At 58.9% G+C, this 115,343-nt stretch carries 96 protein-coding genes and 4 pseudogenes (2 of these 100 cut by a window edge); 53 read left to right on the top strand and 47 right to left on the bottom strand.

Annotated elements, in window-relative coordinates:
* The 3 genes and pseudogenes from LU682_RS29035 to coaBC form a co-directional block, all read right to left on the bottom strand.
* Positions 1–1,256: pseudogene (locus tag LU682_RS29035) on the bottom strand (phosphomannomutase/phosphoglucomutase); its annotated part reaches 112 nt to the left of the window's first position; the annotation flags it as partial.
* A 144-nt stretch (positions 1,257–1,400) separates the two neighbouring features.
* Positions 1,401–1,856, bottom strand: coding sequence for a dUTP diphosphatase (gene dut, locus LU682_RS29030; protein WP_010955791.1), 456 nt, complete (start codon positions 1,854–1,856; stop codon positions 1,401–1,403).
* Positions 1,857–1,861: 5 nt separating this feature from the next.
* Complete coding sequence (coaBC, locus tag LU682_RS29025; protein ID WP_010955790.1) at positions 1,862–3,073, bottom strand: bifunctional phosphopantothenoylcysteine decarboxylase/phosphopantothenate--cysteine ligase CoaBC; 1,212 nt, start codon at positions 3,071–3,073, stop codon at positions 1,862–1,864.
* 125 nt (positions 3,074–3,198) lie between these two features.
* Between coaBC and LU682_RS29020 the strand changes: the two are divergent.
* The 3 genes and pseudogenes from LU682_RS29020 to LU682_RS29010 form a co-directional block, all read left to right on the top strand.
* Positions 3,199–3,711 (top strand): annotated as a pseudogene (locus LU682_RS29020) (JAB domain-containing protein); the annotation flags it as partial.
* 1,055 nt (positions 3,712–4,766) lie between these two features.
* On the top strand, positions 4,767–5,594 hold the full coding sequence (locus LU682_RS29015; protein ID WP_232857639.1) for a hypothetical protein: 828 nt from the start codon (positions 4,767–4,769) through the stop codon (positions 5,592–5,594).
* Between the two features lie 336 nt (positions 5,595–5,930).
* Complete coding sequence (locus LU682_RS29010) at positions 5,931–6,827, top strand: alpha/beta fold hydrolase (protein WP_232914936.1); 897 nt, start codon at positions 5,931–5,933, stop codon at positions 6,825–6,827.
* On the opposite strand, the gene LU682_RS29005 is transcribed toward LU682_RS29010, so the two are convergent.
* The gene (locus tag LU682_RS29005; protein WP_003253416.1) at positions 6,820–7,353 is read right to left on the bottom strand and encodes a hypothetical protein; all 534 of its coding nucleotides are present in this window, start codon (positions 7,351–7,353) and stop codon (positions 6,820–6,822) included. The two genes, LU682_RS29010 and LU682_RS29005, sit on opposite strands and share 8 nt — an antisense overlap.
* Positions 7,354–7,452: 99 nt before the next feature.
* On the opposite strand from LU682_RS29005, the gene LU682_RS29000 reads away from it, so the two are divergent.
* Positions 7,453–7,992, top strand: coding sequence for a hypothetical protein (locus LU682_RS29000; RefSeq protein ID WP_003253418.1), 540 nt, complete (start codon positions 7,453–7,455; stop codon positions 7,990–7,992).
* Positions 7,993–8,267: 275 nt separating this feature from the next.
* Entirely contained in the window at positions 8,268–8,504 is a 237-nt protein-coding gene (locus LU682_RS28995; protein ID WP_074059229.1) for a hypothetical protein, read from the top strand.
* A 535-nt stretch (positions 8,505–9,039) separates the two neighbouring features.
* Here the strand turns inward: LU682_RS28995 and LU682_RS28990 are convergent.
* Positions 9,040–9,714 carry a heavy metal response regulator transcription factor gene (locus LU682_RS28990; protein ID WP_003253420.1) on the bottom strand — a complete coding sequence of 225 codons (675 nt, stop codon included), beginning with the start codon at positions 9,712–9,714 and terminating at the stop codon, positions 9,040–9,042.
* 489 nt (positions 9,715–10,203) lie between these two features.
* The gene (locus LU682_RS28985; RefSeq protein ID WP_003253422.1) at positions 10,204–11,547 is read right to left on the bottom strand and encodes an OprD family porin; all 1,344 of its coding nucleotides are present in this window, start codon (positions 11,545–11,547) and stop codon (positions 10,204–10,206) included.
* A gap of 404 nt (positions 11,548–11,951) precedes the next feature.
* Between LU682_RS28985 and LU682_RS28980 the strand changes: the two genes are divergently transcribed.
* The 6 genes from LU682_RS28980 (at position 11,952) to LU682_RS28955 (ending at position 22,333) form a co-directional block, all read left to right on the top strand.
* On the top strand, positions 11,952–13,223 hold the full coding sequence (locus LU682_RS28980) for a TolC family protein (RefSeq protein WP_016712696.1): 1,272 nt from the start codon (positions 11,952–11,954) through the stop codon (positions 13,221–13,223).
* Positions 13,224–13,291: 68 nt separating this feature from the next.
* On the top strand, positions 13,292–14,542 hold the full coding sequence (locus tag LU682_RS28975; protein WP_003253426.1) for an efflux RND transporter periplasmic adaptor subunit: 1,251 nt from the start codon (positions 13,292–13,294) through the stop codon (positions 14,540–14,542).
* A gap of 24 nt (positions 14,543–14,566) precedes the next feature.
* On the top strand, positions 14,567–17,728 hold the full coding sequence (locus tag LU682_RS28970) for a CusA/CzcA family heavy metal efflux RND transporter (protein ID WP_003253428.1): 3,162 nt from the start codon (positions 14,567–14,569) through the stop codon (positions 17,726–17,728).
* 476 nt (positions 17,729–18,204) lie between these two features.
* Positions 18,205–19,626, top strand: coding sequence for a group II intron reverse transcriptase/maturase (gene ltrA, locus LU682_RS28965; protein WP_010952877.1), 1,422 nt, complete (start codon positions 18,205–18,207; stop codon positions 19,624–19,626).
* 184 nt (positions 19,627–19,810) lie between these two features.
* Entirely contained in the window at positions 19,811–20,134 is a 324-nt protein-coding gene (locus LU682_RS28960) for a DUF2790 domain-containing protein (protein WP_003253432.1), read from the top strand.
* A 201-nt stretch (positions 20,135–20,335) separates the two neighbouring features.
* Positions 20,336–22,333 (top strand): heavy metal translocating P-type ATPase, encoded by a 1,998-nt coding sequence (locus LU682_RS28955; RefSeq protein WP_009682002.1) that lies wholly within the window; start codon positions 20,336–20,338, stop codon positions 22,331–22,333.
* A gap of 90 nt (positions 22,334–22,423) precedes the next feature.
* On the opposite strand, the gene LU682_RS28950 is transcribed toward LU682_RS28955, so the two are convergent.
* The 4 genes from LU682_RS28950 to LU682_RS28935 form a co-directional block, all read right to left on the bottom strand.
* Positions 22,424–22,648: a hypothetical protein gene (locus tag LU682_RS28950; protein ID WP_003253436.1), complete on the bottom strand. Its 225-nt coding sequence runs from the start codon at positions 22,646–22,648 to the stop codon at positions 22,424–22,426.
* A gap of 127 nt (positions 22,649–22,775) precedes the next feature.
* Positions 22,776–23,801, bottom strand: a complete 1,026-nt coding sequence (locus LU682_RS28945; protein ID WP_003253439.1) for a hypothetical protein — start codon at positions 23,799–23,801, stop codon at positions 22,776–22,778.
* 298 nt (positions 23,802–24,099) lie between these two features.
* A complete protein-coding gene (locus LU682_RS28940) occupies positions 24,100–25,407 on the bottom strand; it encodes an OprO/OprP family phosphate-selective porin (RefSeq protein ID WP_003253440.1) in 1,308 nt (435 codons plus the stop codon).
* A 210-nt stretch (positions 25,408–25,617) separates the two neighbouring features.
* Positions 25,618–26,586, bottom strand: coding sequence for a LysR family transcriptional regulator (locus LU682_RS28935; RefSeq protein ID WP_003253442.1), 969 nt, complete (start codon positions 26,584–26,586; stop codon positions 25,618–25,620).
* Positions 26,587–26,843: 257 nt separating this feature from the next.
* On the opposite strand from LU682_RS28935, the gene LU682_RS28930 reads away from it, so the two are divergent.
* From LU682_RS28930 to LU682_RS28920, 3 genes are read left to right on the top strand one after another with little or no spacing between them, the layout of a single operon-like run.
* Positions 26,844–27,263, top strand: coding sequence for a GtrA family protein (locus tag LU682_RS28930; RefSeq protein ID WP_003253444.1), 420 nt, complete (start codon positions 26,844–26,846; stop codon positions 27,261–27,263).
* Complete coding sequence (locus LU682_RS28925) at positions 27,229–28,212, top strand: glycosyltransferase family 2 protein (protein ID WP_003253446.1); 984 nt, start codon at positions 27,229–27,231, stop codon at positions 28,210–28,212. Before LU682_RS28930 ends, LU682_RS28925 begins: the two co-directional genes overlap by 35 nt.
* On the top strand, positions 28,206–29,660 hold the full coding sequence (locus tag LU682_RS28920) for an ArnT family glycosyltransferase (protein ID WP_003253448.1): 1,455 nt from the start codon (positions 28,206–28,208) through the stop codon (positions 29,658–29,660). The genes LU682_RS28925 and LU682_RS28920 overlap by 7 nt, the downstream gene beginning before the upstream one ends.
* An 82-nt stretch (positions 29,661–29,742) precedes the next feature.
* Here the strand turns inward: LU682_RS28920 and LU682_RS28915 are convergent, their stop codons facing one another.
* Positions 29,743–29,964: a hypothetical protein gene (locus LU682_RS28915; protein WP_003253450.1), complete on the bottom strand. Its 222-nt coding sequence runs from the start codon at positions 29,962–29,964 to the stop codon at positions 29,743–29,745.
* A gap of 266 nt (positions 29,965–30,230) precedes the next feature.
* Here LU682_RS28915 and LU682_RS28910 point away from each other — a divergent pair, with 266 nt between their 5' ends.
* Positions 30,231–30,818: a hypothetical protein gene (locus LU682_RS28910; RefSeq protein ID WP_003253452.1), complete on the top strand. Its 588-nt coding sequence runs from the start codon at positions 30,231–30,233 to the stop codon at positions 30,816–30,818.
* Positions 30,819–30,875: 57 nt separating this feature from the next.
* Here LU682_RS28910 and LU682_RS28905 read toward each other — a convergent pair whose 3' ends face one another.
* Together LU682_RS28905 and LU682_RS28900 are read right to left on the bottom strand one after the other, a co-directional pair.
* Positions 30,876–32,294 carry a heavy metal sensor histidine kinase gene (locus LU682_RS28905; RefSeq protein WP_060489872.1) on the bottom strand — a complete coding sequence of 473 codons (1,419 nt, stop codon included), beginning with the start codon at positions 32,292–32,294 and terminating at the stop codon, positions 30,876–30,878.
* Positions 32,291–32,965 carry a heavy metal response regulator transcription factor gene (locus LU682_RS28900; RefSeq protein ID WP_003253457.1) on the bottom strand — a complete coding sequence of 225 codons (675 nt, stop codon included), beginning with the start codon at positions 32,963–32,965 and terminating at the stop codon, positions 32,291–32,293. Before LU682_RS28900 ends, LU682_RS28905 begins: the two co-directional genes overlap by 4 nt.
* Positions 32,966–33,654: 689 nt before the next feature.
* Between LU682_RS28900 and LU682_RS28895 the strand changes: the two genes are divergently transcribed.
* Positions 33,655–33,981 carry a DUF2790 domain-containing protein gene (locus LU682_RS28895; protein WP_003253458.1) on the top strand — a complete coding sequence of 109 codons (327 nt, stop codon included), beginning with the start codon at positions 33,655–33,657 and terminating at the stop codon, positions 33,979–33,981.
* Positions 33,982–34,013: 32 nt separating this feature from the next.
* Here the strand turns inward: LU682_RS28895 and LU682_RS28890 are convergent, their stop codons facing one another.
* The 3 genes from LU682_RS28890 to LU682_RS28880 all read right to left on the bottom strand — a co-directional run bounded on the left by LU682_RS28890 (position 34,014) and on the right by LU682_RS28880 (position 35,682).
* The gene (locus LU682_RS28890; protein ID WP_003253461.1) at positions 34,014–34,364 is read right to left on the bottom strand and encodes a DUF3147 family protein; all 351 of its coding nucleotides are present in this window, start codon (positions 34,362–34,364) and stop codon (positions 34,014–34,016) included.
* Positions 34,365–34,521: 157 nt separating this feature from the next.
* A complete protein-coding gene (locus LU682_RS28885) occupies positions 34,522–35,427 on the bottom strand; it encodes a cation diffusion facilitator family transporter (RefSeq protein WP_003253462.1) in 906 nt (301 codons plus the stop codon).
* 54 nt (positions 35,428–35,481) lie between these two features.
* Positions 35,482–35,682 carry a zinc ribbon domain-containing protein gene (locus tag LU682_RS28880; protein WP_223255137.1) on the bottom strand — a complete coding sequence of 67 codons (201 nt, stop codon included), beginning with the start codon at positions 35,680–35,682 and terminating at the stop codon, positions 35,482–35,484.
* Here LU682_RS28880 and LU682_RS28875 point away from each other — a divergent pair.
* Positions 35,662–35,868, top strand: a complete 207-nt coding sequence (locus LU682_RS28875; RefSeq protein ID WP_003253464.1) for a hypothetical protein — start codon at positions 35,662–35,664, stop codon at positions 35,866–35,868. The two genes, LU682_RS28880 and LU682_RS28875, sit on opposite strands and share 21 nt — an antisense overlap.
* A gap of 440 nt (positions 35,869–36,308) precedes the next feature.
* Positions 36,309–38,006, top strand: coding sequence for a phosphoethanolamine transferase (locus LU682_RS28870; protein WP_003253466.1), 1,698 nt, complete (start codon positions 36,309–36,311; stop codon positions 38,004–38,006).
* Positions 38,007–38,329: 323 nt separating this feature from the next.
* Here the strand turns inward: LU682_RS28870 and LU682_RS28865 are convergent, their stop codons facing one another.
* Complete coding sequence (locus LU682_RS28865) at positions 38,330–39,556, bottom strand: OprD family porin (RefSeq protein WP_009682006.1); 1,227 nt, start codon at positions 39,554–39,556, stop codon at positions 38,330–38,332.
* Positions 39,557–39,758: 202 nt separating this feature from the next.
* On the opposite strand from LU682_RS28865, the gene LU682_RS28860 reads away from it, so the two are divergent.
* The 3 genes from LU682_RS28860 (at position 39,759) to LU682_RS28850 (ending at position 44,096) form a co-directional block, all read left to right on the top strand.
* On the top strand, positions 39,759–40,670 hold the full coding sequence (locus LU682_RS28860; protein ID WP_003253472.1) for a LysR family transcriptional regulator: 912 nt from the start codon (positions 39,759–39,761) through the stop codon (positions 40,668–40,670).
* A gap of 112 nt (positions 40,671–40,782) precedes the next feature.
* The gene (locus tag LU682_RS28855) at positions 40,783–42,222 is read left to right on the top strand and encodes a YfcC family protein (RefSeq protein WP_003253475.1); all 1,440 of its coding nucleotides are present in this window, start codon (positions 40,783–40,785) and stop codon (positions 42,220–42,222) included.
* 44 nt (positions 42,223–42,266) lie between these two features.
* Positions 42,267–44,096, top strand: coding sequence for a CocE/NonD family hydrolase (locus LU682_RS28850; RefSeq protein ID WP_003253477.1), 1,830 nt, complete (start codon positions 42,267–42,269; stop codon positions 44,094–44,096).
* A gap of 130 nt (positions 44,097–44,226) precedes the next feature.
* On the opposite strand, the gene LU682_RS28845 is transcribed toward LU682_RS28850, so the two are convergent.
* The gene (locus tag LU682_RS28845) at positions 44,227–45,147 is read right to left on the bottom strand and encodes a hypothetical protein (protein WP_003253479.1); all 921 of its coding nucleotides are present in this window, start codon (positions 45,145–45,147) and stop codon (positions 44,227–44,229) included.
* Between the two features lie 577 nt (positions 45,148–45,724).
* Between LU682_RS28845 and tnpA the strand changes: the two genes are divergently transcribed.
* The 3 genes from tnpA (at position 45,725) to tnpC (ending at position 47,976) form a co-directional block, all read left to right on the top strand.
* Positions 45,725–46,045 carry an IS66-like element accessory protein TnpA gene (gene tnpA, locus LU682_RS28840; protein ID WP_078464875.1) on the top strand — a complete coding sequence of 107 codons (321 nt, stop codon included), beginning with the start codon at positions 45,725–45,727 and terminating at the stop codon, positions 46,043–46,045.
* Positions 46,042–46,377, top strand: coding sequence for an IS66 family insertion sequence element accessory protein TnpB (gene tnpB / locus LU682_RS28835; RefSeq protein ID WP_010792762.1), 336 nt, complete (start codon positions 46,042–46,044; stop codon positions 46,375–46,377). Before tnpA ends, tnpB (LU682_RS28835) begins: the two co-directional genes overlap by 4 nt.
* 63 nt (positions 46,378–46,440) lie before the next feature.
* Positions 46,441–47,976, top strand: a complete 1,536-nt coding sequence (tnpC, locus tag LU682_RS28830) for an IS66 family transposase (RefSeq protein WP_261242700.1) — start codon at positions 46,441–46,443, stop codon at positions 47,974–47,976.
* A 518-nt stretch (positions 47,977–48,494) separates the two neighbouring features.
* On the opposite strand, the gene LU682_RS28825 is transcribed toward tnpC, so the two are convergent.
* The 4 genes from LU682_RS28825 to tnpB (LU682_RS28810) all read right to left on the bottom strand — a co-directional run bounded on the left by LU682_RS28825 (position 48,495) and on the right by tnpB (LU682_RS28810) (position 51,400).
* Positions 48,495–48,854: a histone-like nucleoid-structuring protein, MvaT/MvaU family gene (locus LU682_RS28825; RefSeq protein ID WP_003253484.1), complete on the bottom strand. Its 360-nt coding sequence runs from the start codon at positions 48,852–48,854 to the stop codon at positions 48,495–48,497.
* 149 nt (positions 48,855–49,003) lie between these two features.
* Entirely contained in the window at positions 49,004–49,324 is a 321-nt protein-coding gene (locus LU682_RS28820) for a helix-turn-helix domain-containing protein (RefSeq protein ID WP_003253486.1), read from the bottom strand.
* Between the two features lie 165 nt (positions 49,325–49,489).
* Complete coding sequence (locus LU682_RS28815) at positions 49,490–51,022, bottom strand: IS66-like element ISPpu15 family transposase (RefSeq protein ID WP_010951895.1); 1,533 nt, start codon at positions 51,020–51,022, stop codon at positions 49,490–49,492.
* Positions 51,023–51,040: 18 nt separating this feature from the next.
* The gene (gene tnpB / locus LU682_RS28810; RefSeq protein ID WP_009687920.1) at positions 51,041–51,400 is read right to left on the bottom strand and encodes an IS66 family insertion sequence element accessory protein TnpB; all 360 of its coding nucleotides are present in this window, start codon (positions 51,398–51,400) and stop codon (positions 51,041–51,043) included.
* An 86-nt stretch (positions 51,401–51,486) separates the two neighbouring features.
* Between tnpB (LU682_RS28810) and LU682_RS28805 the strand changes: the two genes are divergently transcribed.
* Positions 51,487–51,879, top strand: a complete 393-nt coding sequence (locus tag LU682_RS28805) for a hypothetical protein (RefSeq protein ID WP_289175875.1) — start codon at positions 51,487–51,489, stop codon at positions 51,877–51,879.
* Positions 51,880–51,887: 8 nt separating this feature from the next.
* Here LU682_RS28805 and LU682_RS28800 read toward each other — a convergent pair whose 3' ends face one another.
* Genes LU682_RS28800 through LU682_RS28785 form a run of 4 tightly spaced genes read right to left on the bottom strand, consistent with a single transcriptional unit; the run spans position 51,888 to position 57,409 of the window.
* A complete protein-coding gene (locus LU682_RS28800; RefSeq protein ID WP_003253491.1) occupies positions 51,888–52,247 on the bottom strand; it encodes a hypothetical protein in 360 nt (119 codons plus the stop codon).
* Entirely contained in the window at positions 52,244–54,646 is a 2,403-nt protein-coding gene (locus tag LU682_RS28795) for a site-specific integrase (protein ID WP_003253492.1), read from the bottom strand. The genes LU682_RS28800 and LU682_RS28795 overlap by 4 nt, the downstream gene beginning before the upstream one ends.
* A complete protein-coding gene (locus tag LU682_RS28790) occupies positions 54,643–56,250 on the bottom strand; it encodes a site-specific integrase (RefSeq protein WP_003253494.1) in 1,608 nt (535 codons plus the stop codon). Before LU682_RS28790 ends, LU682_RS28795 begins: the two co-directional genes overlap by 4 nt.
* A complete protein-coding gene (locus tag LU682_RS28785) occupies positions 56,243–57,409 on the bottom strand; it encodes a tyrosine-type recombinase/integrase (protein ID WP_223817826.1) in 1,167 nt (388 codons plus the stop codon). The genes LU682_RS28790 and LU682_RS28785 overlap by 8 nt, the downstream gene beginning before the upstream one ends.
* A gap of 76 nt (positions 57,410–57,485) precedes the next feature.
* Between LU682_RS28785 and LU682_RS28780 the strand changes: the two are divergent.
* Positions 57,486–57,650, top strand: a pseudogene (locus tag LU682_RS28780) (JAB domain-containing protein); the annotation flags it as partial.
* Between the two features lie 135 nt (positions 57,651–57,785).
* On the opposite strand, the gene LU682_RS28775 reads toward LU682_RS28780, so the two are convergent.
* Positions 57,786–59,375 (bottom strand): ABC transporter substrate-binding protein, encoded by a 1,590-nt coding sequence (locus LU682_RS28775; RefSeq protein WP_010955788.1) that lies wholly within the window; start codon positions 59,373–59,375, stop codon positions 57,786–57,788.
* A gap of 361 nt (positions 59,376–59,736) precedes the next feature.
* Here LU682_RS28775 and rpmB point away from each other — a divergent pair, with 361 nt between their 5' ends.
* Positions 59,737–59,973: a 50S ribosomal protein L28 gene (gene rpmB / locus LU682_RS28770; RefSeq protein ID WP_003253504.1), complete on the top strand. Its 237-nt coding sequence runs from the start codon at positions 59,737–59,739 to the stop codon at positions 59,971–59,973.
* An 11-nt stretch (positions 59,974–59,984) separates the two neighbouring features.
* Positions 59,985–60,140, top strand: coding sequence for a 50S ribosomal protein L33 (gene rpmG, locus LU682_RS28765; RefSeq protein WP_003253507.1), 156 nt, complete (start codon positions 59,985–59,987; stop codon positions 60,138–60,140).
* Between the two features lie 66 nt (positions 60,141–60,206).
* Here rpmG and LU682_RS28760 read toward each other — a convergent pair whose 3' ends face one another.
* Positions 60,207–60,410 (bottom strand): hypothetical protein, encoded by a 204-nt coding sequence (locus LU682_RS28760; protein ID WP_020190325.1) that lies wholly within the window; start codon positions 60,408–60,410, stop codon positions 60,207–60,209.
* A 95-nt stretch (positions 60,411–60,505) separates the two neighbouring features.
* On the bottom strand, positions 60,506–60,865 hold the full coding sequence (locus LU682_RS28755) for a cupin domain-containing protein (protein ID WP_010955786.1): 360 nt from the start codon (positions 60,863–60,865) through the stop codon (positions 60,506–60,508).
* Positions 60,866–61,061: 196 nt separating this feature from the next.
* Here LU682_RS28755 and LU682_RS28750 point away from each other — a divergent pair, with 196 nt between their 5' ends.
* Positions 61,062–62,555, top strand: a complete 1,494-nt coding sequence (locus LU682_RS28750; protein WP_010955785.1) for an aldehyde dehydrogenase — start codon at positions 61,062–61,064, stop codon at positions 62,553–62,555.
* A gap of 110 nt (positions 62,556–62,665) precedes the next feature.
* On the top strand, positions 62,666–63,805 hold the full coding sequence (locus LU682_RS28745; protein ID WP_003253511.1) for an MFS transporter: 1,140 nt from the start codon (positions 62,666–62,668) through the stop codon (positions 63,803–63,805).
* 34 nt (positions 63,806–63,839) lie between these two features.
* Here LU682_RS28745 and LU682_RS28740 read toward each other — a convergent pair whose 3' ends face one another.
* Complete coding sequence (locus LU682_RS28740; protein WP_010955784.1) at positions 63,840–65,393, bottom strand: phospholipase D family protein; 1,554 nt, start codon at positions 65,391–65,393, stop codon at positions 63,840–63,842.
* A gap of 60 nt (positions 65,394–65,453) precedes the next feature.
* Complete coding sequence (locus LU682_RS28735) at positions 65,454–66,884, bottom strand: aminotransferase-like domain-containing protein (protein ID WP_162490574.1); 1,431 nt, start codon at positions 66,882–66,884, stop codon at positions 65,454–65,456.
* Between the two features lie 178 nt (positions 66,885–67,062).
* On the opposite strand from LU682_RS28735, the gene LU682_RS28730 reads away from it, so the two are divergent.
* On the top strand, positions 67,063–67,293 hold the full coding sequence (locus LU682_RS28730) for a DUF1127 domain-containing protein (protein WP_003253515.1): 231 nt from the start codon (positions 67,063–67,065) through the stop codon (positions 67,291–67,293).
* 143 nt (positions 67,294–67,436) lie between these two features.
* Here LU682_RS28730 and LU682_RS28725 read toward each other — a convergent pair whose 3' ends face one another.
* Complete coding sequence (locus LU682_RS28725; protein ID WP_010955781.1) at positions 67,437–68,729, bottom strand: NAD(P)/FAD-dependent oxidoreductase; 1,293 nt, start codon at positions 68,727–68,729, stop codon at positions 67,437–67,439.
* A 143-nt stretch (positions 68,730–68,872) separates the two neighbouring features.
* Here LU682_RS28725 and LU682_RS28720 point away from each other — a divergent pair, with 143 nt between their 5' ends.
* Entirely contained in the window at positions 68,873–69,226 is a 354-nt protein-coding gene (locus tag LU682_RS28720) for a YkgJ family cysteine cluster protein (RefSeq protein ID WP_003253518.1), read from the top strand.
* 2 nt (positions 69,227–69,228) lie between these two features.
* On the opposite strand, the gene LU682_RS28715 is transcribed toward LU682_RS28720, so the two are convergent.
* Complete coding sequence (locus LU682_RS28715) at positions 69,229–69,717, bottom strand: Lrp/AsnC ligand binding domain-containing protein (RefSeq protein ID WP_003253520.1); 489 nt, start codon at positions 69,715–69,717, stop codon at positions 69,229–69,231.
* 156 nt (positions 69,718–69,873) lie between these two features.
* On the opposite strand from LU682_RS28715, the gene dadA reads away from it, so the two are divergent.
* The 6 genes from dadA to LU682_RS28685 all read left to right on the top strand — a co-directional run bounded on the left by dadA (position 69,874) and on the right by LU682_RS28685 (position 76,617).
* Positions 69,874–71,178, top strand: a complete 1,305-nt coding sequence (dadA, locus tag LU682_RS28710; RefSeq protein WP_010955780.1) for a D-amino acid dehydrogenase — start codon at positions 69,874–69,876, stop codon at positions 71,176–71,178.
* Positions 71,179–71,322: 144 nt separating this feature from the next.
* Positions 71,323–72,396, top strand: a complete 1,074-nt coding sequence (gene alr / locus LU682_RS28705; protein WP_010955779.1) for an alanine racemase — start codon at positions 71,323–71,325, stop codon at positions 72,394–72,396.
* A 107-nt stretch (positions 72,397–72,503) separates the two neighbouring features.
* Complete coding sequence (locus LU682_RS28700) at positions 72,504–73,052, top strand: cupin domain-containing protein (protein WP_003253526.1); 549 nt, start codon at positions 72,504–72,506, stop codon at positions 73,050–73,052.
* Positions 73,053–73,206: 154 nt separating this feature from the next.
* Positions 73,207–73,611 (top strand): c-type cytochrome, encoded by a 405-nt coding sequence (locus LU682_RS28695; protein ID WP_033723760.1) that lies wholly within the window; start codon positions 73,207–73,209, stop codon positions 73,609–73,611.
* Between the two features lie 226 nt (positions 73,612–73,837).
* A complete protein-coding gene (locus LU682_RS28690) occupies positions 73,838–74,680 on the top strand; it encodes an RHS repeat-associated core domain-containing protein (RefSeq protein ID WP_232857505.1) in 843 nt (280 codons plus the stop codon).
* 77 nt (positions 74,681–74,757) lie between these two features.
* Positions 74,758–76,617, top strand: a complete 1,860-nt coding sequence (locus LU682_RS28685; RefSeq protein WP_049588356.1) for an acetyl-CoA hydrolase/transferase C-terminal domain-containing protein — start codon at positions 74,758–74,760, stop codon at positions 76,615–76,617.
* A gap of 109 nt (positions 76,618–76,726) precedes the next feature.
* On the opposite strand, the gene LU682_RS28680 is transcribed toward LU682_RS28685, so the two are convergent.
* Both LU682_RS28680 and rep read right to left on the bottom strand, forming a co-directional pair.
* Entirely contained in the window at positions 76,727–77,299 is a 573-nt protein-coding gene (locus LU682_RS28680) for a xanthine phosphoribosyltransferase (protein ID WP_003253535.1), read from the bottom strand.
* Positions 77,300–77,363: 64 nt separating this feature from the next.
* A complete protein-coding gene (gene rep / locus LU682_RS28675) occupies positions 77,364–79,373 on the bottom strand; it encodes a DNA helicase Rep (protein ID WP_003253537.1) in 2,010 nt (669 codons plus the stop codon).
* A 296-nt stretch (positions 79,374–79,669) separates the two neighbouring features.
* Here rep and LU682_RS28670 point away from each other — a divergent pair, with 296 nt between their 5' ends.
* Positions 79,670–81,337 (top strand): putative bifunctional diguanylate cyclase/phosphodiesterase, encoded by a 1,668-nt coding sequence (locus LU682_RS28670; protein ID WP_010955776.1) that lies wholly within the window; start codon positions 79,670–79,672, stop codon positions 81,335–81,337.
* Positions 81,338–81,418: 81 nt separating this feature from the next.
* Here the strand turns inward: LU682_RS28670 and LU682_RS28665 are convergent, their stop codons facing one another.
* The gene (locus LU682_RS28665; RefSeq protein ID WP_010955775.1) at positions 81,419–82,807 is read right to left on the bottom strand and encodes a NorM family multidrug efflux MATE transporter; all 1,389 of its coding nucleotides are present in this window, start codon (positions 82,805–82,807) and stop codon (positions 81,419–81,421) included.
* Between the two features lie 157 nt (positions 82,808–82,964).
* Here LU682_RS28665 and LU682_RS28660 point away from each other — a divergent pair, with 157 nt between their 5' ends.
* The gene (locus LU682_RS28660) at positions 82,965–83,891 is read left to right on the top strand and encodes a LysR substrate-binding domain-containing protein (RefSeq protein WP_010955774.1); all 927 of its coding nucleotides are present in this window, start codon (positions 82,965–82,967) and stop codon (positions 83,889–83,891) included.
* 98 nt (positions 83,892–83,989) lie between these two features.
* Here LU682_RS28660 and hglS read toward each other — a convergent pair whose 3' ends face one another.
* Positions 83,990–85,384 (bottom strand): 2-oxoadipate dioxygenase/decarboxylase HglS, encoded by a 1,395-nt coding sequence (gene hglS / locus LU682_RS28655; RefSeq protein WP_010955773.1) that lies wholly within the window; start codon positions 85,382–85,384, stop codon positions 83,990–83,992.
* A 175-nt stretch (positions 85,385–85,559) separates the two neighbouring features.
* Positions 85,560–86,450 carry a LysR family transcriptional regulator gene (locus tag LU682_RS28650; RefSeq protein WP_010955772.1) on the bottom strand — a complete coding sequence of 297 codons (891 nt, stop codon included), beginning with the start codon at positions 86,448–86,450 and terminating at the stop codon, positions 85,560–85,562.
* A 135-nt stretch (positions 86,451–86,585) separates the two neighbouring features.
* Between LU682_RS28650 and amaB the strand changes: the two genes are divergently transcribed.
* A complete protein-coding gene (amaB, locus tag LU682_RS28645) occupies positions 86,586–88,076 on the top strand; it encodes an L-piperidine-6-carboxylate dehydrogenase (protein WP_003253547.1) in 1,491 nt (496 codons plus the stop codon).
* 157 nt (positions 88,077–88,233) lie between these two features.
* Positions 88,234–89,520, top strand: coding sequence for an L-pipecolate oxidase (gene amaA / locus LU682_RS28640; RefSeq protein WP_010955771.1), 1,287 nt, complete (start codon positions 88,234–88,236; stop codon positions 89,518–89,520).
* 108 nt (positions 89,521–89,628) lie between these two features.
* Here amaA and LU682_RS28635 read toward each other — a convergent pair whose 3' ends face one another.
* Positions 89,629–91,056 (bottom strand): mechanosensitive ion channel family protein, encoded by a 1,428-nt coding sequence (locus LU682_RS28635; RefSeq protein WP_010955770.1) that lies wholly within the window; start codon positions 91,054–91,056, stop codon positions 89,629–89,631.
* Positions 91,057–91,376: 320 nt separating this feature from the next.
* Here LU682_RS28635 and ycaC (LU682_RS28630) point away from each other — a divergent pair, with 320 nt between their 5' ends.
* The 4 genes from ycaC (LU682_RS28630) to LU682_RS28615 all read left to right on the top strand — a co-directional run bounded on the left by ycaC (LU682_RS28630) (position 91,377) and on the right by LU682_RS28615 (position 95,473).
* Complete coding sequence (gene ycaC / locus LU682_RS28630; RefSeq protein ID WP_003253552.1) at positions 91,377–92,006, top strand: isochorismate family cysteine hydrolase YcaC; 630 nt, start codon at positions 91,377–91,379, stop codon at positions 92,004–92,006.
* A 117-nt stretch (positions 92,007–92,123) separates the two neighbouring features.
* Entirely contained in the window at positions 92,124–92,432 is a 309-nt protein-coding gene (locus LU682_RS28625) for a putative antibiotic biosynthesis monooxygenase (RefSeq protein ID WP_020193757.1), read from the top strand.
* Between the two features lie 40 nt (positions 92,433–92,472).
* Complete coding sequence (locus LU682_RS28620) at positions 92,473–93,291, top strand: alpha/beta fold hydrolase (RefSeq protein ID WP_010955768.1); 819 nt, start codon at positions 92,473–92,475, stop codon at positions 93,289–93,291.
* Between the two features lie 199 nt (positions 93,292–93,490).
* Positions 93,491–95,473, top strand: coding sequence for an amidohydrolase (locus tag LU682_RS28615; protein WP_010955767.1), 1,983 nt, complete (start codon positions 93,491–93,493; stop codon positions 95,471–95,473).
* A gap of 176 nt (positions 95,474–95,649) precedes the next feature.
* On the opposite strand, the gene LU682_RS28610 is transcribed toward LU682_RS28615, so the two are convergent.
* The 3 genes from LU682_RS28610 to LU682_RS28600 form a co-directional block, all read right to left on the bottom strand.
* Positions 95,650–97,248 carry an MFS transporter gene (locus tag LU682_RS28610; RefSeq protein WP_010955766.1) on the bottom strand — a complete coding sequence of 533 codons (1,599 nt, stop codon included), beginning with the start codon at positions 97,246–97,248 and terminating at the stop codon, positions 95,650–95,652.
* Position 97,249: 1 nt separating this feature from the next.
* Positions 97,250–98,512 (bottom strand): OprD family porin, encoded by a 1,263-nt coding sequence (locus LU682_RS28605; protein WP_232857501.1) that lies wholly within the window; start codon positions 98,510–98,512, stop codon positions 97,250–97,252.
* A 203-nt stretch (positions 98,513–98,715) separates the two neighbouring features.
* Positions 98,716–99,627 (bottom strand): LysR substrate-binding domain-containing protein, encoded by a 912-nt coding sequence (locus LU682_RS28600; protein ID WP_010955764.1) that lies wholly within the window; start codon positions 99,625–99,627, stop codon positions 98,716–98,718.
* Positions 99,628–99,855: 228 nt separating this feature from the next.
* Here LU682_RS28600 and ycaC (LU682_RS28595) point away from each other — a divergent pair, with 228 nt between their 5' ends.
* Positions 99,856–100,485, top strand: coding sequence for an isochorismate family cysteine hydrolase YcaC (gene ycaC, locus LU682_RS28595; RefSeq protein WP_010955763.1), 630 nt, complete (start codon positions 99,856–99,858; stop codon positions 100,483–100,485).
* A gap of 348 nt (positions 100,486–100,833) precedes the next feature.
* Here ycaC (LU682_RS28595) and LU682_RS28590 read toward each other — a convergent pair whose 3' ends face one another.
* From LU682_RS28590 to LU682_RS28580, 3 genes are all read right to left on the bottom strand, one after another.
* Entirely contained in the window at positions 100,834–101,127 is a 294-nt protein-coding gene (locus LU682_RS28590) for a hypothetical protein (RefSeq protein WP_049588352.1), read from the bottom strand.
* A gap of 688 nt (positions 101,128–101,815) precedes the next feature.
* The gene (locus LU682_RS28585; RefSeq protein WP_010955761.1) at positions 101,816–103,603 is read right to left on the bottom strand and encodes a monovalent cation:proton antiporter-2 (CPA2) family protein; all 1,788 of its coding nucleotides are present in this window, start codon (positions 103,601–103,603) and stop codon (positions 101,816–101,818) included.
* A gap of 198 nt (positions 103,604–103,801) precedes the next feature.
* Positions 103,802–104,788, bottom strand: coding sequence for a GlxA family transcriptional regulator (locus LU682_RS28580; RefSeq protein WP_010955760.1), 987 nt, complete (start codon positions 104,786–104,788; stop codon positions 103,802–103,804).
* 180 nt (positions 104,789–104,968) lie between these two features.
* Here LU682_RS28580 and LU682_RS28575 point away from each other — a divergent pair, with 180 nt between their 5' ends.
* The gene (locus LU682_RS28575; protein ID WP_020192890.1) at positions 104,969–105,331 is read left to right on the top strand and encodes a helix-turn-helix domain-containing protein; all 363 of its coding nucleotides are present in this window, start codon (positions 104,969–104,971) and stop codon (positions 105,329–105,331) included.
* Between the two features lie 71 nt (positions 105,332–105,402).
* Complete coding sequence (gene ycaC / locus LU682_RS28570; RefSeq protein ID WP_003253573.1) at positions 105,403–106,029, top strand: isochorismate family cysteine hydrolase YcaC; 627 nt, start codon at positions 105,403–105,405, stop codon at positions 106,027–106,029.
* Between the two features lie 88 nt (positions 106,030–106,117).
* Here ycaC (LU682_RS28570) and LU682_RS28565 read toward each other — a convergent pair whose 3' ends face one another.
* Positions 106,118–111,166, bottom strand: a complete 5,049-nt coding sequence (locus LU682_RS28565) for a trifunctional serine/threonine-protein kinase/ATP-binding protein/sensor histidine kinase (protein WP_232914921.1) — start codon at positions 111,164–111,166, stop codon at positions 106,118–106,120.
* A gap of 239 nt (positions 111,167–111,405) precedes the next feature.
* Here LU682_RS28565 and LU682_RS28560 point away from each other — a divergent pair, with 239 nt between their 5' ends.
* Together LU682_RS28560 and LU682_RS28555 are read left to right on the top strand one after the other, a co-directional pair.
* On the top strand, positions 111,406–112,398 hold the full coding sequence (locus LU682_RS28560; protein ID WP_049588349.1) for a response regulator: 993 nt from the start codon (positions 111,406–111,408) through the stop codon (positions 112,396–112,398).
* On the top strand, positions 112,395–112,763 hold the full coding sequence (locus LU682_RS28555) for a response regulator transcription factor (RefSeq protein WP_010955756.1): 369 nt from the start codon (positions 112,395–112,397) through the stop codon (positions 112,761–112,763). The genes LU682_RS28560 and LU682_RS28555 overlap by 4 nt, the downstream gene beginning before the upstream one ends.
* Before the next feature lie 68 nt (positions 112,764–112,831).
* Here LU682_RS28555 and LU682_RS28550 read toward each other — a convergent pair.
* Positions 112,832–113,476: pseudogene (locus LU682_RS28550) on the bottom strand (ATP-binding protein); the annotation flags it as partial.
* 258 nt (positions 113,477–113,734) lie between these two features.
* Between LU682_RS28550 and LU682_RS28545 the strand changes: the two are divergent.
* Both LU682_RS28545 and LU682_RS28540 read left to right on the top strand, forming a co-directional pair.
* A complete protein-coding gene (locus LU682_RS28545; RefSeq protein ID WP_028699239.1) occupies positions 113,735–114,283 on the top strand; it encodes a heteromeric transposase endonuclease subunit TnsA in 549 nt (182 codons plus the stop codon).
* On the top strand, positions 114,280–115,343 hold the 5' portion of the coding sequence (locus LU682_RS28540; protein ID WP_015272297.1) for a TnsB C-terminal domain-containing protein. 859 nt of this gene lie beyond the right edge of the window; 1,064 of the gene's 1,923 nt are visible here — the first part of the coding sequence; the start codon lies at positions 114,280–114,282; the stop codon falls past the right edge of the window. The genes LU682_RS28545 and LU682_RS28540 overlap by 4 nt, the downstream gene beginning before the upstream one ends.

Genomic DNA, 115,343 nt, shown 5'->3' with positions numbered 1-115,343 from the left:
GGGGTGGTGTTGGAGGCGCGAACCAGGCCCCAGCCGTTGGCGTAGTCGACCCGCACACCGTCGATGGTGGTCAGGTTGGCTTCGCCCCAGTCGGCGTCGCGTTGCAGTGCATCAATGATGCTGAATTTACCCTCGTCGGTCACATCAATATTGATTTCCGGCGTGGAAATGTCGTTCGGGAAGGCGGCAAACAGGTTTTCGGCGCTCTGCTCGGTCTTGCTGAGGATCTCCAGCAGGCGCGCGGCGCTATAGATGCCGTCGTCAAAACCGTACCAGCGTTCCTTGATGAAGATGTGACCGCTCATCTCGCCTGCCAGCAGCGAACCGGTCTGCTTCATCTTCTTCTTGATCAGCGAATGGCCGGTTTTCCACATCAAGGCGCGGCCACCGTGCTGTTCGATCAACGGGGTCAGGCGGCGGGTGCATTTGACGTCGAAGATGATCTCGGCGCCCGGGTTGCGCGACAGCACGTCCTGGGCAAACAGCATCAGCAGGCGGTCGGGGTAGACGATGCTGCCGGTGTTGGTCACCACGCCGACGCGGTCGCCGTCACCGTCGAAGGCCAGACCGATATCGGCACCGGTTTCCTTGACCTTGGCGATCAGGTCCTCGAGGTTTTCCGGCTTGCCCGGGTCCGGGTGGTGGTTGGGGAAGTTGCCGTCGACCTCGCAGAACAGCGGGATCACTTCGCAGCCCAGGGCTTCGATCAGTTGCGGTGCAACCACGCCAGCGGCGCCGTTGCCGCAGTCCACCACCACTTTGAGCTTTTTCGCCAGCTTCACGTCGCCGACGATCTGCTTGAAGTAGCGGTCGAGGATCTCGACCTTTTCCACGCGGCCTTGGGCCAGGGTCAGGTCGTTGGTTTTCAGGCGGGTCAGCAGGGCCTGGATCTGTTCGTTGGCCAGGGTGTCACCGGCGATGACGATCTTGAAACCGTTGTAGTCCGACGGGTTGTGGCTGCCGGTCAGCATCACACCGGACTTGCCGGCCAGCACGTTGGCTGCGTAGTACAGCGCCGGGGTAGGCACCAGGCCGACGTCGCTGACGTTGCAGCCCGCATCGACCAGGCCTTTGATCAGCTGTTCCACCAGCATCGGGCCCGACAGGCGGCCATCGCGCCCTACCGAAACCTGCGGTTCGCCCTGGGCCAGGCTTTGCGCGCCGATGGCGCGGCCGATCCAGTAGGCGGTTTCGGCGTGAAGGGTCTTGCCGACCACGCCGCGGATGTCATATGCGCGGAAAATGCTGTCGGGCAATGCGGCGGGGACCAGGTGGGCCATGTCGTTCATCTCTGGAAGCTCCATTAGTCAAAGGCTTTCTGGGCAGGCGCAAACTGAACGCTTGGACGGTGGTTTCGCCAGAGAGTTCGCCATCCTTGGCCTGAACGGTCATTTGCCGGCTCAATGGCTGCCGGAGTGACCGAAGCCGCCAGCGCCACGCTGGCTTTCGTCGAACGCTTCGACGATTTCGAAGTGAGCCTGCACCACCGGCACCAGCACCAGCTGGGCGATGCGCTCGCCAACCGCGATGGTGAACGGCGTGTTGCCGCGGTTCCAGCACGACACCATCAGCTCGCCCTGGTAGTCCGAATCGATCAGGCCGACCAGGTTGCCCAGCACGATGCCGTGTTTATGGCCCAGGCCCGAGCGCGGCAGGATGACTGCCGCCAGGCCCGGGTCGCCGATGTAGATCGACAGGCCGGTAGGAATCAGAACGGTCTGGCCCGGTTCGAGGATGGTGTCTTCCTTGAGCAGGGCGCGCAGGTCGAGGCCGGCGGAGCCGGGGGTGGCGTATGCGGGTAGCGGAAATTCGCTGCCCAGGCGTGGGTCGAGGATCTTGGCTTGAAGAGCGTGCATGTAACTTATTGAACCTGGTTGAGCCGTTCGGCGATGAAGGCGACCAGTTGCCGGGCGATCTTGCCCTTGCTGGTCTGCGCGAAGAGGGTCTGGTGCTGCTGGCGGTCGATCACGGTCAAGGCGTTTTCTTCGCTGTTGAAGCCGATGCTGGGGTTGGCCACATCATTGGCGACGATCAGGTCGAGGTTCTTGTCCTTGAGCTTGCGCGTGGCGTAATCGAGCAGGTGCTCGGTTTCGGCGGCAAAGCCGACGCTGAACGGGCGGTCGGCGCGGCCAGCAATGGTGGCAAGGATATCGGGATTACGCACCATCTGCAGCAGCATGCCGTCGCCGGTCGTAGGATCTTTCTTCAGTTTTTGTGTGGCAACCACTTCGGGACGGTAGTCCGCAACCGCTGCCGAGGCGATGAACAGGTCGCACGGCTTGGCCGCTTCACAGGCCGCGAGCATGTCCCGCGCGCTGACGACGTCGATGCGGCTGACCCGGTCAGGGGTTGGCAAGTGCACAGGGCCAGTGACGAGGGTCACCCGAGCCCCTGCTTCGGCGGCCGCTTCGGCCAGGGCGAAGCCCATCTTGCCGGAGCTATGATTGGTGATGTAGCGCACCGGGTCGATGTTTTCCTGGGTCGGCCCGGCGGTGATCAGCACGTGCTTGCCGGTCAGTGCCTGGCGCTTGAAGCTTTCCGCGGCGCACCAGGCCAGGTCGGTGGCTTCGAGCATGCGCCCCAGGCCGACGTCGCCACAGGCCTGGCTGCCGGATGCCGGGCCGAACACCTGAATGCCACGGCTCTTGAGCAGCTCGAGGTTGGCTTGGGTGGCCGGGTCACGCCACATGGCCTGGTTCATCGCCGGCGCCACGGCGACGGTGGCGTCAGTGGCCAGCACCAGCGTGGTCAGCAGGTCGTCTGCCATGCCCTGGGCCATGCGTGCCATGAGGTCGGCGGTGGCTGGGGCGATCAGCACCAGGTCCGCCCACTTGGCCAGCTCGATATGGCCCATGGCAGCTTCGGCGGCCGGGTCGAGCAGGTCCATGTGTACGGGGTGGCCCGACAGCGCCTGCAGGGTCAGCGGGGTGATGAATTCTGCACCACCCCGGGTCATGACGACGCGCACCTGCGCGCCGTGCTCCAGGAGACGGCGAATCAGCTCGGCGCTTTTGTAGGCGGCAATGCCGCCACCCACGCCGAGAACGATGCGCTTGCGATACAGCCGCTGCATAGGCTTGCCTTTTTCCAGTGAGAGCGGGCGACGACGTTTGAAATGCCTGCGGCGGAACGTCGCATGTACGAGGCGAAATAGATTAACACAGGGCCGAAATGGGCCGCAGCAAAGGCAGGGGTGGAATGAACATCAGGGAGTGGCCGGCGGAAGAACGGCCTAGGGAGAAGTTGTTGCAGCGAGGGGCAGGGAGCCTGACAGATACGGAGCTGCTGGCCGTTTTTCTCGGCTCAGGCGTACGTGGGTGTAATGTCGTGGAGCTTTCTCGAGGCTTGTTGGTGAAGTTCGGCAGCTTGCGCCGGTTGCTGGAGGCCGACCGCGAGGCCTTCGTCGGCGAGCTTGGGTTGGGCCCGGTGAGGTACAGCCAGCTGCAGGCACTGCTTGAGATAGGCCGCAGGCACCTTGCAACGTCGATTGAGCGGGAGTCTGCCATGGACAGCCCGGCAGCGGTGCGACGCTACTTGAAAGCCATGCTCAGGCATGAGGCCAGCGAGGTGTTCGGGTGTCTGTTTCTCGATACCAAGCACCGGCCACTGGCATTCGAGATCCTGTTCAGGGGCACGATAGATCGGGCGAGTGTCTATCCGCGAGAGGTGGTGCGGCGGGCGCTGGTGCACAACGCTGCGGCATTGATCCTTCGCGGTTATGGTGTCAACTCTAGTGTTTCACTCGGCTGAAGTGCCCGAGATAGAAGCATTCCTTGATGCTTATTCAGATTTTGATGTTCCATATTCAGTGTTGCAGAGCAAATTTGATTTTAGGCCCAGGCGGGCCACCACAGCAGTCAGCTTCACCAACAATTGTGATGCTAGGTCCCGGATGACTGGGGCTCAGGCTGTTGCTTGCGGTTCACAGAAAAGCTGGGAATTCCTACCCATCTTCCCGAAAAAGCTGAACATTACGGCAAAATCTGATGGAACCTACTCCACGTGGCCAAGGGATCCTACATCGCTGATGGCATTTTGACCTTCTCCACTCATTGTGTACCGCTGGATAAAAAGGCGAGAATGCGCGCGCAATGGAAGGCATGATGCGCGCAGGTCGGCGCTCTCGTGGCAGGATGTCACCGGCTTCATGCCTCCACAGCCAAGGCTCGCACGAGCCTTTAAGCTTAATGCCAATTTGTGGAGAGTGATGTGCTGAGTGACGACGACCAAAAGCTAGCCAAGATCCTTTTTGGCCTTCTGAAAAATGCGACTAGCCAAGCCGTCGTCAAGGAATTCCTCCGGACGAAGGGCATCCCCGTTTCTGCGCAAAACTGGGACGATCTCTATGAGAGATCACCCAGCCCTTCCGGGCTGCGCTGTCGCACAGCAAACAGGATGCGCATGACGTCAGATCTGCACTGACATCGAGATCTAGAAAAGCATTCGCCGACTGATCCGGGTAGGTCAGCCGCCGAATACTTTGCTATGGTTCCCAATGCGCGGGAAAGAGGCCGTAGACCGCACTGGTGTGCTGCTTTGCTCCCGAATGAGAGAGTGGCCCAAATGGCATCGGCGTTAATCCCTGTCGGCACAGCTTGCTGTGACCACGTATAGAAGAGTGAACACTTCGCCGCCATTGACCCCGCGCGCCTGTTTTTTTCGCTAGAAAGAACAGTGGGTTATCTTTTGTTTGATAGAAGCGGATCGAGCCTGCCCTCAAGGATAAAAAACTTGCCCTGAAAGACCTCCGTGATCTACTGCAGCAGGTGGAGGAGTTTGGCAAGCAGCACTCGTTCCTTTTCCAGTGCACTGAAGAGCGGGCAATCGGCCTGCTGTCTCCTACGCGCATCGCTTCAATCGCAGCAGCTGAGGGCCTTTCGGGGCTGTTTACTCACCCGCTGGATCTTGAGATGCCCGACGAGGCCACAATCGTCGACATCCGCCTGTACCGTCCGGACCCGCAGAAGACACCGGTTTCGCTTACGATCAAAGTCGTCGAAAGCCGTGACATCAATCGTCTCAGCGCTGTGGAGACGGATCCAGCAACTGGCGAACTGATTCGACGCTATGCGACCACAAAAAAACGTGCGGTGAATATTGTTCACCTGGACCACACTGGTTTATTGGAGTTTCGTATTGCCTCTCAAGATAATCAGGCAAAGAAATATTCCGAGCTCTTGTGGGTGTTGAAAAACAAAGTAAGGAAATTTCTACCGGACGATGGGTTCGCTGAAGTTTCGCTTAGCCCCGCTAAGAATAAGATTCTGCGCGAGCGCGATAACCTCTCCCAAGAAATCAGATATAGCAATTCAACGGCTCGAAATGAATTCGGGGCCCAAATGCAGATTACCTCCGCATCGGTTGATGAAAACCTTTCATCGGATGAGGGTTCGATGTCTGCGTTGGATCGCTTCTTGGAGCGTGATGGCGAAGTGACGGGAGCCAATATTTACGTTAAACTACCAGACAGTGATCCTCCCCGTGAACTGAGGCTTTTGATTTCGGGTGAGAGAAACGAGTTTGCGGTGACCGTAGCGTGCTCCGCCGGAGAATACGAATATGTTCGCGGAAAAGTTATCGCCTTTAATACTTAACCATCCAGACGAGGCTGAAGGCCTCCGAAGATTGGCTAGTTTTATCCAGGGCTATGAATCCCAGGGTGGCGAAGCTTTGCCTAGAATTCGGCTAAACCCGAATCGCATGTTCGATATTATGCAAGCCGGTACTTCCGCGCACCTTGCAATCTTGATTAATATCTTGGTAACGGGCCGGATTATCAAGAGATTCCTTATTGTTAGGTGCCCCAGCGGCGAAGGTCTCTCATTCCAATCTTACGGCGATATCCCAGAGATTGTTCGTGATCCTGGGATGGATACCGAATTTGAAGTACTTGCCGCCAACGTGGAACCAACCTATAGATTGGTGCTCGATTGAAGCCTGTTGATATTGTTACCCTTGTTCGATCGACTTGGGAAAATACGATTGAGACCAAACGACTGGCCCAGCTGCAGGCAATTAGGGCAACTCTGGATGCCGAGCATCTGGAGCTGTTTGACTCGTTAGTCGATATGCAGATTTCTAATGTCAAAGATGATGCTCAGGCCATCACGCTCATGCTTGTCCATGGTATTCAAACTGATGGTTCCTGGCACGAGCTGGTAAAAGCAGCCTTCCGAGATGTTGCTCATGTCAGAGTCAAAGGTCTTGGCTACCATTGTGTGACCGCGCTGCAGCTTGCGTGTCCGTTTCGATCTACGCCAATCAATAAGATCGCAAATGACTTCCGAGACGCACGGCTTATGGAACCGACTGCTCGCATTATGGTCATTGCCCACAGCTTCGGCACCTATATCATTAGTCGGATCCTCGCCAAATACACTGACATCAACATTGAGAGAATTGTTCTCTGCGGCTCCATAATAAAAGGCAATTATGCCTGGGAGAAGCATGCTCGGCACATGGCTGCAGGCAACATCGTCAACGATGTCGGGACGCGAGATTTTTACCCCGTCCTAGCTACCTTTTCGACTATAGGCTACGGCGGGACTGGTCGAAACGGATTTAAAAATACACGTGTAGCTGACCGTTACTTTGATTACGGCTATAGCGATTTTTTTGAGCCCGACAAGGACCATATCGTCAAATATTGGAAGCCTTATATTCTAGATGGGACCATCGTCGAGTCTGAGTGGGATAGCATAAAGCCGAAGACCCATCTGGGAATCATGCTGGCTTGTCACCCTTGGATCGGCAGACCTGCCTTCTATGCAACCGTTGGGTTAATTACAGCTGCCGTAGCGGGTTTGGCTTGGTGGCTACTCACCTGATCTTCCACTGCTCTGTTTCAGGGTCCCTTACCAAATGCTGCTCTGAGACGACATCCAAGCCTACGGACCTAAAAATACTGAGCATTAGCGTCATAGAATAGTAATAGAGTCGCTGGTGTCGTCCCTTGTCTGAGGCCACAAACACCCCGTCAATCCGTCCATCCTCACTAGTCGCGAATTCGAATACGTACGAGTGGATTACCTGGTTCGCGACAAAAGTCATATCCCGCAGTTCTTTGTAAACTTTAGTAGTTTCGTAGTTTTCCATTATGTTGTGCCGATTGAAGTAGTCTACTGTCTTGCCACTGGTGATCGGGTAGTACGGTAGATGGAGCTTAATTTTCTTCGTTGATTCAGAGATTTTGTAGGTCTCGATTAGCTTGCGTACCGTATAAAAACTGACAAAAATTTCACGTTCTGCTTTCGCATAAATGCGCCCTTCAGAACGCTCTTTTACACGAGCCTTCTCAAGCCAACGAGCTGAACGAAGAAGTGACTTCCTCCAATCATCAGACTCGTAAATCATCAGGATTCTCCTTGACTGAGAAATAAATAAAGCGTCAGTCTATTACTGCTGCATCAATACAATATTATCACCTCGGCTAGCATAGGACGCAATAGGTCAATGACCCAGGCTCTAAAGCAATATATCGCGAAAAGCATTAACTCAGTTATAATGATGGCCCCGCTTAAACGGGAGGTGATACGCCTCATCATATGCTGCTCTATAGCAATTATCCTGAATGCCATCCTATTCTTTGGTGTAGAAAACGACGGTACCATCAAGCCATGGGCAGAGATACCACTGAAACTGTTCGCCTCAACAACTTTATTTGCCTTTATGGTGAAGATTTTCCTTCCGCTTTTCGGTTGGACCATATTGAAGGCAGTGTTATTGAGCGCCAATAATGCCTTTAGTGGGGTGCTAAGCTTTCTAGGGAATCAATTTACAGGTGCTTTGTATTGTTCGGCCTTTATCCTGGCTTCTCTTACACTTAAGCAGTATGTAATTTCAGGGTTTATGGATCCTCAATTGGCTCTGATGGCGCCTACTGTTCTCTTTGCGGGCTTCTTGTACTTCTATATTTTTCAGTGCGCTATTCAAAAAACAATGACGCCTGCTCTGTGTGCTCCGCCTCTCCCGCGCTCTAGCAGGGTGCCGTGACTACCTGTTCTTGTAGGGGCAGGTTCGAATAGCAAGAGTCACTTGATGGCGTGATTTGATCTCTATCCTGGTGCCATAGCATGGCGCCAAAATTCCGCCGGCATAAAAATCTCCTGCCTGACACAATCAGAATAATAAATGCTACGAAAGTAGGCTGCGTACTGAGCGATTATGGAAAACTTCGCTGGAATCTATTCGTCATTACGTGATAAAAATTATTCTGTGCCCCGGTAAAGTGGCACAAAAATATAGAGCAACAGTTCAAGGGAATAGATATGGCTCAGTATAAGCACGGCAATTTTCTGCACAAAAGTGATCATTCGGAGTACGATAAAAAGTATTCGCCTGGTACCGAAGCGCCAAATCCAGGCATTTACCGATGCGTCTCCTGCGGGGATGAGATCGGTATTGCCAAAGGGCATGTTCTTCCTCCACAGAACCATCACCAGCATGCACCTGGCGCGGGCAAGATTGAGTGGCAGTTAGTGGTTTTTGCACAGCAGCGGAAATAAGGTTTTTGGGCTCAGTAGAGCTCTGCAACGTGGGTTCTACTGAGCACTCAATAAAAGGACGGAATCCGTATTGACTATTCAAACCACTATGAGGAGGGTGATCGTGAGCGTGCCTGGTTACGCATATATTCGGATATTAGATTGCCGAAATTGATGTCGGCCTCTTCAACAAAAATATTGACGTGGCAGTAAAACTCTTCAGGACCCCTGAGATAATTGAAAATTCTTGATCTGACGACGCCACAAACCCCCGCTTTGACGGCCGTAGAGGGTAGGTTGACTACATCGCCAACACATGGGATAAGAGCTAAGCCATGCTCACTGTTAAAGACAATATCAGCTGAGCGGTCATCAGGCCTGACAAACTCTTGATCCTCCGAGACCTGCTGATAATCAATGCTATACCTCATGCACAGCCTACCTCATTTGCGGGGTAAGGAATCAGCGCCGCGGGTCGTAAATAGTAAAATCCAGTTCAGTAGGCACGTTTGCGACGGAATTAGTTAGCCGATCTCGATACTATATAGTTTGGCAATTAACGCTTTTCAAGTACATACCCTACGCCTCTAAGTGTGTGTATCAGCTTGGTTTCGAAGGGGTCATCTATCTTGGCTCTGAGTCTTCGAATCGACACCTCTACAACGTTCGTGTCGCAATCAAAATTCATATCCCAAACCTGAGAGATAATCTGCGTACGGCTCAGTACCACCCCGGTGTTACGCATCAAGTAGTGCAGCAACGCGAATTCTTTGGTGGTCAAATCAATACGCTGACCGTCCCTGAATGCCCTGTGCCGGCTTTGATCAAGTTCCAGATCGGCCACGCGAATGACCTCCACAGATGCGGGGTGATCTGACCTGCGCATCAAGGCGCGAACCCGGGCTAGCAGCTCTGGGAACTCAAATGGTTTGATCAGATAGTCATCTGCGCCGTTCTCCAGCCCCCGGACCTTATCCGCCAATCGGCTTCTCGCCGTCAGCATCATGATGCGGGACGGGCAGTTTTTACGGCGCAACAACTCAAGGACCTGCCAACCGTCCATCTCTGGTAGGTTTATATCGAGGATAATCAGCTCGTACTCATGCTGCTTGGCCAAGAATAATCCATCTGATCCGGTGTGGACGCAATCTACGACATAGCCACACTCTGTAAGGCCTTGACGCACATACTCCGCAGTTTTTACTTCATCCTCAATTACCAGAATTCGCATGGGATTATGTCTCGATATCACTGAGCAATTAACCGCGCACGCGCGCCGGCATTATTGAAATGGATGGTAAATCAAAATGAGCGTGTTGGGGTTCAAATGACGGATTTGTAATTTCTAGGTAATACAGTTGATAGTCTGGAGGTATATCTTGTCGCGGCTTGGGTTTGACAGTTGCGGGCCCTCTCTCCAGCGGATGATTTGACCATATGAAATACTGGGTTATTTTCTTCTTTGTGCTAGCTTCGTTCCGTTCGGATGACGGCGAGGTCGCTCATGTTGAGGAGACTGGTCATTGGTGTAGTCATGAACTTCACCGGCATGCAATGCGTACAATCGAACGCTTACTTGAATTTTAGGCAAAAAAAAGGCGCCCAATGGGCGCCAAATATCCACCTTTTACCAAAGGAGCAATTAAGCCACTCAAGGTGAATTCGTAATGCTCGTTTTACTAATCGGACCAGCCGTCGAAAGACTGGCCCGCTCAGCGAATTACAGAATCGAAAGCGGGTACTCGATGATTACACGAGTTTCATCCAGATCCGATTCGAAAGCAGTGGCACGCGTGGTTGCCTGGCGCAACCGGAAGGACAAGTCTTTTGCCGGACCGGTTTGCACAACGTATTTGACTTCGACGTCACGCTCCCAACGCTTCTGATTGTCGAGCGGGTTGCCGTTGTCGTCGGTGCGCATGTAGAACTGGTTAGCGTTCGAGTAATCCGCGCCCGAGCCTCTGGCGTAGCGGGTCATGAACGTCAGGCCTGGGATGCCGTAGCTGGTGAAGTTCAGGTCATAGCGCAGCATCCAGGAACGCTCTTTCGGCGAGTTGAAGTCGCTGTACTGGATGGAGTTGTCGACGAAAATCGAGTCCGACTGACGCAGATAGTCGAAATCGTCGTCGCCGTTGTTGCGCTGGTGCGACAGGGCCAGGGTGTGGGCGCCGTAACGCACGCCGACCTTGGCACTCCAGATGTTGTTGTCGAATTCACCCAGGCGCTTCTTACCTTCATCTACGGCTTTGTAGTAGTTGAAGCCACCGATCAGCGCCAGATCGTCGCTCAGCGGGTAAACAACGCTGGTGCCGGCGTAGTACTGATTCCAGACGTCTTTCAGCTGGCTGGCGTAGACGCTCACAGTCCAGTTGTCGTTGATCGAGTAGTCACCACCACCGTAACCGATCCATGGCGAGTTGACCGGGCCGCCGTAGAAGGTCACGAAGTTGTCGTTCAGGTTGCTGGAGACTGGCTGGCTCATGGCGTGCAGTCGACCACCCTGAAGGGTGAGGCCTTGGATGCTGGTGTTCTCAACGGTCACGCCGCGGAAGCTTTCTGGCAGCAGGCGAGAGTCACCGGATGCAACGACCGGAGTCGATGGGAAAACATCACCTACTTTCACGATGGTATCGAACAAGCGGACTTTGGCTGCACCGCCGACCTTGGTGTATTCGTCGCGAGCTTCGCCCTTGTTATCAACGGGTAGCACGTCGAAGGAGCTACGGCCGCCGTTGCGCCCATCACCGGTGTCGAGCTTGAGGCCGATCATGGCGAAGGCATCAACGCCGAAGCCAACGGTACCCTGGGTAAACCCAGAGTTGAATTTACTGATGATCGCGTGCGCCCAGGCTTCGGAGTAGCCGTTGGTATTGCCCTTGCCACTGTTGTAAGTGGGGGCGGTGCTGTCGCGATTATCACGGTTGAAGTAGAAGTTACGGTTCAACACTGTAAGGCTGCTGCCTTCAATGAAGCCTTCTGGCTTGTCTTCAGCTTGTGCCGAAATAGCGTAGCTTCCAGACAGCGCAGAAACTGCCGCCAAATACAGTGGTACTTTGATTTTCATCCGATGCTCCTTTGATTCACGGCAGTTTTTATTATGTTTACCGGCGCGGGTGTCGTTAATTGTTCTGACCCGGCGGCGCGCCTAGCGTAGCGCGAGCTCATATTTGCAGGCCGAAGATAACGGGAGGGTGATAGGACAATTACAATTTCGTCATCTGCCTGTTATTCGGCGCCTTCGCACCGCGTGTTTGCCATCTCCGTTGCTTGTAACGAAATCCTAGTGCCGGGTTTGGTTTCCCAGTATTTTCGGGCATTACAGGACTTTCTTACGAAATTGTAATTTTCTAGCCACCCCTCTGATAGCTACCGCTCATTAGAGTGCCATCACCTAATCAAGTGGGGCTTGGCAGCTGTTTCGGCGTTCTCGCCAAGCTTTATCGAAGTTTGTGCACGAGGACCATCAAAGTGCCCCGGTATAACCGCAATGTCTTATCCAAGACCTCCGTCTCGCCCTGGAAGATCGCTGCACTCTGTGCAGTCATCTCTGGATTGATGGCACCTGCAGCTCTTGCTCAAAGCATCAGCTTGCCCCAGGCGCTTTCGACGGCCATGGATGCCAACCCTGACCTGGCCGCGGCCCGGCAAGAGATTGGCATCGCTGATGGTGCTCGCAAGCAGGCCGGGCTTATCCCCAACCCCACTATTTCGTACGACGTGGAAGACACCCGTCGTAACACCAGCACGACGACCGTGTCGCTTAGCCAAACCCTGGAGCTGGGTGGTAAGCGGGGAGCTCGTGTTGACGTCGCCACTTACGGGCAGACCGCCGCACAGCTGGAGTTGGACCGTCGCGTGAACGGTCTGCGGGCAGACGTCGTACAGGCCTTCTACGCCGCATTGCGGGCCCAGACAGGCCTTGACCTGGCCAAGCAATCTCTCGAACTGACTGAGCGCGGTCTCCGCATCGTCGATGGTCGTGTTCGCGCAGGTAAATCGTCTCCAGTAGAGGCCACCCGCGCCCAAGTACAACTGGCCGAAGCAAAGCTGCAAGTTCGACGTGCCGAAACCGAAAAGACGACCGCTTACCAGCAACTCGCTCAAATTACCGGGAGCTCGGTCACCGTCTTTGATCGACTCGAATCGCCAACCCTCTCCCCGGGACTGCCACCGCGGACTGAAGAGCTGCTGGCGAAGCTCGATCAGACCGCAGAAATGCGCCAGGCCGTGGTACAGATCGACAAGAGCGATGCCTCGCTCGGTTCAGAGAAAGCTCAGCGTATCCCGAACCTTACCGTCAGCGTAGGTAGCCAGTACGACCGCTCTGTGCGCGAGCGTGTCAACACTGTGGGCGTCTCTATGCCTTTGCCGCTGTTTGATCGCAACCAGGGCAACATTCTTTCCGCTTCTCGTCGTGCAGATCAGGCCCGAGACCAGCGCAATGCTGTGGAGCTGCGGCTGCGCACCGAAACCCAAACCGCGTTGAACCAGTGGTCCACCGCCATGCAGGAGGTCGAGTCCTACGACAAGACCATTCTGCCGTCAGCCCAACAAGCCGTAGATACCGCAACCCGCGGCTTCGAGATGGGCAAATTCGGCTTCATCGAAGTGCTGGATGCCCAGCGCACCTTGATCGTCGCTCGTGGCCAATATCTCGAATCGTTGGCAGCGGCGACCAATGCGCGTGCGCAGGTGGAAAGGGTTTATGGCGAAGTCGGCTCAACTGCCGGCGCTCGCTGAACGGGCCAAACATTTTCTTCGGCACACAGCCTTGAACAAGCCGGTGCCTACGATCAGCAGGAGTAGCAATGGATAACAAACGCAAGATCGCCCTCGCGGTAGCCGCTGTGGCAGCCCTCGGATTTGGCAGCCTTGCCTGGAACAACAGTTCTGGACAGCAGGCCGCTAGTACCGCCGAGCATGGCGCTAACGATGGCCATGGCGACGAAAAGAAAGCCGCATCTGCCGCCAAAGAGGAGGGTGATGAGGGCCATGGTGAAGAAGGCCACAGCGAAGAGGGCGGTGAAGAAGAGGGCAAGCTGACGCTTAGCGCTGAGCAGATCAAGGCTGCCGGCGTTGCCCTGGAAGCTGCAGCGCCGCGTGACTTGGGTACAGTCGTGAGCTTCCCGGGCGAAATTCGCTTCGATGAAGACCGGACCGCCCACGTGGTTCCTCGTGTTCCTGGCGTTGTAGAGACTGTCCAAGCCGACCTGGGTGAGACGGTCAAAAAGGGTCAGGTCCTCGCTGTAATCGCGAGCCAGCAGATCTCTGACCTGCGCAGCGAACAACAGGCCGCACAGCGTCGCGTCGAACTGGCGCGAGTGACCTTCGAGCGTGAGAAGCAGCTGTGGCAGGACAAGATTTCCGCGGAGCAAGACTACCTCCAAGCACGCCAAGCGCTGCAAGAAGCGGAGATCTCCTTGGCCAACGCCAAGCAGAAGGTCGGTGCGATCGGTGCTTCGGTTAACTCCGTTGGCGGTAATCGTTACGAACTCCGAGCTCCTTTCGACGCCGTGGTGGTGGAGAAACACCTGACCGTTGGCGAAGTCGTCAGCGAGGCGACCAACGCCTTCATCCTTTCTGACCTGAATCAGGTCTGGGCAACCTTCGCCGTCCCGCCTACAGATCTGGGCAAGGTCACGACTGGTCGTGCGGTGAAAGTCTCTTCGCCTGACATGAATGTCGAGGTCGAAGGGAAGGTGGGTTATGTCGGGAGCCTGCTGGGCGAGCAAAACCGCGCAGCCACTGTCCGCGTCACCTTGACCAACCCCAACGGTGCCTGGCGTCCAGGCCTGTTCGTGAACATTGCGGTCACTTCCCAGACTGATCGAGTTGCCGTAGCGGTCCCTGAGCACGCAGTCCAGACCGTTGAAGACAAACCCTCGGTATTCGTACGCACCCCAGATGGGTTTGACACCCGCCCGGTAAAACTGGGTCGTCGCGACAATGGGTACGTGGAAGTCATCGACGGTATTGAAGCCGGCGCCCAGGTAGCAACCAGTGGCAGCTTCACACTCAAGTCCGAGCTCGGCAAAGCTTCTGCCGAACACGGTCACTGATGCGAACTGACAGGATGATTTCTCATGTTTGAACGTATCATCAGATTCGCCATCGAGCAGCGCATCGTAGTAATGATCGCTGTTCTGATCATGGCGGGTATCGGTATCTACAGCTATCAAAAGCTGCCCATCGATGCGGTACCCGATATCACCAACGTCCAGGTGCAGATCAACACTGCAGCGCCTGGTTATTCGCCTTTGGAAACCGAACAACGGATCACGTTTCCAGTTGAAACGGCCATGGCCGGTCTCCCGGGCCTTCAGCAGACCCGTTCCCTGTCTCGCTCTGGCTTGTCTCAGGTCACCGTGATCTTCAAGGATGGCACTGACATCTTCTTTGCCCGCCAGTTGATCAACGAGCGGCTGCAGGTTGCGAAGGAACAGCTGCCAGAAGGCGTAGAGGCCGTTATGGGCCCGGTATCTACCGGCCTCGGCGAGATCTTCCTGTGGACCGTTGAAGCCGAAGATGGCGCGGTCAAAGAGGACGGTACGCCTTACACCCCGACCGACCTGCGCGTGATCCAAGACTGGATCATCAAGCCTCAGCTGCGCAACGTCCCGGGTGTAGCCGAGATCAATACCATCGGCGGCTATGCCAAGCAGTTCCTGGTTGCGCCAGATCCTAAGCGCCTGGCTACCTACAAGCTTACCCTCAATGACCTGGTCGCAGCGTTGGAAAGTAACAATGCCAACGTCGGCGCCGGCTACATCGAACGTAATGGTGAGCAGTTGCTCATCCGTGCGCCCGGCCAGGTAGGCAACATCGAAGACATCGCCAACATCGTGATCACCAGCGTGGATGGTGCACCGATTCGCATCAGCAGCGTTGCTGACGTCAGCATCGGTAAAGAACTCCGCACAGGTGCTGCTACTGAGAACGGCCGCGAAGTCGTGCTCGGTACCGTGTTCATGCTGATTGGTGAAAACAGCCGTACTGTGTCTCAAGCTGTCGCCGCCAAACTGGCGGACATCAACCGCACCCTGCCAAAGGGCGTGGTGGCTGTGACCGTTTACGACCGTACCAACCTGGTTGAAAAAGCCATCGCGACGGTGAAGAAGAACCTGGTAGAAGGCGCGATCTTGGTAATCGCGATTCTGTTCCTGTTCCTCGGCAACATCCGTGCAGCCCTGATCACCGCGATGGTGATTCCGCTGTCCATGCTTTTCACCTTCACAGGCATGTTCAACAACAAGGTCAGTGCCAACTTAATGAGTTTGGGGGCACTCGACTTCGGCATCATCGTCGACGGTGCCGTGGTTATTGTAGAAAACGCGATCCGTCGACTGGCTCATGCGCAGCATAAGCATGGCCGCATGCTCACCAAAACCGAACGCTTCCACGAGGTCTTTGCCGCGGCGCGAGAAGCTCGCCGGCCGCTGATCTTCGGTCAGCTGATCATCATGGTGGTGTACCTGCCGATCTTCGCCCTCACCGGCGTCGAAGGCAAAATGTTCCACCCTATGGCGTTCACCGTTGTGATGGCTCTGCTGGGCGCAATGATCCTGTCCGTTACCTTTGTTCCTGCAGCTATTGCCATGTTCGTCACTGGCAAGGTGAAGGAAGAGGAAGGCGTGGTCATGCGCACAGCTCGACTGCGCTATGAGCCGGTTCTGCAATGGGTGCTGGGACATCGGAACATCGCTTTCTCGGCCGCAGTAGCCTTGGTCGTGCTCAGTGGTGTGCTGGCAAGTCGTATGGGTAGCGAGTTCATCCCAAGCCTCAGTGAGGGTGACTTTGCGATGCAGGCCATGCGTGTGCCTGGAACGAGCCTCACTCAGTCCGTCGAGATGCAGCAGCGTCTGGAGAAAGCGGTAATAGCGCAGGTGCCTGAAGTCGAGCGGATGTTCGCACGCTCGGGTACCGCGGAAATTGCATCTGACCCGATGCCACCGAACGCCTCCGACGCCTACATCATGCTCAAGCCTCAGGATCAGTGGCCTAACCCCAAGAAGCCTCGCGATGAGCTGATTGCTGAGGTGCAGAAGGCCGCAGCGGGTGTTCCAGGAAGCAACTACGAGTTGTCGCAGCCAATCCAACTGCGTTTCAACGAGCTGATTTCGGGCGTGCGTAGTGATGTCGCTGTGAAGGTCTTCGGCGATGACATGGACGTGCTCAACAACACCGCCAACAAGATCGCGGCAGCGCTCAAAGCGGTACCGGGCTCGTCGGAAGTGAAAGTTGAGCAGACATCCGGCCTGCCGGTGCTGACAATCAACATCGACCGCGAGAAAGCAGCACGCTACGGCCTGAACATCGCGGATGTTCAGAACTCGATCGCTATCGCCGTGGGTGGTCGCCAGGCCGGCACGCTGTATGAGGGCGACCGTCGGTTCGACATGGTAGTGCGCCTGCCTGAGACCGTTCGCACCGACGTAGCGGGGATGTCCAGTTTGCTGATTCCGGTGCCTGCCAATGCGGCTCAGGGTGCCAACCAGATCGGTTTCATCCCGCTGTCGCAGGTCGCTAATCTGGACCTGCAACTGGGCCCGAACCAAATCAGCCGCGAGAACGGCAAGCGTCTGGTAATCGTCAGTGCCAACGTTCGAGGCCGTGACCTGGGATCCTTCGTTGAGGAGGCGACCGCTTCGCTGGATCAGAAGGTGCAAATCCCTGCGGGCTACTGGACGACTTGGGGTGGCCAGTTCGAGCAGCTGCAGTCGGCTGCCAAACGGCTGCAGATCGTTGTTCCAGTCGCCTTGCTGCTGGTCATGACCTTGTTGTTCCTGATGTTCAACAACCTGAAGGACGGCATGCTGGTCTTCACCGGTATTCCATTCGCACTCACCGGTGGTGTTGTGGCGTTGTGGTTGCGGGACATCCCACTGTCGATCTCGGCAGGTGTCGGCTTCATTGCACTGTCCGGCGTTGCAGTACTGAACGGCCTGGTGATGATTGCCTTCATCCGCGGGCTAAGGGAGGAAGGGCGAACGCTCAGGCAGGCAGTCGATGAAGGTGCATTAACCCGTCTGCGACCTGTTCTGATGACTGCCTTGGTAGCTTCCCTGGGCTTCATCCCGATGGCTTTGGCCACCGGTACCGGTGCAGAAGTTCAGCGGCCACTGGCGACTGTGGTGATTGGCGGGATCCTGTCCTCCACCGCATTGACCTTGTTGGTACTGCCTGCCCTGTATTACTGGGCACACCGCAAGGATGAAGACGGCGACGAGGCCGAAGTGGTTAGCTAACAGGCTCCGCTAAAGAGAAGCCCACAACACGTGTTGTGGGCTTTTTTGTGTGCGCCAGGCATGGCGCGTTGCGCGTAAGCGCAACCCGCTTGGTTGTGGTGGCCAAGTGGGTGACTTGGAGGTGAAAGTCCTCTACACACCCGGCAAGGGGAAGTGTTAGCCGGAGGCAAGGGTGTCGCGGGTGACCGCGAATCTGAAGGAAGCCCGAGGCAAAATGCTGGCCTGACGAACAGGAAGCGGATAGAGGCGGCACAGCGGGGTGAGGTGGCACAAATCGCCAAAGCCCAATACTTGCACGGAACGCTGTGACGTAGATCCGACAGGCATAAGCAGGAAGGTCGCGCGAATTACCCTGGGAGATCTGTACGCTTGCCACTGTGCTACCGCGCGTCGAAAGGCGACGGGACGAGCGTGCAGAAGTCAGCCGAAGCCGTAGTAAGTGGCGGTTAACCGCGCCACCAAGGGCCGAACAGGTTATGCCGCCAGTAGGCGTCGCCGTCTCGTTGGTAACCGTAATGCAGAAATTTCCCACAGCGGAAACTGTCATCCCGAATCCCGGCCAGAAGCCGAGGGTGATGCCTGACAGTGCAAAGGTGCCGGCGGCGTCAGCGACGTGGACGAACGCGGAGCCGGACACGCTGATGGAGCGGGTGCTTGCACCGGCCAACCTCAGGCGTGCGTATCAACGCGTGGTTAGCAACAAGGGGGCTCCGGGTGCCGATGGCATGACGGTCGCTGACTTGGCGGGCTACGTGAAACAGTATTGGCCAACCCTCAAGGCCAGGTTGCTGGCCGGTGAATACCATCCCCAAGCAGTGCGAGCGGTTGAAATTCCCAAGCCGCAGGGCGGCACACGGCAACTGGGTATCCCCAGCGTCGTGGATCGCCTGATCCAGCAAGCACTGCAGCAGCAGCTCACACCTATCTTCGACCCACTGTTCTCGGACTACAGCTATGGTTTTCGTCCGGGCAGAAGTACGCATCAAGCCATCGAGATGGCCCGTGCTCATGTGACAGCGGGACACCGCTGGTGCGTGGAACTCGATCTGGAGAAGTTTTTCGATCGGGTCAATCACGACATCCTCATGGCCTGCATCGAACGTCGGATCAAAGACAAGTGCGTACTCAGGCTTATTCGCCGCTACCTTGAAGCCGGGATCATGTCGGGCGGTGTCGTCAGCCCACGGCAGGAGGGGACGCCGCAAGGCGGCCCGCTTTCGCCGTTGCTGTCGAATATCCTGCTCGACGAACTCGACCGCGAGCTGGAGCGGCGGGGCCATCGCTTCGTACGTTATGCCGATGATGCGAACATCTATGTACGCAGTCCCCGGGCCGGCGAACGGGTGTTGGTCAGCGTCGAGCGCTTCCTGAGAGAACGTCTGAAGCTGACGGTGAACAGGAAGAAAAGCCAAGTGGCAAGGGCGTGGAAGTGCGACTACCTAGGCTATGGGATGAGCTGGCACCAGCAGCCAAGGCTGCGCGTGGCAAGGATGAGCCTAGACCGCTTACGCGACCGGCTCAGAATGCTGCTGCGCAGCGTACGGGCTCGCAAAATGGCGACTGTCATCGAGCGGATCAACCCCGTCCTGAGAGGCTGGGCTAGCTACTTCAAGCTCAGCCAGAGCAAGCGGCCGCTTGAGGAACTGGATGGTTGGGTCAGGCACAAACTCCGCTGCGTCATCTGGCGTCAATGGAAGCAGCCTCCCACGAGGCTGAGAAACTTGATGCGCCTGGGGTTGAGCGAGGAGCGTGCCAACAAGTCAGCCTTCAATGGCCGAGGTCCATGGTGGAATTCGGGAGCGCAACATATGAACTACGCGCTGCCAAAGAAACTGTGGGACCGGCTCGGGCTGGTCTCGATACTGGATACGATTAACCGGCTTAGCCGCGTAACCTGAACCGCCGTGTACGGAACCGTACGCACGGTGGTGTGAGAGGACGGCGGGTGTGAATCCGCCTCCTACTCGATTTAAAGTGAAGTAGATGCACTTACCTTTCAAAATTGTAAGTTTCTCGTCATGCCGGTGATGCCTATGCATTGCTAAGGTTACGCCCGAGAAGTTTTGAAATTGAGAGGGTTTTATGAAAAAGCTAATTATCGCTGCTGCACTTGTTGTTTTCTCGGTGGCTTCGCAGGCCAACACTTTTTCCGAGAGCAAGCAGCTGCAATACACCAAGGAGCACCAGACCGCAGTGGCCAAGTACGCGGAGAAAAATGGCAAGCCAATGCCAGAGATTCAGGATTACAAATATGGCATGAAGATAGACGTTGCTAAGTTCGTACGTCAGTCGCAGGACCCACGTACCTGCCAGGTCTACCCACGGTTGATGACCTTCGAGGACTCCCAGGGCACGCTCAAGACTGTTCGTTACTCGATGTATTCGCAATGCATCAACAACAAGTAGTAAACGATTTGAACAGAACAATTAGAGAATTCATAAATGCCAGGCAGTGCCTGGCATTTTTTATTACGCCCGATGCCCCATGGTTTTGACATGTTAACGCCTGGGCCGGGGCAAACCGTGCAATAGGTCTTAGCTAACCAACCGCGACGGCTCCCAACTGCAGAGGGCAATTGGAAGCCTTGACCCCAGAAGGGACGAGTTATGAAGAGTTTGCTTGAACGCCCTGATGACCAAGCTGGGCATGAAGGTCATAGCCATGAGCATGGCGGCATTTTTGGCATGAACACGGAGCTGATTTTCGCGCTGATCTGTGGTGCCCTCCTGGGTGCCGGAGCTCTCGCAGGACAACTTGACCTGATTGATCGACTGCCCCTGATTCTGTACGTGTCGGCCTATGTGTTCGGTGGATGGTTCACCACCAAGGAAGCGATCAGCAACATCCGCCAGAAACGCTTCGAGATCGATTCGCTGATGCTTCTCGCCGCAGCCGGTGCCGCGAGCATTGGCGCCTGGGCGGAGGGGGCTCTGCTGCTGTTCCTGTTCAGTCTGGGGCATTCCCTTGAAAGCTACGCGATGGGGCGGGCCAAGAAAGCGATTGAGGCACTGTCCAAGCTCGCACCAGCCACCGCGATCGTACGCAGAGCAAATGGCACGTTGGAAATGCCTGTGGAGCTGCTGGTTCCCGGTGACGTTGTCATCGTGCGCCCCAATGACCGCCTACCGGCCGATGGTTTTGTTGTAGTGGGCTCCTCAAGTATCAACCAGGCGCCAGTAACCGGTGAGAGCGTCCCCGTGGACAAGCAACCTGTCCCTGATGCCGAACTCGCACGCAGCAAGCCAGATGCAGTGGATGCAGCCTCGAAAGTCTTCGCCGGTACCATCAATGGCGAAACGCTCATCGAGGTTGAGGTAACACGGCGCTCTACGGAAAGTACCCTGGCGCGGGTCATCAAGATGGTCAGTGAAGCCGAAGTCAGGAAGTCACCGACCCAGCGATTCACGGACCGCTTCCAACGCATATTCGTCCCGTTGGTTTTGCTGCTGGTAGTCGGGCTGCTATTTGCCGGCATTTTCCTTGATGAGCCGTTCCGTGACTCGTTCTACCGGGCGATGGCCGTACTGGTTGCAGCCAGCCCCTGCGCGCTGGCGATCGCAACACCAAGCGCCATTCTATCTGGCATCGCCAGGGCAGCCCGAGGTGGCGTGCTGATCAAGGGCGGTGCACCGCTTGAAGAGCTCGGCTCCTTGAATGCCATGGCATTCGACAAGACCGGTACCCTGACCGAAGGGCGCCCACGCATCACCGATGTAATACCGGTAGGCGGCACGCAGATCGAGGATCTACTAAACGTCGCCATCGCTGTGGAGTCGATGAGCGACCATCCGCTGGCTGCGGCAATTGTGCGTGACGGTGAAGAGATGATTGGCACACGGCGCCGATTGCAAGCCAAGAACATGAGCAACATGATTGGCCGCGGCGTACGTGCCGAGCTTGATGGGCAGTTCGTCTGGATTGGCAAGGTCGAGATGTTCGGTACCAATGGTATTCCCGCACTGAGCAAGGCAGCCTTGGAGGCTGCGGAGCGTCTGCGTCAGTCGGGCCGCACAACCATGGTGGTACGTCGCGCTGACAAGGATCTGGGCGCTATCGGGCTATTGGACACACCCCGAGAGGGTGCCAAAGAGGCACTCCAGAAACTCAGAGAGATGGGCATCGACCGCATGGTCATGATTTCTGGGGACCACAACCGCGTTGCAGAGGCGGTAGCCAAACAAGTTGGCTTAGATGAGGCGTGGGGAGACCTAATGCCGGAAGACAAGGTCAAGGCCATCAAGAACCTGCGCCTCAGCGCCAGGGTGGCCATGGTGGGTGACGGCGTGAATGATGCCCCTGCCATGGCCAATTCGAGCGTTGGCATCGCAATGGGGGCTGCCGGATCTGATGTCGCCCTGGAAACGGCTGATATCGCGCTTATGGCTGACGACATCAGGCAACTCCCATTTGCGGTGGGGCTGAGCCGTCACACGCGATCGATCATCCGCCAGAACCTGTTCGTCAGCTTGGGGATTGTGGCCATCTTGGTTCCGTCTACCATCATGGGCTTGAGCATTGGTGCCGCCGTTGCGATCCATGAGGGCTCCACACTGCTGGTCGTCTTCAACGCCTTGCGGTTGTTGGCCTACCGCAGAAGCTCCTGATCCCTGAGCTTCAATCATGAAGCTAAGCAGGGAAATGACTTGAAGTAGAAGTACGGGTCGTGCGCGATCAGCGCACGACCCGTACTTTTCTCACTCGTCGATCCCGATGCGCTTGAGGCTTTCAAGGGCCTTCCCACACTCAGGTGAGCCGTGCCTTAAGCCGCAGGCCAACGCAGCTTTGAGACTCATGACACCGGCTACGAAACCGACTTGATTGCCGACCCCTTGTCCGTTCGCAAATCCCTGATCATACGCAATCTCCACAAGTGCATTGATCGCCGCCAGGGTGTCTTGTTTGTTGGTACTGTTCTGCATATCTACTCCGCGAGCATTCAGCTCATATCGCTCGGTTAGATGGCGGCGCCTTCAGGTTTGGGGTGAGCGAATCCCGCTCCCATAGCCAATCCCTAACGGGGGGCATAGCCCGCCACCGTAAGGAAAATCAGCTATTGAGAGCAGGTGACTCGTTTTGGTCACGCGTGCTGCTCGCCTCACCGCATTGGCACTGAGTGGGTACATCCGGATAGCCGCTGTGTTTCTCGACGAACAGCGTTTGGCAGGTGGTGCACCCATAAATCCGCGGCAGAGACTTCAGACCACCTGGCAGCACATCGCTCAAGGGCTCGTTATGCCAAGGAGCCCCGTCAAGGATCTTGGAGCGCAGGATGTTTCCCAGCCGCCAGGTGTTACTTTGTGCGCGCCAGAACCACATCGGCGCCGAAAGTGAATACTGGATGAAGGTCTCTTCCGGCTGTTTGGAGAGCATCGGAAATTTAGGGCGGGTCGATCCGGAATCGATGATAGTGAACCCCATGCCCATCTCAGCGCTCGGATGGGTCTGTTCACCGAAATAGCGGTCGTGACTCGCCGAAGCCGTAGCTTGATGATCAGTCGGCGGAAATACCCACAGATAGCACTCGCTTCGAGTCACCATTTCGACGAGCTGGCTCTGTCCCCGTATAGGGAAATCTGCAGCCAGTGCGAAGCGATCTTTCCACGTGATTTTCGGAGGCGGTGCCATACCCGCCGCAATGGCCAGCGTCGCCGTTTTCGGGACGAATCGATCGCCGAGCTCGTTCAGATCCAGATTCTTGCAAAGGGCTTTGAATGCCTTTTTACGAGTCTTCGAGGTGAAGGAGGGGTCGAGGAGCAGGCGAACCTGGTTCACGCCTATCCCTGCAGCTCGTAGTACTTCGATGACTTCTTCAGCCACGCCGACTGCTTGAAGATCGGTCAATCCCAAGCACTTTTTCGCCCGCTCAATCGTCTCGTAGAGGTTGTACTGCCTGTCGCTGTCACGGCATACCTGGATTGGCAGATTGTCTTGGGAGTCAACTTCTGGGGAGACGGAGCCAATGGCAGCGTGGAGCAACTGGTGAATGTGCTGGTGAGCGTACGGGCGACCGGAAGCCGAGAATGAGGCGTGCAGCTGAGCAGCGAGAGGTTGAAGCAGCTTTTTGGCAGACATGACTATCCCCTAATGAGCGACGTTGGGGTAGCTGCGCTTGTAGGGCCGTTAGACGCGAAGCTGGACGTCGAATCAGGTTCAATCATGAGTAGGAGTCAGGTTTGGTTTGCTTGCACGGCCACCATGCAAAACCCGACGCGGCAATCACACCAGATTCGCCGAGTTTTGGCAAGAGAGGTCATCAGGTGAGCGAGAGCAGGTAGGAGGAGGACGCTCCAAGCTCGATCACGTCAGAAACAGGGAAGCCGGAAGCACATTGAGCGCTTCCGGCTTTCTCACGTCAGACTGATGAGAGGGATCAGAAGACGTATTGCAGGCGGGTCACGATTGCATTGCCGCTGTCGTCGCCCACGGTGTTCTCGTTATTGTCAGTACGCACGTTGATGTAGTTGGCACTGAGTTTCACTGCCTCGTTGACATACCAGTTCACACCCACAGTGTGGCTCTTGGCCTTGCGCTCGTTCGATTGATCCGCTGCGGTGACCAGGTTGCCGTCTTCGACCTTGATATCGTCAAAGCGGTAGAAAACTTCCCAGGCCCCCAGTTCCTTGTTCTCTGGTTTGATAGTGTCGAACTTGGCACCGTCGAGCTTGTAGATACGCGGCTCGCCGGTCAGGGTGTAAGCCATCTGGGCGTAGTAACCAGAGGCCTTCATGTCGCTGTTGGCCTGGTCAGCTTTCAGCTTGCGGCGAAGGTATTCCGCTTGCACCGAGAACGGGCCGGTGGCCCAGGCACCTTCGAGACCCCAGACCGAATCGTCCTTCCACAGGCCATCTTGTGCGGCGGCACCGCCAAACAGCATGCGGTTGCCGTTGGTGCCGGCATCGCCGCCGCCATTGGTATCTACACCGCGAACGCCAAGACGCGAACGAATCCGGGTATCGACCGCACTGTTTTTGAGGTCGCGGTAAGCGTACTGAGCACCGACGTGCAGGACGTTGCCATCACTGTGCAGCGGTGCGAACACGGCACGTGCGTTGTAGCGCTTGGTGCTGTCGCCATCCGAGTTGTTGTTGGTTTCGCTGAAAACGCTACCGGAGACATAAGCCATGTCAGCGATGGTGCTGGTGGCTTGAACACCCATGCCGGCGTTGTCGTTGATCCAGTCCGCCAGGTCGTACGAGAGGTTCCGCTCCATGGCAGTGGTCCACTTCGAACTGGTGGCTTTCTCAAGACCGAAGTCGGTGTAGAAACGACCGAATCGCAGTTGGACGGGCTTGAAACCGGTGTAGGTCAGGCTGGCCTCGTCGAAGTAACCGTCGGAGTCGTTGCCCGTGTTGCGGGAAAGGTCGTAGTTGAGCTGATACTTCCAGTCGCGGTACAGAACGCCGCCGAGCTCAAGGTAGGCGCGACGGAAGTAGCCGGCGTCAGCGGTATCGCCATTCTTGGTGAAGACACCATCGAAACGGCCGTAGTCGGCCTGAACGCGACCGCCCAGTTTGAAACTGAATTCCTTGTCAGAAGTCGATACTTCAAGACCGCCCTTGGTCTTCAGAACGATGTCAGCTCCGTCAGTGGTTACTGTTCCGGAGAATGCTTGCGAGGAAAATGTGCCTATTATTGCGGCAGCCAACAGCTTTTCCCGCATGTTCGAAGAACGGATCATTGCTTGCCTCTCGTATGTTAAGTGCTTAGCTACCGACGTTGTATTTCGCCCTTCGTCGGCCTAAATTTATCTTGCAGATGGGAGCAGGCCACGGTTGTCACCTGCTGTAACAAGATGCCTTTGTTCTAAGCACTCTGACTAGATTGCAAGCGAATATGACAGTTGTGTTTCTGTAGTGTTAACAGGAGAGTTTGAAACCTAACAAAACTGTTACCGAACAAGCCAGTCCTTCTTATCAAAGAAGCTCTTCTTGATCAATCTACGGATTTCCAGAACGTGCGGGTTGCGGGCAAGCTTGGTTTTGATAACAAGATAGACATCTTTCTCCTCCAGATCGTCCAAAAAACCCGGCATCGGCAGAATATTCCTCTCCATCTTTCGACTATAGTCGGGCAGCACACCGATACACGCGCCTCCTACGACAAGGCCACGGGATAAGTTATAGTTCTTTACCCGAGTGGTACCGCCCTGATGCTCAGCCATTATCGATGCCCACTTTCGTGAGCCCGCCAAAATCTCTTCATCCCAAGGGATAACGAGCATGAAGTTGTGCAAATCCAGGCTCTGCACTGGAAGGGTGACGCTTCTTGAGTAGCGGCTGGAAATGAACAGCGAGTGCCCAATCCGGCCAAGCCGTTCAAACCTATACGTAGGATGGCGATCAAACGCGCCCTCATCATCTGGGCTCACGAAAGCGATACCCACATCGACTTCACACTCAGAGAGCATCTGCGTTGTGCACTCTGAATGGATTTCAAGCTGCATTTCGGCATGATCGCGCACGTAGGCGACTAGATCGCGGTTTACGATGTCGCTCAACACTGGCTCCGTGATCGCGATGGTAAGCCTGGGGACTTCCTTTTCACCGGACTTGCCAAGGCCGTCTGGGCCGAAGAGCTGGCACAGGTAATGGCTGACCCTCTCGCCAGTGCGGGTCAGGGCAAGCTTGTTGTGTTTGTATACAAACACGGGAGCACCAATGTGCTCTTCCAGTTTCTCCAAGCGTTTCCGAAGGCCTACCACTGGCACATTGAGCCCCCGGGCAGCCTGTTTGAAACTGGCACAACGTGCTGTTGCGAAAAACTCTACGGCCAGCTGATCATCAATTGGCAGATCATCCAATATGTCAGGACTGTAAGGAACAACGCTGCTTGTAAATGTTTCATTTTGTGTAACCATTGGGTCCCCCTTAATTCGGGGAATCTATCTCAATGCCACCCAGCATTTCCTTATCTTGTCAGCATTGTAATCCGCAGGTCATGCATGCGTTATCGGAAGGTTTTATTTCGAAAGCGTAATTTTCGAGCAATCTTGCTGATATTGTAGCGTGCTAGCCTAGCGCGCCAATTTCATTACTTGGCAGATCTAAATTTAGCCAATTACGCATTTACATTTGGTTCACTTTTTTTTCACCTTTGCCTCCATAGGCTTTGGGCATGGAAAATCAAACCCTACCTCTTACTACCTTACTGATTCGTTATCTGGGGATCGGCTTCATAGCAACGGGAATCCATTATGCGGTGTTCCTAGTGCTGGTTACGACAGAATTATCTACTCCATTGCTAGCCAGTATCTGTGGAGGCATGGTTGGCGCTATCGCAAGCTTTATTGGAAATAGGGCGCTCTGCTTTGTGTCAGATGGCTCTCGTAAGTTTCAGCCTGTCAGGTTTGCACTGGTCGCGTTAGCCACAAACTTCGGCAATGGCGTGGGTATGTGGTTCCTCATCAAGTCGAATCTGTCACCGCTCATCTCCCAACTTGTAGTGACCTTAAGCCTCACTGCACTTGGATTCATTGCACATCGTTTTTGGACATTCAATCATGCAGACATTACATCGCTTTCCCGAGCGCCCTGATCCCTTGTTAACCATCGTCGTCCCTTGCTTCCAGGAAGAGGAAACCATCCCCGAGTTCCACCAGCGGATCACCCGCGTCGTGAAGCGCTTACCCGTCTCCTGCGAAATCCTCTATATCGACGATGGCAGTAACGACCGAACGGCCGACATTCTTCGCCACTATCAGGATGGGTCATCTGTACGTTGTCTGTCCCTGAGTCGCAACTTCGGCAAAGAGGCTGCACTCAGCGCCGGGATAGACCATGCCCGTGGCAGTGCGCTGATCTTCATCGATGTCGACCTGCAGGACCCACCAGAGCTCATCTCGGCCATGGTGGACCACTGGCAACGCGGTTACGACGTGGTGAACATGCAACGCAACCTGAGAGTCGGTGATTCGTGGTTTAAGCGCATGAGTGCCCGGGCTTACTACTGGGTCATGCAGCGCCTGGTGGAGAAGGTGGACATGCCGGCCGATGTCAGCGATTTCCGATTGATTGGGCCTGCGCCGCTGGCAGCACTGCGGGCGCTGGACGAACGCTCCAGGATTCTCAAAGGCATGATCGGCTGGGTAGGCTTCCGTACCATCGAGCTGCCCTACAATCGCACCGTTCGCCATGCCGGCAGCACCAAGTGGAATGCAGCTGGCCTGTTCAATCTGGCCATCGAAAGCATCGTCAGCTTCTCTCGCAAACCGCTGCGCATTTTCAGCCTCATCAGTTTCGGTCTTTTCGTCTCCAGCATCTGCTACATGCTTGCGTCGCTTGTGGCAGGAAGTTTCGACATCCATCACCTGATCGTCGGAATGGCTTCATTCATGTGCGTCGGTGTCGCCATGGTGGGGGAGTACCTGGGCGTGACACTCGCGGAAGTGAAGCGCCGGCCTCTCTATTTCCTGAAGCACAGCAGCAAGGCGGATCCCGTGTCACTCCACCCTTCGATGGCCTCGATCGAGGGTAAGAAATGCTGAGCCTGAAAAACGAGCGGACGCTGTGGTGGATCCTGGGTTCGATTTTGCTCTTGCGTTTGGTGGGGCTGGGCATCTATCCACTGATGGACACATCGGAGGCTCGCTACGCTGAAATGGCTCGCAAGATGGTCGAGTTGAATGACTGGATCACGCCCATGTTCGACTACGGGGTACCGTTCTGGGGCAAGCCACCGTTGTCCTTCTGGACCCAGGCCGCAAGCATGACGGTCTTCGGCGTTAACGAGTTCGCTGCGCGTTTCCCGGCGTGGCTGCTGCACCTGGCAAGCTGTTTCATCATCATCAAACTCGGCACGCAGCAGATTTCCCGTAACGCCGGCATCTGGGCCGCCATTATCTTTTCCAGCACCACCCTTGGCCTAGTCTCCAGCGGTGTCGTGCTGACCGACCCTGTTTTGTCGTTCTCGATTCTGCTGGCCAGCTACGGTTTCTGGCGTTGGATGAAGTGCGCCAGCAAGGCGGATGCCTACCTGATGTTCGCAGGTCTCGGGCTGGGCTTGCTTGCCAAAGGCCCTCTGACCCTAGTGCTTATGGGGGCGCCGGCATTCGCCTGGTTCGTTATCTACAAGGAATGGGGACGGGTACTGAGGCTTCCCTGGATCAGCGGCCTTGTACTCATGTTCGGTATATCCGTGCCTTGGTATGTCGCGGCCGAGATGAAAACGCCCGGCTTCATGGAGTACTTCTTCGTTGGTGAGCACTGGAGCCGCTACGTCGTCAGTAACTGGGCGGGCGACCTATACGGCAGTGCTCATGCCAAGCCATATGGCACCATCTGGATCCAGCTCGGACTGTCGCTACTGCCGTGGGCCTTTTTCTTACCATTACTGATCCGCAAGCGTGAATCAATGCAGCGCTTCGAGGCTTACCTCTGGCTGTGGGCCTTGGCGACACCGGTCTTCTTCACATTTGCAGGCAACATTCTGTGGACCTACCTGCTACCTGCGCTGCCAGCCTGGGCATTGCTGCTATCCGGACGGATCAGCGATGTTGGCCCGAAGACTACATGGGCTGCCGCGGCGAGTGCATTGGTGTTACCAATCATCGGTGCGGGCATCATCTACGCCGGGGTACTTGAGGAGCGACCTCAGAATCAGCGAGATGTGGTTCAAGCCTGGCTCAATGTGCAGTCTGCTCATTCCGCTCCCCTGATCTATCCTGGCCGCCGCTCATACTCGTCGGAGTTTTACAGCAGCGGAAAGTCCGAGAACATCAAGGATCCTGCCAAGTGGCCGCAGGATGGCTCGTTCTATCTGTCCAGGCGCTTGCGAGACAGCAAGGATGGTCTGCCCGCTGATCTAGCATGTACAGCGATCACCGAAGCGAACGCCAGCCAGCTCATGCTGTGCCATTGGAAACGTACCGTACAAGGTGCCGAGGGTCTGGCTGGAGAAAGCAATGCGGAAACGCCTCGCAAGAACGAAGGCTAAATTCCAAGCACAAAAAAGCCAGGTTTTATCCTGGCTTTTTTGTCGATTTCTTTCGTCATTTGAAGTCCTATTTAACCGCCGATTAATTGTCGGCTTGTTCCTTACCATCCTTGCTTTCTTTCTTTTGCTCTTGAGCGACTTGTTGTTTGTTCTGGTCCGAAGAGTCATCGCTCCATAGGCGAGCCTGTTCGGTTCGGAAGTTTTCATTGAACTGTTTCGCTCGCTCGAAGCCACCTTCAGCGTAAGCGGTACCCATGAGACCCAGCAGCAGGCTGCCAATAGCGATAGATTTGACAAATTTCATTGTGAACCTCGGTTCATACTAGGCCTGCCTGATTAGCGGCCTTTGTTGGTTTGTAGTTTAGGAACGCGAAGCTAACGACAAGGTGAGTCAATAATTACAATTCCGTAATTTTGGCGGCAGGCAGGATGCGTTAAATCCTCAAATCTGGAAGGATCATGTCTATCTCGGCACTGTCGAGGGCGACTAAGAATTTTCTCTTAAATTACAATTTTGATATCTAGCGCGTTAATTCAGCGCGGCGTTGTTGGCCGCCCTAGGAGATAGCCATGAATGACATAGAGCCCTGGGCAGTTGCTATCGGTGACTTTCGCCGCTGCACTGAAAAACTCACTGTCCAGCTCGATGAGCTGACCTCGCAGACGCGGACCTCCAGCGCTGTTCTGGAGAGGTCGAACGAACTGGTGGAGCAGGTGGACGCTGTCGGCCGGCAGATTCAGGAGGAGGTGCGAAAGGCGGAGAAGGCTTGGTCGAACGCGGAGGAGGTTGCCTTGCGCGCCGCTGCATCAGCGTATTCAGCTGCATGCCGCGGAGTCGACACCGCCATCCAGCCACTGATCTCGGAGCTTACAGCAGCGACAAAGGCGGCGGACGCCTCTATCCAGGAGCTCAAGCGGGCACCGGTGCTGGCCAAGCGTTATGTGATGGTGGTCGCCACGTCGTTCTTCATTCTGGCGCTGATCTGTGTCTACTCGACCATGCGCCTGATCGATGCCGCCGGCAGCGTAAGTGCTCAAGAGAAAGTGAATGCTCAGTACTTCTCACACCTGTGGAAGAACGCCAATCCTGACGAGCAGAAGATCATCAAGTCGGTGATTCTGCGGTCGCCTATGGACCCTGTGGTCCTCCGGCACTGATGCATTGAGCAAACAAAAAGGCCCGTCGATGGACGGGCCTAATCATGTCTGCGCGGTTTAAGCGGCGGTCATTGCTGGCTGCAGTTGCTGGGCTGCGGGAAAGTGAAGGTGGAACCAGGTGAAGTTTTCTTCGGTCACCTCCACGCTCGCCGACCCTTGGTGCAGGCTCATGATCGACTGCACAATGGCCAAGCCAAGACCGGTACCGCCTTCGCTCCGTGCTCGGCTCTTGTCCACACGGTAGAACCGCTCAAATAAGTGCGCATGGTGTTCCTTGGCAATACCGCGGCCGGGGTTGCCGACACTCAAGGTCGTACCGCTCGCACTATGCTGCACCTTCACGTAGACCGTGCGGCCGCGAGGGCAGTAGCGGATCGCGTTCGACACGAGGTTTGAGACGGCCCGTTGAACCATCAGGCGGTTCCCGCGTACCACATCATCACTCCCAGAAATCTGCAGCTGGATCTCGCCTTCCTCTGCCGAAATGCTGAAGAGGTCGCATACGCGCTGAACCTCGTCGACCAGGGACACCGGTTCGAACTCCACCATGGACGCAGGGTGACTGACCTGGGCCAAGAACAGCATGTCGGAAACCATGCGGCTCATGCGGTCCAACTCTTCTGTGCACGACTCTAGAACCTCCCGGTACTCGGAAAGCGATCTTTCTCTGGTCAAGGCAACCTGGGCCTTGCCCATCAGGTTGGAAAGCGGTGCTCGAAGTTCGTGGGCAAGGTCGTCAGAGAACTGCGAGAGCTGCTGAACGCCATCATCCAGGCGAGCCAGCATGATGTTGATGCCGTCGGCGAGCTTCTTGAGTTCTGCCGGCATCCCATCAGTCGGAAGACGATGGTCGAGGCTCTCCGTTGAGATCTTTGACGCCACCTTGAGGAATTTGGTCAGCGGCAGCAGGCCTCTGCGCACGGTCCACCAGCCAATGGCCAAGATCAGTGCGAGGATGACGGGGGACATCATCAAGGCCCAAGTCAGCAACGCATCAAGCAGTGCCTCACTGGATGACTGGTCCATGGTCATATAGACGCTGACCTCTGTTCCATCGCCCAAGCGCATGATCCGAGAAGCACTCAGCAGAGGACGGTCCTGCGTATCACGCCATTCATGCTCTTTAGGCTGGGCCGCCGGCTGAAACTTGTGCACCTCCAGATTGACCTGTTTCGAGCCAATCGAGAGCAGAGGAGTCTGATTCTGTGAGGTATCGAATATGCTCACATACAGGTTGTTGTGGCCCATGACCAAATCGACAAGCTGATGTGCATCTGCGTTGACGCCGGAGGTATCCGGGATGGTGGACAGGTTGTGAGCCATCCCCGCCATCTTTACTTCCAGGTCCGCTCGGGCATTTCTTTCCAGAGCCTTACCTACCATCAGATAGCCAAAGGTGGCGAACAGAAGCAGCAACGCTGCGCTCATCAACCCAACTTTTAACCCCAGCTTTGCAGCCAGGCTGAATGGCCTCATGCGCGTTCCTCAAAAACGTACCCAACGCCACGAAGCGTGTGAATGAGCTTGGTTTCAAACGGGTCATCGATCTTCGAGCGCAAGCGCCGGATGGCTACATCGATGACATTGGTGTCGCAATCGAAATTCATATCCCAGACCAACGAGATGATCTGGGAACGAGTCAGCGCTTCGCCCGTTCGGCTCATGAGCAGGTGCAGAAGCGCAAATTCCTTGGTGGTGAGATCGATGCGTGTGCCACCGCGGAAGACGCGATGGCGGACGGAGTCGAGTTCCAGATCCGCAATTTTCAGCGAGCTCTTCTCGACCAACTCATCACCACGGCGTTGCAGCGAACGGATGCGAGCAAGCAGTTCAGGGAATTCGAATGGCTTCACAAGGTAGTCATCCGCGCCGCCGTCCAAGCCCTTGAGCTTGTCATTGATGCGTCCGCGGGCGGTCAGCATGATGATGCGGACCCGGCTGGTCTTACGGATGGTTTCCAGCAGGTCCCAGCCGTCGATACCGGGGAGGTTCACGTCCAGAAGGACCAACGAATAGACATTAGTGTTGAACAAGTGCAGGGCATCTACACCGTTGTGCACGATATCTACGACATACCCGCTTTCGGATAGGCCCTGCTGAAGATATTCGGCAGTTTTAATTTCGTCTTCCACAACTAGAACGCGCATAACTTATCTCAAGGTGTGAGGAAGGAGTTGGCCTAATCCGCCAAGATTATGGTTGCAGGCTGTTCGAAAGATAGGCTGAGGGTATGGCATGTGGTAGTCGCTACCTCTGTCCATACGCCGGGTCACCTGAGGACGCTTGAATCTTAACGCGAAGAAGCTGGCCGCGGCGAAATCCTACAAATTTGTAATGTAGCCGCAAGATTTCTGACAGTCATGCAGGCTCCAGCTCTGAGCTTAGCGGATTCTGGGGTCTGCGACGGTGTATGACAGCTTCGCCTGACAGGCGGAATCGGCCATGACAGGCAGTATTTCGGTCGCCAGCTTGCAGAGACTGGCGCTGGCCTTGCATCGAGTGCGCCACGCAGGCAGTCCCCATGCACGGCCGCGAACTGCTACGCCTTTCTGCGAATTAGTTCACTTGGTGGCTCAGTAGTCTCCCGAATAATTACCTTACAATCTATTACATGTCCAAATTGTAATTGCGCGATCATCTTGGTGTTAGCCTCCTTTGCTAGTTTAAGGGCAGCGGAAGAGGCATCGCTGCTTTGGAAATTGTCTCATTTCAAAGCAGCTTGGCAAGAGCAGCGGGCAGTTGTTCTCGTCAATGCATTCACCTGTAAACCATACGCTCCTTTGGTAGGTGAATTTTAGCGCCCCCCTACGGGCGCTTTTTTATTAAGGGACTTCTTATGAACACTACTGTATCAGCGATCGCCGTGTTTATGCTCTTCACATCACTAACAGCCAATGCACAAAGCGGTATGGAAATAAACCAACGCATTGAGCGTTCTGCTAGAGAGGCTACTGCGGATTATGCTCAGCGCGTAAAAAAGCCCATGCCTCAACTTGAAGACTATGCCTACGGTATGGACCTTGACGTTGGTAAGTTGGTGTATGTATCACCCAGCGTGCGGTACTGCGGTAATGTAAGAAGTATGATGACCTACGAAGACTCGAAAGGCGAGCTGCACATGGTTCGCTACCTGGTGAAGGGCGAGTGTATTAACAGCCGTTAAGGCTCATCAAGATGATGTCTGCGGTCGCCGGATCATAGAAGCTCAATGCCGAACCGGCGCAGCAGTACGGCGAAACATCCGAAACTGGCCATTGTGATGAGGATGCTGCTGATAAGGGTCGGCCAGAAGCCGAGCTTAGGTAGCAGCAACGGGAACGCGATAAACATCGGCAGTGTAGGAAGCACGTACCAGAACGTGTACCAAGCATGATTGGAGATCTTCTCCATGCTCTGGTTCTCCAAATAGAGCCAGACCAGCGTCAAGACAGTGACCAGGGGTAGGGCGGCGACCAGGCCGCCCAGCTTGTCACTGCGTTTCGCCAGCTCTGATACGAGAATCACTATTCCGGCAGTGAGTAGGTACTTCGTGATGATCCAAGCCATCGCTGAACCTTCTGGGGATTGTGGACGGGGGAGGTGAAGCCATTCTCCAACCCCTCTCGAAGTGCTCCTGCCGTTTACGCCATCCCTCATCGCATTTCTTCTACAACATCCCCCTCAGCCAGGAAGGGGATGTGTCTGCATGGTGTTTACCGATCGATCAGTGCGAGGGCGAGGGAACGCTCTCGTGGAAAGCTGCCCGCTCGATCTGGATGGTGCAGTGATGGATTTCAAATCCATCGCTGACAGCATCCACGACGGCCGCCAACACAGCATCCCCATCTGCAGAATCCCGTACCACTACGTGCGACGTCATCACGTTGCTGCCACTGCTGACGGCCCAGACGTGCAAGTCATGAACGTCCGTGACCCCATCTACGCCGCGGATGGTGGCCTCGATTGCCGTAACGTCGAGCCCCCTCGGCACACCCTCCATGAGAATCCCCAGGCTTTCGCGAAGCAACTGCCACGTCCGCGGCAGTACCCAAAGTCCGATTGCCACAGCGACAATCGTGTCGACCCAGGTCCAGCCCGTGAAGCGGATGATGAGTGCTGCAATGATTACGCCTAGCGAGCCGAGCATGTCGCTCCAAACTTCGAGGTAGGCGCCTTTGACGTTAAGGCTCTCGTTGCTCGCAGATGCCAGAAGGCGCATCGAGATTAGGTTGATGATCAGGCCGGCGATTGCGATCCACATCATCGCCCCGGTAGCGATCTCCGCCGGCATGAAAAAGCGCTGGTAGGCCTCGTACAAGATGTACATCGCCACCAGGAAGAGCAGCACGGCGTTGAACGTCGAAGCCAGAATCTCCAGGCGCGCATAGCCGAAGGTTCTTTTCTGATCCGCCGGGCGCTTGGCTATCTGAAGTGCAATCAGTGAGATCGCCAAGGCGGCAGTATCTGTGAACATGTGGGATGCGTCAGACAGCAGCGCCAGGCTGCCGGTAATCCACGCACCGATCACTTCTGCAATCATGAAGCTGCCAGTCAAGGCGAGCGCCATGATTAGCTTCTTCTGATGCCCCTCGCGTACTGCAGCGCTGCCATGGTCATGATTTGAACCCACGTATTTCTCCTTGCGCAGGGTTGTGGTCTCGTTGGCCTTCCTGTCTGCCTATCGTTAGAGCGTCGCTTGGCCACACTGACTGCAGAATTTTGCTCCTGCGCTCAGCAACGAGCCACAGGCGGTGCAACCACTCGATAGTGGTGTTCCGCAGTTTAGACAAAAGCGTGCTGACGGATCGTTGGCCGTCCGGCACTGCCTGCAGCCCTGCAGATCTTTAATGGGGGCTGGAGTGGCATGGCGCCCGCCGTCATACACCTGGTTGCCGCCGTCGCAGCCCTGCTGCCGGCCATGGCGATCGTATTGCTCGGCCCCATGTCCCCCGCTGTGGTGCTTGCCTCCACCGTGGTTTCCACGGCCATGGTGCCCGCCCAGGATATTTTTGAAAAAGCTCATGGTATTCGCCCCTCATTGATGGGTGACATATTAACGAGCAAAAGTTGAAAAGAATGTTCTGCTCGCGAGAAAGACTTGTAAGTTAAAGTGAAAGTTCAAAATTAGCCTACGTCAAAACGAAGCCGTTTTGTTTGTGAAATTAAATTTATCTAGCTGAGCGGTGCTCTGCGTTTAATAGATGGTGTCGCCCTAATTTTTATCATAGCCTGGTCGATGGCAATTAAAACAGCAGTTATTGCATTTCTGTCAGCATTGTAATCACGAGGTCATCGTGTCGTTATCAGGCGCCGGAAATAATGCGCTCAGCGAGATTTATTTCTCTTTTGTCCCTATGCCTCACACATTCTAAGCGTCTCCAACGCCTAGGCCCTAAGGCCTCTGGCGCTCCGCACATTGCGCAATCGCTCAGCATCTGTCGATGGTTTGCCAAGCAGCTCCCGCTAACTCCACAGCTAACGCATGGATAAGCAGCCTCTCAGAGTTTGATAATGACACCTTCAAAATCCATTGTTCACACCCTGTTAAGTAAATGGATCTTTGCTATTCGCACTGCCCGACAGGAAGGCATCAGCACTAATCTGCTCATTGGGCTGGTAACTCTTTGGTTGCTGCTATTCGCGAATGCTGAGCTCTGGAGCGTGCTCTGGAAGCTGGTATTCAAAACCGATGAAGTGAACTGGCTGCTAGCAGCTAGCCTCCCAGTCATAGTATTCGCATGGGTGTTTACGGTTCTGAGCTTGCTGTCATGGGCGCGGCTGACCAAACCTTTTCTATGTCTCGTACTGATCAGCGCGGCTTTTGCGAGTTACTTCATGAATGCCTATGGCATCGTGATCGATTACACAATGTTCACCAACGTTGTGGAGACAGACGTCGCTGAGGCAACCGAGCTGCTGAATTGGAAGCTCGGTCTGTGGGTCGCAATGGTTGGGGTGTTGCCCGTCTACCTGATCTCCCGGGTTCCCCTCCGGCGCAAGCCTTGGGCCAGAGCTTTGGTCAGCAGGGTCATTGCTCTGTCGCTCGCTCTGTTGACCTTGTCTGGCATCGTGCTGAGTCAATACCAGTCATATGCCTCCTTGCTGCGCAACAATCGGGAGATCCGACTGATCCTGGTACCCACCAACTTGTTTGCGGCTGGCCATGGTTACCTGAAGCGCCAGCTGGCCACACCTAAAACGCTGACGGCCATTGGAACTGATGCGGTAGTTAATCGACAGGGGGCGGCCCGTAAACCTAGGCTGCTGGTACTGGCTGTAGGAGAGACCGCCCGCTCCGCCAACTTCTCCCTCAATGGCTACACCCGTGAAACGAACCCGGAGCTGGAAAAACGCAACGTCATCAGCTTCTCCAACGTCAGCTCCTGCGGCACCGCCACCGCAGTTTCGTTGCCATGCATGTTCCTGGATGTGGGTAAGGCCGAGTACAAAGATGGCTTGGCCAAGAGCCGAGAAGGGCTGCTCGACGTGCTTCAACGCGCAGGCATTAGTGTCATGTGGACTGACAACAACTCGGGGTGCAAAGGGGCCTGCGACAGGGTTCCCAACCACAAGGCTGCCTCTCACGCGGATCCCCAACTTTGCACCAGCGAGGAGTGTAAGGACGGGGTGCTGCTCTCGGAGATGCAAGACTTCATCAAGCGTCAAGAAGGCGATGCTGTCCTGGTGCTCCACTACAAAGGTAGCCATGGCCCGGCCTACTACAAGCGCTACCCCGCGCAATTCAAGAAATTCGCGCCGGTGTGCGAGACCAACGAGCTCGACAAATGTAAGCAGCAGGAAGTGCTCAATGCCTACGATAACTCGATCCTTTACACCGACTACGTTACAGCCGGGCTGATCGACATCCTGGCAGCGAACACCAAATTCGACACTGGGCTCCTGTACGTTTCTGACCACGGAGAATCACTGGGTGAGGGTGGGCTCTACCTGCATGGGCTGCCTTATGCGATGGCTCCTGAAGAGCAAACCAAGGTGCCATTGGTGCTTTGGATGTCCGATTCTCTTGCGAAGAGTGAAAGGCTCAACGTCGGCTGTTTGAAAGCTCAAGCAAGCTCACCTCTTAGCCACGACAACCTGTTTCACACAGTGCTCGGGATGATGAATGTCCAGACGTCCTCGTACCGCTCAGCCTTGGATTTCACTGCCCCGTGCAAGCCCTTGCCAGGAGGCTCTTACTCAGGCCTCTAAGACACGAAGTAGGATGGCCCCTCTGGGATGCCAAGTGCTTCTGCTCCCGTCCGCTTTGACAGCTATAAGAAGCTGGACTAACTACATAGCAGCACCCACCAACCCAAGCGATAAAGGAAATCTCGCATGAGCATCAAGCCAGGCCCTAAACGAACTAACGAAGATGGCACTCCGGATAAAAGGCAGCGAGTCACGCCTGAGAAGCAGAAGGACCATCCGGACCTGAAACCCCACAAGCACAAAAAGGGGGAGTAGGTTAACAAGGCAGCTCCCGACTGCGGGAGCTGCCTTTAGATGACGGCTTCAAGGGGAACTTGAAGCTATCACCACAATGCAATGTCGTACGTCAGATACAAGCGGTAGTTATCCCGGTCGCTGCTGTACGTGCTCCTGGCCACTGCATATCGAAACTCAGCCCCCACACCTTTGAAGAGCCCGTCCTGGATCACATATTTCAGGTTCGTATTGGACTCGTGCTCCCGGGCTTCCTGACCACGATAGACCCCATCCTCGCCCTTGTAGTAGCGGGTCATGAAGCTCAGTCCAGGAATTCCCATGCTAGTAAAATCGTAGTCGTACCTCGCCATCCAGGTCCGCTCTCCGGGCTGAATGAATTTGCCAACGCTAGCATTGCTGAACGAGTAGACCGTGCTTACGCTCACGTACGGAAGTGCGGTGCTGCCATCAACCTTTTGATATCCAGCACTGAACGTGTGGCCACCCAGACGATAACTGAGTAAACCGCTAAACATATCGCTATCAACTACACCATTACGGGCTGCGCCAGCATCATCACTGATAAAGTAACGTAGATCGCTAGTTAGCTTGCCTGGGCCAAGCGGCAGTGTGTAAACCAACCCGAAAAATTGTTGGCGGTAGAAATCCCGAAGTTCCCCGTAGTAGCTGCTAAAACTGAGCTGTTTGGTGAGGTCGTAGCGCATCCCCGCAAAATCAAAGTCCGTACCGCCACCTCCGGAATATCCCTGAGGAAATATATCGACGCTATCGGTAGAGTTTCGGGCTTTGAATTTGTCTAGATGCCCAGCTTGAAGGTACAACCGATCAACACCGGTGTACTCCGCTTGGGTACCTCGGAACGTTTGAGGTAGTAGTCGACCATCGTTGTAAACCAGGACGGGGATTTTGGGGAGGAGAGTGCCACCACTGACCAAAAGGTCATTCCATTTGGCCTTAGCGGTAATGCCAAGACTCGAATATTCGCTAGCTGCCCGACCATCGTCGTGGACCGGCAGAAGGCCTGTCCCCGCATGCTTAGCGCTTGAGTCGAGCCGGATTCCTGAAAGTCCCAGTGCCTCCAAACCAAAGCCTACAGGTCCTTCGGTGTAACCTGACTGTAGCTTGAGCAGAAAACCCTGCGCCCACTCTTTGCGATCTTCGCCCCCATCACGAAATCCATCATTGAAATAGTAATTTCGCAGAGCCAGCCGGCCCTCGGAGTCTTTGAAGAAGTCTGCTTCAGCAAAATTGGGGAACAAGCTAGCAATGACGCTTGCACACGCGAGTGTGCGCGATGTTGTGAGGGTGTTCATCGGAAATCTCTGCTGTGTATTGTGATTTTTGGCAGCATCAAAATGGAGCGACCCAGTACTATCCATCGCAGATTACGCAGCGTCATGCTGGACGGGATTCACTCATGCGGCGGACACTAACCCGTCGTGGAATCGGCAACAACGTTATGAGTAATACGCATGAGGCTATGCGTTTAGTTGGTAAGAAACCTCGGAGTATCTTGTGAACCTCAAACAACTCGAAGCTTTTCAAGCCATCATGACAACGGGCTCTACCATCGGAGCTGCTACCCGTATGGGCTTGTCCCAATCGGCCGTCAGCCGCTTGTTAACTCAGCTCGAAGATCACTTAGGCCTCGCGCTCTTCCTTCGACGTAAGGGCAGATTGATGGCGACTCCTGAGGCGGAAGAACTCCTTGGACAGGTGGCGGAGCTCGTAGACAACCTCCAGCGCGTACAACGCATGGCAGATGAGCTGAGACTGGGTCATTCGCGCCGGAGTCTGCTCAAGGTTGCAGTACCGACCAGCATGTCTCAACACTTGCTACCGAGGATCGTTGCCGAATTCATGCAGGGCCGTGAGGACGTCGTCGTAGAGGTCATCACCGGCGGATACGATGCGCTGGAAAGGGCCGTACTCGACAAAAGCGCTGACTTCGCTTTCGTGCGTTTGCCTACGGAACTTCAGCATTTTGAAGTGCTACCGGTACTGGAGACCGAAGGGATGTGCGTCATGCACCAAAGCCATCCACTGGCGGAGCTATCGGAGGTCAGTCTCGAAGCATTGCGGTATGAACCCCTCGTGCTTCTGGGGCGGCAAAGGAGCCTTCGATCTGAACTCGACCTGCGTTTCCGAGAGGCTGAAATTACCCCTCAAGTTCGCGTAGAGGTCCACTCGGTCAGTGCTGCTTGCGCATTCGTTGCAGAGGGTATGGGGGTCTCAATTATCAATGGTCTTTTGGCCAAAGAGTTTGGTGGCCTTCCTTTGATCGCCAAGCCGCTGAGACCTGCGCTTTGCTATCGTTTTGGCCTGATTTTCCGCAAAGACCAGCCACGCTCTTTGCTGGTTGAGAGTTTCGCGGAGCACATGCGTAACAGGCTCACAGAGGTGAATGGTTCTACGCCAACGCAATAAATTGCATAGCCCAACCCGATTTACTCATAACGTTGAGTGACTGCATCCGATTGAACTAGTGTGCGCCCTGTAGCCCTGGGCCCCTACAAAACAATAATCGAGATCGCGCACCATGAACCTACCTCATGCACCGGCGGCGCAAGCCGCGCCTGCTGGAAAAGCAGACATCCCTCGCCCGGCCAAGCAGCTCAATCCTGCGTTGATCCTGTTGAGCATTGTTTTCATGGCTCTGGCCTTCACCTACTTCGTCGATTCAGGCCAGTTCCAGCGCAAAGACATCGCTGTTGTCCCCGGTTCGTACCAGACCTTGGAAAAGGACGCCTCTCTAAGCCAGCTATTTTCCACAGAGCCGCGTGCCACAACCGATTCTGCTGCACGTCCGGTCTCCTTGGTTGAGGCTTTCATGGCCATTCCACAGGGCATCGAGAAGCGAGCCGGCCTGATCTTCATGGTTTTGTTCATCGGCGGAATGTTTGGCGTGCTGAACAAGGCCGGGGCAATCGATGCTGGTCTTGAGCGGATACTTGGCCTTACCCGGGGCAACATCTACGTGCTGGTACCCTGCTTGATGCTGGTGTTCTCGGCCGGTAGCACGTTCATGGGACTGGCCAAAGAGTTCATCCTGATCGTCCCGCTAATGGTAGCGATGGCCAATCGCCTGGGGCTGCCCAACATTGTTGGTCTGGCGATCGTGGTGATCTCGGTGAAAATCGGCTATCTGGGTTCGATTACCAACCCCGTGGCATTGGCGGTTGCCCAGCCGCTAGTGGGCGTTCCAATGTTCAGCGGGCTGAATATGCGTGTGGCAGCCTACTTGGTGTTTCTGCTGGTCGGCATTGGCTTCGTGTTAATGACTGTACGCCGACTGGGTTACGACGCCAGTGCTGAGTTTACTTTTAAGCGCACACCGCTAGCGCCACGCCACAGTCTCAACCTTCTACTGCTGGGAGCGGGCGTCGCCTTCCTGGTTTATGCCTCCAATCGCTGGCACTGGAAGTACCCAGAGTTGTCTGCGTACTACTTGGCGATGAGCATGGTGTTCAGTGTGGTGGCTGGCATCGGTGCCAGCGAGGCTGCCGGCGCATTCGTCGACGGAATGAAGAAGGTGCTAATGGCCGGCGTGCTGATCGGTCTCGCCACTGCGGTGGAGATCATCCTCAGCACTGGCCAGGTGCTCGACACTATCGTCAACAACCTTTCCAACCTGGTCAGCGATCACGGCCCTCTAGTTTCGGCGTACGGCATGTTCTTCGCACAACTCGGGCTGGATGTCCTGATCCCGTCCACGTCGGGGCAAGCAGCAGTGACCATGCCAATCTTCGGACCGTTGGGGCAATTGTCAGGTGTGAGCGCTCAGACCACTGTGTATGCCTTTTTGCTGGGCAATGGTCTAACAAACCTGATCACTCCTACCTCAAGTGGCCTACTAGTGCTGCTTGCGACCGCTCAAGTCGGATGGGGTCAATGGGCGCGATTCATCTGGCCGTTGTGCCTGGTATTCGCGGCCATCGCCATGTGCCTCCTCTCCATTGCCGTTCTGACCGGCTACTGAAATCTCGGGCCGCGTATGCGGCCCTACTGCTTTGAGTGTCAAACATGCAAATCCTCAGAAACCTGATGGTCCCGATGCGCGATGGCGTTCGGTTGGCCACCGATGTCTACCTGCCTGATGAAAGTACCGGCGTGTGGCCAGTGGTGATCGAACGCACTCCATACGACAAGAGCAAGCCCTCACGCTCGGAGAAATGCCTGAATGGTCATCACTTAGGGCGTGAAGAGATGGCCCAAGCCTTTGCCGAACATGGCTTCGTCACTGTGTTTCAGGACTGCCGCGGTCGCTACGCCTCCGAAGGCGAATTCATCAAGTACGTCAACGAAGCAGAAGACGGCTACGACACTTTGGCCTGGTTGGTCGAGCAGCCTTGGTGCAATGGGAAGGTCGGAAGCATGGGTCTTTCTTATGCAGCCCATACTCAGCTCGCTATGGCCTGCTTAAATCCTCCAGGGCTGAAGACGATGGTGCTGGACTCTGGAGGCTTCGCCAACGCTTATCAATGTGGCATCCGCCAAGGAGGCGCATTCGAGCTCAAACAGGCCACATGGGCATACAAGCAGGCCAAGGAAAGTCCGGCAGCCAAAGCCGATCCACTATTGCGCGAAGCATTGGAGCAGGAAGACATCCGGCATTGGTTCGCCCATATGCCGTGGCGTCCAGGATTTTCACCGCTGCGTCATGCGCCAGCGTATGAGGACTACCTGTTCGACCAATGGGGCCGCGGCTGTTTCGATGCCTATTGGCAACAGTTGGGCATTTGCGCCGATCACTATCGCAGCAACATTCCCGATATTCCGGTGCTGCACATGTCGAGCTGGTATGACGCCTATGTCAGCTCAACCCTGGATAACTTTGCTGCCTTCGTCGCGAACGGTAAGGCACCACAACGACTCGTGATGGGCCCTTGGCTGCATGGCGACCGCAACATTAGCCACAGCGGCGATGCCGAGTTTGGCCCAGCCGCCGCTTTCGATGGGCAAGTGGCGCAGGATTGGCTGTCCTGTCGTATTGAGTGGTTTGTAAACCATCTGCAGCTACAGATCACTGCACCAGCCCAACAGGTGCAGGTATTCATGATGGGCGGTGGTAGTGGTCGCAAGCTTCAGGACACGCGAATAGATCATGGTGGTCAGTGGCTTGATGCACAGCAGTGGCCATTACCTGGCAGCCAGCGGTTGGATCTTTATCTTCATCCTGACGGTCAGTTGAGCAAAGGGGGGCCAGCGGCAACCGATGCTGCTTGCCACTTCCTCGCCGATCCATCTAATCCAGTACCGACCATCGGCGGCGCGCTGACTTCCGGCGCTCCTGTCTTCGAAGGCGGAGCGTTTGATCAGCGAGAAACACCACGCTTCTTCGGCGCGCGCGGAGATGGCAGTGCCATCTGCCAGCGCAGCGATGTGCTGTGTTTCGAAACTGAGCCGCTTGAAGCTGACCTTGCTGTCGCCGGTCCGGTAACGATCCAGCTGTGGGTCGAGACCGACGGCTTAGACACTGACTTTACCGCTAAGGTGGTCGACGTCTATCCGCCAAGCGATGACTTCCCAGAGGGGTATGCCATGAACATTACAGACGGCATCATTCGTTGCCGATACCGGGACAGCTGGAACGATCCGAAGCCGACGGTACCTGGGGAATGTTTCAAGGTGCAGATCGAACCGTTTGCAACCTGCAACCTGTTCAAGCGCGGTCACAGCTTGCGCCTTGAGATTGCCGGCAGCAATTTCCCACGGTTCGACGTAAACCCCAACAGCGGTGAGCCGGAAGGCTGCGCGAACAAAAAAAGGACTGCTCGAAATACCGTACATATGGGGGCTAAGCGGCCCTCCAGGATTCAGCTAACGGTCGTCCAAGCACCAGCTGGTAGCTGATAGCGGTATAGAGCTATCGCTTGGCAGCAGTTCTGGACAGCTGCCGAGCGCTGTCCCTGTAAACCAGTTTTTTTACCTGTTAACCACTGTAGTTAACAGGTAAAAAAATAGGTTTACACGATGCTCACCTCTACCCGTTCGACACCAGCAAATCGCCTAGCTCTTCACGGGCCATATCCACTCGGTCCATCCTGCGATAGGGATGATCAACAGGCATTCGGATGAGGCTCTCGAACCAAGCCGGATCGAATTTGAGCACCTGCTTGTGAATGTGCTCAAGCTCACCTTTGCGAAGCTGGGACACTACAAACTCCATGCTCTCAACCAGGCCGGATTCCTCGTTATCCTTAGAGATCCGGTGGCGGATGAAACTCATCTTGAGATCGAAGTAGGGGCCTTTCATCCCAGGAAGGCTCTTCGCCTCCAGCCGGCCTTTGGTGCTGATTTCCGCCCCTGGCACTTGAGACTCTATCGCTTTCACAAGCTCAGCATTCCCACCTATCTTCTGGCCAAAGAGCCGAGTGGCGTCCGACATATAGGCGAAGATCCATGGCACGTTGCGTAGCGTCGCACCGGTATAGAGGTAGCCGCGCTCCCCTTTGTAACGCTGCAGCATGCCTCGCAAGGCTTTCTCCGAGAGCACCACCTGGGTTTCCTTCTCCAGGATGTAAACCACGCGGTCAAACTGTTCTATCAAAAGCCTGAGAATCTTCCGCGGTACGCCGTCAAAACCGGTTTTTCGGTCGGTCTTCTTGTGCTGACGGGGCTGGAAGTATGGGCAATCGTTACGGGCCTCTCCATCAAATGGAGCGATACCGCGAATGCTCTTCGTCGCGTGCTTTCCGAAGGGATTTTTTACGTTTGGGGGTAACTCATACAGCCCTACCAGCTGGACAGGGTTGTCGCATGCCGGGCACACCGCGAACTGAGCCAGCTTGCCCGCGCTTCCGGGCTGATACCACGGCTCCCTGCGGAAGGTCTCAGACTCGAACCGATCCTTGTCTATGGTTTTGCTTTCAGTGTCTTCAATGCGGAGCTTGTACACATCCATCTTTGCCAAAACCGTATCAATAGAGGGTTTATTGATCGTACCCAGCGAAGTTCGGTAGCAGGAAGGCCTATCTGCCCCTTAGGTGGTCACCCTCCGGTGGCAGGCCTTGCCAGAAGCATGGGATTACCCCGTAAGGAGTCTGTGAGCCCCAGAAACAACTAACCCCCTGGTGCGCAGTGCAGGTCTGGGACCCGCCCGAGGCGTGGAGGCTATTCTTGTAGAGAAAATAACACCTGCCACGGAACGGATCAGTTGGTAGGCAGACCAGCCGTCAGCTATGGCCCAGCACCGTCGATCAAGGCCGCTCAATCAGCAAATCGTCGTCTTCTATGGCGTCTCCAAAACTGAACCAGTCGTGCAGGCTGTAATGCACGAAGTCTTCATCCTCCGCATCGAGCATAGTGAAATTCTGCAATACCGTGACATCCGCCCCCGAAGTACAGCCCCTCGTTGAGGTTTACGAAATGCTCCAGCAATGTAAGCGTCCGGCGAACTCACCTTCCGAACTCCAGCATTAAGGGCGATGGTGTCCGCGTATTTTTAAGCGGACGCGATCACCCTCATCGCCAGGATTTCCATGCGCCAACGAAGCTCTTATCCGAAACCGTTCAAAGCCCAGGTCGTTCAGGAATGCCTGCAACCTGGCGCAACCGTGTCCAGTGTCGCCATCAACCACGGCATCAATGCCAACGTCATCCGCAAATGGCTGCCGCTCTATCGAGATCAGCCCGCAGCGGCTTCACTACCAGCTTTCGTCCCGCTAAAAGCCGCACCTAAACGGCCAGTCGAAGCGTCAGTGATCATCGAGTTGCCCGTGGCCGGGCAAGTGATCACGGTGAAATGGCCAGCCTCGGATCCCGAGGGTTGTGCGCAATTTATTCGGGCTGTGGCTCAATGATCCGCATCGATGCCATCTGGCTGGCCACCGAGCCGATGGATATGCGCGCCGGCACCGAGACGGCATTAGCCCGGGTGATTGCGGTGTTCGGTGCGGCGAAGCCGCACTGCGCTTATCTGTTCGCCAATCGCCGGGCTACCCGGATGAAAGTGCTGGTGCACGATGGCGTCGGTGTCTGGCTTGCCGCGCGGCGCCTGAACCAAGGCAAGTTCCACTGGCCCGGCATTCGCCACGGGTGCGAGGTCGAACTCGACAGCGAACAACTCCAGGCGTTGGTGCTGGGCCTGCCGTGGCAGCGCGTCGGCTCAGGCGGCGTGATCAGCATGCTGTAACCGCCGGCCATTTGGCCGGTCTACTTGTCGTCGCCCCGCGCCTGCTCTGGCACAATCGGTGGCATGACTTTCTCGCCCAACCTCGACCAGATGACCCCGGAACAGCTTCGTGCTTTGGCGGCACAGGCGTTGCAATTGCAATCCCAGGTCGAGGCGATGAGCAGGAAGATTCAGAACGATGAAATCCTCATCGAACAGTTCAAGTTCGAAATCGCCCTGCTCAAACGGCACAAGTTTGCCAAGCGCAGCGAGCAAATCAGCCCGGCGCAAAGCAGCTTGCTGGATGACCTGCTCGACACAGACCTTGAAGCTATCGAGGCCGAGCTAAAACAGCTTCTCCCAGATGCGCCACAGGCCGAACCACGGCAATCCCCGAAACGTGCGCCTTTGCCGCCGCAGTTTCCACGCACGGTGATTCGTCACGAACCCGAAAACACCCAGTGCGTCTGTGGCTGCCAACTTCAACGCATCGGCGAAGACGTCAGCGAGAAGCTGGATTACACGCCGGGCGTGTTTACCGTCGAGCAACATGTGCGGGGCAAATGGGCCTGTCGCCAGTGCGAAACCCTGATCCAGGCACCGGTGCCAGCCCAGGTTATCGACAAAGGTATCCCGACCGCAGGTTTGTTGGCCCACGTGATGGTGGCCAAGTTTGCCGATCACTTGCCGCTGTACCGGCAGGAGAAAATCTTTGGCCGCGCCGGGCTGGCAATTGCTCGCTCGACCCTGGCCCAGTGGGTCGGACAAACCGGCGTGCGGCTTCAGCCACTGGTCGATGCACTGCGTGAAGCCGTGCTGAACCAGGGCGTGATCCACGCTGATGAAACACCGGTGCAAATGCTTGCGCCAGGCGAGAAGAAAACCCACCGGGCCTATGTCTGGGCCTACAGCACGACGCCGTTTTCAGCGCTCAAAGCGGTGGTTTACGACTTCAGCCCAAGCCGTGCTGGCGAACATGCGCGCAACTTCCTAGGTGACTGGAACGGCAAGCTGGTCTGCGACGACTTCGCTGGCTACAAAGCCGGTTTCGAACAAGGCATCACTGAAATCGGCTGCATGGCCCACGCCCGGCGCAAGTTCTTTGATTTGCACGTGGCGAACAAAAGTCAGCTGGCTGAACAGGCCCTGCACTCGATCAGCGGCTTGTACGAGGTCGAACGTCAGGCGCGGGACATGAGTGATGAAGAGCGCTGGCGAGTACGACAAGAATTGGCGGTGCCGATCCTCAAAAAACTGCATGACTGGATGTTGGCTCAGCGCGACCTGGTGCCCAATGGATCAGCCACGGCCAAAGCCCTCGATTACAGCCTGAAACGCTGGGTAGCGCTGACGCGCTACCTGGATGATGGGGCTGTGCCCATCGACAACAACCAGGTCGAAAACCAGATACGGCCATGGGCACTCGGGCGCTCGAACTGGTTATTTGCGGGATCCCTGCGCAGCGGTAAGCGGGCTGCGGCAATCATGAGTTTGATCCAGTCGGCGCGCATGAATGGGCATGATCCGTATGCCTATCTAAAAGATGTGCTGACGCGGATGCCGACCCAACGGGCCAGTGAGATCGGACAGTTGCTGCCGCATCAGTGGGTGCCGGCCTGACTTACGCAAGGTGAGTTCGCCGGACGCTTACCCAGCAATTCGTTCAGCTGATCATGCAACTGACTTGTAAGCCTGGCGTGCTCTCGCTTGGTCTAAAAACGGAACATCACTTCATGCGCTTCGGGCGGGGCGCGAACTGGTCCCCAAGTTCTGCTTTTTTGAGGCATCCACTGGGTAAGCCGGCCACATGATTCGGAGGTGCAGATGTCAAGGCTCGGTAACCGACTTAGACGGTGAGACAGGCGTCGCGATCCCGGATCGAATGGCTTCGGCAGTAGGAGGGGGGGTGATCCAGTGGAGCATGAGACCAGCCAGGATGCTTGCGAGGGTGTTTACTGAGATTGTGACGAGAGCATTGCGCATTTTGGAGCGTCCGTTTCTGAAGTGGACCTCTATTTAATGCGCATAAATGGTGTGTCATTACCACCTACCAAAAAAATCGTCGCGCCCCAGAATGGGAATTCGCATTTGGCGACGATTCACGTTTATGCTCCTGCCACAGGTCGACTACAGCACAGTCAGTTGGCTAACCAGGACTCAACCACCTCGGCACCGTACTCTGCCTTCCAGGCCTTCAGAGTGCGCTGATTGCCCCCCTTCGTCTCAACGACTTCTCCGCTATGCGGGTTCTTGTAGGTTTTCACTACTCGTGGTTTCCGTGCAGGTTTTTGTGCAATAGATCCGGAATCTACGGGCTGCGGATCAATGATCTGGATCACGTGACGCAGGCTGTAGCCGTAATCGTTGAGCAGGTTGCGGAGCTTCGTTTCGAATTCCATTTCCTGCTTCAGGGCGGAATCATTCTTCAGTGCTTCCAGTTCGGCGAGCTGCGCGGCGAGCTGTTGTTCGAGAAGGCGAAATTCAGCGAGACGGGACATGAGATTCTCCAAGAAGTGGCCTGAGATTTTATCAGGCTAGACAGAAAGCGTGCTAAGTATCTTGTGGCCTAAACAGCCCTGCAATAGAGCAAAATCCAGTCCCCCCATTGGCGCTTGGGCAATCGCTTCGCGGCATTAGCAGGTGGTGATCAGCTCTGGTGTGAGGTTTTGCTTGAGTCCGGGAAGGCCGTTGCAAGGTCCATGCGTTCAGCTTCTTGAGTGATTTGAGCGAGTAACTCTGCCACTGCTCGGTTCTCTTTGAGGGCATAGCTCCCAACCAGTAATGTGATCGGATGAACTCCCAGCACTGGTGCGATGGTGTCCAGTTTCTCGATGGTCGGGACGTATCGTCCCCTTTCCAGCGTGCTGATGTAGGTACGACTGCTCACCGTCGCGAAGTCTTCTTGGGTCAGCTTTTGTTGGACTCGCATCCACTTCAGAACCCGACCGAATGCCTGTCTCAATTCCACTTTGCATCTTCCGCAAAAGGAAAGATGAGGCACCCGTGAACAGTATATGACTACAATGTATGCTGTTCATTTGAGAGGGGGTCATGATGTTTATCACCAACCGATGGGCAGAGGTGGATCGTAACCGATCCATGAACCCCACCTACCACAAGGTGGAAGCCAAAGTTACCGTGGCATCTCTGGCGAACAGTTCCATGGCAGCAGCGCTTCGTAGTCTGCTACCGATGAGGCGTGCGGCAGTCGCTCCAGGACGTGGCGCAGCCACGTATAGGGCTCTTGGCCGTTGACCTTGGCGGTTTCGACCAAGCTGTAGATCTGCGCGCTAGCCGTGGCTCCCTTGGGCGTGTCACTGAACAGCCAAGCTTTGCGCCCGATCACAAACGGCTTTATGGCCCGCTCTGCCAGGTTGTTGTCGATCGGCAGGTGGCCCGCCTCGACATACCGCTCCAGGCGGTTCCAGTTGTTTGCCAGGTAAAGCACCGCCTTGCCCAGTACGCTTTGCGGTGTCACCTGTGAGTGCGTCTTGTCGAGCCAACTTTTCAACTGCTCAAGGATCGGCAGGCTTCGTTCCTGACGACCGATGAATCGCTGTTCATCGCTGGCATCCTTGAGGTCGCGTTCGATGCCATACAGTTTGTTGATCATCGTCAGCGCAACATCGGCGCGACCGCTCTTGCCCTTAGGCTGCACCTTCTGCGCTTCGACGAATTTACGCCGGACATGCGCCATGCACGCCAGTCGTTCAACGCCCGGCTGTAGCGCCAACGCGTTGTAACCGGCGTAATCATCGGTCATCACGTAACCGCGATAGCCCTCCAGCAGGCGCAGCGGCACCTCCTGCGCGCGGCTGGTGGTGTAATCGAACAGCACGACTTGTCGATCAGGCGGGCCACTGGCCTGCACCCACATCCAGGATTGACTGGTCGGATCACGATCCGGCTCTTTGAGCACCTGCACGCGAGTTTCATCGCAATGGATCACCGGGCTTTCCAGCAGGCGGTCACGCATCAGGTTCAGCAGTGGCTGAAAGTGTTCGCTGCACTGGATGACCCAGCGGGCCAGGGTTTGCCGGGGGATCTCGATACCATGTCGGTTCAGCACCGTTTCGAAGCGGTGCAGCGGCAGGCCATCGACGTACTTGGTGGTTAGCAACATCGCCAGCACGCTGGGACTGGCCATGCTCTTTTCAATCAATTGGGCCGGCTTGTCAGCGGTGACCGGCGCGGTTTCGCAGCCACGGCAGCCATAGATTTTGCGTACGTGTTTAAGCACACGGATCTGCATCGGCACGATGTCGAGTTGTTCGCTGGTTTGCTCGCCAACCACGTGTTTGCGGCAACCACAGGCGCAAGTCAGTTCGTGCTCGGGCAAGTCATGAATGACTTCAATGCGTGGCAGGTCAGCCGACAGTGGCTTGCGTTTGCCGCGCTGCTTGCTTGGCGCAACAACTTCTTCGTCGGCATCATCAGCGGTAGGTACCCACTGACTTTCGGGTTCATTGAACAACGCCAGTTGGGGCGTGTTGGACTCGACGGTTTGCTCGGACTTGCGATTGAATAATCGGTCACGCAGCAGCTTGACCTGTTCTTTAAGGTCGACGATCTGACCTTTGTCGACCGTGCGCTCGGCCAACAACTGCGCAAGCAGTAGTTTGAGCGCGGCAGGGTCGTCAGGAAGGTTATCGGGCACTGAAATCATGGCCCGGATTATACCCGGTCAGGCGACGAAACGAGGAGTCAAAACCTGATGCGGACGGTTGCGCCAGAGATCGAAACCGTCGAGTAGCCAATTCAGTTCCTGGACGGTCAGTACGATAGCTTCGTCGGTCGCGTCGGGTGAAGTTTTGAAACGCTCGGCTTCGAGGCGCTTGAGCCAAAGGCAGAAGCCGTTGCGCTCCCAATACAACACCTTGATGCGGTTACGGGCTTTATTGAGGAAGACGAAAAGTACCGGGTCGAACACGGCGACCTTGATGTCCAGTTCGACCAGGGCAGTGAGGCCGTCGATGGACTTTCGAAAGTCCACGGGCTTGGGGTAGAGGTAGACTTTTTCGACTTTGCTGTCGGGGCGCATCATGGCGGGCTGGCTCCAGAAAGAAATCGGGAGCACAGCATCGGGAATCAGGTGGACGGTTGGAATGTGGGGATGATGGATCCCTTACGGTGGATCGCTCCTTCGCCTGGCTGGCTGAGGATCAGCAGGCTTGGCATTTCGTGGAGCAACGGCTGTCATCGCCATGGATTCACATCACGGTGACGAGGGAGCGGGGAGAGGACACGTGTGTGGAGGTCTTCTTTCTGGAGGACATGCGTGGGCTGGAGCAGTTCACGCGTTTAACCCTGAATGGTGCCGTTGAGTTATCCCTTCAGATTGTTACTCCCGGGTGGATGAACGGTAGTAGCGGGTGGGCGATGGAGCATCTGGAGGTCATTCATGAAAGCGAGGATCGTTTGTACAGGTGTTACACCGTTCAAGGCGGTCGTCGGTATTACCAGCCTAACAGCTCCGAGTGCCGTGAGTATGGCTTCTTCAAGGAACTTTACAGACGAGGATAGCTGGTGAGTCAGCTCGTGGTATCTTCGAAGTATCGTCTTGGGTCAATTGCATCCTCGGTCATTAGCTGAGCGGCTTTGACGATTGTCTGAATTAATCGATTGTTCTCCATGCGTGCTTTTTGTAGCTGTGCTTCGAGAGCATAAATTCTCGCATCACTATTTTTACGCCCGACCTTTTTGAAGTCTTTAAGATGGGTCTGAGTGGCCGTATATAAAGATCGTATTTCCTCATCTCTCCAGAGCGTTTGACGACTAACACCCGCCTGCTGGGCAAGGCCACTTTGGGTGAGCGGTTCCTGAACCCGTCCGGCCTCATATTCGGCGAGAATGGACCGCACGTGGTCCTTCCATTTTTTTTCCTGCTTCATGATGAAGCCTTCTTAGGTTTTGAGTAAGCTTCTAAGGCCGTTTTGCAGCTCGTAACCATATCCATCACAAACAGAACGTGCTGATCGAAAGCGTGAGTATTATCGAGCTCAGCCTCAATACTAGACGTGATGTCAGTTTGGTTGTCAAAAATTGCCCTCAAAATTTTCTCGTACTCGCTGAGTAAGCTCTCGATAGCGGCCTTTGCTTCCAGATCATCAGGGTTCAGGTGAAAGGATTTACATCCAGAATCTGTACCGAAGCCTCTGATACACATGAGGCCCCTGTCGCACGGACTGATATAGAGCTCACGTGTACACCCGCCCCAAGGCGTTAGGTTGAGAATGCTGAGTTTCTCGATGATCATCTCTTCGATTTGTTCGTCAGCGATTGACTCCTCCCGCCATCGGATTACTAGCCTGCCCAAAAAGTCTGGGGGAGGGTCAACGGCCAAGTATAAAGATCTCACATATTCTGCTCGCTCTTTGGCAGTACGGTAGTCATATTGACGGCTTTGGCGTGGGGTTCGCCCCATCCATAGGTCCACAGCTGTTTCAGAGGGACCAGAACGAAGAATTGCCGTGGTAACCCAACGACGGATTTGATGAGGAGTGATGGAAAAGATTTCACCGTCTTGCCCTCGTAGGTCAAGGCGCTGAAAGATTGTTTTTTTTGAGGAGTTCGAAGAGAGATAGTTGTAGAGATCGGCTCTAAATAGGGGGCGGGGGATGATCCCTAGCTCAGATATCGAGTCAAACTGGTTTTCCCAGATTACAAGTAAGTTGTCACTCAGCTTGCTAGGATAACCTTTGGCAGTGTGCTTCGCATGATAAGGTGCTTCACTTCCATCACCAGGCATTGAAAATTGTTCTTCAAAATGGCGTCGCAGGTGAAATCTGTATTTATCTTCTAAAAGGCGCTTGAGCAGTCTGATATCTATGACCAGGGATGGTACTCCCGCCCCGAATCCTCTTTGAGATAACATAAGTTCTCTGATGCTTGCCCACTCATTCCGGATGTCGAAGAGTTGCGCATGTGAAGGATTGTTTCCAGGCTTGAAAAGCCCGTCGTGAACCATTCCCTTGAGAAAGGTGCGCAGGTGATCTACAAACCATTTGCTCTTTTTTACTGACGCCTCGGAGGATTTTGTGTGTTTTGCAATGTCAATGACGGATACGCTATAACAGTTCTTTTTGTACTCATTGAGAAAATTAGACCAATCCCAATTATGCATTCGTTCATCTATCCAAATTGCGATTCGAGCGGCCGTTATTCTAGGGAGTTCAACGCTGCTGCTGTAAAATCGCCCACCACTGTAGAGCTCTTTTGGAGATACGGGGAAGCACTTACATATCTCCTCAACAAAGTAGTGATGTTCTACGGGCAGATCCAACGATGAGAGTTGATCCACCGCGCCGGGATCTAACGGATGGTTAGCGCGATAGGCTGCGAGTGCTTTATCTATAAATGAGAAACCATTGGTTTCAATGTCAAGAGCACGCTCTCTAGCATCCTGAGTGACAGCCAGCAAGTACTCGTACGCTTCGGTGAGTGGTGCGCTCCATAGGTCTGCGACGGGTACGGCGTTGGGGATGCAGTTTTTTTCTACAGGCACTCGTACGAACGTCGTGTGAGTGTTGGGATCTTGGAAAAGGCAACTCTTTGGAAGATTCGCGATCTCACCAACTCTCAAACCGAGCGCCATTCCAAAGCAGGTCGCCTCAAGTCGAATTCTATCGAAGCCCGCAGTTGGCTCCAAATGTGGGTTCTGCTTGATCAACCACCTGGCTTGTGCAATCCCTTTGTGCAAGTCAGAAGAGTATAGATTTTCTTCTCTTTGCTGAAACTCTCGTGATGTGAGTTCAAGCGCACTATGAGTCGGGTTGGGTATCCCAGTTTGCCATTTGATAAACCTATCGACGAATCGCAGCAGTACTCCATCGACCATTACGCTAAGTTGGTTGAGGAAATCAACAAATGCCTTGAGGGCATTTGCTCTATGGTAAATGGTAGAGTCTGAACGTCCATGCCTGATCGAGTCTACGGTGCGGTCGAAGACTTTGCGCGTTATGTCGCTCCACTCAATGTTTTCGCTATCCATTACTGCGGATAGATGCCTAATCGAGGCCATTCTGCCGATAATCAGCTCTGCTGACGGATGTGCCAGAATTTCTTTAACTATAAAGCAGCGCGCAAGCTTGCCAATCACTAGCGGGAGAGGGGGTTGGTCTTGATTTCGCCTGTTGAGAGGATCGAGTGATGTGAAGGGAATATTACTCGATCGATACTGCCATACCTTGCCCTCGAAATCTCCTGCTACTAATCCGTTGGCCTTGAGGTCATTAAATTGTTGCTCTGCATGTTTGTATCGGTCGTCTAAGACCATCATTGATATGCTCATTCTTTCAACTCCTTCACAGCAATGATTACTGACTTAGCGCCGTGAATTGCTGCTTCGACCTGTTGGGCCATAGCGCCAGTGGAATTGCTCCCGAGCATCTGCTGGAATTTAGTGATGTCTGCTAAAGCCCCTTCATGATTAGCATGACGGCTAGGTCTGAATTTAGGGCATGCATAGCAAGTGACCGTCGGGTGGTAAGGACATGGCTCTTCAGAATTGCATGATCCTAAGCCACTTATTGGCCTTAGCGCGGATCTGTCAGGGATTTCTTCCATGAATTTGCCGCACCACATCTGCACGGCTGCATTGATCTCCGGGCTTGCCATGTGGGTCGTATTTATGAACTCTTGCAGCTCAAGGTTGTAATGGAAGTAGTGCTTTATAGAGTTCAGATTTGAATGATCTAAAGCTTCAGCGACCTCTTCAGGGGATGCACCGGAAAGAACCATTGAAGTAGCCTTGGTCCTGCGCAGTCGGTACGCGGTGATCCGCATGAAGGGCTCTGTTTTTTGTATGGGTCGATGAGGGTCTGGTAACTGGAGTATCCAAGTGAGAGATGTTAGCGCATAACTTATTCTATGGTTGTCGAGATGTAATGTGAATGGTGTCAGCTTGGGGTTGGTGAGGAAGCGTAAAAGGCGGTTTTCGGTTGTGTACGCCGAGGGAAACAACGGCGTAGGAAGTACTGGAGTGCTTATTCCATGCCTGGCACATATCGCGTTGATTTCCTTCGATGCGGCATTGCATTGGGTCTCAGCTAAAGTGCACTGAAGTTCTACTGCCTCTGCAGTATCGTTAGCGATGTAACGTTTTACCAGGTTGCTCGGATGCCTCCTGAGCCTTGAACGTCTAATTCCTTTAACACTCGGCACCTTTACAAAGGGGCCGCCCTCATCGATCCCGAAGTCAGTAACCTGCATTAGGGCCAACTGTATAGGGCGAAGAGCCCAGTCGCGACAGAGCAAAAAAAGCGTGCGTTGGGCATGAGTGATGAGCGGATTGTTGGCAAGCTTCATCTCAATGTTCGCGAGTTGTACGCGAGTGAAAGGGCCAAAGTCATCATCTCGCATCGTGACTAAATGCCTGTTATCATGCGCCTTTACTGTAAGCTGTGATAGTTCAAGGCTGTCATGTTCGTTGAAGCCTGGGACTTCTTCATCCAAGCACCATCGATAAAATACTCGAAGAGCAACTAGCTCCTCATACCAGCTTGATGCTTTTAATCGAGTGCATTCACGTACAGCAAATGTCGATAACCTATTGCCAATAGTATCCGCGTCATTTCCCGAAAATTTATGCTGGGCCAGAAGCCGCTGGACGACAATCAGAGGCCTAAGGTCGATGTGGGTTTGGAGTCTGTCGATGAACCACCCTCTGAGTAGCCACTCAACTAACAAGTTAGAATGTAGGGGCTTGCTCCACGCAATATTCATCGGAGCACACCCGACAATCTCTACCGTTATTCTCTCAACCCACGCATCATTGTTGTGAATTGTTATAGCCTGACCGAAGGTGGATTTGACTGTGGAAGGAAAGGCATCGGCCTCGATGCCGAAGCGACATTCAATCTCGGCTACGAGTTCGGCAGGCGAAATTTTAATCATCTTCATTGCCTCGAAAATTTGAGCTGTCTGAGCTTCTGATTATTTCGCCGAGCCGATCAGATATGGCCTGTCGAGAGTAGCGCTGAACACTTTCGCTGCTGGGGCTCCATCCGCCCAGATACGCCAGAGCATCTTTTACATTAATGCTGTTGGCGCCACTTTTTTCAAACTTTTTGCGAGCTATATTTGCCCCTGTCGCCCTCAAGCCGTGCGGATGAATTCGTGTTGAAAAGTTTGGCAAGCCGAGGCTGGCTGCAACGGTACGAAGAATGGTGTTTACGGTTCGCGCAGATAGCCGTCTCCCGTCACGGGAACTCACGAATAGGGCTGTACAAGGTCTTTTTGGTTTGATCAGTTTAGGGCGATGATCGGAAATGTATTCGTTCAGAACCGCGGCTACCGATGCGGTTATGGGGACTATCCGACCGCGCGTCTTGAGACTAGCCCCGTCCAGTCTCCGCTCCCTGTTGATATCGCTTGGGCGCTTGATGCGTATTGTAGGTGAGGGACCAAGGTCAACGTCGTCGAGTTCTATGAGAACCACTTCGCCACGCCTGGCAAGTGTTTCAAGCATTACTAAGAACAGACAGTAATTGCGTGCCTGTATCTGTTTACTTTGGAATGGGTTCCTAAAGTCATCAGGACTGAGCACCCCTTTGAATAAGGCTTGTCCGCCGGAGTCAAGTGGCGTTGCTGGTAGCGGCGGTTCTGATTGATATGCAATCTTGGTGATTTTTTTTTGAAGATTTCGCAGATTCTTGGCTTTGTTTTTTTCCGCTTGGCTTTGCTCAAGTAGACCTAGTCGATTGAGCTCAACGTAGTGCTCGAAGGAGAAATCTATGAATGATTTGACAGCTTCGAGTCGTCGGGTGCATGTCGATTGGCTCGCACCCGCACCGCGTTTGGTGGAGCAGAGGCGTTCGGCCAGCGATGTCAGTTCCGCTGAGCTGAACACCGCTAGGCGCTCAAGCTTCGCTTCCAGTGGAGAACCTCGGCTGAGAGCCCACTCGTACGCGATAGCGATGTCACGTAGGTAATTTTCGACGGTATTGAGACGCGATCTGTGGAGCAAATCCTCCGCCCAGAGGTTTGCTAGGATCACTGGAACCCCCTGCACCAGCAGGTATGGCCTGAGGCCGCTGGAGGCAGTACGAATCATTCGGATCTCGCAGAAAGGGACGTCTGGCATCGGTAGCTCCAGATCTGCAACGTTTCCGAACATATACCATAAGTGCCACAACCATCCTTCAGGGATCAGTGAACCGAGTCAGGACGATGTGCATTTGACGCTGTCGTTGAAGCGGGGGCTGGCGTTGATTGATGTGCGGGTGCTGGATCACATCATCATTGGTGATGGGGAGCCGTTGTCGATGGTCGAGCATGGGTGGATTGTGGTCTGAGGGAGTACTGAGAGCCTTATAGGGTCAGTACGGGCCCTTTCGCGGGTAAACCCGCTCCTACAGGGGTAGCGTCAACTGCCAGGCTGGCGCTACCCCTGTAGGAGCGGGTTTACCCGCGAAGAGGCCGGTACAGGCTTACTTGGTCACCGTCACCTTGCTGAAATCCAGCCGCCCGAACGGGCTCACCTGGTACCCCTCGACGCCTTGGCGCAGCAAGGTCGCCGCCGTCGGGTGCGCCAGTGGCACCCACAGCGCCTGCTGCTGGATCAGTGTCTGCGCCTGCTGGTACAGCCGGCTGCGTACGCTCTGGTCGTTGGTGGTGCGCCCGGCGCTGATCAGCTGGTCGAGGCGGCTGTCGCAGAAGCGTGCGAAGTTGGTCCCTGACTCGACCGCCGCACAGGAAAACTGCGGGCTGAGGAAGTTGTCCGGGTCGCCGTTGTCGCCCGCCCAGCCCATGAACAGCAAGTCATGCTCGCCGGCCTTGGCGCGGCGGATAAGCTCGCCCCATTCGATCACGCGGATTTCAGCCTTGATACCAATCTTCGCCAAGTCGGCTTGCAGCATCTGCGCGCCAAGGCTGGGGTTGGGGTTGAGCAGGCTACCCGAGGGCCGGGTCCAGATGGTGGTACTGAAGCCTTCGGCCAGGCCGGCCTTGGCCAGCAGGGCCTTGGCTTTCTTCAGGTCCAGCGGGTAGCCGGGCAGGTCCTTGGCGTAGCTCCAGGTATTGGGCGGGTAGGGGCCATTGGCAGCCACCGCAGAGTCTTCGAACACGGCCTTGAGGTAGGCTTGCCTGTCGAAGGCCAGGTTGATCGCCTGACGCACTTCCGGCTTGTCCAGCGGCGGGTGCTGGCTGTTGATGGCCACGAAGGCAGTCATGAATGCCGGGGTGGTGGCCACCTTGAGGTTACCGTCCTGGCCCGCTTCGGCAATGTCCAACGGCTTGGGCGACAGGGCAACCTGGCACTCGCCACGCTTGAGCTTCTGCAGGCGCACGTTGGCATCGGTGGTGATGGCGAAGATCAGCGGGTCGACCGCCGGCTTGCCGGCGAAGTAGTCCGGGTTGGCGCGGTAGCGCACCACGGCGTCTTTCTGGAAACGCTGGAACACGAACGGCCCGGTGCCGATCGGTTGGTTGTTGAGCTTTTCCGGTGTGCCGGCCTTGAGCAGCTTGTCAGCGTATTCTGCGGAGTAGATCGAGGCGAAGCCCATGCTCAGGGTGGCCAGGAAGGTGGCGTCCGGGTGGCTGAGGGTGAAGCGCACGGTGTTCGGCGACGGTGCCTCGATCGCCTTGATCAGGCTGCCCAGCTGCAGCGATTGGGCATGCGGGTAGCCGCCCGGCGCAGTCTTGTGCCAGGCATGGGCCGGGTAGAGCATGCGCTGGAAGCTGAACAGCACGTCGTCGGCATTCAGCTTGCGGCTTGGCTTGAAATAGGAGGTGCTGTGAAACTTGACGTCATCGCGCAGGGTGAAGTCATACACCAGGCCGTCGGCCGATACCGTCCAGCTGGTCGCCAGGCTCGGCACCACCTTGCCTTGCGCCGCATCGAACTCCACCAGGCGGTTCATCAGCACGTCGGCGGTGGCGTTGGTGGTGGTGAGCGAATTGTACTGGACCACGTCGAAGCCTTCGGGGCTGGCCTCGCTGCAAACGCTCAGCGGAGCGGCCTGGGCAGCGCCAGCGGCGAACAGGGTGGTGAACAATAAGGAAAGTGCGGCGACACGCATGGTGGCTCCTTGGCTGTCAGTGGCCCATCTGCCAGTGCAGTCTGGAAAAGGCTTACCCTAGTGCGCCCGCCGGCAAATGACCACACCCTTTTTTGCAAATCTTGCGACGAGCGGTCGACGACTGGCGGGGCCTGCCGCTATGCTGGCCCGGCGCGTTCTGGCTAGCGGTAATGTGCATCTACTGTTGTTGCAGCCAAGTCTTTCTGGTATAAAGCAGCGCTCTTTTCTAGGGGCTCGGCCTGTCGCATAAGCGGATCCGGTCGATAAGGCCTCCAGAATCACGGCGCCCAGGCGCCAAAGACTGAGAGATTAAGCGGCCAACCCATGCCGGGTTGGGCATGTGGTTTTAGAGGGCTGAGTCATGTCGAGAGTCTGTCAAGTTACTGGTAAGGGTCCAGTAACCGGGAACAACATTTCCCACGCAAACAACAAAACCCGTCGTCGTTTCCTGCCGAACCTGCAGCACCACCGTTTCTGGGTTGAATCCGAGAAGCGTTTCGTGCGTCTGCGCGTTTCCGCCAAAGGCATGCGTATCATCGACAAGCGCGGCATCGACGCCGTTCTGGTTGACATCCGTAAAGCTGGCGCCAAGGTTTAAGGGAGAGCATCATGCGTGAATTGATCCGTCTGGTTTCGAGTGCCGGTACCGGCCACTTCTACACCACCGACAAGAACAAGCGCACCACCCCGGACAAAATCGAGATCAAGAAATATGATCCGGTTGTTCGCAAGCACGTGGTGTACAAGGAAGCCAAGATCAAGTAATTGATCGGCGACCTGAAAAAAACCCGCATCCGAAAGGAGGCGGGTTTTTTTTTGGCTGTTGCAGGGTCAGTTGAAGTCGAAGCCCTGGATCAGCAGGTCGGCACCGGCCTTGATCTGGATGCGCTCGACGTCGTACTCGCGGGTGCACATTTCGTTGGGGCCGACCACCCGGGTGCGGCCGGTAAGGGTGCGGATGGTGTCTTTGAGCGCTGGCGCGTAAGGGGTGCCGACCAGGTGGGCGAGGGTTCGCAGCACTTCTTCGTTGGTCATGGTGTTCTTCCTGTTGAAGTTGGATGGCCCGACATGGGCAGGGCCATCCTCACGCATGCCTGCGAATTGCCTGCGCTACATAGATACTGCTGTGGTTACTTCTGCTCGAACATCACATAGATCTTGCGGCAAGGCTCCAGCACCTCCCAAGTGCCTTTGAAGCCGGCGGGGATTACAAAGCGATCGCCGGCACGCAGGGTTTTCGCCCCGCCATCCTCGTCGCGCAGCACCGAAACGCCTTGGACGATCTCGCAGTATTCGTGCTCGGTGTAGTTCACTGTCCACTGGCCCACCTCACCTTCCCATACGCCAGCGGCAAACTGCCCGCACGGGCTGGAATAGTGGTTGTAGACCGCCTGGTCCGGCTCGCCCTTGAGGATTTTCTCTGCAGCCGGGCGGTAGCGTTCGGCCTCGGTGATGACCTGCGCGAAGTCGATGATGCTATCAATACTCATGGTTCGGCTCCTGTTGTTGTTTAATAAAATGAACATCAGTAGGCTTTTGAGCCTCTCGTGTCAAATATATTGATAGTTTACACCGGCTGGTTTAGGGTATCGCTTGCCAGTGTGCGCTTGGCGCCCGGCCAGAATTCTGACAACGCCTGTGAGTCCTCAGTGCGGCGTTGCACCTAAACAAGAGGAGGAGTTTCGTATGACCACCCTGACCCGTGCGGACTGGGAACAACGTGCCCAGCAACTGAAGATCGAAGGCCGTGCCTTCATCAACGGCGAATACACCGATGCCGTATCCGGTGAAACCTTCGAGTGCCTGAGCCCGGTCGACGGACGCTTCCTGGCCAAGGTTGCCAGCTGCGACCTGGCCGATGCCAACCGCGCTGTTGAAAACGCCCGTGCCACCTTCAACTCCGGCGTGTGGTCGCAGCTGGCCCCCGCCAAGCGCAAGGCCAAGCTGATCCGCTTCGCCGACCTGCTGCGCAAGAACGTCGAAGAGCTGGCGCTGTTGGAAACGCTGGACATGGGCAAGCCGATCGGCGACTCCTCCAGCATCGACATCCCAGGTGCGGCCCAAGCCATTCACTGGACTGCCGAAGCCATCGACAAGGTCTACGACGAAGTTGCCCCGACCCCGCATGACCAGCTTGGCCTGGTTACCCGCGAACCCGTGGGTGTGGTTGGTGCCATCGTGCCGTGGAACTTCCCGTTGCTGATGGCCTGCTGGAAACTCGGCCCTGCACTGGCCACCGGTAACTCGGTCGTGCTCAAGCCGTCCGAAAAATCGCCGCTGACCGCCATCCGCATCGCCCAACTGGCGATCGAGGCCGGTATCCCCGCTGGCGTGCTGAACGTGCTGCCAGGCTATGGCCACACCGTGGGCAAGGCACTGGCCCTGCACATGGACGTGGACACCCTGGTGTTCACCGGTTCGACCAAGATCGCCAAGCAACTGATGGTTTACGCGGGCGAGTCGAACATGAAACGCATCTGGCTGGAAGCCGGTGGCAAGAGCCCGAACATCGTCTTTGCCGACGCCCCGGACCTGCAAGCAGCCGCCGAGGCCGCAGCCAGCGCCATCGCCTTCAACCAGGGCGAAGTGTGCACTGCAGGCTCCCGCCTGCTGGTCGAGCGTTCGATCAAGGACAAGTTCCTGCCGATGGTGGTAGAGGCCCTGAAGGGCTGGAAGCCAGGCAACCCGCTGGACCCGCAGACCACTGTCGGTGCCTTGGTCGATACCCAGCAGATGAACACCGTGCTGTCGTACATCGAGGCTGGCCACAAGGACGGCGCCAAGCTGCTGGCCGGCGGCAAACGCACCCTGGAAGAGACCGGCGGCACCTACGTCGAGCCGACCATCTTCGACGGCGTGACTAACGCCATGCGCATTGCCCAGGAAGAAATCTTCGGCCCGGTGCTGTCGGTGATTGCCTTCGACACCGCCGAAGAAGCCGTGGCCATTGCCAACGACACCCCGTATGGCCTGGCCGCTGGTATCTGGACTTCGGACATTTCCAAGGCCCACAAGACCGCCCGTGCCGTGCGTGCAGGCAGCGTCTGGGTCAACCAGTACGATGGTGGCGACATGACCGCGCCGTTCGGTGGCTTCAAACAGTCGGGCAACGGCCGTGACAAGTCGCTGCACGCACTGGAGAAGTACACCGAGCTGAAGGCGACCTGGATCAAGCTGTAACCCGGTAGGTCCTTTTCGCGGGCAAGCCCGCTCCTGCAGGTCTTCGCGACCGTTGCAGGAGCGGGCTTGCCCGCAAATGGGCCCCTGGAAATATTGGCTGGGAGGCTGTAATGCGTTGGGGTACCTACTTCGCCGTACTGGCATCGGTGCTCAGTGTCGGGCTGGCGCTTGGCGTGAGCATGCCGCTGGTGTCCCTGCGCCTGGAGGCCTGGGGCTACGGCAGCTTCGCCATCGGCGTGATGGCGGCAATGCCGGCGTTGGGCGTACTGGCCGGCGCCAGCCTGGCCAGCCGCCTGGCAGGTTGGGTTGGCGTACCTTCGGCGATGCGCCTGTGCCTGTGGGGCGGGGCGCTGTCGATTGGCCTGCTCGCGCTGCTGCCTAGTTACCCGTTATGGCTGCTGCTGCGGCTGATGATCGGCATGTCTCTGACCGTGGTGTTCATCCTCGGCGAAAGCTGGATCAACCAACTGGTGGTCGAACAGTGGCGTGGCCGGTTGGTGGCGCTGTATGGCAGCAGCTACGCCCTGAGCCAGTTGGCCGGGCCGTTGGTGCTGGGTTTCCTCGGCTCTGATGACGACTTCGGCTTCTGGGCGGCGACCGGCCTGCTGCTGGCCGCGCCGCTGGTTCTGCTGGGGCGTGGTGGAGCGCCGAGCACGGAAGCCTGCAGTGTCACCTTTGGCGACCTGTTCGCCTTCTGCCGACGCTTGCCGGTAATTGCCTGGGCCATTGCCCTGTTCGCCTCGTTCGAGGCGATGATCCTCACCTTGCTGCCGGTGTATTGCCTGCAGCAGGGCTTCAGCACCGAAATCGCCTTGTTCATGGTGAGTACCGTGGTGGTGGGTGATGCGGTGCTGCAATTGCCCATCGGCGCGCTGGCCGACCATATGTCGCGACGTACCCTGTTCACTGGCTGTGCGGTGACCCTGCTGGTGTCCAGTCTGGCGATCCCGCTGCTGTTGCACACCCCGGTTATCTGGCCGTTGTGGGTGTTGTTCGGCGCCAGTGCCGGCGGCTTGTTCACCTTGTCGCTGGTGCTGATCGGTGAGCGCTACCGCGATGATGAGTTGGTACGGGCCAATGCCCACGTAGCCCAACTGTGGGGCATTGGCTGTTTGCTCGGGCCGTTGTTGGCCGGGGCGGGGAGCCAGTGGATCAGCGGGCATGCGTTGCTGTTCCTGATGGCGGCCGGGGCTGCGGGGTTGGTTGTATTGACGCGGCGGCGCGGAGCCTTTGAGCCGGTTTCTGCCTGATGATTTTGGGGGCCGCAAGGCCCCGGAATCGCCGCTATAGCATCTTCTCCAAGCCAACCGCCTTGCTGATCCAGGCATTGAAGCGTCGCCAGATCCCGCCCGGCTCAGACGTCAGCACGTGCCGTTGGCCATTGTCCTCGGTCGCCCACACCAGCTTGTTACCTATCAGTTTCACCTGATAGCTCAGCGCAGGCGCCATACCCTGCTGGGCCAGTTCGCGGGTGTATTCGGCCAGCTCCGGGCTGTCCACCAGTACCCCGACCTCGGTGTTCCACAATACTGAGCGCGGGTCGAAGTTGAACGAGCCGATGAAGGTCTTGCGCCGGTCGAACACGATCGCCTTGGTGTGCAGGCTCGAATCCGAGCTGCCACGGAAACTCAGTCGCCCCGCGCTGGGGTCGCCTGGCTGGCGGCGAAGCTCGTAAAGCTGCACCCCGTGCTCAAGCAAGGCACGACGATAGGGTGCATAGCCTCCATGCACTGCCGGCACGTCGGTGGCTTCCAGCGAGTTGGTCAGCAGCTTCACCGAAACGCCAGCGTCGGCGCGGCCGGTCAGGTACAGCAGCCCCGGTTCGCCCGGTACAAAGTAGGCCGATGCCAGGACCAACTCGCGGTGCACGTTAGCCAGGTCCGGAGCCAGTTGCTGGCTCAGCAGTAATTGCGGGTCCGGTTCGTCTTCGGCCAACACCTTGCTGGGCGCATCCCATAGGGCCTGTGCGTGAGCCCAGATCAGCTCGTTGCGCCACACATCCAGGCGCGGCTGCGACTGATAGGCCATCAAGCGGTCGTACAGGGCCTTGCGCTGGGTCCTGGCTTTGGCCAGCGACACTTCCAGGCGCTGGCGGCTAGCCCGCAGGTCGTTGGCATCCGGGTCATGCCAGAGGAAATCGGTGATCGGCCGGCTGAGGGCGCTGTTCCAGTACTGGTCGAAGCTGTGCCCCAGCTGCTCGGCTACCGGGCCCACGCCCAGCAGGTCGATGTCGGTGAAGTTGAGGTTGGGCTCGGCATCGAAATACTCGTCGCCCAGGTTGCGCCCGCCGACGATGGCCATGCTGTTGTCCACCAGGAACAGCTTGTTGTGCATGCGCCGGTGCTGGCGCGACAAGTTGAACAGCCGGCCCACGGCGCGCGTAACGCCGGTACTGCGCCCCAGATGCAGTGGGTTGAACACGCGAATGTGGATGTTCGGATGGGCATCGAGGGTGCCCATGACGGTGTCCAGGCCGTCGCTGGTGGTGTCGTCGAGCAGGATGCGCACGCGCACGCCACGGTCGGCAGCGCGCAGCAGTTCATGCACAAGGGCGCGGGTACTGAGACCGTCGTGGACGATGTAGTACTGCAGGTCGATGCTCGCCTGGGCGTTGCGTATCAGTTCGGCGCGGGCGCGAAATGCCTCGTTGCTGTTGGGCAGCAGGCGAAAGCCCGAGCGGCCGCCATAGGGCGCGGCCTGGCGCAGCACCGAGCGGCCAAAGGCCGATTCGTGGGCAGGCAACGCCTGGCTGGTTTCGCGGGGCGCGCTGATGCTTGTGCAACCGGCAACGCCGAGCAACAACACCAGCAGCAGAGGCAAGGCTCGCTGGAGTCTCAAGGGTGAACCGTCCTGTGCAGCAAGGGCTTTAGGGGTTTGACCGTGACGGGCGGCGCAAAGTTACGCGTCGGCGCTTTCGTCATCCAGTAGACGAAGGGCGGTTTCACCAACCTTGCGCACGGAGGCTTCGATTTGCGGCGTTGGCCTGGCGGCGAAATTCATGCGCAGGCAGTGGCGAAACTTGCCCGAGGCCGAAAAGATGCTGCCCACGGCAACCTGCACGCCCTGCTCCAGTAAAGCGCGGTTCAGCCGAAGCGTATCGAGATGTTCGGGTAATTCCACCCACAGCATGAAGCCGCCCTGGGGCCGGCTGACCCGGGTGCCCGCCGGGAAGTAGCGGGTCACCCAGTCGCCCATCAGGTCGCGGCCACGCTGGTACTGGCTGCGCATGCGCCGTACATGGGGCTGGTAGTGCCCGGCTGCGATGAAGTCAGCGATGGCCAGCTGAGGCTGGCTGGCGGTGCTGCCGGTGCTGATGTATTTCATGTGCAGCACGCGCTCCAGGTAGCGCCCGGGCGCCACCCAGCCGATCCGCAGGCCGGGCGCGAGGGTTTTGGAGAACGAACTGCAGAGCAGCACGCGGCCATCGTCGTCGAACGACTTCAGGGTGCGTGGGCGTGGGTAGGTATAGGCCAGGTCGCCGTACACATCGTCTTCCAGAATCGCCACGTCATAGCGTTGGGCGAGGCTCAGCAGGGCCTTCTTGCGTGCCTCGGGCATGATGTAGCCCAGCGGGTTGTTGCAGCTGGGGGTGATCTGAATGAGCTTGATCGGCCACTGCTCCAGGGCCAGCTCCAGCGCCTCCAGGCTGATGCCGGTGACCGGGTCGGTGGGGATTTCCAGCGCTTTCATGCCCAAGCCCTTGAGGGTTTGCATGGCGCCGTGGAAGCTGGGCGAGTCGACCGCGACGATGTCGCCTGGCTCGCAGACTGCGCGGATGCTGCATGACAGCGCCTCATGGCAGCCGGTGGTAATCACCAGGTCGGCCGGCCCCAGGCGGCAGCCGGAGTCGAGCATCAGCCGGGCCACCTGTTCGCGCAGGGCCAGGTTACCGTGGATGTTGTCGTAGTACAGGCCAGGCATGTCCTGGCGCCGGCTCAACTGGGCAAGGCTGCGCAGCAGCGGCTTCAGGGTAGGGCTGTCGATGTCGGGCATGCCGCGGCCGAGTTGCACCACATCCTGGCGCGGCGTACTGCGCACCAGCTCCAGCACCTGTTCCCACTGCGAGATGTCCACCGGGCGCTGGGCCGGGCGGCTGACTGCGGGCAGTGCCGGCAACTGCCGTTGGTCGCTGACGAAGTAGCCGGACTTGGGCCGCGGCGAGACCATACCGCTGTCTTCGAGCATGCGATAGGCCTGCTGCACGGTGCTCAGGCTGACCCCATGCTCCTCACTCAGTGCGCGCACGGACGGCAGGCGCTGGCCAGGGCGATAGAGGCCCTGCTTGATTCGGGCGCCGAGTATTTCGGCGAGATTCAGGTAGAGGGTCACGGCATACTCCTGCGCTGCATTGGCATAGCGACCGGTACAGTTGGGCTGAAAATACAGCATTCAGTCGACCAGCGGCCAATTCTGTATGGGAATAATAAGGCTGTATTGGATCTGTATTGTCGAGGGTGCCGACGCGCATGCTTTCTCCACGGTAACAACTGAACGGGAGGATGCGGTGATGGGTGGCATGAGCGATGTGCGCTTGCAACTGTTGGCCAAGGAACTGGAAGCCGGGCAGCAGGCCAAGGTGTTCAACGCGCCAGAGGGTTTGGGGCGTTGGGGGCTGATGCTGCATCGCTGGCATACCCGCAGGGCGTTGCTGCAGCTGACCGATGACGAGTTGCGCGATGTCGGGCTGAGCTGGGAGCAGGCCCGGATCGAAGGGCGGAAACCCTTCTGGAAGGACTGACACGATGGTCGCTGGAGGGCCTGTTGTTCCCCAGACTTGAAACTTGCACCGACCCTGTGGGAGCGGGCACGCCCGCTCCCACAGGGGGCGCGTCAGCTTTTAGATTTTAAGCAAGACAGTTGCTGCCACAAGGATGGGGACTTTCAAGTCAGCTCTTTGAGGCGATGCCACAGCATTCCCAGCGCCAGCAGTGGCGAGCGCAGGTGCTTGCCGCCAGGGAAGGTGATGTGCGGCACCTTGTTGAAAAGGTCGAAGCGCCCGCTTTCCTGGCCACTGATGGCTTCACCCAGCAGGCGCGCGGCCAGGTGGGTGGCGTTGAGCCCATGGCCCGAGTAGGCCTGGGCGTAATACACGTTCGGCTGGCTGGCCAGGCGGCCAACCTGCGGCAGGCGATTGGCACCAATGCCGATCATGCCACCCCACTGGTAGTCGATGCGCACGTCGGCAAGCTGCGGGAACACCTTGAGCATCTTCGGCCGCATGTAGGCGGCGATGTCCTTCGGGTCGCGGCCTGAATAGTGGCAGGCACCGCCAAACAGCAGGCGGTGGTCGGCGGACAGGCGGTAGTAGTCCAGCGCCACGCGCTGGTCACACACCGCCATATTCTGCGGCAGCAATGTGCGTGCGCGTTCTTCGCCCAGCGGCTCGGTGGCGATGATGTAGCTGCCGGCCGGCAGCACCTTGCCGCCCAGCTCGCGATTGAGGTCGTTGTGGTAGGCGTTGCAGCACAGTACCAGGGTCTTGGCGCGTACCCGGCCTTGGGCAGTATGCACCTGCACTTCAGTGCCGTAGTCGATGCGGGTGACTTCGGATTGCTCGAACAACTTCACGCCCAGGCGGGCGGCTGCGGCGGCTTCACCCAATGCCAGATTGAGCGGATGCAGATGCCCGGAGCCCATGTCGACCAGCCCCCCCACATAGCAGTCGGCACCCACCACGCTGTGGATATCGTCCTTGCCGACCAGCCGCAGCTCATGTGCATAGCCCAGACCGCGCAGCTCCTCGGCGTCTTGGGCAAAGCCCAGCAGCTCGGCGGGTTTGTTGGCCAGGTCGCAGTAGCCCCAGGCCAGGTCGCAGGCGATAGCATGCTTTTCTACCCGCTCGCGCACGATCTGTACGGCCTCCAGGCCCATCAGTTTCATGGTGCGCACGCCTTCTTCTCCGATGACCGGGAGGAACTGCTCCAGACCATGACCGACCCCTCGGATCAGTTGCCCGCCATTGCGCCCACTGGCGCCCCAGCCAAGTTTGCGCGCTTCCAGCAGGATGACCGAGAAACCACGCTCGGCCAGCTCGATGGCGGTGTTCAGGCCCGAGTAGCCGCCGCCGATGATGCACACGTCGGCGTTGTGTTCGCCTTGCAGGTAGGCGTGGTCGGGGTGTGGCGCGCTGCTGGCGGCGTAATAGGAGGCGGCGTGCTGCGCGCTGTGGATCATTGGGGCGGCCCTGAAAAATGGAGGGGGGACGAGGATAAGCTGTGCCATCGCGGCCGGGCAACCAGCGAGGGCTTCATACTCGTTCGCGGGTGAACCCGCGAATAAGCCTATAATCCAATCACTTTGTCAGCTTGTATCCCGTCATGTCCTGCAACCGCCACAAGATCCACTTCCTGCGCGAACTCATCCCCTCTTTCGAGTGCGAGCCCGGCTGCCACGACTGCTGCGGCCCGGTCACTACCTCGGCGGAGGAAATGGCCCGCCTGCCGCGCAAGTCCCAGGCCGAGCAGGACGCTGCTCTGGAGCGTCTGGACTGCGTGCACCTGGGCCCCAACGGCTGCACGGTGTATGAAGAGCGGCCGATGATCTGCCGGTTGTTCGGTACCACCCCGCGCATGGCCTGCCCGCGTGGTCGTGGCCCTGAACCGATGATCGACCCCGCCGCTGAACAGTTGGTCCACCAGTTCATTGCCACCACCCGCCAGGTGCTGGTCTAGCCTCAGTCCGGGATCGGCAGGCAAAGGCTCTCCTTCACCTCTTCCATCACGATGTAGCTCTTCGATTCGCGCACGTGCGGCAGTTTCAGCAGGATGTCGCCGAGCAGCTTGCGGTATGAGGCCATTTCCGAAATACGCGCTTTAACCAGATAGTCGAAGTCACCCGACACCAGGTGGCATTCCAGCACGTGGGGCAGCTTCAAGACCGCGCGGCGGAACTCCTCGAAGGTATCGCCCGACTTGTAGTCCAGGCTGATTTCCACGAACACCAGCAGGCTGCCCTTGAGGTGCTGCGGGTTCAGGCGGGCGTTGTAGCCCATGATGATGCCCTCGCGCTCAAGGCGGCGAACCCGCTCGGTACAAGGAGTGGTGGACAGCCCAACTTTCTCGCCCAGTTCGGTGAAGGAAATACGCCCGTCATTCTGCAGGATACGCAGGATGTTGCGGTCGATCTTGTCCAGTTCACGCTTGGTCTGGTGCTGGGTTCTCATAGGGGATGCCCCTCCGTGAAAGGCGATTTTGCCGAGAATTCTCGCCAATAATAGGCTTTTATATAGTGAATTGCACTGGTCTCAAATTCCTATACTGCGCCCATTCATGCCATTTCAATAAAAGTGTGCGGCGCGCCGCGTGTGAGGGATAAAACGATGCGAGTTCTGGTACTTGGTAGCGGTGTAATCGGAACCGCCAGTGCCTACTACCTGGCCCGGCAAGGTTTCGAAGTCACGGTGGTCGACCGCCAGCCGGCGGTGGCCATGGAAACCAGCTTTGCCAACGCCGGCCAGATCTCGCCCGGCTATGCCTCGCCCTGGGCTGCGCCTGGCGTACCGCTCAAAGCCATCAAGTGGCTGCTGGAGCGTCACGCCCCCCTGGCCATCAAGCTCACGGGCGATGTCGACCAGTACCTGTGGATGGCACAGATGCTGCGCAACTGCACTGCCAGCCGCTACGCGGTGAACAAGGAGCGCATGGTGCGCCTGTCCGAGTACAGCCGTGACTGCCTCGACGAGCTGCGCGCCGAAACCGGCATCAACTACGAAAACCGCAGCCTGGGCACCACCCAGCTGTTCCGCACCCAGGCCCAGGTCGATGCTGCGGCCAAGGACATTGCCGTACTCGAACAGTCCGGTGTGCCCTACGAGCTGCTCGACCGCGACGGCATTGCCCGCGTCGAACCCGCCCTGGCCGGCGTGAAAGATATCCTGGCCGGCGCCCTGCGCCTGCCGAACGACCAGACTGGCGACTGCCAGCTGTTTACCACCAAGCTTGCCGACATGGCGTTGAAGCTGGGCGTGGAGTTCCGCTTCGGCCAGGACATCCAGCGCCTGGACTTCGCGGGTGACCGCATCAATGGCGTGTGGATCGACGGCAAGCTGGAAACGGCAGACCGCTACGTGCTGGCGCTGGGCAGCTACTCGCCACAGATGCTCAAGCCGCTGGGCATCAAGGCTCCGGTGTATCCGCTGAAAGGCTATTCGCTGACCGTGCCGATCACCAACAGCGACATGGCCCCGACTTCGACCATTCTCGACGAGACCTACAAGGTTGCCATCACCCGTTTCGACAACCGCATCCGCGTTGGGGGCATGGCTGAAATCGCTGGTTTTGACCTGTCGCTGAACCCGCGTCGGCGCGAAACGCTGGAGATGATCGTCAACGACCTTTATCCTCGCGGCGGTGACCTGAGCCAGGCCAGCTTCTGGACCGGCTTGCGCCCGGCGACCCCGGACGGCACACCGATCGTGGGTGCCACGGCGTTCCGCAACCTGTTCCTGAACACCGGTCACGGTACCTTGGGCTGGACCATGGCGTGCGGTTCCGGCCGCCTGCTGGCCGACCTGATTGCGCGCAAGAAGCCGCAGATCAGTGCCGAAGGCCTGGATATCTCCCGTTATGGCAATAGCCGGGAAGTGGCCAAGCACGGGCAAAGCGCGCCGGCTCACCAGCAGTAACAGCCTGTGCCGGCCCATTTGCGGGCTTGCCCGCTCCCACAGGAACACCACCGCTTTTGAAAGCTGTGCACGACCTGTGGGAGCGGGCAAGCCCGCGAATAATCCACCACCGATTTCAACCCGAACCACCATAAGGCAGCCGCTATGCGTCCCGCCCGCGCCCTGATCGACCTCCAGGCCCTGCGCCACAACTACCGTCTGGCCCGTGAACTGACGGGTGCCAAAGCCCTCGCCGTGATCAAGGCCGATGCCTACGGCCACGGCGCCGTGCGCTGCGCCCTGGCCCTCGAGGCCGAAGCCGACGGCTTTGCCGTGGCCTGCATCGAAGAGGCGCTGGAACTGCGCGCCGCCGGTATCAAAGCCCCGGTACTGCTGCTGGAAGGTTTTTTTGAAGCCAGCGAACTGGCGCTGATCGCCGAGCACGACCTGTGGTGCGTGGTGCACTCGCTGTGGCAACTGGAAGCCATCGAGAAAACCCCGCTGCACAAACCGCTCAACGTCTGGCTGAAGCTGGACAGTGGCATGCACCGCGTTGGCCTGCACCCCAAGGACTACCACGATGCCTACCAGCGACTGCTGGCCAGCGGCAAGGTTTCGCGCATCGTGTTGATGACCCACTTCGCTCGCGCCGACGAACTGGACGCTGACGCTACCTCCCAGCAAATCGCCGTGTTCGAAGCTGCCCGACAGGGCCTGGCCGCCGAATGCAGCCTGCGTAACTCGCCCGGCGTGCTGGGCTGGCCGCAAGCGCCCAGCGACTGGGTGCGCCCAGGCCTGATGCTGTACGGCGCCACGCCGTTCGAAGTGGCGCAGGCCGAGGCCGCACGCCTGCAACCGGTGATGACCCTGCAATCGCGGGTGATCAGCGTGCGCGAGCTGCCTGCCGGCGAGCCGGTTGGCTATGGTGCCAAGTTCGTCAGCCCTCGGCCGACCCGCGTGGGTGTGGTCGCCATGGGCTATGCCGATGGCTACCCGCGCCAGGCGCCTAACGGCACCCCGGTGCTGGTCGCTGGCAAGCGCACCCAGCTGATCGGCCGGGTGTCGATGGACATGCTCAGCATCGACCTCACCGACGTACCGCAAGCCACTGTCGGCAGCCCGGTCGAATTCTGGGGCAAGCAGGTGCTGGCCAGTGAAGTGGCCGCGCATGCGGGCACTATTCCCTATCAGATCTTCTGTAACCTGAAGCGGGTACCACGGGACTACATCGGCGAATGAGACGCTGAAGCGGACAGGTTGGGGGCGGTGTGTTGTAAATACTGAACGGCATTGCCATGATATCGTTCACATCCACCCCCCTTTCACCGTTTCAGGAGGCTCCAGCTTTGGACGTCGGCGAACGACTGCAAGCCATCCGCAAGCTCAAGGGCCTGTCGCAGCGCGAACTCGCCAAGCGTGCTGGCGTGACCAACAGCACCATCTCGATGATCGAGAAGAACAGCGTAAGCCCCTCTATCAGCTCGCTGCGCAAAGTGCTTAGCGGCATTCCCATGTCCATGGTCGAATTCTTTTCGGTCGAGCTGGAGCCCCAAAGCCCCACTCAGATCGTCTACAAGGCCCATGAGCTGATCGATATCTCAGACGGTGCTGTGACCATGAAGCTGGTGGGCAAGTCGCACCCCAACCGTGCCATCGCTTTTCTGACCGAGGTGTACCCGCCAGGTGCGGACACCGGTGCCGAGATGCTCACCCACGACGGCGAGGAGACCGGTATCCTGCTTGAAGGCCGCCTGGAGCTGGTGGTCGGCAACGAGATTTTCGTTCTCGAAGAAGGCGACAGCTACTACTTCGAAAGCACCCGCCCGCACCGCTTCCGCAACCCATTCGACCAGCCGGCGCGGCTGATCAGTGCGGCGACGCCTTCAAACTTTTGATCCAGCGCAGTGCATTGATTCGGCAATACCCCTTTCCTGTGTGGGGTCGTTTCACGGCCTCTGGGTTCCCGCTATACTTTTCAACGCTCGCCGATCCGTGGCCGCGAGCGTGATTAGCCACCATGAGGGTGTTCGCGTGAATCAAATCAAGAAGATGCTGGCCGTACCAGCAGCCGTATTCGCCCTCTGGGCAATGAGCGCAACCGCTGCGACCAATGACGACATTGCCAAACGCCTGGAGCCGGTTGGCCAGGTGTGCGTCCAGGGCCAGGAGTGCAAAGGCATGGAAGTGGCCGCTGCAGCGGGTGGCGGGGGAGCCAAAACGCCGGATGAAATCATCGCCAAGCACTGCAACGCCTGCCATGGCAGCGGCTTGCTCGGCGCGCCTAAAATTGGTGACACCGCCGCGTGGAAAGAACGCGCCGACCACCAGGGCGGTCTGGATGGCATCCTGGCCAAGGCCATTACTGGTATCAACGCCATGCCGCCAAAGGGCACCTGTGCAGACTGCTCGGATGAAGACCTGAAAGGGGCGATCAAGAAAATGTCCGGGTTGTGATTTACAGCTGAATTGCATGAGGCCCGCCGTTGATGGCGGGCTTTGTTTTTGTGGTGCCCGAGAAAGGTCCAGCACAGGCAACCAACCCGCTAGAGCCATGTCCATGGATGTCTCCAGAAGCTCCAATCGGGCTGAGCCTGATTCCATGAGAACTAGCATTTTTACCAGTTCTATTTTTCAGGGTTCTGAAGAACACTGACGCTTCTGATTGAAGTGGTGGCTAACAATGGATCTGGGCGATAACTGTCCCGAGCAACATGCAGCCGGTCGAACACAGCCGCAAAAGCTGATCCCCGGCAGCGCCCTTCGGCATCTGGCCTATTCGCCTTATGGCTATCTCTCGATTTTCCAGGCCGTGCTCGGCTTTAATGGCGGCCGACAGGACCCTGTTACCGGCTGTTATCTACTGGGTAACGGTCGTCGAGCATTTAACCCATCATTGATGCGCTTTATTAGCCCGGACAGCATGAGCCCGTTCGCAGCGGGTGGTCTGAACTCTTATGCCTACTGCCTAGGAGACCCGGTTAACCGGGAAGACCCGAGCGGTTATTTCTCTTTCTTCAAATTTGTCTCGCGATTGTTCAGGTATTTTTTTCCAAAGAAAAAGCCTACGACGTCTGGGAAGTTGCACCGGGCGATTGTTTTTGAAACCGAAGTAATTACCAAGACCTACAGTGATATACCTTCCGATACAAAGATCAAGGTGGTCAAATCGCCGAAAAGTGTGCCGGATGGCTATGTATTGAGGATGGTGCATGGTGCTCAGAAAGAGCATGTTAAATCATTGTTGAGCGGGCTCGATCCTGGCTATAAAAAGAATGGATCCTACGGCGCGCACGTTTATGGCACAACGAATATTGATGCGGCCAGCAACTACACAGGCCAGGACGGATCTATAGTAGGGTTTTACGTGCATGAGTCTGAGTCCTGGGTTCGCGGTAAGGACTATTGGTATGTTCATAAAAATGCGATAGCGATCGATAATAGCGCGTATCACAAGGTTCATGTGAGCGAAGAAGTGGTATTTCCATTTTTAATTAGTAAGACGCTTAAAGTAAGGTGGGGTTGACCAGAGTTTGCCCTAGGCAACCAACCCGCTTGAGCTCATGTCCAACCCCTGAACCCACGGATGTTTCAGGAGGCCCCATGCACCTCTGCTCCATCGACCAGGCTGTCGAGCAGGTCTTGTCCCGGCTGCCAGCCCATATCCATATGGGCCTGCCTTTGGGCCTGGGGAAACCCAACGCCTTCGTCAACGCGCTTTACGCCCGCGTACGCGAGCTGCCCGAACGGCGCCTGACCATCTATACCGCACTTTCCCTCGGCCGCCCGCCACTGGGCGATGGCCTGCAGCGGCGCTTTCTCGAACCCTTCGTCGAGCGTGTCTTTGCTGACTACGAAGAGCTCAGTTACCTCGCAGACCTGCGCAACGACACGTTGCCACCCAATATTCGGGTCGAACAGTTCTTCATGCAGCCCGGCAGCCTGCTGCACAGCGAATCGGCCCAGCAGGACTACGTCAGCAGCAACTACAGCCACGCCGCACGTGATATCAACGCCAAGGGCCTGAACCTGATAGCCCAGTTGGTGGCCGCCACCCCCGAAAAGCCCGTGCACCTGAGCCTGGCCTGCAACCCAGACATCACCCTCGACCTGCTGCCGATGATCGCCAAGCGCCGCGCTGCAGGCGAAACCATCCTCATGCTGGGCCAGGTGCATGCCGAACTGCCCTACATGCCAGGCGATGCCGAGCTGCCCATCGATGCCTTCGACCTGCTGCTCGATGAAGTCGAGCAACGTCGGCTGTTTTCCACACCAAACATGCCGGTTGGCATTCAGGACCACTGCATCGGCCTGCACGCCAGCAGCCTGGTGCGTGACGGCGGCACCCTGCAGATCGGCATTGGTGCCATGGGCGATGCGGTTGCCGCGGCATTGCTGGCACGTCAGGGCGACAACGCCGGTTACCGTGCGGTGCTCAAGGCGCTGGATGTCGGACCGTGGCAGGCGTTGATCGAGCGAGAAGGGGGCCTGGACACCCTTACCCACGGCTTGTACGGCTGCAGCGAGATGTTCGTCAACGGCCTGCTGGTGCTGGCCGAAGCAGGGCTGCTACGACGCCCGGCGGACGAGCAGGGCGCAATACTGCATGGCGGCTTTTTTCTCGGCCCGCAAGCGTTCTACCAGCGCTTGCGCGAGATGCCGCTGGAGCAGCGCGCGCAGTTTGTCATGACCCGTATCAGCTTCATCAACGAGCTCTACGGGCAGGAGGCACTCAAGCGCCGACAACGTCGTGATGCGCGCTTCATCAACACCGCGTTTGGCATGACCCTGCTCGGCGCCGGGGTGGCCGACCAGCTGGAAGACGGCCGGGTGCTCAGTGGCGTGGGCGGGCAGTACAACTTCGTTGCCCAGGGCCATGCGCTGGAGGGCGGGCGTTCGATCCTGCTCTTGCGCAGCTGGCGCGAGGCAGGCGGGGAGGTGACCTCGAACCTGTTCTGGACCTATGGCCACTGCACCATTCCCCGGCACCTGCGCGATATCGTGGTGACCGAGTACGGCATTGCGGACTTGCGTGGGCAGACTGACAGCGAAGTGATTGCGCGGTTGTTGGCGGTGAGCGATTCGCGGTTTCAGCCGGGCCTGATCAAGCAGGCCAAAGACGCTGGCAAGCTTGCCGACGACTTTCAGCTGGAGGCGCGCTTTACCGACAATACCCCGCAACGCCTGGAGGCGATCAGGGCACAGCATGCGCGGCTGTTCCCGGAGTATCCGATGGGCACGGACTTTACGGCCGAGGAGCGGGATCTGTTGCGGGCGCTGAACTGGTTGAAGAGCAAGTTCAAGCTGAGCGAGGTGCTGGAGCTGGGCAAGGCAGCGTTGGATGCACCGGGGCCGGAGGGGTATGAAAGCCACCTGGGGCGGATGCAGTTGGGGCAGCCGCAGGGGCTTAAAGAAGAACTTTACCAGCGCTTGTTGTTGGCGGGGCTGGCGGCAACCAGATAAAAGGGTTGCGGCCATTCGCGGGCACGCCCGCTCCCACAGGTACGGCACAGCGTTCGAGACCTGTGCTGCACCTGTGGGAGCGGGCGTGCCCGCGAAGCAGGTGTCGCGTTTATTCGATGAAGCTGACCACACCACCTTCCAGCGACTTCACCCGGGCCAGCGATTCAACGCGGTAACCCTGGCTGTCCAGTTCGGCACGGCCGCCCTGGAACGACTTCTCGATCACGATACCCAGGCCCGCCACGGTGGCACCTGCCTGCTTGATGATCGAGATCAGCGCTTGGGAGGCTTTGCCGTTGGCCAGGAAGTCATCGATCACCAGCACGCGGTCGCTGCTGTTGAGGTGACGCGGCGAAATGGCCACGGTGTTCTCGGTCTGTTTGGTGAAGGAATATACCGAGGCGGTCAGCAGGTTTTCGGTCAGGGTCAGCGACTGGTGCTTGCGAGCGAAGATGACCGGCACACCCAGTTTCAGGCCGGTCATCACCGCTGGGGCAATGCCCGAGGCTTCGATGGTGACGATCTTGGTCACGCCGGCATCGGCGAACAGGCGGGCAAACTCGTCACCGATCAGCTGCATCAGCGCCGGATCGATCTGGTGGTTGAGAAACGCGTCGACTTTGAGAACCTGATCGGAAAGCACGATGCCTTCTTCGCGAATCTTCTGATGCAGTGCTTCCACTGTGATTTCCTCGATGTAACAAAGGTGGCCGCTGGAGGCGGCAAAGTTAAAGAGTAATGGTTGATCAGCGTTTGAGCATTGCCCGGATATCGGCCAGGGCGTTGTTGCCGCGAGCGGCCTTCACCTCGACCGGCGCATCGTCCAGGCCCTCCCAGGCCAGGTCGTCCGGTGGCAGTTCGTCAAGGAACCGGCTGGGCGTGCAGTCGATGATTTCACCGTACTGCTTGCGCTTGGCGGCGAAGGTGAAGGCCAGGGTCTGGCGCGCGCGGGTGATACCCACGTAGGCCAGGCGGCGTTCCTCTTCGATGGTGTCGGCCTCGATGCTGGAGCGGTGCGGGAGGATTTCCTCTTCCATGCCCATGATGAACACGTAGGGGAATTCCAGGCCCTTGGAGGCATGCAGGGTCATCATCTGCACGCCCTCGGCGTTCTCTTCCTCTTCCTGCTGGCGCTCGAGCATGTCGCGCAGCACCAGCTTGCCGATGGCGTCCTCGATGGTCATGTCACCCTCTTCGTCCTTCTCGAGGGTGTTCTTCAGCGCTTCGACCAGGAACCAGACGTTGCTGATGCGGAACTCGGCAGCTTTGTCGCTGGCGGTCTGCTGGCGGATCCAGTTCTCGTAGTCGATGTCGCGGATCATCTCGTGCAGTGCGGCAATCGGGTCTTCCAGGGCAACCTTGTGGCGCACCCCGTCCAGCCAGTGCTTGAAACGCTGCAAGCGCTCGGTGTAGCGCGCGTCCAGGTGCTCGCCCAGGCCCAGCTCTTCGCTGGCGGCGTACATCGAAATGCCGCGCTCGGTGGCGTAGTTGCCGAGCTTTTCCAGGGTGGTGGAGCCGATCTCGCGGCGCGGCACGTTGATTACCCGCAGGTAGGCGTTGTCGTCGTCCGGGTTCACCAGCAGGCGCAGGTAGGCCATCAGGTCCTTGACCTCCTGGCGGCCGAAGAAGCTGTTACCGCCCGACAGGCGATACGGCACCTGGTGGTGCTGCAACTTCAGTTCGATCAGCTTGGCCTGGTAGTTGCCGCGGTAAAGGATGGCAAAGTCGCTGTACGGGCGGTTGGTGCGCAGGTGCAAGGTGAGGATTTCCATGGCCACGCGTTCGGCCTCGGCTTCCTCGTTCTTGCAGCGGATCACGCGGATCTCGTCGCCCACGCCCATTTCGCTCCACAGCTGCTTTTCGAACGCATGCGGATTGTTGGCGATCAACACGTTGGCGCAGCGCAGGATGCGGCTGGTGGAACGGTAGTTCTGTTCGAGCATGACGATCTTCAGGGAGGGGTAGTCCTCCTTGAGCAGCATCAGGTTCTCGGGGCGCGCACCACGCCAGGCGTAGATCGACTGGTCGTCGTCGCCCACCACGGTAAACTGGTTGCGCATGCCGATCAGCATTTTCACCAGCAGGTACTGGCTGGCGTTGGTGTCCTGGTATTCGTCCACCAGCAGGTAACGCACGCGGTTCTGCCAGCGCTCCAGCACCTCGGGGTGCTCCTGGAACAGCTTGACCGGCTGCAGGATCAGGTCGTCGAAGTCCACCGCGTTGAACGCCTTGAGCGTGCGCTGATAGTGGGTGTAGACGATGGCGGCGGTCTGCTCGCGCGGGTTGCGCGCCTTTTCCAGGGCTTCTGGCGGCAGGACCAGGTCGTTCTTCCAGGCACCGATCATGTTCTTGATCTCGTCGATGCCGTCGTCGCCGGAGTATTCCTTCTGCATGATGTCCGACAGCAACGCCTTGATGTCGGACTCGTCGAAGATCGAGAAACCCGGCTTATAGCCCAGGCGCTCGTGTTCCTTGCGGATGATGTTCAGGCCCAGGTTGTGGAACGTACACACGGTCAGGCCACGGCCTTCCCCCGGGCGCAGCAAGGTGGCGACCCGCTCCTTCATCTCGCGCGCAGCCTTGTTGGTGAAGGTCATCGCCACGATGTACTGGGCGCGGATGCCGCAGTTCTGGATGAGGTGGGCAATCTTGCGCGTGATCACGCTGGTCTTGCCCGAACCTGCACCGGCGAGCACCAAAAGAGGGCCGCCGACATAGTCACGGGCTTCCTGCTGCCGGGGATTGAGTCGGGACATGCTAGAAACCGGGGGTCGCCAGAAAATAGCCGCGCATTCTAACAGGCATGGGGCCGTTGTGGCGCGACCGTCTGACGTCTGAGTCAGACTTTTGTCCGTCTAATTATTAGTGTCACTAATGCTAGTAGCTGAAAAAATCATATTTGCCGGTTTGATTCGTTTCGCGCAGGATGCACGACAAAATACGTCGGAATGCTACGATCGAAAAAACATGCATAAAAGTGAAAATCATTTTCATTGAATGCAGTAGCATGCCCGCCAGATCTCGTTGCACCGTCAAGCCCTAAGGAGCCCGCTTGTCCACGCCTGTCGAACCTCTGCGTTTGCTGCTGTTGGCCGATGAGCCGGAATGGGCTGCCTCGTTGCACGCGTGCATGCCTGCACTGGGTGGCAGCGCCGTGCTATTGACTGCGCCAAACTGGGAGGCGGTCGACAGCCTGTTCAGCCATGATCGTCAGGCCGTCGTGCTGGCAACACCCGCCTTGCAGCCCGCCCCCGGGCGTTGCGAGCTGCCGACTATTCTGCTGCTTGAACACGAGCCTGAGGCAGCGCCCAGCGCTGTCAGTGACTGGCTGGTGCGCGACCAGCTCAACGCCGATACCCTGCGCCGCTCACTGCGCCATGTGCGAGAGCGAGGGGTGCTGGTCGCCACCTTGCAGCGCCTTGCCGAGCAGGACCCGCTGACCGGCATCGCCAACCGCCAGGGCTTCCAGGCTTTGCTCAATGCACGCCTGGCCGAAAACGAAGGCCGTGGTGTCGCGCTTGGCCACCTGGACCTGGACAACTTCCGCCACGTCAACGACGCCCTGGGCCACCAGAGCGGTGACCGGTTGATCCTGCAGGTGGTGGCACGGCTGAAGCATCAGCTGGAGGCGGGCGACCAGCTGGCACGTCTGGGTAGCGACGAGTTCGCCCTGCTGATCGACACCCGTCGCGATGCCAATCGCGCCGAATGGATTGCCGAGCGCATCGTCGAGGCCTTGGCAGAGCCCTACTGGATCGACGGCGAAAGCCTGCTGCTGGGCTGCAGCCTGGGCATTGCACATGCTCGCGCGCAGAGCGGCGCCGATCCGCTGATGTGGCACGCGCACATCGCCATGCGTCAGGCCAAGGGCAGCCAAGGCTGCACCTTCCATGTGTTCAACGAACGCATCAACCGCAACGCCCGCAGCCTTGCTGACCTGGAAAGCGAGTTGCGCCGCGCCCTGCGCCGCGACGAACTGGAGCTGCACTATCAGCCCCGCCTGAACCTGGCTGACGGGCGCATTGTTGGCCTGGAGGCGCTGGTGCGCTGGCGCCATGCCGAGCGCGGGCTGTTGCCACCCAGTGAGTTCGTGCCACTGGCCGAGCAGAGCGGCCTGATCGTGCCCTTGGGTTATTGGGTTATTTCCCGTGCCCTGCGTGACATGCAGGCATTGTGCGAGCGCGGCCTGGAACCGTTGCACATGGCGGTCAACCTGAGTTTTCGCCAATTCCAGGACAGCCAGCTACTGGCCACGTTGAGTCGCCTGATCCTCGAGCACGGTGTGGATGCCCGCTGGCTTGAGTTCGAGCTGACCGAGACGGCGGTGATGCGCCGCAACGAGGTGGTGCGCCAGACCATGGACGCGCTGGGTCGCCTGGGCGTGCGCTTCTCGCTCGATGATTTCGGCACCGGGTTTTCTTCGTTCGTGCACCTAAACAGCCTGCCGATCACCTTGCTCAAGGTGGACCGCAGCTTTGTTGCGGAAATGGAAATGCGCGAAGAGAACCGCAAGCTGGTACACGCCATGATTAACCTGGCGCACAACCTCAACCTCGAGGTGGTGGCCGAGGGTGTGGAGAGTGAAGAGCAGCTGACGTTGTTGCGCGGGTTTGGCTGCGACCAGGTGCAAGGCTTCCTGGTCAGCAGACCGCTACCGATAGGGGAATTGATGGCGTATTTGCTGCAGGCGCCTGGCCGCCAGTTGGAGGGTGTCCTTTAGGGCCTCTTCGCGGGCACGCCCGCTCCCACAGGGACCGCGCAATCCTGTGGGAGCGGGCGTGCCCGCGAAGAGGCCCGGAAGTCAGGCCGAAACAGCAGCTTCTGTACGAACCCCCGCCTTACCCAACAACCGTTTCATCCGCCACTCAAAGCCAAAGGTCAGCGCCACCGCCGCACATGCCAGCCCCAGCGCCAGCCCCCACCAGATCCCGACTGCACCACCGCCCAGCGTAAAGGTGAACAGCCAGGCACTCGGCGCCCCCACCAGCCAATAGCACACCAGCCCGATCAGGAAGGTGGTCTTGGCATCTTTCAACCCACGGATCGAGCCCATGGCAATCGTCTGCATGCCGTCGAACAGTTCGAACCACGCCGCCACCATCAACAACTGCACGGCCACCTGGAAGATCGCGGCAAAGGCCGGGTCATTACGGTCGATGAACAGGCCTACCAGTGCTTCGGGCAGCAGCAGGAACAGCGTGGCGAAGGCAAACATGATCATGGCCCCAAACCCGATGCCCACCCGCCCGGCGCTGCGCGCCGCCAGCAGGTTGCCAGCGCCGTAGTACAGGCCGACGCGCATGGTCACCGCATAGGACAAGCCAGTCGGCACCATGAATGCCGTGGACACGATCTGCAGGGCAATCTGGTGCGCCGCCAGTTCGGTGCTGCCCAGCACGCCCATGCACAGCGCGGCGAAGGCGAACAGGCCCACTTCCACCATGTAGGTACCGCCAATCGGCAGGCCCAGCCGCCACAGCTCGCGCAGGGCCGCCAGTGATGGGCGTGACAGGCCCTTGCGCAGCGGGTAGGCGGTATAGGCCGGATGCCAGCGGATATACAACGCCAAGGCAGTGGCCATGCCCATCGACACCACTGCGGTGACCAGACCGATACCCATCAGGCCCAGCTTGGGCAAGCCGAACATGCCTTCGATCAGTGCCACGTTGAACAGGTAGTTGAGCACCGTGCCGAACAAACTGATGACCATCACCGGGGTCGAGCGACCCAGCGCGCTGGTGAAGCCACGCAAGGCCATGAAGGTCAGATAACCGGGCAGGGCCAGTGGCAGCAGGGTGAGAAATTCGGCGGCCGAGGCCACGTTCTCGGGCTTCTGCCCGAAAAGCAGCAGCACAGGTTCAAGATTCCACAGCACCAGCGCAGCGAACAGCGCCAAGGCCCAGGCCAGCCACAGGCCGTTCTGCGCCAGTCGGGTGGCGCCTTCGATGTCGTTGGCACCCTTGCGAATGGCCACCAGCGTGCCGACGGCGGCGATCACGCCCAGGCAGAAGATCGATACGAACGAATAGCTGGCTGCCCCCAGGCCACCACCCGCCAAAGCCTGAGGGCTGATGCGGGCCATCATCAGGGTGTCGGTCAGCACCATCAGCATGTGCGCCAACTGCGAGGCAATCAGCGGCCCGGCCAGGCGCAGCAAAGCCTTGAGTTCTGTGGTGGGCGCGACGTGCATGGGGGCAGTCCTTCATTCTGGGGTGATCAACGAAGGGCGATTCTGAGGCTTTGGTCAACTTTGCACAAAAGGATAAATGCGATAGTTGGCATGAGTTGAACTCATGTATATAGGTTTCTCGGGGATTTGCCTCACACGCCCATATTGCAGGTGCCTCATGCCACGCCAGCTACCACCGCTGTATGCCTTGCGCGCATTCGAAGCTGCCGCGCGGCTAAGTTCTTTCACCCGTGCAGGCGAAGAGCTGTCCATCACCCAAAGCGCCATCAGCCGGCATATCCGTACGCTGGAGGAGCATTTTGCCTGTCGCCTGTTCGTGCGCAGTGGCCGCAGCCTGCAACTTACCGAAGCGGGGCGGGTACTGCTGCCGGGCGTGCGCGAGGGCTTCGCGGCGTTTGAGCGGGCCTGTGAAACCTTGTGTGGTGAAGACGACATACTGCGCATGAAAGCCCCCTCGACCCTGACCATGCGCTGGTTGCTGGCGTGCCTTAGCCGCTTTCGGCATCTGCAGCCGGGCAATGAAGTGCAGCTGACCAGCGCCTGGATGGATGTCGACCATGTGGATTTCAACCAGGAGCCATTCGATTGCGCGGTGTTGCTCAGCGACGGGGTATTCCCGCCGGAGTGGGAGGTGCGCAAGCTGTTCCCTGAGCTACTGATCCCGGTCGGCGCGCCGGACCTGCTCGACGAGGAGCCCTGGGATGTTTGCAGGCTGGCCTCTGTCGAACTGCTGCACCCCACGGTGGACAAGCGTGACTGGCGGGAATGGCTGGAGCGGATGGGGCTTGGCGACCAGGTGTCGCTCAAGGGCGGCCAGGTGTTCGATACCCTGGAGCTGGGCATGATTGCCGCGGCGCGTGGCTACGGGATATCCATGGGCGACCTGCTGATGGTGGCCGAAGATGTGGCGCAGAAGCGCTTGAGCCTGCCATGGCCGACGGCGGTGCCCAGCGGCATGGATTACTACCTGGTGTGGCCGCGCACCCGGCGAGGCGGCGAGCGGTTGCGGCGGTTGAGTGCGTTCCTGGAAGGCGAGGTGGCGGCAATGGATTTGCCGGATGTGGAAATCCTGCCGCGTCTTTGATCACCTGCACCGGCCTCTTCGCGGGCTCGCCCGCTCCCACAGGTCGTATGCCCTGTACCTGTGGGAGCGGGCGAGCCCGCGAAGAGGCCGGTACAGATTTACATCGAACCCAGGTTCAACGCCTGTGCACAGGCCTGCAGCGACCGGCGCTCGCTTTGCGCATACAGCGCCAGCTCATCCTGTACCTGCAACCCCAGCGCCGCTTCGAACGCTTCGCGGTTGGCGTTGCTGCCGTATTCGGCCTGCGCATCGTCGCCCAGGTTGGATTGGAAGATCCCCGCCGCACTCACCGGCAGGAAGTCCTCGTACACCAGCGCCTCGAAGTGCACGTGGCCCGCGTCGATCAAGCCTTGCAGGGTGGTCGGGCGGCCTTCCTGGTCGCGTGCGGCCAGGCCTTTCTCGGTGGCGAAGTAGCGGAAATATGCGAGGCCCTGTTCGCGCATTTGCGCCAGGTCATCCGGGAACTCGGCAAAGTTTGCCTGTAGCAGCGCCATGTAACGCTCGGCATTGGCTTCGGCCGGAGCGCCACCCAGCGCAACGCGGGTAGCGTCGAGCAACTTGTCGTAAAGCTGGCGACCTTTCGGCGTCAGCGCCGCGCCGCGTTGCTCGATTTCGCCAAAGCGTGCGGTGTGGCTGCCTTCGCGGCCTTGTTGGTCGCGGAAGGCGACCGTTTCCTGCAGGGCCTTGAAGCTGGTCTGGCGCAGCAGGATCGGGTGGCGGCGGGTGGGCGGGCCTTCAACCACGGCCTTCGGCGGGATGCCCTTGGCAGGCATGCCGAGCTGGATTGCATCGATATCCAGGGTACGCGGGGTCAGGTGGTTGATGTGCGGGCCCTTGAAGGCCACCACATCGGCGATCAGGCGGTGTTGGTCGTGCAGCTGCTGGTATTGCTCGGCCGTGACGGTAGCGTCCTGGTGCCAGCGGAAGGTGTGCAGCGCTTCCTGCACGAACGTCTCTGCATCCGCGGCGTCAAGGCCACCCTCGCGCTCACACTGGGCGATCAGTTCGAGGGCGCGGGAGGTGAAGATCTGGCGCTTGGCCAGGATGCTCTGTGCCAGCTCGCGCAACTGCGGGTTGTCGATCAGCTCCAGGCGCAGCAGCGAGGTGAACACACGGAACGGGCTGACATGCAGCGATTGCTCGTGCACCGCGCGAAAGGCAGTGGAATGCACCGGTACGCCAGCGGAGCTGAGGTCATAATAGCCGACCGGTTGCATGCCCATGACGGCGAACAGGCGGGCGATGGTGGCCAGTTCTTCGGCGGTGCCGACGCGGATGGCGCCGTGACGTTCCTGGTCCAGGCGCTCGATTTCGCCGGTCCAGCGCAGGGCCTCTGCCACTTCGGGTTGCTGGGCCATCACCTGCTGGTTGATTTCGCTCACCAGCTCCAGCAGCGTGCCGTACAGCGGCACTTCCTGTTTGTACATGAGCGACATGGCGGCAGAGAACTGCGCGCGGATGCTGTCTGGGCTGACGAAATCGTTGGCGGGCATCGCTAGCTTCCTGGTTGGGTTCGGACGCTTACATGAAAGCTGGGAATGCACTTTGCTCACAAGCGAAAAAAAGTGAGTGTGTCATTCCTTTTTTGATCGACCTCGACGGCCCTTTCCCGGCTAAAGCCGCGCCTACGCGGTCCCCGTAGGAGCGGCTTTAGCCGCGAAGAGGCCGTCAAACCTGCAACTGCTCGCCAATCCATTCCACCAGCGCCCGCACCTTTGGCACCTCTGCCGCATGCTCGGCATACGCCAGGTAATGCGCTCCGGCACTGCGCATTGCATGGTTCCACGGCACCACCAGGCTACCGTCGGCCAGTTCCTTCGCCGCCAGGTAGCGCGGCACCAGCGCTACCCCGCACCCGGCCTGTGCTGCACTCAACGCCATATAGAACGTATCGAAGCGCGGCCCGTGGTAAGCGCTGACGCTCTGCAGGTCCTGCTCCAGGAACCACTCATGCCAGGCCTCCGGGCGCGAGGTGCTTTGCAGCAGCACCAGCTCGGCCAGCTCCTCGGCACCGGCCAGCTTGCGCCCGGCCAGCAGCTCTGGCGCACACACCGGCACCACCTCCTCGCGAAACAACTCCACGCAAGTGGCCCCCGGCCAGGTGCCCTGGCCATAGAAGAACACCACGTCAGCCGAGCCTTGCAGCAGGGCGAACGGCTCCATCTCGTTGCGAATGTCCAGGTGGATATTGCCGTGCCGTTTGCCAAACCCCTTGAGGTGCGGGATCAACCAGCGCACGCCAAAACTCGGTTGAGTGGCTACCTTCAATATCTCGGTCTGCTCGCCGTAGGTGAGCACATAGCGGCTGGACATATCCACCTGGGTCAGGATTTTGTTGACCTCGGCCAGGTACAGGCTGCCGGCCGGGGTCAGCTGCAAGCGCCGGCGGATGCGCAGGAACAGGTGGTGGCGCAGCATGTCTTCCAGCTGCGCCACCTGCTTGCTGACCGCGCTCTGGGTCAGGTGCAGTTCTTCGGCGGCACGGGTAAAACTCAGATGGCGGGCTGCAGCTTCAAAGCACTGCAGGGCGGTCATGGAGGGTACCAGGCGTTTTGACATAGCGGTCTCTGCGGCTCAAATCATTACCTGACGGAATGATATGCGGAATAAAGGTCGTTTGTTGTACCTATGTGATCGGATTAATACTGATCCACATCATTTTTCCACCCCATCACCGATGTAGGAGATGCACAAATGGTTGCTGGATTGCTCGAGCGCCTTGGCGTTGCCGCCGAGGCTTACACCCAGGGCGACTACCCTGTTCACACGCCGATCGACGGCAGCCAGATCGCCTCGGTGAAACTGCTCGGCAAGGCCGAGACCATCGCCCGCATCGATCAGGCCCAGAGCGCCTTCGAAGCCTGGCGCAGTGTGCCGGCTCCGCGCCGTGGCGAACTGGTGCGCCTGTTCGGCGAAGTGCTGCGTGAGCACAAGGCCGACCTCGGCGAGCTGGTCTCGATCGAAGCCGGCAAGATCACCCAGGAAGGCCTGGGTGAAGTGCAGGAAATGATCGACATCTGCGACTTCGCCGTTGGCCTGTCGCGCCAGCTGTACGGCCTGACCATCGCTTCCGAGCGCCCGGGCCACCACATGCGTGAAACCTGGCACCCGCTGGGTGTGGTCGGCGTGATCAGCGCCTTCAACTTCCCGGTTGCCGTGTGGGCCTGGAACACCGCCCTGGCCCTGGTGGCCGGCAACTCGGTGGTATGGAAACCGTCCGAGAAGACTCCGCTGACCGCCCTGGCCTGCCAGGCGTTGTTCGAAAAAGCCCTGAAAGCCTTCGGCGATGCTCCGGCTGGCTTGGCACAACTGGTGATCGGCGGCCGTGAAGCTGGCGAAGCCATGGTCGACGACCCGCGCGTACCGCTGGTCAGCGCCACCGGCAGCACCCGCATGGGTCGCGAAGTCGGCCCACGCGTTGCTGCCCGCTTCGGCCGCAGCATCCTGGAACTGGGCGGCAACAACGCCATGATCCTGGCCCCGAGCGCCGACCTGGACCTGGCCGTGCGCGGCATCCTGTTCTCGGCTGTCGGCACTGCCGGCCAGCGTTGCACCACCCTGCGCCGCCTGATCGTGCACCGTTCGATCAAGGACGAAGTGGTTGCCCGCGTCAAAGCCGCCTACGGCAAAGTGCGCATCGGCGACCCACGTAAAGACAACCTGGTCGGCCCGCTGATCGACAAGCAGTCGTTCGACGCCATGCAGGGCGCACTGGCCAAGGCCCGCGACGAAGGTGGCCAGGTATTCGGTGGCGAGCGTCAGCTGGCCGACCAGTACCCGAACGCCTACTACGTTTCGCCAGCCATTGCTGAAATGCCGGCGCAAAGTGACGTGGTGCGCCACGAAACCTTCGCACCGATCCTGTACGTGCTGGCCTACGACGACTTCGAGGAGGCCCTGCGCCTGAACAACGAAGTGCCACAAGGTCTGTCGTCGTGCATTTTCACCACCGACATCCGTGAAGCCGAGCGCTTCCAGAGCGCCTCGGGCAGCGACTGCGGCATCGCCAACGTCAACATCGGTACCAGCGGCGCCGAGATTGGTGGTGCGTTTGGTGGCGAGAAGGAAACCGGCGGTGGCCGTGAGTCGGGCTCGGATGCCTGGAAAGGCTACATGCGTCGCCAGACCAACACCGTGAACTACTCGCGCGAGCTGCCGCTGGCGCAGGGTATCGTGTTCGACTGATGTATTGATGCTGCATGGCCGGGGGCCTGGCCCCCGGTTCGCGCGTAGACCCGCTCCTACAGGGTTCGTCCAAGCGACACCGACCCCTGTAGGAGCGGGTTTACCCGCGAAAGGGCCGCCCTGCGGCCCCAACAAGAACAAATTGCTGGAGCCGGCCATGTCCGAACTGCGTCAACAATGCTTGTGGGAACACGTCAGCAAACCGACCGTCGCCGCCCAGGCCCTGGCCGGTGAGCACAAGGCCGATGTCTGTGTGATCGGCGGCGGTATTACCGGCCTGTCGGCGGCCATCCACCTGCTCGAACAGGGCAAGTCGGTGATCGTGCTGGAGGCCTGGAAGATCGGCCACGGTGGCTCCGGGCGCAACGTCGGCCTGGTCAACGCCGGCACGTGGATCCGCCCCGACGACGTCGAGGCCACCCTTGGCCAGAAGCAGGGTAGCCGCCTGAACAAGGTGCTTGGCGAAGCCCCGGCTGAAGTGTTCGCCATGATCGAGCGCCTCGGCATCGACTGCCAGGCCCAGCACAAAGGCACGCTGCACATGGCGCACAACGCCACCGGTATCGCCGACCTCGAAGCGCGTCACGAACAATGGCGCCGCCGAGGTGCCGACGTCGAGCTGCTGACCGGTGCCCAGTGCCAGGAATACTGCGGTACCGACAAGATTTCCGCTGCGCTGCTTGATCGCCGTGCTGGCACCATCAACCCCATGGGCTACACCCAGGGCCTGGCGGCTGCTGTAACGCGCCTGGGCGGCAAGATTTTCCAGCAGTCTTCGGTCGAAGGCCTGGAGCGTGAAGGTGATGGCTGGCGAGTGAAGACTGCGCGTGGCGCTGTGCGCGCCGAAAAGGTGGTGATTTCCACCGGCGCCTACACCGAAGGTGACTGGAGCAACCTGCAGAAGCAGTTCTTCCGCGGTTATTACTATCAGGTAGCCTCCAAACCGCTGCAGGGCATCGCAGCCGACAAGGTACTGCCACATGGCCAAGGTTCGTGGGATACCCGCACCGTGCTCAGCAGCATCCGCCGCGACGATCAGGGCCGCCTGCTGCTCGGCAGCCTGGGCCGGGTCGACAACAAGCCAGCCTGGTTCGTGCGCAGCTGGGCCGATCGCATCCAGAGCCACTATTACCCGGAGCTGGGCAAGGTCGAGTGGGAAATGCACTGGACCGGCTGCATCGACTTCACCCCTGACCACCTGATGCGCCTGTTCGAGCCGGCGCCTGGGTTGGTGGCGGTGACTGGGTACAACGGGCGGGGTAACACGACCGGCACCGTGATTGGCCGGGCGTTTGCCGAGTTCCTGCTCAAGGGCGAGGCGGACAGCCTGCCGATTCCGTTTTCGCCGATGAGCGGTGTGAGCGCGCCTTCGCTGCGGACAGCGTTCTATGAGTCCGGTTTTTCGCTGTACCACGCGGGGCAGTGCCTGAGGGTTGTGTTGTAAGTACTGGCCTCTTCGCGGGTAAACCCGCTCCTACAGGTTCACCACAGCCCTCTCAGGCGGTGCACTACTTGTAGGAGCGGGTTTACCCGCGAAGAGGCCGGCACAGGCTCACTTGTGCAACCAACTCAGGAAGCCACCCTTCTTGATTGAAGCCGGCTTCTGCAACAACAACGACTCCCGGCTCTGCCGCCGGAACCGCTGCAATTTGCTCAACGCCGTCTGCACTTCGCCACGCTGCTGCAAACAGCTCTTCACCTGTTCCTTGTCGATCCGGTACAGCACGCAACTGGTCAGCGTGCGGAATTCGGCCAGCGAATCTTCTTCGTCGATGATCCCCTCGATCCCCAGCACCTCACCCGGCCCCATGCGTCCGGCTTCCAACAGTTTGTCTCCTTCGCGCACCGAGGCCGATACCACACCGCTGCCAATCACCAGCAGATGATCGGAATGCTCGCCCACCCCCAGGATCACCTGGTCCGCCAGGTACTCGACTGCAGTCATGCGCTGGCTCAACGCATCGCGCTCTTCGTCACTCAGCGAGCGGAACACTCGCACCTCATCCAGCACCTCGCGCTGGCGGCTGCGCGGCGGCACGGCCAGGTCGACGTTCCACATCACCCCGCTGGCCTCCAGGTGCCGGTGCGCCAGGTCGAACAGCTGGTTACGTGCATCGCCCTTGGCGCCCGCATCGGCCACGAAGCCGCTGGCCTCGTACTCCACCGACTCCAGAGTCGAGGCCTTTACCGTCACCTTCGGCTTCGGGGTTGCAAGGATGGCACTGACGCCCTGCAAGGCTTTTTCCAGCGCATCGAACACGCGCTTGGGCCGCACCTTGGCCGGGACCACCACGCTGATCGATACCCCGTGCACATCGGCCGGGCGACTGTGGTTGAGCAGCCGCGCCTTGGCCGCTACCGAGTTGGGGATCACCGCCAGGCTGCCGGTTCCGGTCAGCAGGCGCGTGGCGCGCCAGTCGATATCCAGGACCTTGCCTTCGGTGCCGTCGATGGAGATTGAGTCGCCAATCTGATAGGGCCGCGTGGTGTTCAGCACGATGCCGCTGAAGACGTCAGCCAGTGTGCTCTGCAGCGCCAGGCCGATGACGATGGCCATTACCCCGGAGGTGGCCAGCAGGCCCTTTACCGGCAGTTGCAGCACGTAGCCTGCGGCCGCGACCACGGCGGCGAGGAAGATCAACGCCCCCAGCACATCCTGCAGCAAGCGCCCGCCATGGCTGCCACGGGCCACCAGCAACAGGCCGAATACCACGGTTACCGTGCGCGCACCGAACAGCCACCAGCCGATGGCCAATACCGTGGCCATCAGGTTGCGCGAGACATCGTCGGGCCACGGCGGTGGTTGCAGCGGGCTCATGCCAGCGGCCATCAGCACTGAGCTGAACAGCAGGAAGATCACCAGGCGCGCGCTGATGCGCCAGGCATGGCGCTGAATGGGGATCAGTTGCCAAAGCACGAGGTCGAGCAGGATCAAGGCGCAACCGAGCAACAACGGGGACGACTGGATGAACGCCAGCATGGTGATCTCGGGGGTGAGGGGAGGGCTGTGGGTAGTAATAGAGCAGGTTTGCCAGGCAGGCAATGCAAGCCTGTGCTGGCCCCTTCGCGACTTGCCCGTTCCCACAGGTAAAGCGCTGGTTTTGAATCTTGTGCGATCCCTGTGGGAACGGGCGTGCCCGCGAAGAGGCCAGCAAAACCAACGCCAATCTATCGTTCCTAAAACAGAACGCTAAAGGCAAAAACCACTATCTACCGCTCCAAAGGTGGTGGTTTTAATCTTCTCCCATCAACGCGAAACACCCAACTTACTGAACATCAAAACCCTTAGGAGCTACCCCCATGACCCACTTCAAATACAACCGCCTGAACAAAGACGACGCCGCTGTACTGCTGGTTGACCACCAGGCGGGCCTGCTGTCCCTGGTGCGGGACATCGAGCCGGACGCGTTCAAGAACAACGTGCTGGCCCTGGCCGACCTGGCCAAGTTCTTCAACCTGCCGACCATTCTTACCACCAGCTTCGAGCAAGGCCCCAACGGCCCACTGGTGCCAGAACTGAAAGCCCTGTTCCCGGACGCCCCGTACATTGCCCGCCCTGGCCAGATCAACGCCTGGGACAACGAAGACTTCGTCAAGGCAGTGAAGGCCACTGGCAAGAAGCAACTGATCATCGCCGGCGTTGTGACTGAAGTGTGCGTAGCTTTCCCGGCCCTGTCGGCCCTGGAAGAAGAGTTCGACGTGTTCGTGGTCACTGATGCCTCCGGTACCTTCAACGCCATGACCCGCGACGCCGCCCACGACCGCATGAGCCAGGCAGGTGCGCAACTGATGACCTGGTTCGGCGTGGCCTGTGAGCTGCACCGCGACTGGCGCAACGACATCGAAGGCCTGGCCGCGCTGTGCTCCAACCACATCCCGGACTACCGCAACCTGATGACCAGCTACAACGCCTTCAACGCCAACAAGTAAGCCCAATCGCCGCGGGCACCGCCAATCGGTGCCCGCCCAGGGCAGCACACCTATCCAATCCAGCGCCCGTCCGCCGTTGCACAGTGGATGCGGGCAAGCTCATCCCAAGGAACGCCGATGAACACCGCACTCCATGACAACCGCGAAGTGGTGACCGTATGCCTGCAACACAAGGTGCTTGATGGCTCCCCGGGCACCCCGGCAGCGCAACCGCCGCGCTGGAAGCAGGCACTGCTGACCTACCTGGTGATCTGCCCGATGACCATGGTCATCCCGCAACTGCTGGCGCCGCTGTTTGCGCGCTTCCCGCAGCTGGGCGGCGTGATTACCGGCAACCTGATCGTCAACCTGTTCGTCATCCTGCCCGTGGTGTTCTACATCATGCCTTGGGTAACCCGCCGCTGCGCCAACTGGCTGCGCGGCTGAGCCGACGCCTTCATCTCGACACTTTCAAGGAGATACCGCTATGAGCACGTTCGTTACCCGCGATGGCACTTCGATCTATTTCAAGGACTGGGGCAGCGGCAAGCCCGTGCTGTTCAGCCACGGCTGGCCGCTGGATGCCGACATGTGGGATTCGCAGATGGAGTTCCTGGCCAGCCGCGGTTACCGCGCCATCGCCTTCGACCGCCGGGGTTTCGGCCGCTCGAGCCAGCCGTGGAACGGTTACGACTACGACACCTTCGCCGATGACATTGCCCAGTTGATCGAGCACCTCGACCTGCGCGACGTCACCCTGGTGGGCTTCTCGATGGGGGGCGGTGATGTCAGCCGCTATATCGCCCGCCACGGCAGCGAGCGGGTGGCCGGGCTGGTGTTGCTGGGCGCGGTGACGCCAGTGTTCGGCAAGCGTGACGATAACCCTGACGGTGTCGACCTGTCGGTGTTCGAGGGCATCCGGGCCGGCCTGCGTGCCGACCGCGCGCAGTTCATCGCCGATTTCGCCACGCCGTTCTACGGCCTGAACCATGGGCAGCAGGTGTCCCAGGGTGTGCAGACGCAGACCCTGAACATTGCGCTGATGGCGTCCATCAAAGGCACCCTGGATTGTGTGACGGCCTTCTCGGAGACCGATTTCCGTCCGGACATGGCCAAGGTCGATGTGCCGACGTTGGTGATCCATGGCGATGACGACCAGATTGTGCCGTTCGAGACCACTGGCAAGCAGGCGGCGGAGCTGATTCGTGGCGCCGAGCTGAAGGTGTATGCCGGGGCGCCGCACGGTTTTGCAGTGACTCATGCGCAGCAGCTGAATGAGGACTTGCTGGCGTTCCTTCAGCGGTAATTGTGGGAAACATTCGCGGGTAAACCCGCTCCTACAGACGTTGTAGGAGCGGGTTTACCCGCGAAGAGGCCGGCCCAGGCAGCAAAAAGCTTGACCAGGGCTAACCTTCTTCAACCCACCGCACATCCATTCAAGCCCAGGCCTTGCATCAACCGGCATGCTTCGCAGTCCCCCTGCCGGCCCCTAGTCGGAGAAGCCCATGTCCCAGGATCGCAACGACAAGACCCGTCGCCAGTTCCTCGCCACCAGCACTGTGCTTGGTGCCGCTGGCGCACTCTGGTCCGCATTGCCTTTTACCGGCCAAGCCGGTTCCGCTCACGCATCCACGCAAGGAGGTTCCATGACCGCCGACCTGATTCTGTTCAACGGCAAACTGCACACCGTTGACCGAGAAAAGCCCACCGCGACCGCCGTCGCCATCAAGGACGGCCGCTTCATCGCCGTGGGCAGCGACGCCGAGGCCATGGCCCACAAGGGTGCCGCCTCGCAGATCATCGACCTCAAGCAGCGCACGGTGATCCCGGGCCTCAATGACTCGCACCTGCACCTGATCCGTGGCGGTCTGAACTACAACCTCGAGCTGCGTTGGGAAGGGGTACCGTCAGTGGCCGATGCCCTGCGCATGCTCAAGGACCAGGCTGCGCGCACGCCTACCCCGCAGTGGGTGCGCGTGGTCGGTGGCTGGAACGAATACCAGTTCGCCGAAAAGCGCATGCCCACCCTGGAGGAAATCAACCAGGCCGCACCCGACACCCCGGTGTTCCTGCTGCACCTGTACGACCGCGCGTTGCTCAACCGCGCCGCGCTCAAGGCCGTCGGCTACACCAAGGAAACGCCGAACCCGCCAGGTGGCGAGATCCAGCGCGACAAGTTCGGCAACCCCACCGGCATGCTGATCGCCCGCCCTAACGCGATGATCCTCTACGCCACGCTGGCCAAGGGGCCTAAGCTGCCGCTGGAGTATCAGGTCAACTCCACTCGCCAGTTCATGCGTGAACTCAACCGGCTGGGCCTGACCAGCGCCATCGACGCCGGCGGCGGCTACCAGAACTTCCCCGACGACTACTCCGTGATCCAGGAGCTGGCCGACAACGATCAATTGACCGTACGCATCGCCTACAACCTGTTCACCCAGAAGCCCAAGGAAGAACTGGACGACTTCAAGAAGTGGACCTCCAGCGTCAAGCTGCACAGCGGTACCGACTTCTTGCGCCACAATGGCGCGGGCGAAATGCTGGTGTTCTCTGCCGCCGACTTCGAGGACTTCCTCGAGCCGCGCCCGGACCTGCCGCAGACCATGGAAGAAGAACTGGAGCCGGTGGTGCGCCACCTGGTCGAGCAGCGCTGGCCATTCCGCCTGCACGCCACCTACAACGAATCGATCACGCGCATGCTCGACGTGTTCGAGAAGGTCAACCGCGACATTCCATTCAACGGCCTGCCCTGGTTCTTCGACCACGCCGAAACCATCACCCCGCAGAACATCGAGCGCGTGCGTGCGCTGGGCGGTGGTATTGCCATCCAGGACCGCATGGCCTTCCAGGGTGAGTACTTCGTCGACCGCTACGGCGCCAAGGCCGCCGAGCAGACCCCGCCGATCAAACGCATGCTCGAGATGGGCGTGCCGGTTGGCGCGGGTACCGATGCCACTCGGGTGTCCAGCTACAACCCATGGACCTCACTGTACTGGCTGGTCAGCGGCAAGACGGTCGGTGGCATGGAGCTGTACCCGGAAGGCCTGAGCCGTGACACCGCGCTGCAACTGTTCACCCAGGGCAGCGCCTGGTTCTCCAGTGAGCAAGGCAAGAAAGGCCAGATCAAGGTGGGCCAGCTGGCTGACCTGGCAGCATTGTCGCTGGACTTCTTCAGTGTCGATGAAGAGGCGATCAAGGGCATCGAGTCGGTGCTGACCATCGTTGATGGCAAGGTGGTGTACGGTGCTGGCGAGTTCGACAAGTTTGGCCCACCGCAGGTGCCGGTGCTGCCGGAGTGGTCGCCGGTGACCAAGGTGCCTGGGCACTGGCGTGTCGGTACGCCATCGTTGGCAGCCGCGGTGCACCAGTGCAGCGGGCCTTGTGGTGTGCATGCGCACAGCCACGAAAAGGCGCGGCATTCGAGCGTGCCGGTAAATGACTTCCAGGGCTTCTGGGGTGCGCTGGGCTGTTCGTGCTTCGCTTTCTAAGCTGAGCTGATGTGACGAACGGGGGCCAATAACTGGCCCCTTTCTTGTGTCTTCAGTGCCGGCCCTTTCGCGGGTAAACCCGCTCCTACAACGGCCTGTTTCCAACGTCCGGTGTGTGTCTACCGCAGATCTGTGTAGGAGCGGGTTCACCCGCGAATGGGCCGTAAGGGCCGGCATCAATGGTGTGCCTTATGCTCCCCACCAGCCAATAGATGCCGAATCCGCACCTCAACCCCATCGGTCTGCAGCATCCTGACCCGCGCCTCGATCTTCAGTTCACCACGGGTCACCCGGTGGTGATGTCGCAGATGCTCCAGCCACGATTCCTCGAAGAAGAACTCCAGCCACAACGCCGGATCAGCACTGTCCCGCATCAACCCCCACGACAATGCGCCATTGCGCTTGCGCATCGCTTCCAGCTCCCGCGCCGCCTGCTGGAAGGCCTCGGCCTTGGTGGGGGCGATGTGGTACTCGACGGTGACCATCACCGGTCCGGCTTCCTTGTCCATGTCATCGCTCAACACCGGCACCGGCCAATGCAGCGACGGCGTCAGCTCTTCTGCCTCGGTTTCCGGCAGCGCCACCTTGCAGGTCAGCAAGGTACCCAGCGCCAGGCCGCCTGCGGCCACCAGCAGGCTGAAGGTGAGCGTTGCATGGCTGGCCAGCGTGCCCCACAGCAGGCCACCACAGGCCATGGCGCCGAAGAAAATCAGAATGTATACCGACAAAGCCCGCGCCCGTACCCAGGCTGGCACCGAAGTCTGTGCAGCCACTTGCAGGTTGGACAGCACCGCGATCCACGCCGCGCCACTGAGCAGCATCGCGGGCAGCAGCGCATAGAAATTGCGCACCAACGCCAGGGCCAGCAGGAACAGGGCATACAACAGGCTGGCCAGTAACACCAGCCGGTCACGGCTGATGCGCTCGCGCAGGCGCGGCAGCAAGGTGGCACCCGCCACTGCGCCAATACCGATGGCCGCCAGCAGCAGGCCGAAGTCCGCTGCGGTGCCGCGCATCTCGCCACGCACGATCAGCGGCAGCAGCGAAGTACCGGCGCTGGCGCAGAAAAAGAACGCCAACGCGCGTAGCATCACGGCCTGCAAAGGCTTGGCGCTGCGGGCAAAGCGCAGCCCAGTGCGCATGGCGCCAACGAAGCGTTCGGCCGGCAGCAGTGGTTCCTTCACCTCGCGCTTCCACAGGAACAACACCAGGATCACACCCGCGAACGAGATGGCATTCAGGGCAAAGGTCAGCCACGGGCCGACCATGCTCACCACCACCCCCGCCAGTGCCGGGCCGATGGCCCGTGACACGTTGATGCCGACACTGGAGAGCGCCACCGCGTTGGCCAGGTCCTCCTTGCGCACCAGTTCCGGTGTCAGTGCGCTCCACGCCGGCATCATCAGCGCTGTACCAATGCCCAGTGCCAGGGTCAGCACCAGCAGCGAGGTGACGTTCATCATCCCGAGCAAGGTCAGGGCCGCCAGCACAACCGCTACGCAAGACATCCACAGCTGCACCAGCAACAGGTAGCGGCGTTTGTCGACGATGTCCGCCGCTGCGCCAGCCGGCAGGGCCAGGAAGAACATCGGCAGCGAGCCGGCTACCTGGATCAACGCCACGTGCAGCGGGCTGGCCGACAGCGTGGTCATCAGCCAGCCGGCGCCCACCTCGTGCATCCAGGTGCCGATGTTGGAGGCGATGGTGGCGATCCACAGCATGCGGAAGGTGGTGTTACGCAACGGGCTCCAGGCACCTGAAGGTGATGTGCTCATGTCAGAAGCTGCCTTTGAGTGGGTATTCGATGATCAGGTAGATGCGGTCGATATCATCGCCCGCCTGGGCCTGGTTGGCGCGGTGGCTGACGTGGGAGAACGACAGGCTCAGGTCCTTGGCTGCCCCCGACTGCACCACGTATTTCAGGTCGATGTCGCGTTCCCAGTGCTTGCCGCCGTCGCCGTACTGGTTCACATAGGCGCCGCCCGCAGGCGCATGGCTGCCGTCGATGCCGCGGCCGCTGACATAGCGGCACATCAGGCTCAGGCCAGGTGCACCGAGGGTGGCGAAGTTCAGGTCATAGCGCAGTTGCCACGAGTGCTCGCCAGGGCCGTTGAAGTCGGCGTACTTGATCGCGTTGGCCAGGTAGATGGAGTCGCCGCCGACGAAGTCGAACGGGGTGTCGCCCTCGACCTTCTGGTAGGCCACGCTCAGCGCCTGGGCGCCGAAGCTGTACTTGGCCAGCAGGCTGTAAGCGAGGGTGTCGATCGCCCCGGCGCTGGCGTTGCCGGTATCGCGGGTTTTGTACAGGTTGCCGTCCAGGCGCCAGTTGCCTTGGGCCAGGTTCAGGTTGAGGTAGGCCTGGCGCCAGGTGTTTTCCAGTTGCCCGGCATACAGTGCGGCGCCGAACGGCCCGTTGGGTGCGAAGGTGGCACCGGCCAGGCTGATGGCCCGGTTGTGGGTGGTCGCGCCGTAGCCGCTGAAGTCGTCGTGGGTGGAGCTGTTGTCCTGGTTGTTGAAGGCAGTGAAACGCCCGGCCTGCAGGCGCCAGTCGGGCTGGTCGGTGTTTTCCACCCACCAGCCGGTGGCGTATTCCGGGTGCAGGCGTTTGTCACCGGTGTCGAACACCGGGGTTTCCACCATCATCTCGCCATAGCGCAGTTGGGTGTTGCCTAACTGCATTTTGAGCGCGGCACCGGCGCTGGAGTACTCGGACTCGGCGCGGCCATCGCTGTCGCGTGGCAGCAGGCCGGTGCCGCTATGGCCGCGGCCGCCGTCGAGCTTGAGGCCAAGAAAGCCATGGGCATCGATGCCGACGCCGACAGTGCCTTCGGTGAAACCGGAACGCACCTCGCCGATGAAGCCTTGGGCCCATTCCTGGCGATAGTTCTGGCCGCTGCCGGAGGGCGAGCGGAAGTCACTGTGCAGGAAATAGTTGCGGCTGAGCAGCGACCAGCCGGGCGCTTCGGCGTGGCTCAGCGCCGGCCAGAGGGCGAGGGTGGCGAGCAGGGCGCGGCCTGGTCCGTGTGTGGCGCGGATCATGGGGAGCTCCGGGGGATGATCCGGGACTGTGGAGCAAGGATAGGCCAGGGGTCTTGTAAGGGTGTGCTGGGGGAGCGGTTTACCTGTGCCGGCCTTTTCGCGGGCGCGCGCGTTCCCACGGGTTTGCCACTGGCCCCGAGCCTTGTGCAATACCTGTGGGAGCGGGCATGCCCGCGAAGAGGGCGGCTCAGCCAGCCAGGCACTCAAGCCATGTCGCTGATGGCGAACTCCTCAGCCAGATGATCGATCAGCGCCCGCACCGAAGGCAGCAACCCACGTCGCGATGGAAAGATCGCATGCACGATGCCGCAACGCGGGTGCCAGTCCGGAATCAGCTCAACCAGACGTCCCGCCGCCAGGTCCTCACGCACCGCCACCCGCGGCAAGTGCGCGATCCCCACTCCGGCCACCACGAAATGGCGCAGGGCAAACAGGTCGTCAGTCACCATGCGTGGTGTATGCGGGATGACGATGCTGCGGCTGTTGTCCTCACCCTGGAACAGTTCCCACTGGTACTCGCGCTGTGCACTGCCCCAATGCACGCTGGGTAGTGTGCCCAGCAGCTGTGGGTCAAACCCTTTGGGCAGTTGCGCCAGGTATTGAGGCTGGCCGACCAGGCACTGGGTGCTGTTGCTCAGCACCTTCATCACCATGTCAGTGTTCTCCAGCGGCGGAAAGCGCACCCGCAGAGCGATGTCGAAGCCCTCGTGCAACAGGTCGACACGGCGGTTGGTACTTTCGATGAACAGCTCCACCTGCGGGTACTTGAGCATGTAGCGGGTCAGCATCGGCCCGACCCAGGAGTTGAGCAGGGTGGTCGGGCAACTGATGCGCACCAGGCCGCGCGGTTCGCTGCGGTTGCGCTCGATGATTTCCGCCGCGCCCTCGGCTTCCACGCGCATGGCCAGGCAGCGGTTGTAATAGGCCTGGCCGATTTCGGTCAGCGAGCAGTGGCGGCTGGTGCGGTTCAACAGCCGCACACCCAGGCGGTCTTCAAGGTCGGCGATTCGCCGGCTGAGTTTTGACTTGGGCATGTCCAGCGCCCGCCCGGCCGGGGCGAAGCCGCCATGTTCGACGACCTGGGTGAAGTAGTAGAGGGAGTTGAGGTCTTCCAATGATCGGTCTCCGGGTATTGGGTTGCCTGTACCGGCCTCTTCGCTCGTAGGAGCGGCTTTAGCCGCGAAGAGGCCGACACAGCCCCTACAAATCCATCGTTCATAAATCAGAACGCTAAAGCCAGATTCTGCTAACTACCGCCGCAAAGGTGATGATTTTAATCTGTGCCCATCAACGCGAAACACCCCGGATTGCTGAAAAGTTCATAACCCTTAGGAGCACAGACCATGAGCAAATTCACCTACAACCGCCTGAACAAAGACGACGCTGCCGTACTGCTGGTTGACCACCAGGCTGGCCTGCTGTCGCTGGTGCGCGATATCGAGCCAGACAAGTTCAAGAACAACGTGCTGGCGCTGGCTGACCTGGCCAAGTTCTTCAACCTGCCGACCATCCTCACCACCAGCTTCGAGCAAGGCCCCAACGGCCCGCTGGTGCCGGAACTGAAAGCCCTGTTCCCGGATGCGCCGTACATTGCCCGCCCTGGCCAGATCAACGCCTGGGACAACGAGGATTTCGTCAAGGCGGTGAAGGCGACCGGCAAGAAGCAGCTGATCATTGCAGGTGTTGTGACCGAGGTTTGCGTGGCGTTCCCGGCGCTGTCGGCCTTGGAGGAAGAATTTGAGGTGTTCGTGGTGACCGATGCTTCCGGCACCTTCAATGAAATGACCCGTGATGCCGCGCATGACCGCATGAGCCAGGCGGGTGCCCAACTGATGACCTGGTTCGGCGTGGCCTGCGAGCTGCACCGCGACTGGCGCAACGATGTCGAAGGGCTGGCTGCACTTTGCTCCAACCACATTCCGGATTATCGCAACCTGATGACCAGCTATAACGCGCTGACTGCGGGTAAGTAATCAACCACCAGCAACGTGCACAAAGGCCGGCTCTCTCTGTAGGGAGCCGGTTTTTTTGTTGCGCTTTGTTCCAGTCGTTGACCTGTATTGGCGGCATTGTTAGCGTTTCACCCGAGCGCGAAGCCAGTTGTCATTCAGCGGCAGTAACTGGATCAGGAACCCCATCGATGGCTGAATCATCAGTGTAGGGTGAGACCTCCACACCCCGGCTTGAGGTGTGCATATGAATATCGAGCATCTGATGGGCCACTGGAAACAGTGGCCCTTTTCTGTGGTTGGTACTGACACCCGTGTCGACGAGGACTCTGTGGGAGCGGGTTCACCCGCGAAGAGGCCGATACAGGCGACTCAGTTCATGGGCTGTGACTCAATCCCATCCAGCAATGCCTCAACCAACCCTTCTGCCATTTCGAGTGCGTTCAGGTTGCTCCAGAACAGGCTCTTGCCTGTGTCATCCAGATGCTCCAAGGCTTTGTAGCCACAGTCGTAGGCACCGCGCAGGTATTGGGCGACATGCACCAGGGCATCGTGGGTCGAGACGCCTGGGTTCACGGTGAATAATGGGGGATGGCCGGCATCGCAGCGGCTGAAAGAGCGTTGTGTGGTGTTGGGGAGGGGTGGATCGGGGACGATTCTTTTCATGGCAATTCCTTCTCCAGGATTGAACTGCAACCACCCGTTTCCACGCAGAAGGCGGCAGTTGTGCGCGGGGTGGAAAACCGGTGAGAAGGCAAGCCGGTAGGCCAAACGGCCTCACGCGCACAACTGCCATAACGGCAGCCCTTCATCACATCCGGGTTTCCACACCCGATCGCTGAACCGACAGCGACCTGGTCAGCCTAGAGAGCTGGCTTTCCCCGGACAATCAGACGGGCGTCGACACGGTGTGTAGGATAATTCCTTGGGATTGGTGTGAACGTAGGAAATGGTTCGCGGGGAAGTAGGACCCAGCTGAGAATTAGACGATTTGTGATGGTTTTTGTGAGTTCGCGTCATGGCGGCGAGGTGATCGTCAGGAAATTGCAGGATGGCTTCCAGGTGCCTGGCGATAGTTTTTGGGCGCCCATGAGATCGAGCGCCGCCCGCGCGGCGCTTCGCGGGTAAACCCGCTCCTACGTTTGTTTCTGGCCAATCCCTCCTGTGCCAGGCGCGCGCGACCGCCTTGTTTGTACGACGCGATATCGAGGCGTGCGCCAGGGGGCTCGCGTGCGCGTCCCACAGGAATAACTGGCCCGAAACAAACGTAGGAGCGGGTTTACCCGCGAAGCGCCGCGCGGGCGGCGCCCAATCTCACAGGCACTACAACCCTCAAGGCACGCGCCAAAAGGCCTCAGTCCGCATCCGAATCAAACAACCGCTCCAGCTCCACCCGCGCCTCCTTGGCCGTCTGCATCACCTTGGCCCGGTCATCACGCACTTGCCCCTGGGCCTCCAGCACCTCTTCGTCATGCTGGGTAAACCGTGCAATGCGGTCCGCCGCCTGTTCATCGCTCAGGCCCAACCCCACCAGTGCCCGGCGGGTCATTTCCAGGCTGGAGTAGAACGTCTCGCGAATCGGCTCGGCGCCCACATCCGCCAATTTGTGCACATGCTGGCGGTTACGCGCCCGGGCCAGCACCTTCAGGTGAGGGTACAGACGCTTCACCCGTGCGGCGGTATGAATGGCGGCTTCAGGGTCATCAATGGTGATGATGAAATACTCCGCTTCACCCACCTTGGCGGCGTGCAACACCTCCGGGCGCAGCGGGTCGCCGTAGAACACCGGCACCTGTTCGAACATGCGGGTCATCTCGATGGTGTCCACCGAGGTTTCCAGGGCAATGAACGGGATCTTCTGTGCCCGCAGGATGCGCGCGACGATCTGGCCCATGCGGCCCATGCCGACGATCACCACCCGCGGTGTATCCGTCTGGATCTGCTTGTACTGCTCGGGCACTTCACGCGCCGGTTGCGGGCGTTTGAGGGCGCGGGCGCAACCCAGCATCAGCAGCGGGGTGATGGCCATTGACAGGGTAATGGTCATCAGCAGCAGGTCGTAGGTCTGGGTATCGAACAGGCCTTGGTCCTTGCCCAGCTTGAACACCACGAAGGCGAACTCGCCACCGGCCGCCAGCACCATGCCCAGGCGCAGGGCGCTGGCGCTGTTCAGGCCGCCGACCAAGCGGCCGACGCCTATCAGCAACAGCAGCTTCACGGCCACCAGCAACAGGGTCAGGCCCAGCACCACCAGTGGCATTTCCAGCAGCAGGCGCAGGTTGGCGCCCATGCCCACGCTGATGAAGAACAGCCCCAGCAGCAGGCCCTTGAAGGGTTCGATCTGCGATTCCAGCTCGTGACGGTATTCCGAGTCGGCCAGCAGCAGGCCGGCGAGGAAAGCGCCAAGGGCCATGGAGATACCCGCTTCTTCCATCAGCCAGGCGGTGCCGATCACTACCAGCAGTGCGGTGGCAGTAGACACTTCCGGCAGGCCCGTGCGGGCCACGGTGCGGAACACCGGGCGCAACAGGTAGCGACCGCCGATGATCACCACGGCGATGCTGGCGAATACCTTCAGGCCGTGTTGCAGGCTGTCGCCTTGGCTGGTGTCTGGGCCACTGGCGGCCAGCAGCGGTACCAAGGCGATCAGCGGGATCGCGGCGATGTCCTGGAACAACAGGATGGCGAATGCCAGACGGCCGTGCGGTGCATTGAGCTGCTTGCTCTCGGCCAGGCTCTGCAGGCCAAGGGCGGTGGACGAAAGCGCCAGGCCCAGACCGAGCACGATGGCTGCTGGTAGCGTCTGGCTGAAGCCGAACAGGGCGATGGCGCCGATGACTGCGCCGGTCAGCACCACTTGGGCAGTGCCGACACCAAACACCGACTTGCGCATCAGCCACAAGCGTTTGGGCGACAGTTCCAGGCCGATGATGAACAGCAGCAAGACCACGCCCAGTTCGGAAATGTGCGCCACGCTTTCTGTGTCGCGGATCAGGCCAAGTGCTTGCGGGCCGATGACCACACCGGCGAGCAGGTAGCCGAGCACGGCACCGAGTTGCAGGCGCTTGGCCAGGGGGACGGCGAGGACGGCGGCAAGCAGGAAGATCACCGCGGTTTGCAGAAGGCTGCCTTCGTGTGGCATTGGCTCGTACTCCATGAGCTGCCGGGGCAGCGTTCGAACAGTTTGACGGACAATTCTGAGGGGTAGTGTGGCGTCAGACAATCATCTGACGGGAAGAAAAATTGTCCTGTCCAGAGTGACAATCGGTGCCGGCGCTTACCTGGGCTCAAGGCCTGTGCTATCTCTGTGGGAGCGGGCGCGCCCGCGAAGAAGGCAGCGCTAATCGGACTGTTCACCGCCACCAAACTGTGCCCGATACTGCGCCGGCGTCATGCCAATTCGCTCAAAGAATACCTTGCGCATGTGTCGGTCACTGCCAAACCCGCACTGCGCCGCCACCACCTTCATCGGCAGGTCACCGCATTCGAGCAACTTGCGCGTACGATCGATGCGCGCATTCTGCAGGTACTGCAGCGGCGTAATGCCCACCTCGCGCAGAAACGTCCGGGCAAAGTTACGCCCGCTCATGGCCACCAGTTCGGCCATTTTCTGCACGGTGAACGCCTGCTCGATGTGGTCGACGATATAGGCCTGCACCCGGGCAATCGGCGAGTCATCGCGTGGTACCGCAGCCAGCAATGGCCCGTAGGGTGTCTGCCCACCCTGACGGTGGCGGGCTACCAGCAGTACCTTGGCTACTTCCAGGGCCAGCGCCTTGCCATGGTCCTCGGCGACCACCGCCAGTGCCAGGTCGATCCCTGCAGTGATACCGCCCGAGGTGATCAGGCAGCGGTCCATCACGTAAATCTGCTCGGTCTCCACCTTGGCTTCGGGAAACGCCTGTGCCAGGCGCTCCACGTAGTTCCAGTGGGTGGTGCAGCGATAGCCATTCAGTAACCCGGCCCGCCCCAGCAGGAACACCCCGGTGCAGATGGCACCGAAGCGCTTTGCCTGGCGCACGGCCTTGGGCAGCCAGCGCTCGATCCCTGGCAGGGCGATGTCATAGGCCCCAGGGCCGCCCGGCACCAGCAACAGGTCGACGGCCTCCGGCAAGTCTTCCAGGCGCCGGTCGGCCACTACCTTCAGGCCGCATGAGCCGCGTACCACTGCTTGCCCCTCGGCCAAGGTCAGCAGCCGATATTGCCGTGCTGCAGGCAAGAACCGGTTGGCGATGGCGAATGCATCCATGGGACCGGTGACATCCAGCAGTAACACATCGTTGAACAGCACCATGGCCACGGTGCGGTGGGCGGGTTTTTCCTGCATACCTCTTTCGCCTTGAATGCCGACCGCGGGTAGCGGCCAGAAGCTGAATACGAAACGCATCTTAAGGTATCGGCAAAACGCCCAGGGCCAGCAGCGCACAATTAACAACAATTCAGGTTTGGCTCAGGACTTCGTCATGTGCCGGGGGCGAGACTTTCTGCATTGAACAGGAGAGTCGCCATGTACCCTGGGACGCCCGAAGCGCCGCTGCAAACCCCCGGCGCACTCACGCCCGCGCGGCTGCGCCGGGCCAAGGAGCTGATGTTGCATAGCCCGTTGTCGATCATCGAGATCGCCGCGGTATGCAACCTTACCCGCAGCCATTTTTCCCGCGCGTTCAAAGTCAACACCGGCCTTTCGCCGCAGGCCTGGCGCCTGCTGGCGCGCATGGAAAAGGCCAAGCGCTTGCTTGCAACCGAGGCGCCTATCACCCACGTGAGCCTGGAATGCGGCTTTTGTGACCAGGCCCATTTCACCCGTGCTTTCAGCCGCCTGGTCGGCCAGCCACCCAAGGCCTGGCGGCAGGCGCAGACACTTTCTTAAGCCAATGCTATCCACCGGTATAACCCCTGCGGACAGTGCCGGCCCGTTATCCCAACCCAAGGAGTCACCCCATGAGCCAACCCGATTACAAGCGCCTGAACAAAGACGACGCCGTGGTGCTGCTGGTCGACCACCAGACCGGTCTGATCTCGCTGGTGCAGGATTTTTCGCCCAACGAATTCAAGAACAACGTGCTGGCCTTGGGCGACCTGGCCAAGTTCTTTGGCCTGCCGACCATCCTCACCACCAGCTTCGAGCAAGGCCCGAATGGCCCGCTGGTGCCCGAGCTGAAAGAGATGTTCCCGGATGCGCCGTACATTGCCCGTCCCGGCCAGATCAACGCCTGGGACAACGAAGACTTCGTCAAGGCAATCAAGGCCACGGGCCGCAAGCAACTGATCATCGCCGGTGTGGTGACCGATGTGTGCGTGGCCTTCCCGACCCTGTCGGCGCTGGCGGAAGGTTTTGAAGTGTTCGTGGTGACCGATGCCTCGGGCACCTTCAACGAAACCGTGCAGCAAGCGGCTTGGGTACGCATGACCCAGGCGGGTGCGCAGATGATGAACTGGTTCTCGGTGGCCTGCGAACTGCACCGCGACTGGCGCAACGACATCGAAGGGCTGGGTAACCTGCTGTCGCAGCGTATCCCCAACTACCGCAACCTGATGAACAGCTACGCAGCGCTGGCCTCGCGCTGATGTAAACCTGTACTGGCCTCTTCGCGGGTAAACCCGCCCCTACAGCCGACCGTAGGAGCGGGTTTACCCGCGAAGAGGCCGGCACAGGCTATGCGTGATTCAAAGGCAGACTGACACGAATCCGGCATCCACCCAACTGCGACACCAGCGCCTGCAGCTGCCCGCCGTGGGCCTGAGCCACCGAACTACAGATCGCCAAGCCCATCCCCATGCCACCGGTCTTGGTGGTATGAAACGCATCGAATACGCGCTCACGCTCGTCCGCCGCGATCCCCGGCCCGTTGTCGTCCACGCAGATCTCCACCTCGTCCTCGACTACCGCCGACGTAATCTTCAGCACCCCGTCACAGCGATACCCCGCCAACGCTTCCAGGGCATTGGTAATCAGGTTGAACACCAGCTGCTGCAACTGCACCGGGTCGGCTGTCACGCACACCCCGGCCTTCAGCCGTGTCTGCACATCCACCTTGCCCTTGGCGGCGTCGGCCGAGGTCAGGCGCACCACCTCGCGGATCAATTCGTCCAGCTTCACCGCCTTGAGTTGCATCGGTGACTGCTTGGCCAGGGACCGCAGCGCCCGCACGATGTTGCCGGCCCGTTCGCTGTCGTTGCGGATGTCTTCCAGGCCGGCAATCGCTTCTTCCAGGTCGGGTTTGGCGCGTTTGAGCCAGCGCAGGCTGGCCGCGGCATTGGAGGCGATGCCCAGGAGCGGCTGGCTGATCTCGTGGGCGATGGACGCTGACAGCTCATTCATCGCCTGCAAGTGCGCACTGCGCGCCAGTTCCGCACGCGAGCGGCGCAACTCGGCCTCCATCTGGGTGCGGATCTGGTTTTCCTCGGCCAGGCGCGTGTAGAACTTGGCCGTTTGTAGCGACACCGCTGCCTGCGAGGCGAGGATTTCCAGCATGGCCAGGCGCTGACTGCCGAACAGGTTGGGCACGAGGCGGTTTTCCAGGTACACCAGGCCGATCAGCACGCCCTGGATCACCAGCGGCAGGCACAGCACCGAGCGGGCGTTGCGCGCCTGCAGCTGTTGGCGGAAGGCCTCCGGGCACTCACTGAGGGCATCGTTGAGCACCAGCGGTTTGCGGGTGCGCATGGTGGTGTTGATGACCGACAACGGTGCCTGGGTCATGAACTTCTGGCAGTTGTCCATGCTCACGTGCAGCCCGGCATCGTCGATGTAAGCCAGGGCGGCCATCTGGAATTCGGCGCCGCTTACAATCAGCAGCGCGCCATGGTCGGCACCGGAGTGCTGGGTCAGGTGGCCCATCAGGGTTTCGATCAGGCCTTCGAGCAGCACTTCTTCGGACAGCGCCCGCGCGGCTTCGATGCCGGCTTCGAGGTCCAGCCTGGCCTGGTGGGTGGCGCGATAGGTCTCCTGAATCGGCTGGGTACGCAAAAACGGATGCAACGTCTCCAACTGGTGCACCTTGCCGGTCGCGCCCCAGATGTGGAAGCAGTCGCGGGCAATGCGCAGGTGCAGGTTGGCGCCCGAGATCAGGCCGCTGGGGATGCACACCTCGGCCAGCTGTTCATGGGCCAGCGCCTGCTCGTGGATGAAGCCGGCAGCGGTGGCGGCGATTTGCGCCTGGTCGAAGCAGCGGATCGCGGCCAGGCCGTCGCCTTCGAGCTTGGCGATCACGCCCTCGATTAGCAACTGCTTGCTGCGGAAGGTGGCCGGGTTGAAGCCGGCCCAGCGGCTGAATCGCTCGCGCAGGGCCTGCAGCTCGCGCAGCTTGTCGGCAAGGCTGCCGTGGGCCTCGGGGCTGCCCAGGGCCAGGCCGCGGAACAGGTGATAGTCGGCCAGGTTGATGTGCGCCGGTGCGGCCCAGGTGTTGTCGCCGGCCAATGCCAGGTCGCGCATGGTCTTTGGGATATTGCCCATGTAGAAGGCGCACATGGCGGCGAACAGGTGTTGGAAGAACCGCGTGGTGGGCGACTTCGAGGCGGTGGCCGGGGCGGGGCAGGGCGTGCCGCTCAGGTTGGCGACGAACGCTTGCTGTGCCAGCAGGATCTGCTCGATATCGCCGTAGCCGTGGCGACGTACAGTGGCCAGGCCTTGCGCCACCTCCTCGACCACGTCCGGCAGGTAGCGGCCCATGAACAGCGAATCTGAAACCAGGTGGTTGCAGGCATAGCAGCTCATCGCCAGGTCACCGCTCAGGCGCGCCGAGTCGACCGCGTCCAGCGCGGTACGTCGGGCGAATTCCATGGGCGAGGTCCAGGCGCTGACCTGATCCAGGGCCAGCAGCGCGCTGGTCAGATCAGCGTCGAAACCGTGCCGTTCGATCAGCTTGAGCGCGGCCAGGCAACAGGCATGGCCATCATGGTAAGCGCCAAAACGCTCGGCAATCATCACGCCGTACCAGGCCATGCCGTAGGTGCTGCCAGGGGCAACGCCGTGCAGTAGCGACAACTCCATGAGCTTGGCCAGGTGCAGGAAGCTGATGTCGTCCTTCACGAAGAAGGATGATGACAGAGTGGCCAGCAGGCTGATGGCAACCGTCACTTCCTCCGAGTCGGTGCGCGGCAGTGACTCCAGGCAATGCCGGTCCTTCTGTTCGATCAACGCCTGCACATGGGCATGACTGGCCTCGACCTGCTGCCAGTCGAGGCCCCGCACCGGGCTGATACCCAGTAAGTCCAGGCCGGCCAGGGCGCTGTCGATGGCCGCCTGATAGTCACCGCGCAAGGTGTACAGCAGCGCCTGCAGCCGGCACGCCCGTGCCTGGTCCAACACCGAGCGAGCACGCTGGCGGCATTCAGTGAGGCGGGCCTCGGCCGCGATCGTGCGTGACAGTTGCATGTCGCACTCCGTCGCCATGCAGGCGATGGCAAAGCCATGCGTGGCGCGGCTTTCCAGCGTGGCGCTGTGCTGCAGCAACTGCTCGGCGGTGTGCAGGTAACCAGCGGCCTGCTCGAAGGTGCCCGCGTCGCGTGCGCATGATGCGGCTTCGCGTAAAAGCTGCAGGAACGCTTCGCAGTCATCCGCTGCAAACCCGCAGGGGCTGGCGCGTTGTAGCTGGCTGGCGAGCTCGAACAACACCTCGTGCGTTCGCCCTGGCCAAGCCTGGCGCATGGCCAGGGCGATACGTGCATGCAGCGAGGCGCGCTGGTGCACGGGCGTGAGTGCATAAGCGGCCTCCATCACCCGGTCATGAGTGAAGCCCAAGCCGTTCTGGCCCGGTTGCAGGAAGCCAGCGCCAATCAAGGCTTTCAAGGGTTCGCCTGGCGGTTGGGCGAGCACTTGCCGAAGCAGGTGTTCATCGCAGTGGCTGCCCGCCGCGCTGACGACCCGCAACAGGTCGCGTTGCGGTGCCGGCAGGCGCTCCAGACGGTGGACCATCAGGTCGGCGACATTGTCGGAGTAGCAGTGCCGGGCCACGGCCTGCAGGCACCAAGACCAGCGCATGGCCTGGGTGTCGAAGATGAACAGCTGGTCTTCGACCATGGCCCTGAGGATCTGGTTGATGAAAAACGGGTTGCCCGCCGTCTTGCCATGCACCCGTTCGGCCAGTTGAAATGCGGCCTCGGGGGCAACATGGAAGCGCTCGCCAATCAGCTCGGCCACCGCCCCACCGGCCAGCGGCCGCAGGTTCAGCGTGGTGCTGCGCACCGCTGCGGGTATGGCCAGCGGTGCGCTGGTGGTGGGCGTATCGTTGCACCGGGTGAAAATCAGCAGCAGGTTGGCCGGCGCTTCAGCCAGCAGTTGGGCCAACAGTTGCCGGGTGGCGTCGTCGGCCCATTGCAGGTCGTCGAAGAACAGCACCAGCGGTTGGCCAGGCCGGCTGAAAACCTGCAGGAATTCAATGATCGCGTGCAGTTCCTTCTGCAACGCAAGGCGCGTGGGCTTGGCGGGTAATTGGGGCAGGGGGCCGAGAATCAGTTGCAGGTCCGGGGCCAGTTTGCCGAGCAGACGACCATGACTTTTGATGCGGCGCTGGATTTCGCGGCGCAGGGTGACGAGGTCCTGACTATTCTTGGCCAGCAACTGGGTAGTCAGGGCACTGAGTATTTCGATCCAGGGCGTGTAGGGCACTGCTTGGGTGTGGCTGTTGCATTTGCCGACGGCCCAGTAACCTTCGGCGTTGGCCTTGAGAGCGGCTTCGACCAGGCTCGACTTGCCCATGCCAGCAGCGCCGTTGATGACCAGGGCTTGTGGTTTGCTATCGCGATTCAAGGCCTTGAGCAGCAGGGTGATAGCCTTTTGCTCGGCGCCGCGGCCAAACAGGCGCGCGTGGCCGGGCGCTACCGGGTCGGCGCAGCCTGGGGTGAAGGGTGCCATGGTTTTGTGGGCGGCCCACTGCCGCTGGCAGTGAGCCAAGTCCACTGCAAAGGCGCGCGCGCTCTGGTAGCGGGCGTCCGGCTCTTTGGCCAAGGCCTTTGCCAGGACCAGGCTGAGGGAGTGCGGCACCTTGCTGTCCGCTTCGCTGGCCGCCCGCGGCTGCACACCAGCATGCAGCTGTCGCCAGTGCAGGGTGTCGCGCCCGGCCAGCGGCAGTTCGCCTACCAGTAACTGGTAGAGGATTGCCCCCAGGGCATAGATGTCACTGCGTCGGTCGCTGCTGCTACCGTGCGGGCAAACCTGCTCCGGCGCCAGGTAGGCCCAGTTGCCGAGCGGGGTGCCCTGTTCGCTGATCCGCTCTGCTGGGTCGGCACGAAAGAAGCCCAGGCGCACCCGCTGGTGGGCGCGCAGGTACACATGTTCAGGCTGCAATGTACCGTGCAGCACATTGCGTTCGTGCGCTTGCGCCAACGCATGGGCAGCGTTCACCGCGATGTCGAGAAACGGCTCCAGTGCAGCAGGGCCTTCAGCGATCAGGTCGGCGACTGAGCGCCCGGCCGGGTACACCAGCAACGGGCCTTCGGCCGAGCGCACGAACGCCGAGGGGATCACCGCCCACTGCGGGTCCAGTTGCAGGCGGTAGTCACGTTCCAGGCGCTGACAGGCGGAAGGGGCCTCGAGCGGCGCGCGCACGGCGATCCAGGCCTGATTTGTGGCTGGGTCGCGCAGGCGGAAATAGCTGAGTTCACCTTCCTGGCCCAGCGCGCTGACCTCGCACCGCTTCAGCCAGCCCTCGTCGATTGACTGGTCGTAATCGATGGGCCTGTGGGCAAGGCGTTCATCGAGCATAAAGCACCCCCGCTAGCGACATCCTGAGGCGCGAGTATACGCAGCGGGCCCAGCATGGATGCGGGTTACAGCCTGCTTGGCAGGAACGGGCACGCTGTTGTCCGTTATCGTCCCCTTGGGGCAGGCGGGCTTTTGTATAGTCCTTGGGCCAACCTATCCCTCGGGATAATTGTCTGAACGCCAACGCTGGCCTAGGCTGCCCAGGGCAGCGAAAACGCCCGTGCCCGCGCGAGGAAGCCATGATCCGAATAGGCAATGCCCAGGTGTCGCTGGAGCGGCGCGAAGTCTTTGTCGACGGCAAGCCGATCCTGTTGGGTGGGCGTGCTTTCGACGTGCTGGCCACGCTGATCAGGGCCAAGGGCCGCGTGGTCGGCAAGGACGAGTTGTTCAGCCAGGTGTGGTCCGGCACGGTGGTCGAGGACAATAACTTGCAGGTTCAGGTGTCCTTGCTGCGCAAGGCCTTTGGCGACCGTGGCCTGATCCAGACCGTTCCGCGCCGGGGCTATCGCCTGGCCGCGCAGATCAGCCTCGAGGAGCCTGGTGAGGCATTGGGCAGGTCGTTGCTGCGCAGCCTGGCCGAGACTGTCGAGCCGCTCGATGAGCGCGTGAATGTGCCGGTGTTGGTGGTGGATGACGACTCGTCGGTGCGCACCGCGTTGGGCCGGCTGTTGCGCTCGCAGGACATCCCGCACCACTTGTTTGCCAGTGCCGAGGCGCTGTTCGAGGCCCGCCTGGAAACCCCCTGTGCCTGCCTGCTGCTGGACATGCACTTGCCTGGCACAAGTGGCCTGGAGGTACAGGATGCGCTGTGCCGGCTGGCGCTGCCCTGGCCGATCGTGTTCATGACTGGTTTCGGCACCATCCCGATGACCGTCCAGGCCATGCGCGCCGGGGCGGTGGAATTTCTGACCAAGCCGTTCGATGAAGACCAGTTGCTGACCCTGTTGCAGACAGTGCGCGCCCGGGCCGTGGCCGAAGGCCACAAGTGGCTGCAGGCGCGGCAGGTCGAGGAAAAGTACCAGCGCCTGACTCAGCGTGAGCGCCAGGTCTTCTCGCTGGTGGTAGGCGGCTTGTCGCACAAGCAGATCGCCAGGCAGATCGGCACCAGCGAGGTGACGACCAAGGTGCACAAGAAGAACATCATGAACAAGATGCAGTCCCGCTCGCTGCTGGAGCTTGCGGCCATGCACAACCTCCTCGGAGCGCGGTCTGCGAGCCTGGGCGGCGCATGAGCAGAGGGGTGTGCATCGTCGACGACGATGCCTCGGTGCGCAAAAGCCTGGCCAACCTGCTGCGCTCGGCGGGGTTCGAGACCTTGTCGTTTTCCGCCGGGCACGCATTCCTGGCTTCGCCACTGGCGGGCGAGGCGGGCTGTGTGTTGCTGGACCTGAAAATGCCGGGGATGAGCGGGCTGGAGGTACAGCGTGAGCTGGCACAGCGGGGGTGGCGCTTGCCGGTGATCTGTATGTCGGCACATTGGGACGATGGCTCGGTACGGGCAGCGATGGGCCTTGGGGCACTGGCCTGCCTGGGCAAGCCGTTTTCTGAAGAGGTGCTGCTGAAGGTGGTTGAAGAGGCTTTGGCTGGCGGTCAGTGAGGTATGGCTGTGCCGGCCTCTTCGCGGGTGAACCCGCTCCTGCAGGGGGGCATCACAACCCTGGCAATCTAACTGCTCCCCGGTCGGTACTGCAGGGCCTCGGCCAGGTGCGCCCGGCCAATCGTCTCGCATCCCTCCAGGTCCGCCAGTGTCCGCGCCACCTTCAACAACCGGTGCGCCGCCCGTAGCGACAAGGTCAGCCGCTCGCAGGCCCCTTCCAGCCAGACTTGGTCCGCCGCTACCAACCCACAGTGATGCCTTAAACCTTCAAGGTCGAGAAATGCATTCGCACAGCCTTGTCGCCTGTGCTGCAGCTCCCGCGCTTCAGCCACCCTGGCGGCGACATCGGCACTGGTTTCACCACAAGGCTGGTTGTTCAATGTAGTGCTCTCGCGAGCCACGGTCAGGTGCAGGTCGATGCGGTCCAGCAGTGGCCCGGACAGCTTGTTGCGATAGCGCGCGATCTGCTCGGTGCTGCAGCGGCAGCGGCCAGTGGGGTCGCCCAGGTAGCCGCAAGGGCAGGGGTTCATCGCCGCCACCAGCTGGAAGCGCGCGGGGAAACGCACTTTGTCGCGGGCACGGGCAATCACGATTTCACCTGACTCCAGTGGCTCGCGAAGCACTTCCAGTACGCGCCGCTCAAACTCCGGAAGTTCGTCGAGAAACAACACGCCGTGATGGGCGAGCGTGATTTCACCTGGTTGCGGTCGGCTACTGCTGTCGGCTTTCGAAATAGCTGCGAAACCATTACTCTAGAGGGCGCGAGGTACCGTTTCTGCTTGCACAAATAGCTGCGAATAATTTTCGAATTGGATGCGACAGGATTGAAAATGACTCGAAATAGCTGCGACAAACCTCAGCAGGTCCGTCCCATCAAACCGACACGTCGCAGCGTTTCAGGGTTTTTGCCCTTCCGCGGCGTAGGAGGTGTCCCATTCGAGTCATTGCTCGAGCGCGATTTTCTGAAGCGGATGAGGTTCTCCCATCGAGTTGAGTCTGTGATTGCTCAGCCTGTTCGCGTTGACTTCGTTGACTCCCTTGGGCGAGCCCAGACCTATACCCCAGACTTTCTGGTGCACTATCGCCAGCCCGCCGACGTTGAATACATGGACTACATCAAGCCGATGCTGGTCGAGGTAAAGCCCGCCTACGAGTGGCGTAAGAATTGGCGCGCTTGGCTCGGAAAATGGAAGGCAGCGCGTCGTTACGCGAGGCAGGAAGGATGGACCTTCAGTATTTACGACGAATCGCGCATCCGTGGATTACCGCTCGAGAACATCACCTTCCTAGAGCGATTCGAGCGGTTGGATTTCGATCAGGTAGACATCGAGATGGTCTTGAAAACGCTTCAGGAGATGGAGTTTGCTCCTGTCCACTACTTACTGGCACGCCATTTCAAGGGCCTATATCGTGATCGCGGGGTAGCTCTGTTGTGGCACCTGATCGCAACTGGGCGGGTGGAATGCGATATCACCGAGCCTTTGAATGAATACCTTGAGCTTTGGGTGGCCACGCGATGAACATTTATGAGATCGACACGGACGAGCACTTTGTTCCTTACGAACCGTCCAGGGAGCGTGTGCGTGTTGAAGTGGGCGAGATGGTCCGATGCGACAAGCAGATCTTCCGGATCGTCCAGTTGCTCGACTTTCAGAATGTCGTCGGCGTCGAAGTGGAGACCGGCCGAAGCGTGTCGCTTCGGATCGCAGAGCTGCTACCAGTTGAGCAAGAGCGGGTTGATGGGTTGTACGTTAACTATGACGTTTCGACGATCAGCTCGGATGAGTGGGCAGTGGCTCAGCAGCGCTTTTCAGCGATCAAACCATTGTTACGTGACTCAGTCCTGCCAAGAAGCAGCGTAGAAGAGCGTGCCAAGGAAGTTGGTGTGGATACCGCCACGCTTTATCGCTGGCTTGAACGCTACCAAAGCTGGCACGAGGTCCTGGCGCTGGTGCCTCGCAAGCGTGGATGGCAATCGGGTAATAGTCGGTTAAGCGCCCAGGCGGATAAGCTCATCGATGACGTGATTGATCAGCACTACCTGACCATTCAGCGTAGAACGGTCCAGTCGACCATTGCAGAAATCGAGTCGCAGGCAAAAGCTCTTGGAATCAAACCTCCCAGTGCTTCTGCGATCAGAGCCCGTATCAAGCGCATTCCTGAAAAGATCGTTCTGCGCAGGCGTGGTTACGCGGACAAGGCTCGGAATCGGCATACACCTTCAGTAGGGAAATTCCCAGGTGCTGACTACCCGTTGGCTGTAATCCAGATCGACCATACGCCCATCGACTTGATCATCGTGGATGACCGACATCGCAAGCCAATTGGTCGGTTGTGGCTGAGCCTGGCGATCGACGTGCACTCTCGGATGATTACTGGCTATTACTTGGCATTGGAAGACCCTTCAGAAATCTCCGTAGGCATGTGCTTGGCGCACTCAATTTTGCCGAAGGAAGCCTGGCTGAACCTACACAATGTTCGAGGTGAGTGGCCTGTGTGGGGCTTCCCTCGTGTGGTGCACACCGATAACGGTCCTGACTTCCAGGCTGAGAATTTCCGTCGATCGTGTGCGAACTACAA

Origin of the sequence: Pseudomonas alloputida (assembly GCF_021283545.2) — a bacterium.
Lineage (GTDB): Bacteria > Pseudomonadota > Gammaproteobacteria > Pseudomonadales > Pseudomonadaceae > Aquipseudomonas > Aquipseudomonas alloputida.
This window is presented reverse-complemented; position numbering and strand designations above follow the sequence as displayed.

Bases quoted from the DNA above. Each gene is read 5' to 3' on its own strand.
- LU682_RS28815 (WP_010951895.1), bottom strand. From the start codon at position 51,022: ATGATTTCAGTGCCCGATAACCTTCCTGACGACCCTGCCGCGCTCAAA.
- LU682_RS28970 (WP_003253428.1), top strand. From the start codon at position 14,567: ATGTTTGAACGTATCATCAGATTCGCCATCGAGCAGCGCATCGTAGTA.
- hglS (WP_010955773.1), bottom strand. From the start codon at position 85,384: ATGCCCGCCAACGATTTCGTCAGCCCAGACAGCATCCGCGCGCAGTTC.
- LU682_RS28905 (WP_060489872.1), bottom strand. From the start codon at position 32,294: ATGAGGCCATTCAGCCTGGCTGCAAAGCTGGGGTTAAAAGTTGGGTTG.
- LU682_RS28580 (WP_010955760.1), bottom strand. From the start codon at position 104,788: ATGCAGGAAAAACCCGCCCACCGCACCGTGGCCATGGTGCTGTTCAAC.
- LU682_RS28915 (WP_003253450.1), bottom strand. From the start codon at position 29,964: ATGAAATTTGTCAAATCTATCGCTATTGGCAGCCTGCTGCTGGGTCTC.
- LU682_RS28865 (WP_009682006.1), bottom strand. From the start codon at position 39,556: ATGAACACCCTCACAACATCGCGCACACTCGCGTGTGCAAGCGTCATT.
- LU682_RS28585 (WP_010955761.1), bottom strand. From the start codon at position 103,603: ATGCCACACGAAGGCAGCCTTCTGCAAACCGCGGTGATCTTCCTGCTT.
- tnpC (WP_261242700.1), top strand. From the start codon at position 46,441: ATGACTTTCTCGCCCAACCTCGACCAGATGACCCCGGAACAGCTTCGT.
- dut (WP_010955791.1), bottom strand. From the start codon at position 1,856: ATGCACGCTCTTCAAGCCAAGATCCTCGACCCACGCCTGGGCAGCGAA.
- ycaC (WP_003253552.1), top strand. From the start codon at position 91,377: ATGACCCACTTCAAATACAACCGCCTGAACAAAGACGACGCCGCTGTA.
- LU682_RS28755 (WP_010955786.1), bottom strand. From the start codon at position 60,865: ATGAGTATTGATAGCATCATCGACTTCGCGCAGGTCATCACCGAGGCC.
- LU682_RS28695 (WP_033723760.1), top strand. From the start codon at position 73,207: ATGCTGGCCGTACCAGCAGCCGTATTCGCCCTCTGGGCAATGAGCGCA.
- LU682_RS28870 (WP_003253466.1), top strand. From the start codon at position 36,309: ATGACACCTTCAAAATCCATTGTTCACACCCTGTTAAGTAAATGGATC.
- LU682_RS28665 (WP_010955775.1), bottom strand. From the start codon at position 82,807: ATGCACGTCGCGCCCACCACAGAACTCAAGGCTTTGCTGCGCCTGGCC.
- alr (WP_010955779.1), top strand. From the start codon at position 71,323: ATGCGTCCCGCCCGCGCCCTGATCGACCTCCAGGCCCTGCGCCACAAC.
- LU682_RS28650 (WP_010955772.1), bottom strand. From the start codon at position 86,450: ATGTCAAAACGCCTGGTACCCTCCATGACCGCCCTGCAGTGCTTTGAA.
- LU682_RS28990 (WP_003253420.1), bottom strand. From the start codon at position 9,714: ATGCGAATTCTGGTAATTGAGGATGAAGTAAAAACTGCGGAGTATGTG.
- LU682_RS28795 (WP_003253492.1), bottom strand. From the start codon at position 54,646: ATGAGCATATCAATGATGGTCTTAGACGACCGATACAAACATGCAGAG.
- LU682_RS28985 (WP_003253422.1), bottom strand. From the start codon at position 11,547: ATGAAAATCAAAGTACCACTGTATTTGGCGGCAGTTTCTGCGCTGTCT.
- LU682_RS28565 (WP_232914921.1), bottom strand. From the start codon at position 111,166: ATGCTCGATGAACGCCTTGCCCACAGGCCCATCGATTACGACCAGTCA.
- LU682_RS28930 (WP_003253444.1), top strand. From the start codon at position 26,844: ATGGAAAATCAAACCCTACCTCTTACTACCTTACTGATTCGTTATCTG.
- LU682_RS28660 (WP_010955774.1), top strand. From the start codon at position 82,965: ATGCCACGCCAGCTACCACCGCTGTATGCCTTGCGCGCATTCGAAGCT.
- coaBC (WP_010955790.1), bottom strand. From the start codon at position 3,073: ATGCAGCGGCTGTATCGCAAGCGCATCGTTCTCGGCGTGGGTGGCGGC.
- LU682_RS29000 (WP_003253418.1), top strand. From the start codon at position 7,453: ATGACCCAGGCTCTAAAGCAATATATCGCGAAAAGCATTAACTCAGTT.
- LU682_RS28785 (WP_223817826.1), bottom strand. From the start codon at position 57,409: ATGATTCGTACTGCCTCCAGCGGCCTCAGGCCATACCTGCTGGTGCAG.
- LU682_RS28730 (WP_003253515.1), top strand. From the start codon at position 67,063: ATGGGTGGCATGAGCGATGTGCGCTTGCAACTGTTGGCCAAGGAACTG.
- LU682_RS28890 (WP_003253461.1), bottom strand. From the start codon at position 34,364: ATGGCTTGGATCATCACGAAGTACCTACTCACTGCCGGAATAGTGATT.
- LU682_RS28545 (WP_028699239.1), top strand. From the start codon at position 113,735: ATGAGGTTCTCCCATCGAGTTGAGTCTGTGATTGCTCAGCCTGTTCGC.
- LU682_RS28685 (WP_049588356.1), top strand. From the start codon at position 74,758: ATGCACCTCTGCTCCATCGACCAGGCTGTCGAGCAGGTCTTGTCCCGG.
- amaA (WP_010955771.1), top strand. From the start codon at position 88,234: ATGTCCGAACTGCGTCAACAATGCTTGTGGGAACACGTCAGCAAACCG.
- LU682_RS28995 (WP_074059229.1), top strand. From the start codon at position 8,268: ATGGCTCAGTATAAGCACGGCAATTTTCTGCACAAAAGTGATCATTCG.
- LU682_RS28775 (WP_010955788.1), bottom strand. From the start codon at position 59,375: ATGCGTGTCGCCGCACTTTCCTTATTGTTCACCACCCTGTTCGCCGCT.
- LU682_RS28560 (WP_049588349.1), top strand. From the start codon at position 111,406: ATGATCCGAATAGGCAATGCCCAGGTGTCGCTGGAGCGGCGCGAAGTC.
- LU682_RS28760 (WP_020190325.1), bottom strand. From the start codon at position 60,410: ATGACCAACGAAGAAGTGCTGCGAACCCTCGCCCACCTGGTCGGCACC.
- tnpB (WP_009687920.1), bottom strand. From the start codon at position 51,400: ATGATGCGCCCCGACAGCAAAGTCGAAAAAGTCTACCTCTACCCCAAG.
- LU682_RS28945 (WP_003253439.1), bottom strand. From the start codon at position 23,801: ATGTCTGCCAAAAAGCTGCTTCAACCTCTCGCTGCTCAGCTGCACGCC.
- amaB (WP_003253547.1), top strand. From the start codon at position 86,586: ATGGTTGCTGGATTGCTCGAGCGCCTTGGCGTTGCCGCCGAGGCTTAC.
- LU682_RS28875 (WP_003253464.1), top strand. From the start codon at position 35,662: ATGGCGCCCGCCGTCATACACCTGGTTGCCGCCGTCGCAGCCCTGCTG.
- LU682_RS28950 (WP_003253436.1), bottom strand. From the start codon at position 22,648: ATGCAGAACAGTACCAACAAACAAGACACCCTGGCGGCGATCAATGCA.
- ycaC (WP_010955763.1), top strand. From the start codon at position 99,856: ATGAGCAAATTCACCTACAACCGCCTGAACAAAGACGACGCTGCCGTA.
- LU682_RS28750 (WP_010955785.1), top strand. From the start codon at position 61,062: ATGACCACCCTGACCCGTGCGGACTGGGAACAACGTGCCCAGCAACTG.
- rep (WP_003253537.1), bottom strand. From the start codon at position 79,373: ATGTCCCGACTCAATCCCCGGCAGCAGGAAGCCCGTGACTATGTCGGC.
- LU682_RS28690 (WP_232857505.1), top strand. From the start codon at position 73,838: ATGGATCTGGGCGATAACTGTCCCGAGCAACATGCAGCCGGTCGAACA.
- LU682_RS28910 (WP_003253452.1), top strand. From the start codon at position 30,231: ATGAATGACATAGAGCCCTGGGCAGTTGCTATCGGTGACTTTCGCCGC.
- LU682_RS28955 (WP_009682002.1), top strand. From the start codon at position 20,336: ATGAAGAGTTTGCTTGAACGCCCTGATGACCAAGCTGGGCATGAAGGT.
- LU682_RS28895 (WP_003253458.1), top strand. From the start codon at position 33,655: ATGAACACTACTGTATCAGCGATCGCCGTGTTTATGCTCTTCACATCA.
- dadA (WP_010955780.1), top strand. From the start codon at position 69,874: ATGCGAGTTCTGGTACTTGGTAGCGGTGTAATCGGAACCGCCAGTGCC.
- LU682_RS28935 (WP_003253442.1), bottom strand. From the start codon at position 26,586: ATGGTTACACAAAATGAAACATTTACAAGCAGCGTTGTTCCTTACAGT.
- LU682_RS28845 (WP_003253479.1), bottom strand. From the start codon at position 45,147: ATGGATGTGTACAAGCTCCGCATTGAAGACACTGAAAGCAAAACCATA.
- LU682_RS28800 (WP_003253491.1), bottom strand. From the start codon at position 52,247: ATGAAGCAGGAAAAAAAATGGAAGGACCACGTGCGGTCCATTCTCGCC.
- LU682_RS28960 (WP_003253432.1), top strand. From the start codon at position 19,811: ATGAAAAAGCTAATTATCGCTGCTGCACTTGTTGTTTTCTCGGTGGCT.
- LU682_RS28745 (WP_003253511.1), top strand. From the start codon at position 62,666: ATGCGTTGGGGTACCTACTTCGCCGTACTGGCATCGGTGCTCAGTGTC.
- LU682_RS28900 (WP_003253457.1), bottom strand. From the start codon at position 32,965: ATGCGCGTTCTAGTTGTGGAAGACGAAATTAAAACTGCCGAATATCTT.
- LU682_RS28855 (WP_003253475.1), top strand. From the start codon at position 40,783: ATGAACCTACCTCATGCACCGGCGGCGCAAGCCGCGCCTGCTGGAAAA.
- LU682_RS28635 (WP_010955770.1), bottom strand. From the start codon at position 91,056: ATGCTGGCGTTCATCCAGTCGTCCCCGTTGTTGCTCGGTTGCGCCTTG.
- LU682_RS28605 (WP_232857501.1), bottom strand. From the start codon at position 98,512: ATGATCCGCGCCACACACGGACCAGGCCGCGCCCTGCTCGCCACCCTC.
- tnpB (WP_010792762.1), top strand. From the start codon at position 46,042: ATGATCCGCATCGATGCCATCTGGCTGGCCACCGAGCCGATGGATATG.
- LU682_RS28615 (WP_010955767.1), top strand. From the start codon at position 93,491: ATGTCCCAGGATCGCAACGACAAGACCCGTCGCCAGTTCCTCGCCACC.
- LU682_RS28555 (WP_010955756.1), top strand. From the start codon at position 112,395: ATGAGCAGAGGGGTGTGCATCGTCGACGACGATGCCTCGGTGCGCAAA.
- LU682_RS28620 (WP_010955768.1), top strand. From the start codon at position 92,473: ATGAGCACGTTCGTTACCCGCGATGGCACTTCGATCTATTTCAAGGAC.
- LU682_RS28590 (WP_049588352.1), bottom strand. From the start codon at position 101,127: ATGAAAAGAATCGTCCCCGATCCACCCCTCCCCAACACCACACAACGC.
- LU682_RS28975 (WP_003253426.1), top strand. From the start codon at position 13,292: ATGGATAACAAACGCAAGATCGCCCTCGCGGTAGCCGCTGTGGCAGCC.
- LU682_RS28850 (WP_003253477.1), top strand. From the start codon at position 42,267: ATGCAAATCCTCAGAAACCTGATGGTCCCGATGCGCGATGGCGTTCGG.
- rpmB (WP_003253504.1), top strand. From the start codon at position 59,737: ATGTCGAGAGTCTGTCAAGTTACTGGTAAGGGTCCAGTAACCGGGAAC.
- LU682_RS28940 (WP_003253440.1), bottom strand. From the start codon at position 25,407: ATGATCCGTTCTTCGAACATGCGGGAAAAGCTGTTGGCTGCCGCAATA.
- LU682_RS28790 (WP_003253494.1), bottom strand. From the start codon at position 56,250: ATGATTAAAATTTCGCCTGCCGAACTCGTAGCCGAGATTGAATGTCGC.
- LU682_RS28720 (WP_003253518.1), top strand. From the start codon at position 68,873: ATGTCCTGCAACCGCCACAAGATCCACTTCCTGCGCGAACTCATCCCC.
- LU682_RS28715 (WP_003253520.1), bottom strand. From the start codon at position 69,717: ATGAGAACCCAGCACCAGACCAAGCGTGAACTGGACAAGATCGACCGC.
- LU682_RS28625 (WP_020193757.1), top strand. From the start codon at position 92,124: ATGAACACCGCACTCCATGACAACCGCGAAGTGGTGACCGTATGCCTG.
- LU682_RS28825 (WP_003253484.1), bottom strand. From the start codon at position 48,854: ATGTCCCGTCTCGCTGAATTTCGCCTTCTCGAACAACAGCTCGCCGCG.
- LU682_RS28925 (WP_003253446.1), top strand. From the start codon at position 27,229: ATGCAGACATTACATCGCTTTCCCGAGCGCCCTGATCCCTTGTTAACC.
- rpmG (WP_003253507.1), top strand. From the start codon at position 59,985: ATGCGTGAATTGATCCGTCTGGTTTCGAGTGCCGGTACCGGCCACTTC.
- LU682_RS28575 (WP_020192890.1), top strand. From the start codon at position 104,969: ATGTACCCTGGGACGCCCGAAGCGCCGCTGCAAACCCCCGGCGCACTC.
- LU682_RS28610 (WP_010955766.1), bottom strand. From the start codon at position 97,248: ATGAGCACATCACCTTCAGGTGCCTGGAGCCCGTTGCGTAACACCACC.
- LU682_RS29005 (WP_003253416.1), bottom strand. From the start codon at position 7,353: ATGATTTACGAGTCTGATGATTGGAGGAAGTCACTTCTTCGTTCAGCT.
- LU682_RS28725 (WP_010955781.1), bottom strand. From the start codon at position 68,729: ATGATCCACAGCGCGCAGCACGCCGCCTCCTATTACGCCGCCAGCAGC.
- tnpA (WP_078464875.1), top strand. From the start codon at position 45,725: ATGCGCCAACGAAGCTCTTATCCGAAACCGTTCAAAGCCCAGGTCGTT.
- LU682_RS28920 (WP_003253448.1), top strand. From the start codon at position 28,206: ATGCTGAGCCTGAAAAACGAGCGGACGCTGTGGTGGATCCTGGGTTCG.
- ltrA (WP_010952877.1), top strand. From the start codon at position 18,205: ATGCCGCCAGTAGGCGTCGCCGTCTCGTTGGTAACCGTAATGCAGAAA.
- ycaC (WP_003253573.1), top strand. From the start codon at position 105,403: ATGAGCCAACCCGATTACAAGCGCCTGAACAAAGACGACGCCGTGGTG.